The 83,166-nt window shown below is 46.9% G+C and carries 73 protein-coding genes and 3 pseudogenes; 39 read left to right on the forward strand and 37 right to left on the reverse strand.

The window, feature by feature from the left end:
* The 4 genes and pseudogenes from BN1044_RS08330 to arsC all read left to right on the forward strand — a co-directional run.
* Nucleotides 1-341, forward strand: a pseudogene (locus BN1044_RS08330) (hypothetical protein); the annotation flags it as partial.
* Nucleotides 342-545: 204 nt separating this feature from the next.
* The gene (gene arsR, locus BN1044_RS08335; protein ID WP_072308297.1) at nucleotides 546-896 is read left to right on the forward strand and encodes an As(III)-sensing metalloregulatory transcriptional repressor ArsR; all 351 of its coding nucleotides are present in this window, start codon (nucleotides 546-548) and stop codon (nucleotides 894-896) included.
* A gap of 55 nt (nucleotides 897-951) precedes the next feature.
* A complete protein-coding gene (locus BN1044_RS08340) occupies nucleotides 952-2,241 on the forward strand; it encodes an arsenic transporter (RefSeq protein ID WP_072308298.1) in 1,290 nt (429 codons plus the stop codon).
* Between the two features lie 12 nt (nucleotides 2,242-2,253).
* A complete protein-coding gene (arsC, locus tag BN1044_RS08345; protein ID WP_072308299.1) occupies nucleotides 2,254-2,679 on the forward strand; it encodes a glutaredoxin-dependent arsenate reductase in 426 nt (141 codons plus the stop codon).
* A gap of 117 nt (nucleotides 2,680-2,796) precedes the next feature.
* Here arsC and BN1044_RS08350 read toward each other — a convergent pair whose 3' ends face one another.
* Both BN1044_RS08350 and aspT read right to left on the reverse strand, forming a co-directional pair.
* Complete coding sequence (locus BN1044_RS08350; RefSeq protein ID WP_072308300.1) at nucleotides 2,797-4,383, reverse strand: bifunctional aspartate transaminase/aspartate 4-decarboxylase; 1,587 nt, start codon at nucleotides 4,381-4,383, stop codon at nucleotides 2,797-2,799.
* Between the two features lie 18 nt (nucleotides 4,384-4,401).
* Nucleotides 4,402-6,090, reverse strand: coding sequence for an aspartate-alanine antiporter (aspT, locus tag BN1044_RS08355; RefSeq protein ID WP_072308301.1), 1,689 nt, complete (start codon nucleotides 6,088-6,090; stop codon nucleotides 4,402-4,404).
* A 446-nt stretch (nucleotides 6,091-6,536) separates the two neighbouring features.
* Between aspT and BN1044_RS08360 the strand changes: the two genes are divergently transcribed.
* Complete coding sequence (locus tag BN1044_RS08360) at nucleotides 6,537-8,384, forward strand: sensor histidine kinase (RefSeq protein ID WP_072308302.1); 1,848 nt, start codon at nucleotides 6,537-6,539, stop codon at nucleotides 8,382-8,384.
* Entirely contained in the window at nucleotides 8,377-9,693 is a 1,317-nt protein-coding gene (locus BN1044_RS08365; RefSeq protein WP_072308303.1) for a sigma-54-dependent transcriptional regulator, read from the forward strand. The genes BN1044_RS08360 and BN1044_RS08365 overlap by 8 nt, the downstream gene beginning before the upstream one ends.
* Before the next feature lie 154 nt (nucleotides 9,694-9,847).
* On the opposite strand, the gene BN1044_RS08370 is transcribed toward BN1044_RS08365, so the two are convergent.
* Nucleotides 9,848-10,639 (reverse strand): DUF1275 family protein, encoded by a 792-nt coding sequence (locus BN1044_RS08370; RefSeq protein ID WP_254663924.1) that lies wholly within the window; start codon nucleotides 10,637-10,639, stop codon nucleotides 9,848-9,850.
* A 379-nt stretch (nucleotides 10,640-11,018) separates the two neighbouring features.
* On the opposite strand from BN1044_RS08370, the gene BN1044_RS08375 reads away from it, so the two are divergent.
* Both BN1044_RS08375 and ahr read left to right on the forward strand, forming a co-directional pair.
* Nucleotides 11,019-11,360, forward strand: coding sequence for a helix-turn-helix domain-containing protein (locus BN1044_RS08375; protein WP_072308305.1), 342 nt, complete (start codon nucleotides 11,019-11,021; stop codon nucleotides 11,358-11,360).
* Between the two features lie 206 nt (nucleotides 11,361-11,566).
* On the forward strand, nucleotides 11,567-12,586 hold the full coding sequence (ahr, locus tag BN1044_RS08380; protein WP_072308306.1) for an NADPH-dependent aldehyde reductase Ahr: 1,020 nt from the start codon (nucleotides 11,567-11,569) through the stop codon (nucleotides 12,584-12,586).
* Nucleotides 12,587-12,641: 55 nt separating this feature from the next.
* On the opposite strand, the gene BN1044_RS08385 is transcribed toward ahr, so the two are convergent.
* Nucleotides 12,642-13,829 carry an MFS transporter gene (locus tag BN1044_RS08385; protein WP_072308307.1) on the reverse strand — a complete coding sequence of 396 codons (1,188 nt, stop codon included), beginning with the start codon at nucleotides 13,827-13,829 and terminating at the stop codon, nucleotides 12,642-12,644.
* A 99-nt stretch (nucleotides 13,830-13,928) separates the two neighbouring features.
* Between BN1044_RS08385 and BN1044_RS08390 the strand changes: the two genes are divergently transcribed.
* Nucleotides 13,929-14,642 (forward strand): MurR/RpiR family transcriptional regulator, encoded by a 714-nt coding sequence (locus BN1044_RS08390; protein WP_072308308.1) that lies wholly within the window; start codon nucleotides 13,929-13,931, stop codon nucleotides 14,640-14,642.
* A 178-nt stretch (nucleotides 14,643-14,820) separates the two neighbouring features.
* On the opposite strand, the gene BN1044_RS08395 is transcribed toward BN1044_RS08390, so the two are convergent.
* Both BN1044_RS08395 and BN1044_RS08400 read right to left on the reverse strand, forming a co-directional pair.
* Nucleotides 14,821-16,200, reverse strand: coding sequence for a family 4 glycosyl hydrolase (locus BN1044_RS08395; protein ID WP_072308309.1), 1,380 nt, complete (start codon nucleotides 16,198-16,200; stop codon nucleotides 14,821-14,823).
* A 13-nt stretch (nucleotides 16,201-16,213) separates the two neighbouring features.
* Nucleotides 16,214-17,785, reverse strand: coding sequence for a PTS transporter subunit EIIC (locus tag BN1044_RS08400; RefSeq protein ID WP_072308310.1), 1,572 nt, complete (start codon nucleotides 17,783-17,785; stop codon nucleotides 16,214-16,216).
* Between the two features lie 278 nt (nucleotides 17,786-18,063).
* Between BN1044_RS08400 and BN1044_RS08405 the strand changes: the two genes are divergently transcribed.
* A complete protein-coding gene (locus BN1044_RS08405; protein ID WP_072308311.1) occupies nucleotides 18,064-18,390 on the forward strand; it encodes a YnfA family protein in 327 nt (108 codons plus the stop codon).
* A gap of 68 nt (nucleotides 18,391-18,458) precedes the next feature.
* On the opposite strand, the gene BN1044_RS08410 is transcribed toward BN1044_RS08405, so the two are convergent.
* The 6 genes from BN1044_RS08410 to exbB form a co-directional block, all read right to left on the reverse strand.
* The gene (locus BN1044_RS08410) at nucleotides 18,459-20,723 is read right to left on the reverse strand and encodes a TonB-dependent receptor domain-containing protein (RefSeq protein ID WP_072308312.1); all 2,265 of its coding nucleotides are present in this window, start codon (nucleotides 20,721-20,723) and stop codon (nucleotides 18,459-18,461) included.
* Between the two features lie 53 nt (nucleotides 20,724-20,776).
* Nucleotides 20,777-22,870, reverse strand: coding sequence for a S9 family peptidase (locus BN1044_RS08415; RefSeq protein ID WP_072308359.1), 2,094 nt, complete (start codon nucleotides 22,868-22,870; stop codon nucleotides 20,777-20,779).
* Nucleotides 22,871-23,014: 144 nt separating this feature from the next.
* A complete protein-coding gene (locus tag BN1044_RS08420) occupies nucleotides 23,015-23,797 on the reverse strand; it encodes a TonB family protein (RefSeq protein WP_072308313.1) in 783 nt (260 codons plus the stop codon).
* Nucleotides 23,798-23,808: 11 nt separating this feature from the next.
* Nucleotides 23,809-24,690 (reverse strand): ChaN family lipoprotein, encoded by an 882-nt coding sequence (locus tag BN1044_RS08425; RefSeq protein ID WP_072308314.1) that lies wholly within the window; start codon nucleotides 24,688-24,690, stop codon nucleotides 23,809-23,811.
* A gap of 77 nt (nucleotides 24,691-24,767) precedes the next feature.
* Nucleotides 24,768-25,202, reverse strand: a complete 435-nt coding sequence (gene exbD / locus BN1044_RS08430) for a TonB system transport protein ExbD (protein ID WP_072308315.1) — start codon at nucleotides 25,200-25,202, stop codon at nucleotides 24,768-24,770.
* Nucleotides 25,203-25,206: 4 nt separating this feature from the next.
* The gene (gene exbB, locus BN1044_RS08435) at nucleotides 25,207-26,073 is read right to left on the reverse strand and encodes a tonB-system energizer ExbB (RefSeq protein ID WP_072308316.1); all 867 of its coding nucleotides are present in this window, start codon (nucleotides 26,071-26,073) and stop codon (nucleotides 25,207-25,209) included.
* Between the two features lie 474 nt (nucleotides 26,074-26,547).
* Between exbB and yddG the strand changes: the two genes are divergently transcribed.
* The gene (gene yddG, locus BN1044_RS08440) at nucleotides 26,548-27,459 is read left to right on the forward strand and encodes an aromatic amino acid DMT transporter YddG (RefSeq protein WP_072308317.1); all 912 of its coding nucleotides are present in this window, start codon (nucleotides 26,548-26,550) and stop codon (nucleotides 27,457-27,459) included.
* A 66-nt stretch (nucleotides 27,460-27,525) separates the two neighbouring features.
* On the opposite strand, the gene BN1044_RS08445 is transcribed toward yddG, so the two are convergent.
* The 11 genes and pseudogenes from BN1044_RS08445 to BN1044_RS24300 form a co-directional block, all read right to left on the reverse strand.
* On the reverse strand, nucleotides 27,526-28,038 hold the full coding sequence (locus tag BN1044_RS08445) for a 4-hydroxyphenylacetate 3-monooxygenase reductase subunit (protein ID WP_025800105.1): 513 nt from the start codon (nucleotides 28,036-28,038) through the stop codon (nucleotides 27,526-27,528).
* 19 nt (nucleotides 28,039-28,057) lie between these two features.
* Nucleotides 28,058-29,620: a 4-hydroxyphenylacetate 3-monooxygenase, oxygenase component gene (gene hpaB, locus BN1044_RS08450; protein WP_072308318.1), complete on the reverse strand. Its 1,563-nt coding sequence runs from the start codon at nucleotides 29,618-29,620 to the stop codon at nucleotides 28,058-28,060.
* A 209-nt stretch (nucleotides 29,621-29,829) separates the two neighbouring features.
* The gene (gene hpaA, locus BN1044_RS08455) at nucleotides 29,830-30,717 is read right to left on the reverse strand and encodes a 4-hydroxyphenylacetate catabolism regulatory protein HpaA (RefSeq protein WP_046458316.1); all 888 of its coding nucleotides are present in this window, start codon (nucleotides 30,715-30,717) and stop codon (nucleotides 29,830-29,832) included.
* Between the two features lie 162 nt (nucleotides 30,718-30,879).
* Nucleotides 30,880-32,256 carry a 4-hydroxyphenylacetate permease gene (gene hpaX / locus BN1044_RS08460; RefSeq protein WP_072308319.1) on the reverse strand — a complete coding sequence of 459 codons (1,377 nt, stop codon included), beginning with the start codon at nucleotides 32,254-32,256 and terminating at the stop codon, nucleotides 30,880-30,882.
* A gap of 23 nt (nucleotides 32,257-32,279) precedes the next feature.
* Nucleotides 32,280-33,083, reverse strand: a complete 804-nt coding sequence (gene hpaI, locus BN1044_RS08465) for a 4-hydroxy-2-oxoheptanedioate aldolase (RefSeq protein WP_072308320.1) — start codon at nucleotides 33,081-33,083, stop codon at nucleotides 32,280-32,282.
* Between the two features lie 10 nt (nucleotides 33,084-33,093).
* Nucleotides 33,094-33,897: a 2-oxo-hept-4-ene-1,7-dioate hydratase gene (gene hpaH, locus BN1044_RS08470; protein ID WP_072308360.1), complete on the reverse strand. Its 804-nt coding sequence runs from the start codon at nucleotides 33,895-33,897 to the stop codon at nucleotides 33,094-33,096.
* 25 nt (nucleotides 33,898-33,922) lie between these two features.
* Nucleotides 33,923-35,401: an NAD-dependent succinate-semialdehyde dehydrogenase gene (locus BN1044_RS08475; RefSeq protein ID WP_072308321.1), complete on the reverse strand. Its 1,479-nt coding sequence runs from the start codon at nucleotides 35,399-35,401 to the stop codon at nucleotides 33,923-33,925.
* Between the two features lie 77 nt (nucleotides 35,402-35,478).
* The gene (locus BN1044_RS08480) at nucleotides 35,479-35,862 is read right to left on the reverse strand and encodes a 5-carboxymethyl-2-hydroxymuconate Delta-isomerase (protein ID WP_072308322.1); all 384 of its coding nucleotides are present in this window, start codon (nucleotides 35,860-35,862) and stop codon (nucleotides 35,479-35,481) included.
* Between the two features lie 9 nt (nucleotides 35,863-35,871).
* On the reverse strand, nucleotides 35,872-36,729 hold the full coding sequence (gene hpaD, locus BN1044_RS08485) for a 3,4-dihydroxyphenylacetate 2,3-dioxygenase (protein WP_072308323.1): 858 nt from the start codon (nucleotides 36,727-36,729) through the stop codon (nucleotides 35,872-35,874).
* A 63-nt stretch (nucleotides 36,730-36,792) separates the two neighbouring features.
* The gene (gene hpaE, locus BN1044_RS08490; protein WP_072308324.1) at nucleotides 36,793-38,259 is read right to left on the reverse strand and encodes a 5-carboxymethyl-2-hydroxymuconate semialdehyde dehydrogenase; all 1,467 of its coding nucleotides are present in this window, start codon (nucleotides 38,257-38,259) and stop codon (nucleotides 36,793-36,795) included.
* Nucleotides 38,256-39,661: pseudogene (locus tag BN1044_RS24300) on the reverse strand (fumarylacetoacetate hydrolase family protein). Before BN1044_RS24300 ends, hpaE begins: the two are co-directional and overlap by 4 nt.
* A 353-nt stretch (nucleotides 39,662-40,014) precedes the next feature.
* Between BN1044_RS24300 and hpaR the strand changes: the two are divergent.
* The 5 genes from hpaR (at nucleotide 40,015) to yjjG (ending at nucleotide 44,141) form a co-directional block, all read left to right on the forward strand.
* Entirely contained in the window at nucleotides 40,015-40,458 is a 444-nt protein-coding gene (gene hpaR, locus BN1044_RS08505) for a homoprotocatechuate degradation operon regulator HpaR (protein ID WP_072308327.1), read from the forward strand.
* Nucleotides 40,459-40,746: 288 nt separating this feature from the next.
* Nucleotides 40,747-41,385 (forward strand): hypothetical protein, encoded by a 639-nt coding sequence (locus BN1044_RS08510; RefSeq protein ID WP_072308328.1) that lies wholly within the window; start codon nucleotides 40,747-40,749, stop codon nucleotides 41,383-41,385.
* 459 nt (nucleotides 41,386-41,844) lie between these two features.
* The gene (cspE, locus tag BN1044_RS08515; RefSeq protein WP_004095506.1) at nucleotides 41,845-42,057 is read left to right on the forward strand and encodes a transcription antiterminator/RNA stability regulator CspE; all 213 of its coding nucleotides are present in this window, start codon (nucleotides 41,845-41,847) and stop codon (nucleotides 42,055-42,057) included.
* A gap of 311 nt (nucleotides 42,058-42,368) precedes the next feature.
* Nucleotides 42,369-43,313 carry a kdo(2)-lipid IV(A) palmitoleoyltransferase gene (gene lpxP, locus BN1044_RS08520; protein ID WP_072308329.1) on the forward strand — a complete coding sequence of 315 codons (945 nt, stop codon included), beginning with the start codon at nucleotides 42,369-42,371 and terminating at the stop codon, nucleotides 43,311-43,313.
* 153 nt (nucleotides 43,314-43,466) lie between these two features.
* Nucleotides 43,467-44,141, forward strand: coding sequence for a pyrimidine 5'-nucleotidase (yjjG, locus tag BN1044_RS08525; protein WP_072308330.1), 675 nt, complete (start codon nucleotides 43,467-43,469; stop codon nucleotides 44,139-44,141).
* 496 nt (nucleotides 44,142-44,637) lie between these two features.
* Here yjjG and nqrE read toward each other — a convergent pair whose 3' ends face one another.
* The 3 genes from nqrE to BN1044_RS08540 form a co-directional block, all read right to left on the reverse strand.
* Nucleotides 44,638-45,186 (reverse strand): NADH:ubiquinone reductase (Na(+)-transporting) subunit E, encoded by a 549-nt coding sequence (nqrE, locus tag BN1044_RS08530; RefSeq protein ID WP_081329558.1) that lies wholly within the window; start codon nucleotides 45,184-45,186, stop codon nucleotides 44,638-44,640.
* A 208-nt stretch (nucleotides 45,187-45,394) separates the two neighbouring features.
* Complete coding sequence (locus tag BN1044_RS08535; protein WP_072308332.1) at nucleotides 45,395-45,820, reverse strand: GNAT family N-acetyltransferase; 426 nt, start codon at nucleotides 45,818-45,820, stop codon at nucleotides 45,395-45,397.
* Nucleotides 45,821-45,883: 63 nt separating this feature from the next.
* Nucleotides 45,884-46,087 (reverse strand): hypothetical protein, encoded by a 204-nt coding sequence (locus tag BN1044_RS08540; protein ID WP_004095514.1) that lies wholly within the window; start codon nucleotides 46,085-46,087, stop codon nucleotides 45,884-45,886.
* A 298-nt stretch (nucleotides 46,088-46,385) separates the two neighbouring features.
* Here BN1044_RS08540 and BN1044_RS08545 point away from each other — a divergent pair, with 298 nt between their 5' ends.
* The 3 genes from BN1044_RS08545 to BN1044_RS08555 all read left to right on the forward strand — a co-directional run bounded on the left by BN1044_RS08545 (nucleotide 46,386) and on the right by BN1044_RS08555 (nucleotide 47,809).
* Nucleotides 46,386-46,712: a DUF2623 family protein gene (locus BN1044_RS08545; RefSeq protein WP_072308333.1), complete on the forward strand. Its 327-nt coding sequence runs from the start codon at nucleotides 46,386-46,388 to the stop codon at nucleotides 46,710-46,712.
* Nucleotides 46,713-46,905: 193 nt separating this feature from the next.
* Complete coding sequence (locus BN1044_RS08550) at nucleotides 46,906-47,334, forward strand: TOBE domain-containing protein (RefSeq protein WP_072308334.1); 429 nt, start codon at nucleotides 46,906-46,908, stop codon at nucleotides 47,332-47,334.
* A gap of 4 nt (nucleotides 47,335-47,338) precedes the next feature.
* The gene (locus tag BN1044_RS08555; protein ID WP_072308335.1) at nucleotides 47,339-47,809 is read left to right on the forward strand and encodes a GNAT family N-acetyltransferase; all 471 of its coding nucleotides are present in this window, start codon (nucleotides 47,339-47,341) and stop codon (nucleotides 47,807-47,809) included.
* Between the two features lie 77 nt (nucleotides 47,810-47,886).
* On the opposite strand, the gene BN1044_RS08560 is transcribed toward BN1044_RS08555, so the two are convergent.
* Entirely contained in the window at nucleotides 47,887-49,248 is a 1,362-nt protein-coding gene (locus tag BN1044_RS08560; RefSeq protein ID WP_072308336.1) for an APC family permease, read from the reverse strand.
* A 728-nt stretch (nucleotides 49,249-49,976) separates the two neighbouring features.
* On the opposite strand from BN1044_RS08560, the gene BN1044_RS08570 reads away from it, so the two are divergent.
* On the forward strand, nucleotides 49,977-50,519 hold the full coding sequence (locus BN1044_RS08570; RefSeq protein ID WP_072308337.1) for a DUF1003 domain-containing protein: 543 nt from the start codon (nucleotides 49,977-49,979) through the stop codon (nucleotides 50,517-50,519).
* Between the two features lie 38 nt (nucleotides 50,520-50,557).
* Here BN1044_RS08570 and yegD read toward each other — a convergent pair whose 3' ends face one another.
* Entirely contained in the window at nucleotides 50,558-51,910 is a 1,353-nt protein-coding gene (gene yegD, locus BN1044_RS08575) for a molecular chaperone (RefSeq protein WP_072308338.1), read from the reverse strand.
* Between the two features lie 195 nt (nucleotides 51,911-52,105).
* Here yegD and alkA point away from each other — a divergent pair, with 195 nt between their 5' ends.
* Both alkA and BN1044_RS08585 read left to right on the forward strand, forming a co-directional pair.
* Nucleotides 52,106-53,542, forward strand: coding sequence for a DNA-3-methyladenine glycosylase 2 (gene alkA / locus BN1044_RS08580; protein ID WP_072308339.1), 1,437 nt, complete (start codon nucleotides 52,106-52,108; stop codon nucleotides 53,540-53,542).
* Nucleotides 53,539-54,024, forward strand: a complete 486-nt coding sequence (locus BN1044_RS08585; RefSeq protein WP_247650289.1) for a methylated-DNA--[protein]-cysteine S-methyltransferase — start codon at nucleotides 53,539-53,541, stop codon at nucleotides 54,022-54,024. The genes alkA and BN1044_RS08585 overlap by 4 nt, the downstream gene beginning before the upstream one ends.
* Here BN1044_RS08585 and BN1044_RS08590 read toward each other — a convergent pair.
* The 3 genes from BN1044_RS08590 to BN1044_RS08600 all read right to left on the reverse strand — a co-directional run bounded on the left by BN1044_RS08590 (nucleotide 54,021) and on the right by BN1044_RS08600 (nucleotide 58,966).
* Nucleotides 54,021-57,008: a PAS domain S-box protein gene (locus BN1044_RS08590; protein ID WP_072308340.1), complete on the reverse strand. Its 2,988-nt coding sequence runs from the start codon at nucleotides 57,006-57,008 to the stop codon at nucleotides 54,021-54,023. The genes BN1044_RS08585 and BN1044_RS08590 overlap by 4 nt on opposite strands.
* Before the next feature lie 216 nt (nucleotides 57,009-57,224).
* A complete protein-coding gene (mgtE, locus tag BN1044_RS08595; RefSeq protein ID WP_072308341.1) occupies nucleotides 57,225-58,661 on the reverse strand; it encodes a magnesium transporter in 1,437 nt (478 codons plus the stop codon).
* Nucleotides 58,662-58,735: 74 nt separating this feature from the next.
* Entirely contained in the window at nucleotides 58,736-58,966 is a 231-nt protein-coding gene (locus BN1044_RS08600) for a YfgG family protein (protein ID WP_072308342.1), read from the reverse strand.
* A 543-nt stretch (nucleotides 58,967-59,509) separates the two neighbouring features.
* On the opposite strand from BN1044_RS08600, the gene BN1044_RS08605 reads away from it, so the two are divergent.
* The 3 genes from BN1044_RS08605 (at nucleotide 59,510) to proY (ending at nucleotide 65,214) form a co-directional block, all read left to right on the forward strand.
* Nucleotides 59,510-61,714 (forward strand): sensor domain-containing phosphodiesterase, encoded by a 2,205-nt coding sequence (locus tag BN1044_RS08605; RefSeq protein ID WP_072308343.1) that lies wholly within the window; start codon nucleotides 59,510-59,512, stop codon nucleotides 61,712-61,714.
* Between the two features lie 640 nt (nucleotides 61,715-62,354).
* Entirely contained in the window at nucleotides 62,355-63,674 is a 1,320-nt protein-coding gene (brnQ, locus tag BN1044_RS08610) for a branched-chain amino acid transport system II carrier protein (RefSeq protein WP_072308344.1), read from the forward strand.
* Between the two features lie 145 nt (nucleotides 63,675-63,819).
* Nucleotides 63,820-65,214, forward strand: a complete 1,395-nt coding sequence (gene proY, locus BN1044_RS08615; RefSeq protein ID WP_072308345.1) for a proline-specific permease ProY — start codon at nucleotides 63,820-63,822, stop codon at nucleotides 65,212-65,214.
* Nucleotides 65,215-65,290: 76 nt separating this feature from the next.
* Here proY and BN1044_RS08620 read toward each other — a convergent pair whose 3' ends face one another.
* Together BN1044_RS08620 and BN1044_RS08625 are read right to left on the reverse strand one after the other, a co-directional pair.
* Nucleotides 65,291-65,533, reverse strand: coding sequence for a hypothetical protein (locus BN1044_RS08620; RefSeq protein WP_072308346.1), 243 nt, complete (start codon nucleotides 65,531-65,533; stop codon nucleotides 65,291-65,293).
* A 202-nt stretch (nucleotides 65,534-65,735) separates the two neighbouring features.
* Nucleotides 65,736-66,986 (reverse strand): mechanosensitive ion channel family protein, encoded by a 1,251-nt coding sequence (locus tag BN1044_RS08625; RefSeq protein ID WP_072308347.1) that lies wholly within the window; start codon nucleotides 66,984-66,986, stop codon nucleotides 65,736-65,738.
* A 217-nt stretch (nucleotides 66,987-67,203) separates the two neighbouring features.
* On the opposite strand from BN1044_RS08625, the gene malZ reads away from it, so the two are divergent.
* Complete coding sequence (gene malZ, locus BN1044_RS08630; protein WP_072308348.1) at nucleotides 67,204-69,033, forward strand: maltodextrin glucosidase; 1,830 nt, start codon at nucleotides 67,204-67,206, stop codon at nucleotides 69,031-69,033.
* Nucleotides 69,034-69,094: 61 nt separating this feature from the next.
* Here malZ and BN1044_RS08635 read toward each other — a convergent pair whose 3' ends face one another.
* Complete coding sequence (locus BN1044_RS08635; protein WP_004847724.1) at nucleotides 69,095-69,697, reverse strand: peroxiredoxin C; 603 nt, start codon at nucleotides 69,695-69,697, stop codon at nucleotides 69,095-69,097.
* 222 nt (nucleotides 69,698-69,919) lie between these two features.
* Nucleotides 69,920-70,501 (reverse strand): ACP phosphodiesterase, encoded by a 582-nt coding sequence (locus BN1044_RS08640; RefSeq protein WP_072308349.1) that lies wholly within the window; start codon nucleotides 70,499-70,501, stop codon nucleotides 69,920-69,922.
* A gap of 187 nt (nucleotides 70,502-70,688) precedes the next feature.
* Here BN1044_RS08640 and queA point away from each other — a divergent pair, with 187 nt between their 5' ends.
* From queA to secF, 5 genes are all read left to right on the forward strand, one after another.
* Nucleotides 70,689-71,762 (forward strand): tRNA preQ1(34) S-adenosylmethionine ribosyltransferase-isomerase QueA, encoded by a 1,074-nt coding sequence (gene queA, locus BN1044_RS08645; RefSeq protein WP_072308350.1) that lies wholly within the window; start codon nucleotides 70,689-70,691, stop codon nucleotides 71,760-71,762.
* Between the two features lie 155 nt (nucleotides 71,763-71,917).
* On the forward strand, nucleotides 71,918-73,045 hold the full coding sequence (gene tgt, locus BN1044_RS08650) for a tRNA guanosine(34) transglycosylase Tgt (RefSeq protein WP_025800036.1): 1,128 nt from the start codon (nucleotides 71,918-71,920) through the stop codon (nucleotides 73,043-73,045).
* 101 nt (nucleotides 73,046-73,146) lie between these two features.
* Nucleotides 73,147-73,479: a preprotein translocase subunit YajC gene (gene yajC, locus BN1044_RS08655; RefSeq protein ID WP_004096758.1), complete on the forward strand. Its 333-nt coding sequence runs from the start codon at nucleotides 73,147-73,149 to the stop codon at nucleotides 73,477-73,479.
* Nucleotides 73,480-73,507: 28 nt separating this feature from the next.
* On the forward strand, nucleotides 73,508-75,364 hold the full coding sequence (gene secD, locus BN1044_RS08660) for a protein translocase subunit SecD (protein ID WP_072308351.1): 1,857 nt from the start codon (nucleotides 73,508-73,510) through the stop codon (nucleotides 75,362-75,364).
* Nucleotides 75,365-75,374: 10 nt separating this feature from the next.
* Nucleotides 75,375-76,346, forward strand: a complete 972-nt coding sequence (gene secF, locus BN1044_RS08665; RefSeq protein ID WP_072308352.1) for a protein translocase subunit SecF — start codon at nucleotides 75,375-75,377, stop codon at nucleotides 76,344-76,346.
* A gap of 81 nt (nucleotides 76,347-76,427) precedes the next feature.
* On the opposite strand, the gene BN1044_RS08670 is transcribed toward secF, so the two are convergent.
* Nucleotides 76,428-76,961 carry a DUF3251 domain-containing protein gene (locus tag BN1044_RS08670; protein ID WP_072308353.1) on the reverse strand — a complete coding sequence of 178 codons (534 nt, stop codon included), beginning with the start codon at nucleotides 76,959-76,961 and terminating at the stop codon, nucleotides 76,428-76,430.
* A gap of 335 nt (nucleotides 76,962-77,296) precedes the next feature.
* On the opposite strand from BN1044_RS08670, the gene nrdR reads away from it, so the two are divergent.
* The 6 genes from nrdR (at nucleotide 77,297) to pgpA (ending at nucleotide 81,635) form a co-directional block, all read left to right on the forward strand.
* Nucleotides 77,297-77,746 (forward strand): transcriptional regulator NrdR, encoded by a 450-nt coding sequence (gene nrdR, locus BN1044_RS08675; RefSeq protein WP_004096754.1) that lies wholly within the window; start codon nucleotides 77,297-77,299, stop codon nucleotides 77,744-77,746.
* Nucleotides 77,747-77,804: 58 nt separating this feature from the next.
* Nucleotides 77,805-78,929 carry a bifunctional diaminohydroxyphosphoribosylaminopyrimidine deaminase/5-amino-6-(5-phosphoribosylamino)uracil reductase RibD gene (gene ribD / locus BN1044_RS08680; protein ID WP_072308354.1) on the forward strand — a complete coding sequence of 375 codons (1,125 nt, stop codon included), beginning with the start codon at nucleotides 77,805-77,807 and terminating at the stop codon, nucleotides 78,927-78,929.
* 170 nt (nucleotides 78,930-79,099) lie between these two features.
* Nucleotides 79,100-79,570, forward strand: coding sequence for a 6,7-dimethyl-8-ribityllumazine synthase (gene ribH / locus BN1044_RS08685; protein ID WP_025800027.1), 471 nt, complete (start codon nucleotides 79,100-79,102; stop codon nucleotides 79,568-79,570).
* A gap of 20 nt (nucleotides 79,571-79,590) precedes the next feature.
* Nucleotides 79,591-80,010, forward strand: coding sequence for a transcription antitermination factor NusB (gene nusB, locus BN1044_RS08690; protein ID WP_004096748.1), 420 nt, complete (start codon nucleotides 79,591-79,593; stop codon nucleotides 80,008-80,010).
* 139 nt (nucleotides 80,011-80,149) lie between these two features.
* Nucleotides 80,150-81,127: a thiamine-phosphate kinase gene (gene thiL, locus BN1044_RS08695; protein WP_072308355.1), complete on the forward strand. Its 978-nt coding sequence runs from the start codon at nucleotides 80,150-80,152 to the stop codon at nucleotides 81,125-81,127.
* On the forward strand, nucleotides 81,105-81,635 hold the full coding sequence (gene pgpA, locus BN1044_RS08700) for a phosphatidylglycerophosphatase A (protein ID WP_432612983.1): 531 nt from the start codon (nucleotides 81,105-81,107) through the stop codon (nucleotides 81,633-81,635). Before thiL ends, pgpA begins: the two co-directional genes overlap by 23 nt.
* Before the next feature lie 58 nt (nucleotides 81,636-81,693).
* Here the strand turns inward: pgpA and BN1044_RS08705 are convergent, their stop codons facing one another.
* Nucleotides 81,694-81,891 carry a hypothetical protein gene (locus tag BN1044_RS08705; RefSeq protein WP_072308357.1) on the reverse strand — a complete coding sequence of 66 codons (198 nt, stop codon included), beginning with the start codon at nucleotides 81,889-81,891 and terminating at the stop codon, nucleotides 81,694-81,696.
* A gap of 480 nt (nucleotides 81,892-82,371) precedes the next feature.
* Between BN1044_RS08705 and tssB the strand changes: the two genes are divergently transcribed.
* Both tssB and BN1044_RS08715 read left to right on the forward strand, forming a co-directional pair.
* Nucleotides 82,372-82,881 carry a type VI secretion system contractile sheath small subunit gene (gene tssB / locus BN1044_RS08710; protein WP_072308358.1) on the forward strand — a complete coding sequence of 170 codons (510 nt, stop codon included), beginning with the start codon at nucleotides 82,372-82,374 and terminating at the stop codon, nucleotides 82,879-82,881.
* A gap of 56 nt (nucleotides 82,882-82,937) precedes the next feature.
* Nucleotides 82,938-83,166: pseudogene (locus BN1044_RS08715) on the forward strand (hypothetical protein); the annotation flags it as partial.

An 83,166-nucleotide genomic window follows, 5' to 3' on the forward strand; every position in this document is an offset into this window, starting at 1 on the left:
TATCGAGAATTCCTAAAGACGAAAGTCTTAAATATGCTTACGCAACTTATGGCGGTCTTATTATGGAAGTCTACGAAATACAGTGCTGGTTGAAAGCGGGTTCTCTGCAGTATTTTACTCGTGATTTAACTATCAACAGTGATACTAATCGCTCTGAGTTTGTAGGAAGGATCGCAGCTAAAGAAATAAGAGATAAATATGTTGGCAAACTAATCAAAAAGCCTCGTAGCCATGGAAATCCGTTTGTTAAAGTTGGGGGGTGTTTAAAGTTCTTAATAAAGCGAGGAGCTCCACCATTTTGCTACAAGTACAATGTCCGCCATTTGCTTGTAGCTCCGTAAAAAACACTCATCTTCCAAATCTTACTTTTAATCACGGCTCTGCTAGCATATTGGCTCCGGGCCGCAAAAGATCCGGCCGTTAAACCCCACCAAAATAATTTGTCACCCCACCTAATCTCGGCTAACAAACATATGCTTTAACGAATGTATCATTGATTTTATCAACCTGAAGAGTATCCTGCTTTCAAATATTCAGGAGGAACGATGCCGCTAGCTAGCCTACAACTCTTCAAAAATTTATCTGATGAAACTCGTCTGGGTATCGTGCTATTGCTGCGAGAGATGGGAGAACTGTGCGTGTGCGATCTGTGTACCGCGCTAGAACAGTCACAGCCAAAAATCTCTCGTCATCTGGCGATGTTACGAGAAAGTGGGCTGTTACTGGATCGCAAGCAGGGGAAGTGGGTTTACTATCGTCTATCTCCACATATGCCTTCTTGGGCGGCACAGGTTATTGAGCAGGCTTGGCTAAGCCAACAGGACGATATTAAAGCTCTTGCTCGCAAGTTGTCCGAGGCTAACTGTTCAAGCAGCGGCAAAGCTGTCTGTATCTAAAAAATTTATCTAAACATATATGTTTTAATGAATGTGAATTCTGGGGAGATATTTTATGTTACTGGCAGGCGCTATTTTTGTCCTGACCATCGTTTTGGTTATCTGGCAGCCGAAGGGATTAGGGATCGGTTGGAGCGCTACGCTGGGCGCGGTACTGGCATTGATTTCTGGCGTGGTGCATTTAGGTGATATTCCTGTGGTGTGGAATATCGTCTGGAACGCTACGGCAACGTTTATTGCCGTTATCATCATTAGCTTGCTCTTAGATGAATCCGGCTTTTTCGAATGGGCGGCGCTGCACGTTTCTCGCTGGGGCAACGGTCGTGGCCGTTTGCTGTTTACCTATATTGTTTTGCTGGGCGCTGCCGTCGCGGCGCTGTTCGCCAACGATGGCGCAGCGCTTATTTTAACGCCGATTGTGATCGCCATGCTGTTGGCGCTTGGTTTCAGTAAAAGTACCACGCTGGCATTCGTGATGGCCGCGGGGTTTATTGCCGACACCGCCAGCCTGCCGCTTATTGTGTCGAACCTGGTGAATATCGTTTCGGCGGATTTCTTCCATCTGGGATTCACTGAATATGCGTCGGTAATGGTGCCGGTGGATATTGCCGCGATTACGGCCACGCTGGTGATGCTGCATTGGTTCTTCCGCAAAGATATCCCACCAACCTATGATCTAAAGCGCCTCAACGAACCCAACAAAGCAATTAAAGATCCGGCAACGTTTAGGACTGGCTGGGTAGTTTTAATCTTGCTGCTGGTCGGCTTTTTTGTGCTTGAACCGCTCGGGATCCCAGTTAGCGCCATTGCGGCGGTTGGCGCCGTTGTTTTGTTTGTGGTGGCGAAACGAGGCCGAGCCATTAACACGGGCAAAGTTCTGCGCGGTGCGCCTTGGCAGATTGTGATTTTTTCGCTCGGGATGTATCTGGTGGTTTACGGCTTGCGCAACGCTGGATTAACGGAATACCTCTCCGGTGTGTTGAATGTGCTGGCTGATAAAGGCCTTTGGGCCGCGACGTTTGGCACAGGATTCCTGACGGCTTTCCTCTCTTCCATCATGAACAACATGCCGACGGTGCTGGTTGGTGCTCTCTCTATTGATGGCAGCACTGCGTCCGGTGTGATCAAAGAGGCGATGATTTATGCCAACGTGATTGGTTGCGATTTAGGGCCTAAAATCACCCCGATTGGCAGCCTAGCAACGCTGCTGTGGCTACACGTACTTTCACAGAAGAACATGACCATCACATGGGGATACTATTTCCGCACCGGGATTATCATGACTCTACCTGTGTTGTTTGTAACGCTGGCCGCGCTGGCGCTACGCCTCTCTTTGACTTTGTGATGAGATACTGACATGAGCAATATTACGATTTATCACAATCCGGCCTGTGGCACGTCGCGTAACACGCTGGAGATGATCCGTAACAGCGGTGCTGAGCCGACTATTATTCACTATCTTGAGAACCCACCTTCACGCGATGAGCTGGCTAAACTTATTGCAGATATGGGCATTTCAGTGCGAGCTTTGCTACGTAAAAACGTTGAGCCCTATGACACATTAGGTCTTGCCGAAGAGCGTTTTACCGACGATCAGTTATTCGACTTTATGCTGCAGCATCCGATTCTAATTAATCGTCCAATTGTGGTAACGCCGTTGGGTACTCGGCTGTGTCGTCCTTCAGAAGTGGTTCTGGATATTCTTCCTGAGGTACAGAAAGGCACTTTTATCAAAGAGGACGGGGAGAAGGTTGTGGATGACACAGGTAAACGTATCGGATAAACATTAAAGTAAAAAGAATCCATATCACGTGGATTCTTTTTATGGGAATTTAATTTAAGAACAAAAAAAAAGCACCTCCAGTGGAGATGCTTTATTAATTTGAATTTATACAAAGTATCAGCTAATTGCGAGATACTTATTATAATATTCCTTGGCCATTTCACGCAGCATCCGGCCTATCTGAGCATATTGATATTCATTCAGATTCGCCAGAGATGCCCTAGCGGATGGGTGCTGGCTACCAAATCCTTTACCTGGCAGCAAAATGATCCCCGTTTCTGTCGCGATGCGGAAAAGAAGTTCATTATGCGAGAAGTTTTTACGAAGCCACTGGGCAAAATCAGCGTTATAAAGCTGAGTGGCAATCGACTCTAAATCCAGCAGCGTATAATAATCAACAGACTGACCATCCTGAGGAACTTCAACGCCTAGCTCGCGGTAAAGTGCACATTGGCGCTGGCGGATCACTTTCTTGAGGATCTGTTTGTATTGATCGTTCTCATCCATTAGAGCAAATAGGCTAAACATAACCATCTGAATCTGCTGTGGCAACGACAAGCCTGCAGTATGATTTAACGCTACAGCACGACTATCAGCAACAAGGCGATCGATGAAATGCAGATCTTCTACATTGGTAATAATTGATGAGTAACGTTTATGTAGCTCTTCTTTAATGTCTTTAGGCATAGCGGAGAGCTTATCATCAAGGACATTATTTTTATGTGTCGCGATAGCTCCTAAGCGCCATCCTGTTGCACCAAAGTATTTCGAGAATGAGTAAACCAGAATGGTGTTATAAGGGCATACCGCAAATAATGACTTGAAATCATCTGCAAATGTACCGTAAACATCGTCGGTTAAAATAATCAGATCTTTTCGCTCATTGCTGACAATAGAGCTAATTTTCTGTAGGCAACGGTCATCTAATTTAACCGAAGCAGGGTTACTTGGGTTAATACAGAAGAAGATTTTAATATCTGGATCTTTCAGTTTATCAAGTTCTTCATCACTGTACTGCCAGTTGTTTTCTGGCTCAGCATTAATTGGCACGATCTCCAGTCCATACTCTTCTAACTGTGGGATCTCGATGTAAGGTGTAAACACCGGCATGCCGATTGCTACTTTATTACCCTTTGAAAGCAAGTGGTTTTCTTTCAACGTATCAAAGATATATGCCATCGCCGCAGTCCCGCCTTCAACAGCGAAAACTTCAATGTCATCGGTAGATGCATCGCTGCCGGACATTTCGCGCAATAAATAATGGCGAACAATTTGCTCACTGATAGTCAGCATGCGAGAAGGAACCGGATAATTACATCCAAGAATACCTTCAACCATTTCTTGGATGAAATCTTTTCCAGAAAGGCCTAGCTGATCTTTTACATAGCTAAATGAATTGCGCAGGAAGGAAATTTCAGGCAGTTGTGAATTATCACTGATGAAGCGCTCGAAGCGTTCCAGCATACCTTCATTATCTGGAATACCACCGATATCTTGCTTCATATATGAATACGATAATTCAGATTCACTACAAGCAAACAGCCCTAATTGGAAGAACGCGAGGCGTGGTAGTGTAGCCAAAAAGTTTGGATTGCCACGCCCTGCATTCAACATTGTTTTATTTTTATTACCTGAGGCATGTTTAATCAGTTCATCTTTTAATTCAAATGGACTAAGTTGAGCAAGTTCTTTAAAGTCAGTCATAATTATCTCTATTAATGGTTAAACAAAAGCAACAACTAATGGCCCAAGCAATGTAAGGAATACATTTGCAAGCGCGTATGTGATAGCAAAAGAAACGGTTGGTACAGAATTACCTGATTTTTCTAACACCTCGCCAAAAGCAGGATTGGCACTTCTTGTTCCAGATAGAGCTCCTGCAAATATCGCTGTATTGTCATAATGTAAAATATATCGGCCAACAAGCATGGTAATTAATAGTGGGATGATGGTGACTGCGACACCGATCATAAATATGGATATTCCACTTTGGGCAATAGTGCTAATAGCTTGCTGCCCTGACTGAAGCCCTACTACAGCAACAAATCCAGCAAGTCCTAAGTCTTTTAACAACGTTGATGCTGGTGTAGGCATATTTCCCATCACCATATGGCGTGATCGGTACCAACCAAAAATAAGCCCAGAAAATAGTGCGCCACCACCTGCTCCTAATGTGAGAGGGATAGAGCCAATATGAACAACGGCAAGACCAATCAGCAGGCCAGCTGCAATCCCAATTCCATGGAATAGAAGATCTGATTTTTCACTAACGCTGATTACTGGGCCAACTTCTTTTGCAAAGCGCTGGATATCTTCATTAACGCCGTAAACGGTGACAACATCACCAGACTTGATGAGTGTTTCACCAACTAAAGGAAGTGATCCTTCTCCGCGTTTGAGGTGCAAGAAATAAATACCATGGCGCAGCTCCTGAGTGGCTGTGCTGGAAATGTATGCAATCTTTTTGTTCGTATACGCTTTATTGGTAATAATGATGTCTCGGGTGGAAATAACGACTTCCATCCCATCATTATCTTTAGTTTCAGGGCCGACTATTTCATCCAGCTGCACTACGCTACTGCGGCGACCAACAACGAGAATAATATCGCCCTGCTCTAGAATCGTTTCACCGCTTAAGCCAATGATAACGCCTGAGCGCTTAAGTCTTTCAACGGTAATCTTTCCTTCAGTAGCGGATTTCTCTAGTTGAGAAATTGACATCCCTACCGCTGATGTAACTTTGAAGACTCGGCCTACAATATTAGGAAGTGCAGGTGCTTCGCCAAATCCATAATTTCTAGCGCCATTTAATAGCGTTGCCTCTGCCTTAATGGCATCCTCACGTAAACCTCGACGCATAAACCATGGAAGAATGTTTACGCATATAATAATTGCGCCCAACGAGCCAAATATGTAGGTGACAGCATATCCGATAGCAACATTGGCCTGTAAATGCTGGGATAATTCAGGTGAAAGGCCTAGCTTTTCGATGGCCGAGCTAGCCGTCCCGATAATAGCTGATTGAGTCAGCGCCCCGGCTGCAATACCTGCTGCTGTTCCCTTATCCAGATCATACATTCTTGCAAGAATGATAACGGTGAGGAGTCCGCTCACGGCCATGACAATAGCAAGTATGATTTCTCTTATCGACTTCAAACCTAGAGATTTAAAGAACTGAGGCCCACTTTCAAAGCCAACTGCATAAATAAATAGAGCAAAAAGAACAGCTTTAATGCCGTCATCAATGGTTACACCGAATTGACTTAAAGCAACAGAGATAACAAGTGCTCCGGCAACACCACCAAGCTGAAATTTACCGAATTTGAATTTCCCTATCCATGTACCAATAGCTAGAGAAAGAAATAGCGCTATCTCCGGAGACATTTGAAAAATTGAATGAATTAAAGACACACGACAACCCTCTTTAAAAGAGAACGCAGTTATAAATAAAAAATTATCATCTCTACGAATAATTTTTATAAAGACACATTGAAGAATCAGTTCACTACTCTTCAATGGCGCTGAGTATATCTAGTGATATTTGTTTTTTCTTGTGATCTAAATCAATTTTACTTCGGGTTATTTAATATTAGTTGCTATATTAAAATAACTTCTCCGGTAATCCGAAATAATGCTTTTTATTGTTTCCGAATATTCGAATTGTTTGATTATTTATTTTTTTAAATGATATTTGTTTTTTTAACTTATCTACGCTGAAAATGCACATACTTGCTTGAGATGAAATTACCAAAGCTCCGTTAATATTTCGTTTACCCTTTGTGTGGTATTATCGTAAAAGTCGTTTTTTGTTTTAAATTCATGCTATTAAGCATGTATGACCCTATGAGATAAATAAAATGCCACAGCAGCACCGACGGATTTTGCCTGATCCTAAGCGACAGCAATTTATTTTAATAATTATTATATTTTCCGCGGTGTTGATATCTGGCTGCTATATCATAATAAATGAAGTAAAAAACCAGAAAAAGCTTTTGCGACAACAACTTAATGATATGGGGTTGGCGCTAAATCTTAGTATAAAGCGTTACGAATTTATGCCATATTCATTATCTCATGATGACAATATCGTCAGTTTTCTAAGACAAAAAAACGACTGCAAGCAAGCTAAGGAAATGAATCAGTATTTAATGTCTATTCAAGCACGTACAAGTGCTCTCTCGATCTATATTATGGATAATGACGGGGTTATTGTTTCCTCAAGTGATTTTAGTCGATGTGATAGTGCTATTGGCTTTAATGTGTCACATAGACCTTATTTTGTAAATTCTGATTCAAAAAAGACAATTGGGTACTTTGGCGTTGGAGTTTCAAACTCGATCCCTGGCTATTTCTTAGTAAATTCAGTTATTTGGAATGGTGTAAAGATAGGCGCAATTTCGGTTAAGGTAAATCTTGATGCGCTTATCAATGCGAGAAATGGAAGCGGAGAGACAATTCTCTTAGATCAGCATAATGTTATTGCGAGCTCTAGCAATTCGAGCTGGTTTTATCACTCACTAGAACCTTTAAATTATTCACAGCGCCAACAAATATCAGAAGAAAATAAATATCGTGTCGATTTTATTCCAAAGCTCGATTATCGGACAATCATAAAAAATGCGGGTGGCTTAGGCATTGTTAATGTTTCTGGTTCCTATTATATAAAAAGTGAAATTTATATTAAAGGCATTAATATGATACTAGTGCGACTTTTACCAATAGGCACTATTTTTCATACACTGTGGCCTATGATTGGAATGATTATCGCTTTATTTGCCCTTTGCACAATATCCTTGCGGATGATTACTCAACGGAATCAAATTCTTTGGCTTAAACTAGAGAATCAACAAGCTTTACAAAAGGCAAATAGAACGCTTGAGAATCTTGTAATGGTTAGAACCTATGAACTTGACAAAAAAACAAGAAATTTAGAAGTTGAAATAAAAGAAAGAATTAACAGTGAAAATATACTCCGAAGTATGCAAAAAGAGTTGCTTCATAACGAAAAACTTGCGGCTATTGGTCAACTTTCTGCTGGGCTTGCCCATGAAATTAATCAGCCATTAGCGGCAATTAGTATGATATCGGCGAATGCTATGCGTTTTATCGAGGTGGGGGACTGGGATGAGGCGAAAGCGAATTTAGAGCGAATTGGTCGATTAGTTGATTTTATAGGTCAGTTAAGTAACCAGTTGCGCACTTTCTCAAGGGTTGGCGATGACTCTGTAAACTCAGTGTCTTTAAAAATCAGCATAGACAACGCGATGTTATTACTAAGCCACCGATTTAAAACAAACAATTTCACTTTTACTCGCATTCCTCCACCAAGTGAAGTCTATTGCTTATGTAATAATATTAGGCTTGAGCAGGTGCTGGTCAATTTAATCAGTAATGCGCTTGATGTTGTGTCGAACGGAAATGCGTTAGGACGTATAACAGCAAAGTGGTATCAAGATGATGATTTTGCTGTAGTTGAAATAGAGGATAATGGCCCAGGCATCGCACTAGATGTGATCGAACATATATTCGATCCTTTTTTTACAACAAAAACCTCACATGGTTTAGGGCTAGGTCTTGCTATTTCTGCTGATATTATTAAATCATTTAGAGGCTCATTATCAGCAGTTAATGTCGAAAATGGCGCACGTTTTGTGCTTCGCCTACCATTAGATAAAAATTGTAAATTGGAGAACATTGATGACTGATATTGACGTTTTAGTTATTGAGGATGACAAAGATATTCAACTTGCCTGTGTTCAGGCGCTTAAATTAGATAATAAACGGGCAATTGGAGTTGGTTCTGTCGAAGAGGCCCGTTTCTTACTGCCAGCGCTAAAGCAACACGGTATTATTGTAACGGACATGAAACTACCCGGAATGAGTGGTTTTGAATTCCAGAAAGAGTTTAATGCTACAGCTCCAGAGGTTCCTATCATCATTATTACTGGTCATGGTGATGTGGAAACTGCGGTAGAGGCTATGCACAATGGGGCTTATGATTTTTTGCAGAAGCCTTTCAGTCCTCGGCAATTACTCAATATAGTACATCGTGCTCTTGATAAACGTCGTCTTATACATGAAAACTATCAATTGCGCCGAAAGCTTGCTGATGCAAGTGCGCTTGAGACACGTCTTATTGGGAATTCATCGGCTATATCTGAGGTTCGAGAGACGATTAAAGATATTGCCATGACGCCAACAAATATTTTGATTTATGGTGAAACAGGGTCTGGTAAGGAGCTTGCCGCGCGTTGTATCCACGATCTTAGTGGGAGGTCAGGCCCTTTCGTCGCACTTAATTGTGGTGGACTACCTGAATCATTGTTTGATAGTGAGATTTTTGGCCATGAGTCAGGTGCCTTTCTTGGTGCAACGGAGAGGCGGATTGGAAAGCTAGAATACGCAGATCAAGGGACGTTGTTTCTTGATGAAGTGGAGAGCATGCCTTTCAGTATGCAGGTTAAGTTTTTACGAGTTTTACAGGAGCGACGTTTTGAGAGGCTAGGATCAAATAAAACTATCCCCGTCGATATTCGTATTATAAGTGCAAGCAAAACTAACTTAGTCGAACTTAGCAAAAATAACCTTTTTCGCCCCGACCTTCATTTTCGACTCAGCGTTATCAACCTCAATTTACCAGCATTACGAGAGCGTATTGAGGATATCCCACTACTTTTCGATCTTTTTGTTACTCAAGCATCAACATGTTTTGGTCGACCAGCACCTGAAATTAAGGCCGCATTGCTCCATGAGCTAATGGCTGGTCAGTGGCCTGGAAATATTCGTGAGCTGCGAAATTATGCAGAGCGGTTTGTTCTTGGCATCAGGGACGAAAATAGCATGGTGCTGGGCAATAACGCTACATCTCTCATTCATATGGTAGAGCATTTTGAGAGAAGCTTAATTATTCTTGAAATAAGCCGTCAAGGCGGAAGTTTAACTAAAACAGCGGAAGCATTGAAAATACCTAAAAGCACACTTTCTGATAAGATTAAGAAGTATTCTTTAAAATAACGGTGATTATAGCGTTTTTGTTAGGATAGTCCTTGTTAGTTGTATTTGCTTTTTTGTGTAATGTGATTTTTTAGGTAACAAGTATTATGCTAATTTGCTATGTAACAGACTGGTTTGCATAATCAGTCTGTTATGTTTATTTATTATGATGTTTTTATGACGCAACGTTTTTTCCGAATTGATTCTTCAATATAGAATGTTCTCTCCAAACCTTAAACGTTAAAAGTAGCAATACAAAGAAAACAAGATATAAACTGTCGAATTGATAATATTCACTTAATTTTATTGTGATATAGGCCCCTGCAAAAAAATGAATGAGAACCATAACATAGTGAGTACCTTCGCTTAATGAGGCTCGTCGCTCTAGCGCGGTTTTATTGCGATTAAATGAACCGGCAAGGCGCGTTATCATGAGTACATAAACGGTAGTGACAACGGATGTTGTTGTTGGATAAGCCGTTCCACCATTCCTAATGATAAAGTTTTGTATATACATAAAAAGCAATCCAATAGTAACGAGTGGCATCACTGATAGTGTCGGGCTATCAGCAAGAAGGTCATGCCTAAACATGTATTGCCCAATCAATATAAACAAAAGAAGAATGAACGTGCTTGTCGTCATTGCTATCGCATATCCATGCATAGCGCTTTTTGCATGGAAGTTGTATTTGTTAGCGATTATCTGATGGCCTGCGCCGAGCAACATCCATATGACAATAATGAGAATGTGGTAGAAGGAAGAAAAGTTGAAATCGCCTTCAGCCAGCGAGTTAATTCCGAAGATCATATTCGATGTCATATAGCCAATAAGCGCTTTGTACAGATATTTAAAGCTAATTATTTCCATTCCTCCACCAATAAAACTCATTGCATAATGAATCTCATGATTAATAGATTTGTATATGGATGGCTTTAGTGCTGTAAAATTCATGTCTGATGATTTCATGTGCTAGTGTTTTGTGGTCAAGGTATCACTGTGCTTTTTTATGTCAATAATTTATTCGTACGTAACTATAAATTATTGCTCTAATGATATATCTATTATCTTGAGTGATTCGACTTTTCGAAATTTAAGTTAATTAATGTTCGGATAATCGAATTATTATATTTATTTCTGGTTGTTAGATATTATTGATATGGATCAAGTAAATTTGATTGTTTTGATGAGCATAATTTATTACGCAAAATAAATGAATTTTTCTTTATTTTGTTTTTTATTTAAACCAGCGCGAATTTTAAATTCACCTATCCTGCTCCTTGTTGAATGATAGGTTTGCTAGTTTCTTATTTCACAGTTGAATAATTTAATTGTCTTGGGGGAAGCTGTGCACTCTAAAAATGAACTTATAGAAGGCGTACTACGCTGGATTGATGATAATATTGAAAAACGACTTAAAACTAAAGATGTTGCGAAGAAGTCTGGCTACTCTTCACGGTATTTTCAGCGATTATTTCTTGAAAACACAGGTCAAACTATTGCTGTACATGTACGAGAGAAAAAAATTGAATTGGCAGCAATGGAGCTTAAAGATGCCAACAACTCGATATGTGATATCGCGATCAAATATGGCTATGACTCCCAGCAAACATTTAATCGGGCATTTATAAGACGGTTTCATATAACGCCAGGAAAATGGCGTAAAAAAGTTATTAGCAGTAAAAATTAGTCCTTATGAGTAACGTTTTTAAAAACGCTGACAACGGCTTGATGGGATAATCACAAGATTCCTCTTGATATTATTGACTATTTCACTGTTTTAGCCTGTGCCTAACTTCAGTATCTATCATGCCTTGGTCGTATATTGCAGCGCAGCTATCGGTTTTTTACTAGGTGGCGTACTCTGTAGTCGGTACTTTCTCAGAGGTCATCAACATGTCAAAAATCAAAAGCTATGCTGCACTGAAACCTGGGGCAGATCTGGAACTTTATGAGTATGACGCTGGTGCACTACAGCCAGACGACGTTGAGGTTAAAGTCGAATACTGCGGTATCTGTCATTCGGATCTGTCGATGATAGACAACGAGTGGGGATTCTCTGACTATCCTCTGATTGCGGGCCATGAAGTGGTGGGGCATATCCATGCGTTGGGTGATGCCGCAAAAAATAAAGGTCTGAAGATCGGCCAGCGAGTAGGCGTGGGCTGGACGGCAAATAGTTGCCAGCATTGCGATGCGTGTATTAGCGGCAACCAAATTAACTGCCAGAATGGTAGCGTGCCTACTATCATGAACAAAGGTGGTTTTGCCGATAAGCTGCGCTGCAACTGGCAGTGGGCTATTCCGCTGCCGGATGATATCGATATGGCAACGGCTGGGCCGATGCTATGCGGTGGCATTACGGTGTTTAAACCGTTACTGATGCATCATATTACTGCAACCAGTAGGGTTGGTGTAATTGGCATTGGCGGCTTAGGCCATATTGCGATTAAATTGCTCCATGCAATGGGTTGTGAAGTGACCGCATTCAGTTCTAACCCGGCGAAAGAGCAGGAAGTTTTAGCCATGGGGGCCAATCGTGTGGTCAATAGTCGCGATCCTCAGGCGCTAACCGCGTTGGCAAAACAGTTTGATTTGATCATCAATACCGTCAATGTGTCGCTAGACTGGCTGCCGTACTTTGAAGCGTTAACCTATGGTGGACATTTCCATACGGTGGGGGCCGTAATGAAGCCACTAGAAGTGCCTGCGTTCACGCTTATCGGCGGCGATCGGAGCATTTCGGGTTCGGCTACGGGTTCACCAAATGAGCTGCGTAAACTTATGAAGTTTGCTGCGCGAACTAAAGTCGCGCCAACGACCGAGCTATACCCAATGTCGCAAATCAACCAAGCGCTGAAACATGTGCGAGAAGGTAAAGCTCGCTACCGTGTAGTGCTTAAAGCTGATTTCTGATAGCTATTATTTTAGCCACAGGTTTTATCCTGTGGCTAAAATCCATTTCTACTATTTATTCTAAAACAGAAGTAGGCGATGCAACTGGTTTGAGATGCTTGCTTCCCCAGCATGCCAGTAATATATAAAGTGCTAATGGCAGCAAAAAACTGAAACGTAATGTCAGGATATTAATCATCAGCGCTTGAATATAAGGAATAATCGCGCCTCCAATCCCTGCCATAATTAATACGCCGGCCGCCAAATTTGCCATGTGAGGCACCGTTGCCATGCTTTGACTAAAAATAATAGGGTACATAATCGAGTTAGCAAAACCTATCAGCAGCAATAAGTAGCCGCCGACAGCGTTGTTTAACAAAATAGACAACAATATGAGGACCGCAGAAATCAGAGTAACAGACAAAAATGCTATCTTTACGTTAATTCGATGAGCAAATAGTCCGAAGATAAAACGCCCTATTAATGCTCCGCCCCAGTACAGGGAAATTAATGATATCGCGGTTTCTGTGTTCCATTTGCCAATGGTCGATAAGTAATTGATAGTGTTAGTTCCTAATGATACCTCCACGCCAACATAGGTGAATATCGCCGCTACAGAGTAAATAAACTTAGTATTACTCCATAGTGATGATGGGCATTTTGTTGTTTTTTTATGCTGGGTGATTTCAGGCAGTTTGATTAAGATAGTTATTGTAAATAGCCCTGCAGAAAAGAGGGCTAAGACAAGCCAAATCCATTTAATCGGCTCGTTATGATTAACATAATCAATAGGCGATGCTTGTAATGCTAAGGCAATCAGAAGTGGTGCTAGCGTTGTACCTAATGAGTTTACCGCAGAGGCTAAGGTGAGATTACCCACGCGTTTATGTTCCTGACTGAGCAATGTGAGATAAGGATTAGCAACAACCTGCATGGCGGCCACACCCGTTGCAATCACGAATACAGCAAATAGGGCACTGATAATCGAATAATAGCCAAGCGCTAAGCTTAATAGCCCACAGCCGCACATCGTGAGAAGCAAGGCGCTGCGTAAGATCGTGCGGTAACCGAAGAGCGCGATAAGCTTAGAGCAGGGTAGGCAAGTCAAAAATGGAGCAATATAAAATAGAACATTCACCAGCATCGCCTGCGGCCATGAAAGTTGGAAGTAATGATAAAAAAATAAAATTAATGTGCTGTTGAACGCGGTTATTAATCCCCATAAAAAAAACGTTGCTCCTACAGCCGTAAGATGTGTTTTCATATCCCTATTTTCCATTGCTAAGTAAAATAATTTTGACTGATTACTCAGTTATTAATAAATGTCTGTGCTAATCTCAAGTTTGCTTAACAGGGGTTTATCATGGATATTCAAAATCTATTTCGTAATATTAAACTGAATAATACTGAAGTTGGTGTTCTGCAATATATACAGGCCAATCCTGAATTATGTATTCAGCAAGGAATTCGCAGCGTAGCTGAGAAGTGCTGTAGTAATCCTTCATCTTTGGTTCGCTTAGCCAAAAAGCTTGAGTTTAGTGGCTGGCTGGAGATGGTCTACTTTATTAAGTTTAACATTACGCTACCAAAGCTGGATGTTACTAACGATGTTGATTTCATGAATATTCAACCACCAGAAAAAGTGGATGTTCTATTAGAAAGGCTGCAAAACGAGCGGATTCTGATCCACGGCAGCGGTTTTTCGCAGCTTATTGCTCAGTATATTTATAACAAGTTTTTAGTAACCGGTGTCAACGCTAGCTTAGCGCTATGGCCAGACTATGAAATACTGGAACAAAAAAATGCTAATAAGTTTGATTCGATATGGCTGATATCTAAATCGGGCCGGAGTTCATCTGCATTAAGCTGGGTAAAGGCATTAGAGAATAAAAATATCAACCTTGTTTGCTTTACCGGCGATCATCAGAGCCCGTTAGCACAGGCCGCGGACCTGTCATTTATTATTCACGATCCACAAAAATATGATGATGATATTTATTGGTCCAATCCGTTCTTTGGCTACTGCATTCTCGGGTTCGAACATCTTCTGAAACTGTGGTTTATGCAGAAGAAATAATCCAAGGGCGTCCTGCGACGATAATACGGATTACTAAAGCTCGATTTTAGGGAGCACACCGATGGGGTCGTAGCGGCGTAAGCCGCCGGAGTGCCCCGCGGTGTGGTAGACCCGTGTATCTCTATTTTTTAAATAAACAGTATTAGCCTGCGACGCCCCAGAATTTCAATGCTGGGATCTAGTGCCAGTTTCTAAACTGTGAGCCCTGCAAATAAGCAGAAACCAGCTTTTCAGCCAATGACCACGATCCGACTAACGGATGTGCCATCAATGCCTTAACCGCGAGGGTTCTGTCCTGAGCTAAAATCGCCTGCACAGCGAGACGCTCATACTCTTTCACGCAGGAAATCATATTTTTCTGCGCTTCGGGTACATGGATCGGCTTAACCGGTTTTAATCCCTCTTTGCTCAGGTCGCAGCTGATTTCAATGACATCGTCGGGATGCAGAAAATCCAGCGTATCGTTGTTGGAAAGTGATACCACAATACGCTTAGTGGTATTGCTGTTTACGGCTTCTAGAATATCTAAAGCAACGCCCGCGTAGCCGCCGCTGTCGGGCTCTTCGATGAATTGCTGCAGCGTTAAAGGTTCCCTGGTGTGGAATTTTTCCTGCTGAGATTCATTTTGCATGTAGCTATTTTCACGACGCAGATAGTGCTTCATCCAAATATCAAATGCCGTTGCCGGATTTTCTTTAACGTTGATACGGCTAAGCTCCTCACGCATATCATGGTTAATACGGGCGATTTGTTCGCCTCGTGTTTCACCTGAATCTTGAATTGCTTTCAGCGCTTCTTCTTTATAGTAGTAATAATATAAGTATTCATTGAGCAGTTGGTTGTCGCACAGACGGACTAATTCTGGCGAGAAATATTGCATGGCCGTTTTCTTATATAGCTCAGGTGAATTAACTAACTGTTCGGTCACATCCTCTCCGCGCACGGTAAAATGGGTGAACCAAGAGAAGTGATTAAGTCCATAGCACTCAACCTGCAATTCACTTTCATCGCAGTTAAGAATCTCAGGTAGTTCACGAATCAACTCTGAGGGCGCATCGCAGATGCCGTAAACGCGGCGTTTAAAACCAGATTTGATAATCGCTTCGGTGACTAAACCTGATGGATTGGTAAAATTAAATAAGATGGCGTCGGGTGCCGCATGTTCTTCGATTAATTTACAGTAGTCCAAAATGGCTGGAATAGAGCGCATGGCCATGGCAAAACCACCTGCACCGGTGGTTTCTTGCCCCAAGGTATTATGGTCCAGCGCAATACGTTCGTCATGAATGCGGCTTTCATCGCCGCCGACGCGCAGGGTGGTAATCACATAGTTGGCATCTTGTAAGGCCGATACGGGCTCGGTGGTTAAGCTAAATTCAATATCAGGGCGAATCGTGTTAAATATATAACGCGCAATTTCGCCAAAGATGGTCAGGTTCTGAGCGGAGTTATCTAGAAAAACCACCTTCTTTAATCCGATGCGGTGAGCATTGTAAGCCAGAGATTTCGCTAGAAATGCGGAACGTACGCCGCCGCCACCTAATACTGTTAGTTTCATATGTACTCCCAATTTAATTATTAGCCAGCCAGGTATCAACTTTTGAACGTACTTGTCCAACCTTGACACCGTAAATAACTTGCACTTCATTGCTATTACGCACCACGCCGTTAGCACCGGTTGCTTTTAAAGCAGCGTCATCGACGATAGTTAAATCATGAATAGCGACGCGTAAACGGGTAAAGCAATTATCGACAGAAATAATGTTATGTTTTCCACCGAGCCCTTTAATGATTTCATCAACCTGTGAGCCGGTGTTATTCTTTTCTTGCTGCACCTTTTCCTGATAATCTTTTTTGTTATATAGCTTTACTTCATCATCATCTTCGCGGCCTGGTGTTTTAAGCCTTAATTTGACTACCACGGTGCGGAATATTACGTAATAAGCAATAAACTGTCCGATGCCAATCACGATATAAAGTGGCCAGCGTGTCAATGAAACGGGGAGCGGTAGGTTATAGGCTAAAAACTCAATTAAGCCGGATGCTCCCCATGGTCTCACCTGTAGCAGATCGCAAATAGCCTGTGATGCTGCGGTCAATGTGGCGTGAATAACCCACAGAAGCGGTGAGATAAACAGGAATGTAAATTCAATAGGTTCAGTAATTCCGGTCAGAATTGAGGTAATAATGGCCGGTAATAAAACGGCTTTCGCGAGCATTTTCTTTTCTGGCTTGGCGGTGTGATAAAACGCCAGCGCAGCGCCAGACAGGCCGAAAATAGTCGTCATACCTTGCTGAGAGAAACGCAGAGCATCGTTCATCACCGGTGTTAAATCGGGATGGCGCATATAGGCGAGGAAGATAGCCTGAGTGCCTGAAACCGTCTGCCCATCAACCGTCAGTGAACCGCCGATTTGTGTAAGTTGGAATGGCGACCAGACGAAATGGTGTAGGCCGGTAGGAATTAAGAATTTCTCGAAGAAACCATAAACAAATACGCCAGCAACGCCTGCGTTTTTCATAAAGCCAGTTAACGCCGCAATACCGTGGGTCATAAATGGCCAGAACCAGGTGAAAGCTATGGCGTAGACAATAACGACCGGACTCATGGCGATAAGCGTTAGCTTCGCGCCTCCGTACATAGATAGCGCGCCAGGGAGTTCTATTTGTGAGACTTTATTGTGTACCCATGCAATGGTGCAACCGAGAATAATACCGAGGAATATCCCCATATCGACAACCACAAACCCTAATATTTGAGTTTGTCCTGTTCCGTAATATTCACCGTTTATTTTATTGGCAATGCCGTGGGTATATTCCAACCAAGAGTGATTGGCACCTAAAAACATAATGAAGCACATAACGGAAACTAAGGCGACTTCCGTTTTTTTGTCCTTGGCTAACCCATAGCTAATACCGACGCAAAAGAGTAAGCCTAAATTACCAAACAGCGGCCAGAAGGTGTCTCCTAATAGCTGACCAAGTTGATGAAGAAAGCTGGTTTCAGAAATAAGCGTTGGGTTAGTTAAAATTGAACTTAATGCCAGAATTAAACCTATTACTGGCAAAAACAGCACTGCACCGATCATCGCCCTAGAGAATTTTTGCATACTCTCCAGAGTACGTTGCCGTATTCTAGACATAGCTGTTCCTTTATTATTAATAGGGGGTATTTGTTATAATAAATTCACTTCCAGTGATGACGTTATAGCAATGGCCTTGGCGAAAAGAAACACGTTGCGAAAAATAGGTACAAATAGCCACAAAATGCATACCTGTTTCGAATTGACGTTTTAAAGGCCTTTGTAATAGTGAGGCTAATCAGTTGGGATAAATAGATGAGACGTGGATCGAATATATTTTTCAAGGCAAAATGGGTTAATTGCCATGCGTATCATGACTTTTAGGTAAAAAAAACCTGATGTTAATTGTTAAAACATTCTTATTATTTAGCCTGACAGCAATCGCTGAGATCGTTGGGTGTTATCTGCCTTATTTGGTTTTGAAGCAACATAAACCGCTATGGTTCTTGCTGCCGGCTGCGTTGAGTTTGGTTATTTTTGCTTGGTTACTGACATTACATCCCACTGCTGCGGGCCGAACCTATGCGGCCTACGGTGGGGTATACATTGGCGTTGCGTTGCTTTGGCTGCGCTTTGTTGACGGCGTTGAATTAACCCGCTGGGATATGGTTGGTGCCTGCGTTGCGTTGATAGGTATGGCGGTAATTGTGCTGCAGCCTTCGTAATGGCTGAGAGAGTTGTAGGGTGAAATTAATGCCGTCATGCCGAAATATTCAACATGACGGCGTGGTGATCAGAAGCGAATTTCCCCACCAAAAATATAAGTTCTTCCACGTGCCGTATTGGCCGCGGTGCTGTCATCACCCTGCATTGGCATCATATTCAGTTTGTTCAATGCCTCAGAATAGTTTTTATTCATCAGGTTTTGCACGCTGAGTTTGAGCATCACGTTGCGGTTGATCTCATAGGTGCTATAGAGGTCGATGATGGTTGGGATCTGTGGGAGATCTTCCTTCACCACCGCACCGGTTTTCTCGTCAAAATCAAAGTTAGGCGATAGGCGACGTGATTTTCCGGTGTATTTAATAATGCTACCCACGGTTAATGAATTGTCTAGGAACCTGACCCCGGTATCGAGCGTCATATATTTTTTTGGCAGCTCGGTGATATCCCCTGCGCCAAAATAGGTGCTGGCAATTGACGTTGGTTGGTCGGTGTGTTGCTGACTATAAGCCAAACGCGCAAATGCGTAGCCCGCGTCGTAATCCATTTCTAATTCAAAACCGTGAGCACGCACCAATGAGTTGGAGTTCACGTAGATATACATATTGTCGGTGTAGTCGCTAACGTCAGCCCAGTCATTGCCGTTAACTTCGGTCATATTACATTTACGTCCGTTGGTGCAGACCAGATATGACTCACTGAATATGTAGTTTTTAATCTTGCTACGATAGACCAAGGCTTTTAAGCGCAGCAAATCTTCATCAATCAATAGGCTGTGCGCTTTAATATTAAAACCGGCCTGATAGGTTTCGGCACTTTCTGGTTTTAAGAATGGGTTCATTGACGCGCCGCCGGAGTTAGAGAAAAACATCTCCTGAATATTGGGTGCACGCATCGATTTGCTGTAGCTGACGAACGGCTGGAGCCACGGCGTTACCTGCGCAGAGAGCTCTACGGAAGGATTATAACCACTCTCTTTTTGATCAACGTTGTATTCCCCCTGTGGAACGCAGATCACTCGTGGATCGCAGGCGGGTTTAAAACCACTGATCTTATTCTGGGTGTAGTTAAGATTAAAATTAGCCTGATAGATCCCACGTTTTACTTCAAGCCCGGTATACAGCGCTGAAATATCCTGATCGCCCGATGGGGCAAAAGGATTGTTTTCAATTGATTCTTGTGAAGACTGTGGATCGCCCGCGTTGGACTGGATCAGTTTGTCATAGCGGGTACGCATCAGTTTGCTACCGATGGTAAAAGCTAGATCGTTATTACCGAGCGTGAAGCGGCTGGTGTTATTCACATCTAGCGCATTAGAACGGTTACGCGCTGACGTGCTATAAAACGTGTACAACGATCCGTCTTGATATTTTTGGTCGCTGCGGCTGGTACTGGCCGTGATATTGAAATCAATTAACTCAGAGAACGGCGTGTAGTGATATTTGATGTAATAATCGTCGCTGGTGATATCACGGCGTGAAAACTTATTTTGATACGTTCTGGCGGAGAGTTCAAAGCTATTAAATTCATTCGGTTTGATATCCATTTTATACAGCTGTGACTTTGGATTTTGCTTCATAAATTCGTCGTAGCCGAACTCTTCGCTATTAATTCCGTCGCCGTTGTTAAAGTTGGAATAGACCGAGCTGCCGCTGATTGCAACCATGGCACCAAAACTGCCGGTGTCTGTGAATGCATCGGTTTTACCCGCGGCGGCAATCATTCCGCTGCGCCCAATGCCGTTGCTACCGACGGAAAAGCGTGAGCGCACGCCGAAAGGATTTCCAGCAAACACCACGTCATCAACGCCAATCGTGCGCAGATTGGCACTGCCCGCTAGGGCGTTTACCCCTGAGGAACCGCTGCTGTCGCCGCGAGTCACGTCAACGCCAACGAGGAAGTTAGGGTCGATAAGCACGCCAGCCTGACTGTTGGTAGAACCGTGCACGGCGGTGCCGGAGGTCGAGGTGCCGTAAAAGCTTTGCGTAATGCCATCGACCATGGTGTTTACGCGGCCAAAACCACTCATTCCACGGATATTCACGCTAACCGAGCCTTGGCCGGGATCGATTTGGGTATAGGTTCCGGGCATACTGCGTAACGTCGCGTCGAGAGATTCTAAATTTTTATTAGTATCTCGTGAGCTGACGGCACCGGTTTTTTCCAAGGCTTCTTGCTCGCTGGTTATTTTACCGGCCGAGACATGGAGTGGAGAAAATACCGCCGAGCCTTTTTTATCTCCGCTGCTTTCTTCACTGGCTTGTTGTGCATAACTGCCTGCACTGAGCAATAGCATGCCCGAGCCGATCACGCCGGCTATTTTATTGAGTTTCATATGTTCCCTTAAAGGTATTATCAGTCTATTTTTATTTTCTTTACTCGGTTGGTTCAGCGTTGATTATCTACGGCCAGAATAAAGTTATATTCCAGCGCAGTATTTTCTACTCGTTTGAGCCGGCCTGATTTACCGCCGTGTCCGGCCTGCATATCGGTGAGTAATAATAGTTTTCCGGTTCCTAATTGATTTTCTCGCAGTTTGGCTACCCATTTTGCCGGCTCCCAATATTGCACCTGCGAATCGTTTAGGCCGGTGGTCACTAATAAGTTGGGATAGCGCATAGGCTTTATATTGTCGTAGGGGCTGTAGGCCTTCATTTGCTGATAATCTGCCAGCCGATGTGGGTTTCCCCACTCGTCATATTCACCGAGCGTGAGGGGGAGGGTGTCATCGAGCATGGTGGTGACGACGTCGACAAAAGGAACCTGCGCAACAATGGCGTTAAACAGCTCCGGCTGTTGGTTCATGACCGCGCCAACCAATAACCCTCCGGCGCTGCCGCCCATGGCATACATCCGACCGGGCTGACCAAAACCGCGTTCAACCAAACCGCGTGTTGCATCGATAAAGTCATTGAAACTGTTGGGCTTATTCGCCAGTTTTCCCTGTTGATACCATTGCTGACCGAGCTCGCCGCCGCCGCGGACGTGGATCATGGCGAAGACGAAACCGCGATCCAGTAGGCTAAGGCGATTGGCGCTGAAGGCGGGATCCATGCTCATACCGTAGGCGCCGTAGCCATAAACCAGTAACGGGCTTTGCTTGGCCTTGAACATTTTTTTGTTGTAAACCAAGGATACCGGTACTTTCACGCCGTCGCGTGCGGTGATCCAAATTCGTTCGCTGTGATAGTCCTGTGGCTGCGTGTTTTTAACTTCCTGACGCTTAAGCAGCGTGCGTTTGCCGCTGGATAAATCCCATTCGTAGGTGCTGGTTGGCGTCGTCATCGACGAATAACCGTAGCGTAAACGATCGGACTGCGGCTCAGGGTTATAGCCTAACCATGCCATATAGCTGGCATCGTCGAAGGGTAATGTGTCTTCAGCGTGAGATTTCCAGTTGATTTTGCGTATCTGGCTCAGGCCATCACTGCGTTCAGCAACCACCAGCCAGTCTTTGAATAAGGTAAAACCTTCGATCATTTTATTGGGCTGTGGGGCAACTAAAGGCTGCCATGAATGACCAATAGCGTTGGTTTGGTATAAACCAAAATTGGCATTTTCAGGGTTGGAGCGCAGATAAAACGTGCCGTTGAAGTGATCCAGATAATATTCAACGTTTGGCTGGCGTGCGGTAAATAATACGGGCGGCGCATCCGCTTGGTCAGCATCTAATAAACGCACTTCAGACGACGTGTTGGCGCTTAGGGTTATCAGTAAATAGCGGTCAGATGCCGTGCGTGACAGGCTAAGATAAAACGCGCCGTCATTTTCTTGATAAACCAGTTGGTCTTGTACCCGCGGTGTGCCAATGCGGTGGCGATAGACCTGATACGGCACCAGCGTTTGTGGATGATTGCGGACATAAAATAGGGTGCGTCCATCGTTTGACCACAACATATTGCCTGATGTGTTTTCGATAACCTCGGTAAGCCACTGTCCGTTGTTTAAATTCCGTAGAGAAATACGGTATTGGCGTCGGCCTTGGGTGTCTTCGGCAACGGCCATCATCTGGTTATCTTGGCTGATCGCCAGACTGCCTAAGCGATAGTAAGCTTGGCCTGTTGCACGTAGATTTCCATCAATCAGCGTTTGCCACACGGTGCTGCCCGCCAGCGGTTGGCGCTGAGCCACGGCAAAGTTTTTACCGAGCAGATAGACGTCTTGATAGCGGTAGCCGTTACGTTGGTAAGGCACTGAGCGATCTTCAGGGCTCATGCGCTCAACCATCTCGCGATATAAGGCTTGGTACTGCGCGGAATACGGTTTTAATGCCGCGTTGGCGTAGTGGTTTTCATCTTGCAAATAGCGCAAAACTTTCGGATTGGCACGGCTTTCATCACGTAGCCAAAAATAGTTGTCGATACGCCGATCGCCATGTTCGATGAGCGTTTTGGGGATTTTCTGCGCCCGAGGCGGCTGTAGTTTGGCAGCCAATGGCTCAGGAGAAAATAATTCAGCGGCAGATAGGTGCCAAGAGCACATCGCCGTGAGCGTCATTAATAACAAAAATTTTTGCCACAATTCACGCATGGTGCGTCCTTTTGGTTCTTTGGGCGAATAGCTGGCCCTGCCAGAAAATTCCAGCATGAAGATAAGTGAGATTTTTTCAGCACAAGCTGGGTTAACTTACTGCTGTTTTAATTCTGCTAAATCAAAGTTGATCGGCATTTTTACGCTATAAAGCCCGCCGTTTAATATTTCCGTCGGTGGTTTTGGCAGCGGTTGGGCGCGCTCTAAAACCTCCACCGCCTCGCGATCCAACGAAATGGTGCCGGATGAGGTATAAAGCTGATTACCCTGCACGAAACCTGCCGCATTCACGGTGAACGTCACCACGGCGAGGCCCGTACGGGCGCGTCGACGGGCATCAAGGGGATACTTTTTGTATCGGTTTAGATGACCCTTAACCAAGCTTTCCCACGATACTTTCTCGCTATTACGCTTGGTGGCATCGCTGTTGAACGGTGCCGCAATGTTTGCCGATAGCGTATTTGCCTGAGGTGCTGCATTGCTGGCTATGGCGGCATGGCTGGCATCGCTGGTTTGATCTTTAATCTTATTTATCGGGCGAGGTTTTTTCTTCTCTCCGTCAGCCGACTTCTTCTGCTTCGCCACCTCAATGACGGCTTGTTTGGCTACCACCATCTTTGGCTGCGCTTTATCCTTAACCTGTTGTTTTTCCTCTGCCGCCGCTGACTGCTGTTGAGCAATGCCAATCGGCAACGGCGTGGGTGAAGCAGGCGCTTGGATAGTTTCAGCCCATTGCAGCATCACCGCTGGAGGGGGCTCATAGGGCGGTTTAGCGTCAGACGAACGCCAAACCAGTGCCGCTAGACATGTGCCATGAACCGCCAGCGCGAAGATAAACCAGCGGCCCCATTTGGGCTGTGTGTGATAGAGAATATCCATAGTGTTTTGACTTACAGCTCAGGTTTTGGCTGAGGGACGTACCAAACGTAATCGGCCTGCGCCAAGGTAATATTCATACCCGTCTCAGCCAGCATTAAAACGATCGGGCGCGATGAAGGAGCGAGATCTTGCATATGCAGTGGAACGCCCATGGTTTTCGCCGCGTGGTAGCCACCGGCGATCAGCATGGCCGGCGCAGGGGCTGCAAGTAGCTGCTGCGCCATAAATCGATCGCGCTGCTGTTGAATGGCGATCATCGCTTTTAACTGTGCCGGTTCGATTTTCCCATCATGCATCGTGACGATGGTTTCACGAATCGCGTTTTGTACCTGTGGCGCGGTGGAGATTTTTCCAGCGGGAAGCCGTGGGTTTTTGTATAAAGACTGCACCTGTTCGCGGGAGAGATTCGCCACCAGCAGAGGGTAGGGGGCACGCAGGGTTTGCATCACTACGCCGTGATACATCTCCCACGGCCAGCCTTGTTGCCAGTTTAGCAATGTCTGAATACGGCCTTCGCGCACCATCGGATCGTCTTTTAACCATTTTTTGAGCTGATCGACGCGCGGCTGTTGATCGATGGTCAGCATTTCTAGCAGTACGCTGCCCTGTGGGCGCTGCTGCGGGAGATTTTTGATCAACCACATTTCAATCAGGTGATGCTGCGCGTTATCGTGTTTTTCTCCGACGATTAGCCGTGGCTGCGGCGCGATACGCGTGAGTAACTCCTGGCTGGTTAGGGTTTCACCGTTGTGCAAATCGATGATGGTGCCCAAGGTGTTTACATCGTTTAGCGCGGATGCGCGTGATGGTCGAGTCAATGTTGGTTGGCTGCATGCACTGAGTGCTAATGTGGCTAATATAATCAGAGACTTAAGGCTAAATAGTGTGCTCATGTCTTTGGCCTAAAGGCGGCCGTTTGGCCGCTATATCATAAAATGTTTAATAACGAGTAGGGGTAGCTCAACGCAGGTTAAGGCGCGACCGATTCCATACTGACTAATCCCACCTTGAGATAACCCGCCGTGCGCAGCGTATCCATCACCGCCATTAACGTGGCGTAGTCCACCGCTTTGTCTGCTTGCAGAAAAATGGTGGTGTCTTTGTCTGCTTTGGTTTGCTCGCTGAGCTGCTCGCTGAGCCGATCGCGGGTGGTTAGCGCATCACCGAGATAAAGCTGTTTATCTGCTTTAATGGTCAGATAGACCGGCTTATCCGGGCGTGGCTGCGGCTGTGCCGAGGATGCCGGTAAGTTCACGCGAATATCGACGGTAGCCAGTGGGGCTGCGACCATAAAGATAATCAGCAAGACCAGCATAACGTCGATGAAAGGCGTGACGTTGATGTCGTGAAGCTCACGGCTTTCAGCGGATTCGCCAGCGGAATAATCATGAATGTGCAGAGCCATACCGCTATCCCACCTGCTGTTGGGGGGCGTTGAGGTCAAGATCGCGGCTCAGCAGCAACAGAATTTGCGCGGCTGCGTCTCCCACCTGTGCGCGATGTTCGTTAATCATGCGGCTGAACAGGTTGTAAATCACCACGGCGGGGATCGCGGCAATCAGCCCCATGGCGGTAGCCAGTAGCGCTTCGGCGATGCCTGGCGCAACGACGGCCAGATTGGTCGTTTGCGAATGTGCAATGCCAATAAAGCTATTCATGATGCCCCAAACGGTGCCGAATAAGCCGATAAACGGTGCCACTGCACCAATAGTAGCGAGATAGCCGTTGCCTTTGGCAAGCTGGCGACCATAGGCCGCAACGCGCCGATCGAGGCGGAAATTAGTTCGGTCTTTAATACCGTTAAGATCGGCTGCGTGGGTTGAAAGCTGTTTTTCATCTTGAGCATCGCGTAATAGGGCGGCGCTTATGCTGTTCTCGGCGAAGGACTGCGATAATTCACAGGCCGTGGATAAAGAATTAGATGGAAACAGTAAGCGATATTCGCGGCGTAATTGCTGTTTAGCGCGCAGCAGCGCAATGCTTTTGGCAAATAAGATGGTCCATGTGATAACGGATATAACGATTAATCCAATCATCACGCTTTTCACCACAATATCAGCCTGCTGATACATGCCGAAAATAGAAAGATCCAGCGATGAAATTCCACCGGTAGAGACGTTTTGAACCGTATTTCCCTGCTCGTTAATGAGTGGTTCAGCACTTGCGTATTGGGCTATACCGAAACTGAGTAATAGTGCCAGAGATGGTTTTAGCATCCTGTTGAACTTGCCGTTCAAAAGGGTGAACTGTGCCAAAAAGTTTTCCGCTAATGCCATGCGGAGCCTCCATTTTATTTTTTTCGTTGGATTTAACTGCATTTGTTGCGGACAGGATGCTAGCAAAGATTTAGATCAAATGATACTCATTATCATTCTCATTTGATTAGGTGAGTAATTATTTTTAGAATTAAGAATAAATTTAGGTTAATTAATGATTCTGGCTATTTTGCCTGTTGTTTTAAATTTAATTAGCTATGTGGATATTGTTTTTCGGTGGTTCGTGGTTAGGTCTAACGCAAATTATTGTATTTAACATATTGTGCTAAATACTTTTTTAGAATGAAGTTAGATGATAAATCATCTGATTTTATGTTTGCCAGCGCAGCGCTGTTTATGGCTATCTGGATAATATCCATGATGATGTTGTTGGATTTATCTATCTGAATACGTGAGAATGCTTAACTTGAGCCGCCCAATCAGCGCTATCTTTTTGGGCCAAATTTTTTTCTCTTTTATTCACTGCGAGGCAGCATGGATAGCAGTAGCAGAACAAAAGCAAATGCCTGTGGCATCTTGGCCATCTTGCTTTGGAGCACCATCGTTGGCCTGATTCGTAACGTTAGCGAAGGTGTTGGGCCAGTGGCAGGTGCCGCGTTAATTTATACTGCGGGTTCTGTATTTCTCTTTATTCTGCTGGGTTCTCCCAAGCTGCGGGCTTTTAAGCCGGTTTATTTGTTGGCCGGTGGGGCTTTGTTTGCTAGCTATGAAGTTTGCCTCTCTTTGGCGTTGGGTTATGCCACCACGCGAGCCCAGTCGATTGAAGTTTCAGTCATTAACTATTTATGGCCGAGTTTTACCGTGTTGCTCTCTTTTTTGTGTAGCGGTGGTCGGTTAAAAATCAGTTTATTGTTGGGCGTGTTTCTGTCGTTATTAGGCGTCACGGTGGTAATAAGCGGCGGTTCATTAGCCTCACTTTCTGGCATGGCGGAGAATATCGTTGCTCATCCGGTTAGCTATGTCTTGGCGTTTGTTGGCGCTATCCTGTGGGCGGTGTATTGCGTTGTGACCAACAAATACGCCAACGGACAAAATGCAGCGGCGCTGTTCTTCGCACTTACCGCCGTCTGTTTGTGGATTAAATGGTTATTAGGCGGGGCTGAGAGTTTTACTATTTCTTTGCATAGCGCATTTTATATTGCCATGGCCGGTGCTGCGATGGGCTTTGGCTATGCGGCGTGGAATATCGGTATGATTCGAGGGGATATTAATCTGTTGGCCACGCTTTCCTATTTTACGCCTATCCTTTCGGCGTTATTTGCGTCGCTGATTTTATCTTCTTTGCTGCCGCCCACTTTCTGGTTAGGTGTTTGCGCAGTCACCGCCGGAGCGATTATTTGTTGGCTGTCGACCAAGCCGAAGCGGGTAAATAAAGCGCTTAAGTAACTGGATAAAAATGGCCAAGCAAACGCGATGTTGCTTGGCCTGATATACAGCGAGCCTATGGCAATTTTATACTGCGACGGCCTCGAGCATCACCGGATGAAAATGGCGCTTGAAGTAAATCAGCCCATGACCCGCTTCACTCAGCGTGATCTGTTTGATCTGCACCAAATACACCAGATGTGTACCGATAGTTTGTACCTGCTCAATTTCGCCTTCGAGACTGGCTAGGGTTCCGCGCAGCATCGGTTGGCCGAGAATGCCTTTGGTCCAGATATCCCAGCTAAAGCGTTCTTCCATGCTGGTGCCCGTCATCCCCGCAAAATGTCGCGCCATCAGTTCTTGCTCATGGCTAAGCACGTTGACGCAGAGTTTTCCGTTCTCCTGAAACACAGGGTTCATCGCGCTGTTACTGTTGATGCATACCATCAGCGATGGTGGTGTATCTGTTACTGAGCAGACGGCGGTGGCGGTGATCCCACAGCGACCCGCAGGGCCATCGGTGGTTACGATGTTGACCGCGGCCGACAGACTGGACATGGCATCGCGAAAACGTAGACGGTGTTCATTTTCTAAAGACATACTGGCCTCCCGCTACTGATTATTTCAGCAGCTTGTCTAACATATTAATATCGTTGTTATTGTGCAGGTGTGGAACGGTCCAACCGTGCTGGTCATATTCCGACAGACAGCGATCAACCATGGCCATCATGCGATCCATATTGCCGGAGCTTTGTGCCTGACGCAGACATTGCAGACGGATTTCATCTTGGCTGCCTGAGTAGTTGATTTCATAAAGCTCATGACGACCGCCGAACTCACTGCCGATGGCGTCCCACATCAGTTTTAAAATCTTGATGCGCTCAACGTGATCCATACCGTTTGAGCCGCGTACATAGCGGGCGAGGTATTTATCTATCTCTGGATTGTTGAGATCGCGCGCGCTGGACGGCAGATAAATCAGGCCGCTGGTGACGTTGCGCTCGATAATGTTTTTGATTTTGGCATAGGCCATTGGAGCCATGACGCGGTAGGTTTGTAGCGCGGCGTGATCGGGTAAATAAGCGCCGTTCACCCACGGAGTGGCTTCTGAACACATCGAATCGCTCAGCGCCCAAAACATATTGCGCCACGCGACAACTTCACCGAGATCGGCCTGTACGCCACGGAACTCAGAGGTTCCGGTACATTCCAGACTTTTTTTCAACAATGCGGTGATGAAATCGAGTTTAACCGCCAAACGCACACAGGCTTGAAGGGGATACATGCGGGCAAATCCCCCCTCCATTGTCCAGCGGCGACAGCGGTCGAAATCACGATAGATAAGCACGTTTTCCCATGGGATCAGGACCTTATCCATCACCAGAATCGCGTCATTTTCATCGAAGCGGCTGGAGAGCGGATAGTCGTAAGGGGAGCCGGTGGCACCTGCCACCATTTCGTAAGAGGCGCGTGAAATGAGTTTGACGCCGTCGGCGTCCATAGGTGCGACAAACATCAGCGCGAAATCTGGGTTTTCGCCCATGACCTGAGCAGAACCAAAACCGATCATGTTGTAGTGAGTGAGCGCCGAGTTGGTCGCTACCACTTTGGCACCGCTAACGATAATGCCAGCATCAGTTTCTTTTTCGAGTTTGATGTAAACGTCTTTCACTTCGTCAGCGGGTTTGTGGCGATCGATAGGCGGGTTGACGATGGCATGGTTGAAATAGAGCCCCGTTTCCTGAATGCGTTTGTACCAATGGCGGGCGTTGTCTTCGAACTGTCCATAAAATGCAGGATTTGCGCCTAATGCGCTGCCGAATGCGGCTTTGTAATCGGGTGTCCGTCCCATCCAGCCATAGCTCAAGCGTGACCATTCGGCGATAGCATCGCGCTGCTGGCGTAGATCGTCGCTGCTTTTCGCGAAGCGGAAGAATTTGTGGGTATAGCCGCCGCTGCCGGTATCGGTTCCCCAGCACAGTTTGTCCTGCATCTCGGGCTTGTGTAGGGCGTCATACAGTTGACCTACCGATGCCGCGGCGTTGCGAAATGCCGGATGAGTGGTGACATCTTTGACTCGCTCGCCGTAGATGTAGATCTCACGGCCATCTTGCAGGCTTTTTAGGTACTCTTCACCGGTTAACGGGCGTTTGGCGTCGGCACGGAAATCTTCAGGTTTCATGTTTACCTCACAGTAGGGTCAGAATCCAAGAACGACCTTCTGAAAGGCGTTCACTGGCTGTTTGTTAATTTATTGTTTTGTTTTTGTTTCTTAATTGAAGCGTTTAAACAGGGTTTCAGGAAGATACTTTTGAGGTAATCACTGGTACTTTTCAGGCGAGAGTGGCGGTTTGTTGGAAGAATGTGATCCAGCACGAATTTTGTACTGGATCAGTGTGAAACGGCGATCTGTTCGGCACGGTAGGCGCTGGGTGAACAGCCCACTAACCGATTAAAAAAACGGGCAAAATAGGCGGGATCTTTGAATCCAAGCTGATAAGCAATTTCACTTACGGCGCTGTCGCTAAACAGCAGCAGGCGCTTGGCCTCACGTAGCTGGCGGTCGAAAATTAAGCGTTTAGGGGGGCGGTTGGCGAAACGTCGGCAGATGTCTGTCAGCCTCGACTCCGTAATCCCGAGCTTATTGGCATATTCCGGCACTGACCAATGTAGACGGAAATTCTCGTCGATAAGCTGATTAAGACGCTGGAAAACACGCATTTCTCCGCGCATTCCGCTGGAGGATTGTTCGTCGAGCGGAACATTGCGTAACAGTAGGGTGAACACCGCCTGTGCCAAAAGTACTAGCGTATGCTCGCGTCCTCCCAGCTCGCTGGTGGACTCGCGGGCAATCAGTGCCCAGTAGTGGTCTAACGCCGCTAATTCCTGAGGTTTATCAGCCAGTGATAGGCAAATACCTGGCAGATCGAAAGCATCGCGTTTGCCGGGATAGAGCACCTCCAGCAGCGGCCAAATCAGTTCTTGGCGAACGGTTAGCACATGACCGTCGCTGTCTGGCTCGGTGAAAAATGCGTGTGGCACCGAGGGCGGCGTGAGAACAAACAGCGGTGCCTGCACCGAATAGCGGTGGTCGTCGAGCTGTAGCTCAATTTGGCCAGTATTCAGAAAGTGCATTTGGAAAAAACTGTCATGGCGGTGTGGCTTCATATCCCGCCCAAAGAAGGCTGCCATGCGGGCGAATGATTGGTAATGCACATCATCAGATCCCTGCGTTTCGTCGTAGTCTTTGCTGATGTCGATGTTGGTTATTTGGCTCATGGCTATTCCTTAATGGCGGTGATGCTGACCTATAGAACCCCACCCCGACCCTCCCCTTCGCAGGGGAGGGAGTATTACGGAGACTTATTTTAATCACGTGTCTCGGTCAGCCCCTCTCCCCTTATTCAGAACGGAAAAGGGGAGGTTAGAAGGGGGGATATCTTATGGCGTTGCCCGTGGTCGCGAGCCTTTCATCGGGATCAGCCAGATAATGATCGCGCCCACAATCAGCAGCCCTGCGACAAAGTAGAGTCCCGAGTTGAAGTTTCCGGTTTGATCTTTAAGCCAGCCAATCAGCAGCGGGCTCACCGCTGAGCCAATGTTGCCAGTGGCATTGATCACCGCGATCCCAACGGCTCTGGCTCGCAGGCTGATCGACTGGTCAGGCGTTGTCCAAAAAATCGCCATCGCACTAAATGAGCCCGTGGAGGCCATGATGATCCCCAATAGCTGGATCATGTTGTGATCGGTGGCTGAAGCCAGTAGCCAACCGACGGCGGCGAACAAAAACGGCAGCGCGGTATGGTGTTTTCGTTCCTGCATGCGGTCGGAGTGTTTGCTCCACCAAATCATTCCCGCGATGGTGCAAAACTGCGGAATAGCGGCGAGTAAACCAATCGTGATATTGCTGCTCGATTGGTTAAAACTCTGCATGATCTGGGGAGTCCAGATGCTAATGGCACTCAGCGTATTGGTGAGACAGAAGTAGGCCAGCGTGTACATCAGCACGATCGGGGTGAAAATTTCACGCCACATGCTTGGCCGCTGTAGGGCATTGTGGCTAAGCGCTCCTTCAGGCTGAACCAGCTGCAAATTATCACTGTCCATCATCTCTTGCAGGCAGTCTTTATCTTCCTGAGTTAACCATTTGGCTTTCGACGGCTTATCGTCAAGGTAGTACCAAACGATGATGCCTAATAGCACCGAGGGGAAACCCTCCAGCAGGAATAGCCATTGCCAGCCTTTGAGGCTCAGAATGCCGTCGAGTGACAAAATATAGCCGGAAACCAGCGAGCCGAGCGCGGTGGTCACAGGCATAGCTATCATAAACAGCGCATTGGCTCTGGCGCGGAAATAGGCGGGGAACCAGTAGGTGAGGTAAACCAAGATGCCAGGCAGGAAGCCCGCTTCGGTAATGCCGACGATCATACGCAGCACATATAAACTGTGCGGCCCGGTGGCGAACATGGTTGCCGTTGACGCCAGCCCCCACAGCACCATGATCGTCGCGATCCAACGACGTGCGCCGACGATGCCCAGCATAATGTTGCTGGGGATGCCGAAAATCACATAGGTGGCATAGAACAGCGTGGTCGCTAGCCCAAACATGGTGGCGCTAAGGCCGAGATCTTTTCCCATCGTTAAACCGGCAAAACCGATATTGATACGATCGAGAAATGAAAATACAAACAGTACGAATAAAAATACGATCAGACGGCGGAAGAGTTTGTTGATAACCCGCTGCTGCGGTTCTGTAAGGTTTTTATGCCGATGGGCTGGCTCGGCCTCGTTAGATACCGCTGATGTTGAATCGCTCATTTGCCTTTCCCCTCAGAATGAACTCAGTAAACGCCAGCGGAGGTCGGTGGCTCGTTGCTCTTGCCAAAACGTGCCGCCAGATTTTCAGCCGCGCGGGCTAGCAGGGTGGTATCAACGCCAACGGCAACAAACAACGCGCCGAGCTGGAGATAGCGATCGGCAACCTCTGGCGACGCCATCAAGATCCCCGGCGCTTTGCCTGCGGCTTTAATCTGCAAAATCGCGTTTTCAATCGCGCTTTTGACCTCTGGGTGTTGAGGATTGCCCGCATATCCCATATCGGCGCTTAGATCGGCAGGGCCGATGAATACGCCGTCGATGCCTTCAATATCCAGAATATGTGGCAGGTTGCGTAGGGCTTCACGGGTTTCGATTTGCACCAAAACGCACATCTGTTCATTCGCCTGCTGTAGGTAGTCAGGAATACGATTCCAACGTGATGCGCGCGCTAGCGCGCTGCCAACGCCGCGGATCCCCTGCGGCGGATAGCGGGTGGCGCGTACCGCAGCCAGCGCTTCGTCGGCATTTTGTATCATCGGGATCAGCAAGGTTTGTGCGCCAATGTCGAGCAGCTGTTTAATTTGTACCGCGTCATTCCATGAAGGGCGTACCACAGGTTGGCTAGGATAAGGTGCAATAGCCTGTAGCTGGGTAAGCACGGTTTGTATGTTATTAGGCGCGTGCTCTCCGTCGATCAGTAGCCAGTCAAAACCGGCACCGGCTAAAAGTTCTGCGCTGTAGCTGCTGCACAGACCAAGCCATAAGCCAATCTGTGGGCGCCCTTCTTTGAGGGCCTGCTTAAAGCTGTTATGTAGGGTCGAGGACATGAGGTTTTCCTTATACAAAGCGGCAGCTAATGCAGCCCATGTTGCCGTAATCCACGTGGAAGGTGTCGCCGCGTCGGGCAGGCACAGGGCGGGTAAATGAGCCACCGAGAATGATTTGCCCGGCTTCTAGCTGCACATCGTGAGCGGCAAGCTTATTGGCTAACCATGCGACGCCGTTGGCCGGATGATTGAGCACGGCGGCAGCAACGCCCGATTCTTCAATCACGCCGTTGCGATACATCAGCGCGCTGATCCAGCGCAGATCTAATGCATCGGGTTTGATGGGACGACCACCTAAAATCACGCCCGCGTTGGCGGCGTTATCCGAAATGGTGTCGAACACTTTGCGTGGGCGTTGGCTATCTGGGTCGATGTTGTGGCAGCGGGCGTCAATGAGCTCAAGCGCGGGGATCACGTAATCCGTTGCGTTATACACATCAAACAGCGTGCAGTTTGGCCCACGTAAAGGCTTCGCCAGAACGAAGGCCAGCTCGACCTCAATGCGCGGCACGATAAATTTATCGATGGGAATGTCGCTTCCGTCTTGAAAAAACATGTCATCAAGCAGTGCGCCGTAATCGGGTTCGCTGATCTGCGAGCTGGCCTGCATGGCTTTTGACGTTAAACCTATCTTGTGGCCTTTGAGTACGCGGCCTGCGTTGATTTTGAGATCGACCCACTGACGCTGGATCGCGTAGGCGTCATCAATGGTGATCTGCGGGTGATCGAGTGATATCTGGCGGATCTGCTCACGGCTTTGCTCAGCCTGATGCAAGCGGTGGGCGATCTGGCTTATTGTTTCTTTCGTTAACATTGCGTTATTTGCCGTCATAGGCACCTCAGTTGTTCTCAATTCCGCCAAAGCAGAGATATTTCACTTCCAGATAATCTTCGATTCCGTAGCGCGAACCTTCACGCCCCAAACCCGATTGCTTAATCCCGCCAAACGGCGCGACTTCGTTTGAAATCAGCCCTTCATTGATGCCAACCATTCCGCTTTCTAGCGCTTCGGCCACGCGATAAATACGGCCAATATCGCGTGAGTAGAAGTAGGCGGTGAGGCCTGATTCAGTTTGATTCGCCAAGCGAATGGCTTCGGCTTCGTCACGAAAACGAAAGAGGGGAGCCACCGGACCGAAGGTTTCTTCATGCGCAATGCGCATGGATTCAGTGACATGGCTCATGACGGTGGGCTGGAAAAAGAGCCCACCCAGCGCGTGTTTTTCTCCGCCGGTAAGAATGTGTGCACCGAGTGAAACCGCGTCGCTGATGTGTGCCTGTACCTTTTCAATCGCCGCTTGATTAATTAAAGGGCCTTGTTGGGAAGCGGGTTCAATCGCAGGGCCAACGCGCAGTTCGCTAACGGCGCGGGTTAAACGCTGGGCAAATTCATCGTAGATGCCGTCTTGCACTAGAATGCGGTTGGCGCACACGCAGGTTTGCCCGCTGTTGCGAAATTTAGCAGCCAATGCGCCTTGGACAGCCGCATCAAGATCTGCGTCGTCAAAAACGATGAACGGCGCGTTGCCTCCGAGCTCTAGCGAGAGCTTTTTCACCGTGGCGGCGCTTTGCTGCATCAGCAGCTTTCCAATGCGCGTGGAGCCGGTAAATGAGAGCTTCCGTACGATTGAGCTTTGCGTTAATACGTTGCCAATCGCCGCCGCATCGGTGCCGGTGACGATGTTAAACACACCGGCAGGGATCCCTGCTTCGTGTGCCAGAGCGGCAAGGGCCAGCGCCGAGAGCGGCGTTTCCGGCGCGGGTTTTAATACCACGGTGCAACCAGCGGCCAGCGCTGGCGCAACTTTGCGGGTAATCATGGCGTTGGGGAAATTCCACGGCGTAATAGCGGCAACGACGCCGACGGGCTGCTTGATGGTGCTGATGCGCCGACCGGGTAAGGGGGAAGGAATGGTTTCGCCATAAACGCGTTTCCCCTCTTCGGCAAACCATTCGATAAAGCTAGCACCGTAGGCAATTTCGCCCATCGCCTCGGACTGTGGCTTACCCTGCTCTAAGCTGAGTAATTCGGCCAGTTCGGCCTGATTTTGCATAATCAACTGAAACCAGCGTTGCAGCGTTTGGCTGCGTTGTTTTGCCGTTTGCTTGCGCCATGCTGGCAGTGCGTCGGCGGCTGCACGAATGGCGGCTTCAGTTTCATGCGCGGATAGATCGCTGACTTCGGCAATGGTCTCGCCGTTTGCCGGATTGGTGACCGCAAAAGTGCGGCCATCGGTGGCGCTTTGCCAGTGGCCATTAATGTAAGCCTGATGGCGAAGTAGCCCACGCGATGCGTGGGTGGTGAAAGGCGATGTCATGATGGATCCTTGTTATTTTTATGATGTTGGCCGCTGACGCTTTCCCTCTCGTTGCATGCGAGAGGGCGATTTTTTCGCTAAGACTTGAACAGGGCATGCACGTTGTTTTGTTTGTAATTAAGCTGCGGGTGGAGCTCTTCAATTTCGAAAGAGAGCGCCAGATAGCGGCTTGCCATCAGCGTGGCGAAGTGCGTTTTGATCAGTTCAAACAGCATTTCACCGACCTGCTGGCGGCTTTCTAAACTGCGTCCTGAGCCAATCTTTAGCGTCATGTGCACGAAGGCATAGTCGTGCTTTCCGTCTGCCATTTGCCATGTGTCTAGCCAGATGGCGCGGCTGCGGATCCCGCCGATAGGGAAAATACCGGTGGCGGCAAGCGCGGCGTTAACCTTGGCAAATAACGCGGGGAGGTCAGCCTGTTCACGGATGTTGTCGGTGCATTCAGCGTAGAAATGTGGCATGGCGTGGCCTCAAGCGTGTTCTGGCAGGGGGAAAACGGCGTTGACCTGCCCGGTTCCCGAACTGGCAAAGAGATCGGTAATAAACTCCACTTTGCCGTCGTATTTGTCCCAACCGAGCATGCCGAGCAGCATAACGGTGTCGTGCATGTTGCCTTCGCCGTAGCAGTAGTCGGCATATTCCGGCAGCATGTCGCAGAACTCTTTGAATTTTCCTTCACGCCATAACTTGACCACGCGTTCATCCATTTGGTGATCGAATTCACGGGTGTAGCTGTTCATGCCTTGTTCGGCGCGCTGATCGTCAATGAAACGATGGGAAAGTGAGCCGCTGGCGAGAACCGCTACGGTGCCATCGTATTGTTCGATCGCTTTCAGAATGGCCTCACCTAGCTTGCGGCTGTCTTCAAAGGCGTGAACGGTACAAAACGCTGAGATGGAGATCACTTTGAAGTGTTGGTCGCTGTTCATATAACGCATTGGAACCAGCGTGCCGTATTCGAGCGATAGGCTAGGGATATTGTGAGCCTGAGCGCGAACGCCCAGCGCGCAGGCTTCTTTGGCGATAAGCTGCCCGAGTTCGGGATTACCGTTGTATTCATAGGCCATATCACGAATGAAATGCGGCAGTTCATGGCTGGTATAAGTGCCGGCAAAATGATCTGCGCAGTTAATGTGATAGGCGCTGTTCACGAGCCAGTGGGTGTCGAACACGATAATGGTGTCTACGCCCATTTCACGACAGCGCTTGCCAATCTCTTTATGTCCATCAATGGCGGCTTGACGACAACCGTGATTTTTACCCGGTAACTCAGACAGATACATGGATGGAACATGCGTGATTTTGGCCGCTAAGGCTAACTTTCCCATATTTCCTCGCTTCTCGTTTTAATACATTGCGGAGGCCCCAGCGTGAGCGCTGGGGAATTGGTGCTAGACGCCCCATTTAGGGATGGGGTGATCGCCCATCGAGATACAGACGTTCTTCATTTCAGCAAAGACTTCAAAGCTGTATTCCCCGCCTTCGCGTCCGGTACCCGAGGCTTTGACGCCGCCAAACGGTTGGCGCAGATCGCGTACGTTCTGCGTGTTAACAAACACCATGCCGGCTTCGATGCTGCGCGCCAGTCGCAGCACTTTGCTGACGTCCTGTGTCCAGATGTAGGAGGCCAATCCGTATTCCACGTCGTTGGCCAAACGCAGGCCTTCGGCTTCATCTTTGAAGGGCATCAGGCAGGCCACGGGGCCAAATATTTCTTCCTGTGCCACGCGCATACGGTTATCGACATCAGCCAGTACGGTTGGGCGTAAGAAATTGCCATTTTTAAGCGAGGCGGGTAGATCGCTCGGCTTATCTGGGCCGCCGGCAAGCAGCGTGGCGCCTTCTTCAATGCCTAAGCGGATATAGCCGGAGACTTTTTCCCAATGCTGGCGGCTGATGAGCGCGCCAACCTGAGTATTGGGATCTTGTGGATCGCCAACGCGTAGGCGGTTAGCGCGTTCGGCAAAACGTTTAATAAATTCGGGATAGATGCTTTGCTGAATGAAAATGCGTGAGCCCGCGGTGCAGCGTTCGCCGTTAATGGAGAAGATGGTGAATAAAGCCGCATCCAAGGCGCGTTCGATATCGGCATCTTCAAAAATCAGCACCGGTGATTTGCCGCCGAGCTCCATAGAGTATTTCTTCAAGCCCGCATTTTTCATGATGTTGCGACCGGTCGCGGTACCGCCGGTGAAAGAGATTGCGCGTACGTCGTGATGGCGAACCAACGCATCGCCCGCCGTAGCGCCATACCCTTGAACCACGTTTAGCACGCCCGCAGGAATTCCAGCCTCAAGCGCTAATTCGCCTAGGCGATCGGCGGTCAGGGGGGAAAGCTCGGACATTTTCAACACCGCAGTATTGCCAAGTGCTAAGCAGGGCGCGACTTTCCATGTTGCGGTCATAAACGGGACGTTCCACGGCGAAACGAGCGCGCAAACACCGACGGGTTGTACGAGGGTGTAATTGAGCATTTTGTCGTCGACGGGATAGGTTTTGCCGTTCATCTGCTGACAAATTTCAGAGAAAAACTCAAAGTTATGCGAAGCACGCGGGATCAGCACATTTTTCGTTTGATGAATTGGCAGACCGGTATCCGCTGTTTCCATTGCCGCAATTTCTGGGACATTTTCGTCAATCAACTCACCTAAACGACGCATTAAACGCGCACGTTCTTTCATCGGCAGATTGGCCCATTTAGGGAATGCCTCTTTCGCGGCAGCCACGGCAAGATTGATTTCGTCTTCGCTGCCAGAGGCGACTTCCGCTAATACTTCGCCATTAGCCGGATTAGTGGTTTCAAAATACTGTTTGCTGGCAACGTTTTTACCGTTGATCCAATGATTTATTTTTTTCATCGCAGGCTTTCCTCATATTCGGCTTGGCTAATAATGCGGTTCATCAGGCGTCCAACGCCTTCAACCTCAACGATAACTTCATCGCCCGGCACCACATCTGACAGACCTTTTGGCGTGCCGGTAGCGATCATGTCGCCCGGTTGTAACGTCATAAATTCACTTAAATAAGCGATTAGGAATGGGATATCGAAAACAAGGTCAGCGGTGGTACCGCGCTGGCGTAGCTCACCGTTTACATAGGTGCTGAGCGTTAAATTATGTGGGTCGGGAATGTCTGTTTTATCAACGATCCAAGGGCCGATCGGCGTTAGCGTGTCGCGGCTTTTTACGCGCAGGTTAGGGCGGTAGTAATTTTCTAAATAATCACGAATAGCGTAATCGTTACACACGGTATAACCGCCAACGTAGTCCATGGCTTCATCCGGCGTGACCTGAAATGTAGGCTTGCCAATGACTACCACAAGTTCGGCTTCGTAGTGCATGTACTCAATGTTATCGGGGCGAACCGATATTTGCTGGTGGCCGGTTAAAGAGTTCGGTGCCTTGATAAAAATAAGGGGCTCTTCTGGGGCTTTAAAGGCCAGCTCGGCGGCGTGATCGGCATAGTTCAGGCCTAACGCGAATAGCGTGCCTTCAACGGGGGGCAACCATTGCACGTCATCAGTCAAAATTTTGCTGCCGTTAGGCAAACAGGCACGGTGCTGCTCGTCGATAGTGACGTTAAAATCTTGCCCTTGATGGCGAATGCGAGCGTGTTTCATACGGTTTCTCCCGTCCTTTTGAGCTGTAGGCGTACGCTGTTTTCAAGTGTTGGCAGGCCTGCCGCTTTAATGGTGATGCTGTCGCCAGGCTGGATATCAACGCGTTGCTGGGGAGTTCCTAATAAAATGACATCCCCCGGTTGTAGAGTGGCGAAGTCGCTCAGGGCACTGAGGAGCTCTGCGGCACTGCGGTTCAGGTCTTTGGTTGTCCAGCGGTTGGCTTCTTTCCCATTGATTTCGGTGATGATATCTACAGCATCGACATGGGCTAGCGGGGCTAATTCGCCTAACGGGCAGAAGCCGTCGCGGCATTTGGCTTTGATGGCTGGGCGATAAAAGGACTCTTCCGGCAAACTCACATCGTTAGCCAGCGCATAGCCCGCAATGTAATCTGCGGCATCGGTGGTGGAGACTTTTCGGGCGGTTTTTCCAACGATCAGCGCAATAGTGGCTCCGCTTTGTACCCTTTCACCCTGAGGAACAGGAATTGTATCGCCGCCGTGGATAACGGTATTGCGAGGTTTGATAAACCAAACTGGGGTTTTGGGCGGTGTTTGATAAGGCGGTTGCTGAAATGCATCAAGCCAAGCTTCTGTCTGGCTACGGTGATTGAGCGCAACGGCAAAGATGGTGCCTTTCATGAACGACTCCTTTGAAAATGGTCGTATCGGTACGAGAAATGGTTTTTATTAATATGTTAATGATCATGTTTTAATCCTTGTTTAACATTTAGGCAATAAAATCAGCCTGAAGTGTGATCTTAGTAACAATGTTTTTACATTTAAATAAATTATTTTCTTTTAAATCATTTTGTTATGTTTCATATGTGTTTTTAAGCTTGTTTATTTGAAACTTAACTGAAACAAATATTTTCTGAATAAATAATTATTTAGTTATTAATGAGTTTCAATTTGATCTCATGATAAGTCCATGTAGAATGCCTAAAATGTACCAAGCTTTATTCTTGGTTGGCTTTTCTTAAGAGTGTGAATCTATGCATGAATCTTTGACTATTGCCCTTCTACAGGCGCGGGAAACCGCGATGGGTTTTTTCCGCCCCATTTTGAAAAGCCATAACCTCACGGAGCAGCAATGGCGCATTATTCGAGTATTAGCCGTTGATAATTCCATTGATTTTCATGAGCTTTCTTGCAAAACCTGCATTGTGCGTCCGAGCTTGACCGGTATTTTGACGCGCATGGAAAGAGATGGTCTTATCCTGCGTTTAAAGCCGATAAGCGATCAGCGTAAGCTGTATGTTTCACTCACTCCTGAAGGTAAAAACCTTTATGAGAAAGCACGCTCGCAGGTTGAAGAGGGATATCAGGCGATTGAACGGGCTTTTTCAACGGAAAAGATGGTTCAGCTAACCAGCTTACTGGATGAATTAATTGCATTAGGTGATGCGGCCTTGTGCCAAGGCGAGAGTGAAAAATAGGCTGACATGCCTATATTTTTTTGCGTTTAAAAACTTATTATATTCTATACATAAAGTGCGTATTTTTATTCCCATGTCTAAAATACCATCTGTATTGGCACAGCTAATTGTTTATTCGATGTATTTTAGATGAGCAATTTGTGCTGAATTTATATTGCGATAAATAATGGTAATGTTTATAGGTTAATATTTACACCTAAGCACAAATTGAAAAATGTCACTGACAAAGCATTGTTAAATTGATAGGACTGCAGAATAAATAGATCTTAAAATGCTATGAATATTCCTATGAATATAAATAAAACACTTTCACCTGCTACGGCAGTTCTCGCTATCATTGCTGTTACATTTCCTTTCCTTGCTGTGTTTAAACTTCCCCTAGCTCATGGTGTGGTGGTGCAGGTTATTGAAGATGTGCAATCAGCGTGGTTACTTTTTGGAGCGTTCTTTACATGGTTTTATATGAAACCTTTAACGCTTGCTCCACGGCAAAAAGCCTTCTGGTGCTGGGCTACGGTGTGGTGGGTAGTGCTGTTTGGCCGAGGCATTAGCTGGGGTAGGGATTTTTTCCCAGAGACACCTAAAATTTATTTTAGAATAATTTCCGTCATTTTAATTGGCACTTTATTGCTGATGCTATTATTACCTGCATTACGAAAAGAAATTGCCGAAAGAATAAAACATCAAAGTATTCCATTATGGACTGTATTGTTGATGGTAGTGTGTTTTCTTATTTCAGATACGATTGAGCATCATAGATTATTAGCACCTCTATTTATTAGAGATAGCCATTACCAGGATTTACTTGAGGAACTTTACGAACTTCCATTTATGCTGTGTTTGTTTGATATATCTCTGGGCATAATGCGTTCGGATAAGAAAATGCTTAACCAAGAAAATATAGCGATGATTGAATCGTATTATTAAAGTCATTTTTGCTCTTAAAATAAGTTCTCCATGAATGCACGTTGAAGATCCCCGCGTGCATATTTGCTTATCATAAACCGCTAATTGTGATTGTTAACGATCTTGCGTACAGGTCGAATTATTTTTTCGATACATACTCACGCCAGAAATTATTTCTATGGGTATGATTATTTTTCAAGGAAAAATGTGGTTTTGTTTCGTTGATTTTATTGTCTTTTTTTTCTTTTGAGAAAATTCTTGTGATAGTGCTTGCGTAAAACTACCAAACATGCGTTAATGCTCTCGGTTTGTAATGCAGAACCAGTATGAAAGACATTTTAGTAAAGCAGTTCTTTGTTTAGCGATGTGTATCACTTCGCTCATGAATTTCCTTCTTTAGTGCTCCCGTACGTCCTCTGATAGAACAGACCTTTTTCGCCCGAGAGCGGCGACTCTACTTTAAATATATTAGGAAATATCATGTCTGATAAAATGACTGGCTTAGTAAAATGGTTTGACGCTGGTAAAGGTTTCGGCTTCATCACTCCAGACAACGGCAGCAAAGACATCTTCGTTCACTTCTCTGCAATCCAGAGCACCGCATTCAAAACTCTGGACGAAGGCCAGCGTGTTGAGTTCACTGTTGAAAATGGCCAGAAAGGTCCTTCAGCAGCTAACGTTGTAGCTCTGTAATATTGCTTTTAAGTGACCACCAGAGTTTGCAAATTTGGGTAATCCTAAGTTGCTAAACCGGTAATCATTTAATTAAAACGGGTCCTGTTTATTCAGGACCCGTTTTATTTTGTCTGGTTGTGTATTCTCAACGTTAATATTTGTAAATCTAGTATCATTCTGAAAATTAAGACAGATAAGATAAATCTGCTGTGCGAATAAAATAAAATTTATTAAGTTTTATTTTTGCTGCAACTTAATCAAATGCAGTGAGTCAAACACTATATGTACCGCTATAGATAAATTCTTCTTTATGCGATACGCAAACTGCTATGTATAAAGAAAGAAGGTCTATTGTGAAACACTCTGGTTTTTCAACAAGCTTGCTGCACCCGCGCCATTGGCCGCTGTGGTTTGGGCTAGGTTTGTTATATTTATTAGTTCAACTACCTTACCCTATCATTCGCCGTCTTGGCGGAGCGATGGGGCGTATCTCCAAACGTTTCCTAAAACGCCGTGTTACGATTGCACGACGTAATCTCGAACTGTGCTTCCCTGAACTGTTACCTGAAGAGCTAGACGCTCGCGTGACGGATAATTTTACGTCTTTAGGCATCGGGCTGCTAGAAACCGGAATGGCGTGGTTTTGGTCTGATGCGCGCATCAAGAAGTGGTTTGATGTGAGCGGAATTGAGAACCTTAATGCAGCCTTAGCGGAAAACCGTGGCGTGATGGTGATTGGCGTACACTTTATGTCGCTTGAGTTGGGCGGACGCGTAATGGGGCTTTGTCGCCCTATGATGGCAATGTATCGCAAACACAACAATAAAGTGATGGAGTATGTTCAAACCCGTGGACGTTCTCGTTCGAATAAAGCGATGATTGATCGTCGTAATCTGCGTGGTATGGTGCATGCGCTTAAAGCCGGTGAGGCTGTGTGGTTTGCCCCAGACCAAGATTTTGGGCCGAAGGGAAGTTCGTTTGCTCCATTCTTTGCAGTTAAAAAAGCGGCTACCACAAACGGCACCTTTACTATCGCTAAACTGGCTAAGCCTGTTCTACTGACAACGGTGTTGATCCGTAAGCCAGACGGCAGCGGCTATCACCTTATTATTCAGCCCGGCCTGAAAGATTATCCTTACGATAATGAACAGGCAGCCGCTGAATTTATTAATAGCGTGATTGAGAAAGAAATTTTGCGCGCGCCAGAACAATATTTATGGCTGCATCGCCGATTTAAAACACGGCCTGTTGGAGACACTTCTCTCTACGCCTAATTAGCTCATAAATTATTTTAATTAAATACTAAACCCCGAACCATTTCTTAAGCGAATGTTCGGGGTTTGCGCTATTCTAAGCCCCGAATTTTTAAGTCTGATAATTTCAGTGCTTAGTGAGCGAAAAGAAAAATGACGAGAGAGGCGAGTACCATGAAGTACAGTTGGGTTCTTTTTGATGCTGATGAGACGTTATTCCGTTTTGATGCTTTTCAAGGTTTAAAGCTGATGTTCTCTCGTTTTAACGTTGATTTTACCGATCAGGATTACGCAGAGTATCAGGCGGTTAACCAGCCACTGTGGGTGGATTATCAAGATGGCCGAATCAACGCACAACAGCTACAGATCACGCGTTTCGAGCTTTGGGCTCAACGCTTAGGAGTGACCGCTTGCCAAATCAATAACGCCTTTCTGCAGGCGATGGCTGATATATGCGATGTGCTACCTGGAGCCAGAGAGTTAGTGAATGCGCTGAGCGGTAAGGCCAATATGGGTATTATTACCAATGGTTTTACTCAGCTGCAAACGGTGCGTTTGGAACGAACAGGGATGAAGGATGCATTTTCTACGTTGGTGATTTCTGAGCAAGTTGGGATTGCTAAACCAGACGTTGGGATCTTTGAATATGCGTTCTCACAGATGAATCATCCGCCCAAAGAGCGCATTTTAATGGTGGGTGATAACCCTCACTCAGATATCTTGGGCGGTATCAATGCAGGCATCGATACCTGCTGGCTAAATACGACCGGTGCGGCTTTGCCAGACGGTATTTCGCCAAGCTATCAAGTGAGCTCGTTAAACGAGTTACAGAAAATATTGTTAGCTTAACGCAGCTAAAAAAATCCCCTCAGTTGGTAACACCATTCACTTAAGCGTGATTTTAGGGGAAGTACACCGATGGGGTCGTAGCAGCTTTAGCTGCCGGAGCGCCCCGCGGTGTGCTAGCCCCGTGTATCTCGATCTCTTAAACGAACGGCGTTATCTCAGTTGGGGATTTTTTTGGCTAAGAGTAAATCTAGGAATTCATTTACCAATACATTTTAGTTAGCAAAACGCAGGCGATAACACCGAGCGCGGCTACGCCCCAGCAAAAGCGTAAAACAAGCGTATCGATAGTTGATTTATTGTCTGAGATATAATTTTTTACAGTCGTAGTCATGAGATTTGCCTTGAAATATGAATCGGTATGGATCCTTTTTATACTTCAAAACGGTGTTTCATTGTGACGCTGTTCACGTTACGTTGGATAAATCATACAAATGATGCATTTATAGACAATGGATGCATCATTTCGCACTTATGGCTAATTGAGTTTCTAGGCTGTTTAAAGATTGATGCCGGCAAATGACATAAACCCAAGTGACATTAAACCTGCCGTGCAAAATACTGCACCTAATCCACGCATTCCTTCGGGTATATTTGAGTACTTCATTTTTTCCCGCAGACCCGCCATCGCGACAATCGCAAGTAGCCAGCCAAGCCCACATCCCGTGCCATATACAAATGACTCGGTGAAGTTATATTCGCGCTGAACCATAAATATGGTTGCACCAAATATTGCGCAGTGAATGGTTAAAAGCGGTAGAAACACACCCAGCGAATGGTGTAGTGCAGGTAAGAAGCGATCCAATATCATTTCTAATATTTGCACCAGTGCGGCAAGAACGCCGATAAAGGTAATAAAGTCGAGGAAGCTTAAATCAAGGCCTTCAATTAAAGCGCCGTCTTTGAGTAGATAGTTATAGATGAGATTATTTAACGGTGTAGCAACGGCTAATAATACGGTAACGGTGAGCCCAAGCCCAAATGCCGTTTCGATTTTTTTTGAGACAGCCAAAAACGTACACATGCCTAAGAAGAAATTTAGGGCCATGTTTTCGACAAAGACAGCGCGAAAAAAATATTTAGGTATTGCTCAAGCATCATGCTTTTCCATAAGCGTCAATCAATTTAATATCCGAAATAATAGATTAACAATCAGGAAAAACCGAGTATTGAGCACGATCAGTTTTCAATCACAAACCATTCATAGAACAGATGTTTATGATGAATTTGTGATTGAAATAGGGTTTAGTGGGAAATTAGATAAGACTCTCGGCGGTGCAGGTCCACGCGCTTGGGTGTTGATCAAAGCCCAAACGTGGGTAATATTCCTGTGCGAGCGGTGCTGCCAGCAGAATAACTTTGCAGTTGGGTTTCAGCTGGCGACACGTCATCTGTATTAATGCCTTACCTACACCGCTTTTTTGCACCGACTCTGATACCGCCAGATCGGATAAATAGCAGCAGTAGTTGAAATCTGTCACCGAACGAGCGATGCCAATCAGGCGCTCACCAGCCCATGCAGTGACTAAGATATCTGCATGTTCTAACATTCCAGCCAAACATTCAGGGTTATCTAGCGGGCGTCGAGGGCCTAGCGTTGTTTCAGACAACAATTGTGAAAACTGTGCCACAGTGATCGGTTTATTGACGTGATAACACACTTCGGCTGGCGTTGATGACATCTCTGACCTTCCCGTTAGTTTACTAAAACTGTGACGTTATATTATTGATATTAAAATCAAAAATTAACGTTGGCGCTGTGATTTAGCCCATTGCGCTTTCTGCCAATCTTCACAGCAGTCTTTGTCGCAAAAGTTGCCACTTTCAATTTTTTCGTGGCAGTTATAACACATACCGGTAAATGGCATCTGCGTCTTTTGGCGGTTAGCAAGAGCGAGGTCACGCTCTAATTCTTCCAGTGCACTGGCGTTGTCAAACTCATCAGCCATTTTCTTCCCCTATGTAGTCGTGACAAAATTGAGTAATAACAGAATTTCGTGATTACAGAATAGCGTTATGATGCGGTTCTCGAATCAAGCACGTGATTATACTCGGTTGAACGATGATCGTCATACACTTGAATTGACCCTCATTCGATTCTCAGACTTGTCTTTAGCCTACCTCGCGAAGGGTATACCTTTCATTGATATAATCGTTATATAATAATTTATATAACGATTGCTATTTGCTCAACGATAGCAATTTATTGAGGTTATCTCTCATGGTGAATGAGTCGTGGAGGATGATGTGAAAAATCATTTTGGCGAAGGTGTGATGGACGGCGTAAGGGCTTATGAACCTAAATCGGCCAATGAGATGAGCCAGCACTGCTTCGACTATCGGCGTGGTTTCGTTTGTGGATTTGCACACAGCTTTGGCAAACGGGTTGAAAATCGTTATATGGCTGCCTGCCGAGCGGGGGAGTTGGCGCGCGATTACGGACTAGAACGTGATGCCATTGCTGATTTTTTCCACGGCAGCGAAGATCGTGGTTTGCAGGAATATTATTACTCTGGTTATGAACGTTCACGTCGCGCAGACGAAGTCTTCTTTGGTGCTGAAGTGGCTGGCTGAATAGATCGGGTTGGTCTCTGTTGCTGCGATTAACTTCTGTTAGTATTAAGGGTCGGTCTAGATTCGTGAATTTCAAGCAACATCAATGTGAGTTCGTCTTACTAACCTGAATTATCTCCTTGATGTTACGTGAGTTGTTTAGAGTCTGCATCATTGTGTCCTCAATACAGTTTGTTTAATCAAGGAGAGCAAAATGTCTGTTTCAGCACGTAACCAATTTAGTGGCGTCATTTCAGCTGTCGCGGATGGAGCCGTCAATGACGAGGTTGAATTGACCTTAAACGGCGGCTCGAAAATTGTGGCGGTCGTCACTCACGCGAGCAAACAAGCCATGGGGTTAAGCAAAGGCAAAGACGCTGTCGCGTTAATCAAGGCGCCTTGGGTTATTTTGGCTTCAGAGGATTGTGGTTTAGTATTTTCTGCCCGTAATCAATTCGCCGGTGAAGTGAGTGCCTTTCTTAAGGGGGCTGTGAACTCAACGGTGCATGTGAAAACCGATCAGGGGATTGAACTCACTTCCGTTGTTACCAATGAAAGCGCAGAGGAAATGGCGCTAAGCGCCGGCAGTCGCGTAATTGCATTGATTAAAGCCTCCAGCGTTATGCTGGCTACCAAGGCCTAGTCTTATGCCGCAGATTCAATTTCGCCTGTTTGATCATTCTGATGCGCTTGCTTTGCGGCTAGTGTATGAGTCTGCGGTTTCTCAACTCACCGTGGGTGAATATAATCTCGCTCAGCGAACGGCATGGATTGAGGCTAGTGCGGATCCTAATTATTGGCTGGACGTACTTGAGCGTATTCAACCGACCGTAGCCTTAGTTGACGGAGAGATCGCCGGCTATTTCGATTTGCAGCCTGATGGATTAATCGATCATTTCTATGTATCAGCTTCATTTGCGCATCAGGGCATCGCTCGAGCGATGATGGATGAAATACTGCAACGAGCGCAGCTGCGTAGCCTTCCTGAAATTTATGCTTATGTAAGCCTTACTGCCCAGCCTTTCTTCACGCGTTATGGTTTTGAGATTGTTTATTGCCAAAACGTTGAGGTCGGCGGACAGCAGCTTGAGAATGCGCGCATGTGCAGACGGCTTTAGGCGCGTTTGTCGATTGGCTAATAAATATAAAAAAGCCCGTTCAGTGAACGGGCTTTTTAGTTTATCAGGTTGAGTTTTTACTGAGCGATTTCAGCGTCATACTGCGGAGGCGGTTGACGGAAGCGGCGAGTCAGGAAGGTTAAGTAACCCAGACCGATAGCGCCCCAAATCAGACCTAACGTCATAGAGCTCTCTTCCAAGTTTACCCACAGCACACCAACGGTTGCAGCGCCTAATACCGGCAGCAGCAGATAGTTGATGTTGTCTTTCAGCGTACGATTACGTTTTTCACGAATGTAGAACTGAGAGATAACTGACAGGTTCACGAAAGTAAACGCCACCAGAGCACCAAAGTTAATTAGCGCTGTGGCTGTCACCAGATCAAATGATACCGCTGACAAGGCAATGCAACCGACCAACAGCACGTTGAACGCAGGAGTACGCCATTTCGGGTGGATGTATCCGAACAGGCGCTCAGGGAACACGCCATCACGGCCCATAACGTACATCAGGCGAGAAACACCGGCGTGTGCGGCCATACCTGAAGCCAGTACCGTGACGCAGGAGAACACCAGAATGATGGACTGGAAGAACTTGCCTGCTACAAACAGCATGATTTCTGGCTGTGATGCATCTGGGTTCGCGAAGCGTGAGATATCTGGGAAGTACAACTGTAAGAAGTACGACACCACGATAAAGATCACACCGCCAATCAGCGCTGTCAGGAAAATTGCTTTCGGGATAACGCGCCCTGCATCTGGCGTTTCTTCAGACAATGAACTGATACCATCAAAGCCTAAGAACGAGAAGCAGAGTATCGTCGCCCCGGTTATCATTGGCACCACATGCGCATTTTCAGAGATAAATGGACGGCTGCTGATCAGCGTACCGGCACCTTCACCACCGTAAATACCGTGGATAACCAGACCCAAGAAGATAATCATGATAGCAACCTGAATCACCACAATGATGGAGTTCAAGTTTGCAACGAGGTTAATGCCTCGTAGGTTAAATAGGGTCATCAGCGTGACTAAACCACCCACAAAAATCCAAGACGGTACGCCTGGGAAAATTGCTTCAAGGTAAATTTTAGCCAGCAAAATGTTGATCATCGGCATAAACAGATAATCAAGTAGAGAAGACCAACCCACCATAAAACCAACGTGCGGGCTAATCGCCTTCTGCGCGTAGGTATAGGCTGAGCCAGCTGACGGGAAGCGTTTAACCAGCTTTCCGTAACTAACCGCAGTGAACAACACTGCAATCAGTGCAATAGCATAAGATGTGGCAACGTGGCCATCAGTGAGACCGCTAACGATACCAAAGGTATCAAAAATGGTCATCGGCTGCAGATAGGCCAACCCCATCATGACGACTTGTACAAGCGTCAATGTTTTACGGAGTTCGACACGTTTTTGAGGTGAGGTATTAATCGCCATGACGCAGTCCTCCCATGCTCTCGACTTTTTGGTTCGATGTTGCGCAAAGCGGAGAGATCACAGGAAAACTTCGTGTGAAGAGACTACTAATAATTGAATAATATTCGGACAGGGGAGATGTAAAAGAAGCGCGAGCGGAGAAAGAAGCTCCAGCCCCGTAGTCGCTGCTGCTGCAGCGCATGCCAGTGAATCCCGGCGCGAAAGCGAATGATTGCCCCATCTAAGTTTCCTCAGTAGTAGCGCGGCTAAATGTGCCGCTAAATAGCGATTATCATGTCCGGTTTTAAGCCGGCCTCAGTTATAAAACTCATTACCTGATGCAAAAAAATAACCGATGTCATTTTATACATCGGCCATTTGCAGGGCGCGTATTTTGCCCCAAGGGGGACAATCTGACAAGATGTGTAAGCGTACTTGAGGCCTTTCTTTTTTGCTTTTCGTGCTATTTTTTCGTTTTATTTAGCTCCGGCAAAAAACATGCCCAAAAAGCTAACAAATTCACAACCGATTTTGGCCTTAATCGTTCACTGAAGTACTAAATTTCAATCTTAATTCGTGAGTTGAATCATGTATCGCAAATGAGAATAGATATCTGATTTGCTTTTTTTTATCGACTTTGCCGGGGCATGTTTGACGAATTCGAATGTCGTTGCCAAAGTGGGAGTATCCTGTCATCGGTTTAATTGCCCCACGATGAAAGCTACTGATGTTTGTTGCAGAGAAACTCCATGAATATTAACGATAACTCATTACTACAAAAGCTGCGTGAATCGCGTCGTTTACGTCGAGAAAAGTTCCTGAATCAGAAAAAGGCCACGAATGTTACCGGCACTTCGGTACCGGCTTTAACGCTAGGTCAGCGGATGGCGGATGGCGTTACCAGCGTGATTGGTTCGTGGCGGTTTATCATCATCCAAAGCATTTTGCTAGCATGCTGGATGGTTGGTAATGCATGGTTTGGCCATAATGCGTGGGATCCCTATCCATTTATCCTGTTGAATTTGCTGCTTTCATTTCAGGCGGCCTATACGGCACCAGCCATTATGATGAGCCAAACGCGGCAAAGTGATATGGATAGAAAAAGGGCGGAAAATGATTTTGAGATTAACGTGAAAGCGGAGCTGGAAATTGAGTTGTTGCACGAAAAAATCGATCTGCTGAAAGAAAAAGAGATTCAGGCACTCACAGAAGCAATTCGCAGGCTGACGGAACGTCTTGATGCCGCCGCACAGCAGACAAAAAACGTGGCACCTACAGATGATGTTCAATAGGTGCCACACTTCATTGGTAAGTTGGCATTTACTTACATTTAGCGATAAATACGCTGCGCCCAGCGTGCCAAACCGGCGGTTACCGAACCAAAGTCGTTGCCACCGACGATTGGGATCCCCGGCAGCTGTCGCGCCAGCGCATCACGAATCAGAGGTGAGCGAGCACTTCCTCCGGTCAGATAGATGACCTCAGGCGTGATGTTGCTGACGGTTAAGGCACTGCTGACCTGCTCTTGAATGCGCTCTAGAGGCTGAGTGATGGCTTCGGCTAATTCATGAACGTTGAGGTGCTGAACTAGGCCATTGGCAATGAAATCCAGCGTTGTGCTGATGCTATCTTGCTGAGAAAGCGCAATTTTGCTCTCTTCTGCGCTACGCACTAAGCGATAGCTTAGGCGCTGCTGATAAACTTTCAGCAGAAGTTCAACCTTGCTAGGTTCAGCGGCATCACGGATTAAATCACGTAACATGCGGCCATTCGCCGTGCTGTAAAAGTCGCTTTGTGCGGGAACGTCGTTGGTGGCGACCGCATTCCAATAAGGTAAGGCAGGTAGCGCGGTGCCTTTTTCGGTGACGCCACCCGCGCCCAACAGCGGCATGAGCTGTTTAAAGGCCAGCATGATATCCAAGTCGTTACCGCCCACGCGGCAGCCGCTGTGGCCCAGCAGGCTTTCATGACGATCGGTGCGATCGCGCCACTGCGGGCCCATCAGCAGGACGGAGCAGTCGGTTGTACCCCCTCCGATATCAACGACCAGCACTTTTTTCTCTTCGTTCAGCGTTGCTTCAAAATCAAGCCCAGCAGCAACGGGCTCAAATTGGAAAGTCACATCCTGAAAACCTGCGCGATGGGCAGCACGGTCAAGAATACCTTGTGCCTGTGCGTTGGCCTCTTCGCCGCCGGTGCCTTGAAAGTTCACCGGACGCCCAATAACCGCTTGGGTAATTGATTGATTCAGCGTGCTCTCCGCCTGACGTTTGATGTGGAACATCATGGCGCACACCAAATCCTCAAACATTGCGATTTGCTGAGGTTTCAAGCCGTTGGCACCCAAGAATGACTTCGGTGATTTGACGAAGTAAACCTCTTCTGGGTCTTCTACATACAGGCTGAGCGCCTTTAGGCCAAACTGTAGGCTATCTGCGGTGACGGGAATATCTTCTTCCCGATTAAAATTTATCGCACGGCGCAATAATTGTTGGTTTTCATCGCTGCCGGTTGGCACTTGCCAATGGCGATGTAAGCATTCGCTTACGGCTTCACGCGTAGGCGCACACAACATTGAGGGCAGATACGGAGAGTCCTGCTCAAGCGGTAGTAATTCAGGTTGGTCACCTTGCATGACTGCGACGGAGCAGTTTGCGGTACCGTAATCAAATCCAATAAACATATGTTCTCCTGCGTTCCCCATGCCATGAAGGGCGGCGACTTTACTCTATTGTGCCGTTTTCATCAATGAACTCCTCCCGTCATTCCTGTTTAGGCATGCGGTGGTGGCGATCTTATGGTGATATCAATGTCCGATTTCCGCGAGTCAGAACGGATAATTAAGGATAAGCTGTGTACAGAATAAGCGGGGGGTAATATGAACGGTAATCATGAAATCTGGTATGCCGCATTAAAAGCACGCGATCCCAAATTTGATGGGCGTATTTTTGTCGGAGTGTCATCAACAAAAATATATTGTCGTACGGTTTGCGGAGCGCGCACGCCAAAAGCAGAGAACTGTCATTTTTATCCTAGCGCAGCGGCGGCTGAGCGCGATGGTTATCGCCCATGCTTAAAGTGCCGCCCAGAGCTCGCTCCCGGCTTATCCATTGTCGATCTCTCTAATCGTTATATACAGGTTGCGGTTCAGCTAATCGAGCAGGGCTATTTAACGCAGAATAGCTGTGAGGCACTGGCGACGCGTTTAGGTATTTCGGATCGCCAGCTACGACGGGTTTTCGCCGAGCATTTTGGTGCTTCACCGATTGAGTATGCGCAATCTTATCGCTTACTGCAGGCCAAACGGCTTTTGATGGATAGCCATCTGCCGTTAGAGGAAGTGGCGTTCAGCGCGGGCTTTGGTAGTTTGCGACGCTTTAATGAGTTATTCAGTGCGAGGTATCGAATGACGCCCAGTTCTTTGCGTGCCAATAAGACGAAGCAAGAAGAAGGACTCATGCTTTCGGTTAGCTATCGTCCTCCCTATGATTGGGGCTGGATGCTAGGGTTCCTGCAGGCGCGCTGCGTGGCCGGTGTGGATAACGTGACGGACGAGGGTGAATATCAGCGCACGTTACGCGTGGGGCAGGATTCGGGATGGATTGCTTTGCGCCCCGATGCTCAGCGATGCCGAGTCAAGGTGCAGATTTCGAGCTCTTTAACGGCGCATGCGCCAGAAGTGCTGCGCCGAGTTCGCCAATTGTTAGATTTAGATGCTGATCCGCAGGCCATCGCTGAAGGCTTAGGTGAGCTCGCCTTGCACAATCCAGGATTACGTTTGCCGGGATGCATGAATGCGTTTGAACAGTCGGTACGGGCTATTTTAGGGCAGGTGGTTAGCGTAAAAATGGCGGCGAAATTTGCCTCGGCGATTGCTGAGCGTTGGGGGGAGTTTGTAGATACGCCGTTAGAGGGTTTGAATGCCATATTCCCCGATGCTAATCGGTTGGCTGTGCTGTCAGCGGAAGAGCTCAAAATTATCGGAATACCACTTAAACGCGCCGCCAGCATTGTGCGTTTGGCGCAGGAGGTGAGTGAAGGGCGTCTTATCCTAGAAGATGTTCTGGATATTGAAGGGAGTATTGCGGCTATCACCGCTATTCAAGGGATCGGCAGTTGGACCGCTACCTATATTGCGATGCGCGCGTGGAGTTGGCCAGATGCATTCTTACAGGGCGATTATCTGATTAAACAGCGTTTCCCGCAGATGACGCCGAGTAAAATTGTGAAATATGCCGAACGATGGCGGCCATGGCGTGCCTATGCCAATTTGCATCTTTGGCATAACGACGCTTGGACAATGGAGACATTATGATGAATTACAGTCAGTTTAAAACGCCTCAGGGCCAGATGTTTATTTTGTTTGATGATAACAGTGTGCACGGCGTCTATTTTGATGGGCAAAAATATCTGCCTGATTTTAGTCAGCATCGGGAGCTCAATCATCACCCTGTACTTGAGCGTGCACGTCAGCAGCTACAGCCTTATTTCTCCGGCGACAGCGATGGCTTTGACTTCCCGTTGGCGGCGCGTGGCACGCCATTCCAGCAGGCTGTATGGCAAGCATTAAGCGAAATTCCCTGCGGTGAAACCTGTACCTACATGGCCGTGGCGTTGAAAGTCGGTAATCCTAAAGGCGTGCGGGCCGTTGCTCAAGCAATCGGACATAACCCGTGGTCGGTCGTGATCCCGTGTCATCGAGTCATTGGCTCCTCAGGGAAATTAACCGGCTACGCGGGCGGCATCGATAGGAAAGCCTGGCTTTTGAAGCGAGAGGGTGCCGATATTCCGCTCTAGTTAATGCCGAAATATCCGTCCTGTAGAACGGATGAAAGCGGTTTAACTTCTTGAATCATATTGCCAAAGGCTAAATCGATTTTGATGCTGTCGAGAGTCAGCAGGGAAGCCTGTATGTCGGCGGGTCCTGCGATAGTCTGCGCGCCGTGACGCCATGCATTTCCATGGATGATCGAAACCAGCACTTCGTCCATTTGATTGCAATGTACGTTGGTGATAAGCGTTGGCGTGATCATGACATATTCGATTTTGACTGACTGCAAACGTTCAATCACGCTGAGGTTGCGGCCAAAGTCTTCAAAGATCAAACGACAGCCTAGATCTGTGAGTTTATTAAGCACAGGCTGCGCTTGTGCGTAATCTTCGTTAAGAGCGCTTTCAGGCACTCGAAGCATTAATCGTGAAGGCGGAAGCGGCGAGGCTTGAATCATCTCAAACATGCGATCGATAAATGCTGAGTTGCATAGACTACCGGTGGCAATAGGAATAGCGATGCTAATACCTTTGTCTTTCAAAGCATGCGCTTGGTTTTCTAGCACTTCACGTAGCAACCAACGGTCGACCTCTTCACGGCGATGATTTTGGAAGCAAGATTCCTGAAATAGCTCAGGTAAAATATTTACCCCTACGGCGTTATGAGGGATGAGATCGAGGTTATAAAACGCGATAGACTGAGGTGTTTTGGGCGGCGCAATGCCCTGAGCCTGAATGTTGATGCGGTTTTCTGTCAAAATATCATCAATATCTTCAGCGCTAAGTAACCCTTTACCATAGTTTAAGTGCTGCTTGTGTTTGGGCTCATAGCTCATTAATTTGCCACGTCCGCTGTGCTTCGCTGTGTAACACGCTATGTCGGCCTGATTCATCAGATCAACGGCCAGGGCGTTGCCTACGTTGATAAGCGTCATGCCTGCACTGGCGCCAACGCGATGAAGTTTTCCTTCCCATACAAAGAGGTAGTCATTTATCTGATGAATGATATGTGCAATGATTTCTTTAGCTTTGCTTGCTTCGCAATCGATAAGAATGAAAGCAAATTCATCGCCGCCTAGGCGGGCTAACATATCCTGAGTGCGGATATTTGAATGCATAAGTTGGCTGATTTTTTGCAATAGGGCATCGCCAGCGGCATGGCCGGCGCTGTCGTTAACGGCCTTAAATCGGTCTAGATCGAGGAATATCAGCGCGTGGGAGCGTTCTTCCTCCACGGCCTGACGGAGGGCTCGTTTCAGAGCCTGTTCAAAGCTAACTCGGTTCGGTAGCCCGGTCAGTGGATCATGCAATGCGCTATAAGAGAGCTTGCGTAGCAATTCTCGAGATTCGCTGACATCTTGGAATACCAGCACATAGCCCATTACGTTCCCGTTGATCGTGGTGAGCTCGGAAACTCTGCTTTGTACATCGAAATGCGTGCCTTGTAAGTTTTTTAGGATCAAGCGATCTTCGGCTCGTCTGGCATGACTGCTTTCATCAGTACGCAGCGGGTAAACGCTGTCACCATCAATACCGTCATACAAATGCACGATATTGTCGATGGGTAAACCGAGCGCTTCCTGTTGTGTCCAACCGGTCATCTTTTCTGCAACGGGGTTCATGAACGTCACCCGCATCAGGCTATTGGTACTGATCACCGCGTCGCCGATCGACGTCAGCGTGATATGCAGACGCTCTTTTTCTTCATGCAGTTTGTCTAAAAGCTGTTGTTTGTATCTTTCGTTATTCTTTATTTCGCTGATGTCTTTTATTTGCGATACGAAATACAGCGGTTCACCTTGAGGATCGCGAATTAAGGAAACGCTGAGCAGGGTCCAAATACTGGTACCCGAACTGTGTAAGTAGCGTTTTTCCATGCTGTAGCTGCTAATCTTTCCTTCCACTAACGCATTTAGTTGATGGAGGTCGGACTCTAAATCGTCGCGGTGCGTGATGTCTTGAAATGTCATGTCGGTTAGCGTGCGCGCAGGATAGCCCAGCATCTGGCAAAGCGCAGGGTTTACCTGAATCCAGCGGCCATCAAGGCCAACCAATGCGGTACCGATAGCTGAAAATTCGATCACGTTGCGAAAACGGGTTTCGCTTTCTTCGATGTGGTCGCGCTCTAGGCGGAATGCGTGCATCAGTACCGCAACCGAGTTAACGGGCAACAGCACCAGCAGAAGCGGGGTATAAACCAGCACATCATTCACGGAAGGGTAGGCTGAACGTATATCTACCACGTGATAGGCCATCATGATCGCCAGCAGGACTATGACACATAAAAAACTGGTAAACGCCTGTAGCAGCGGCAGGCGAATGGCGGCCCAAAGCATAGGAATGATGGCGAAAGTGAAGGGGAAGGGCAGATACTGCATGGCGTAAAAACAAGAAACCATCGCAATCGCAATGATCATGATGCTTTCTGTCAGCGTTCGCTCATTAAGACTCTTACGCCAAAAGCCGCGATAATAGAGAAGTCCAACCGGTGTTAGCGCCATCACACTGATCGATTCTGACATAAACCAGACACCAAAAATTTGGTTGAATGGCGCAAGTCCATGCAGTGAAACAATGGTTGCGGCTAACGTTGCACTAAATAACGGTGCGAGTATAACGCTGCAAATAACAAATCTGAGCCAAGTATAGAGCCCGTTAATTGGCGATTTATGATTTAGGAATCGGCTCAACAGCAAGGTGCATACCACCGCCTGAACTTGATTGATCAAAGCGAGTTGAACCGAGAAGAGGCTGATAGGGAAAAATGTCCAATTAGCTGCCATGGTGGCTAACTGAGCGGCGAGCAATATAAAAGGCCATTGATGCTTTTTATGATGGAATAAAAAGGCAATAGTTGCCGCCGTAGGGAACCACAAAGAGGCTAGGTTGGTGTCGTGCTGAGTGAGTGTGATGCAGAAGCAGGCAAGCAGATAAATCAGACCGGCGAAAACGGTAAGCGTCACAATAAAATAGGGCTTTTTTTCATCGCCAACATCTAAACTAACATCCATACCCCTGCCTTAATGACGTGTACGTGACACGTTCAATACGTTAATTTATCTGATATTTATTGCGTTAGCATTTTCACGAATATTAGTCTAAATGTCATCATGTGCAACATTAATTAGCATAGCAAATGAATTCTGGTTTATCTCTTGTGAGGTGTTTAGCTGTAGCGCACAAGACAACGAAAGAATCTGTGCGCTAGCTTGAAAGTTAGCGAGGTGTTAAAGCAGAAATAGCGTTGCCAAACCGAGGAAAATAAAAAAACCGCCGGTATCTGTGATCGCGGTGATAAGTACGCTGGAACCCACGGCAGGATCACGGCCAAAACGCATCATAGTCATCGGGATAATGACGCCCATTAACGCGGCCATCAGCAAATTTAGCACCATTGCCAACGTCATGACGCCACCCATAGCTGCATTGTGGTAAAGCAAAAAAGTGACGACGCCCATAATGCCGCCCCAGACCACGCCGTTAATCAGCGCCACGCCCAGTTCGCGTAATAATAAGAATGAGACATTCCCGGCCTGGATGTGCTGCAAGGCCAAGGCCCGAACTATCATGGTGATAGTTTGGTTTCCTGTGTTACCGCCGATTCCTGCCACAATAGGCATCAACGCCGCAAGCGCCACCAACTGCGAAATAGTGTGCTCAAATAAGCCGATAACGCGTGAAGCCACGAACGCCGTGCACAGGTTAATGGCCAACCATGCCCAACGGGTTTTGACCGCCTTTGTTACGGGAGCGAAAACATCTTCTTCGGCGCTTAAACCGCCCATACGACGTAAATCGGTATCACTCTCTTCATAAACGACGTCGACGATGTCTTCGATGGTTAGGCGTCCCATTAGCTTGCCTTTGCCATCAATCACGGCAGCGCTGAGTAGGTCATCTCGTTCAAAGGTACGCGCTGCATCTTCGTCATTATCTTCGGGATCAAAAGTTGCAGGGTCTTTGTCCATGACATCACCAACCAGCGCCTCTGGTTTATTCAGCAAGACCGTGGTTAGAGAGAGCTCGCCAAGCAGACGGTTAGTGCGGTCAGTGACAAACAGTTTGTCAGTATTGAGCGGAATGGTTCCGCGCATGCGTAAAAAACGCTGCACGGTAGCGAGAGAAATATCAGGGCGCACGGCAATGATTTCGAAGTCCATAATCGCGCCAACGGTATGCTTACCATAGCGGATGACCTCTCGAACCTGTGCGCGTTGCTCTGGTTCCATGGACGTAAGTAGGCGTCCCATCAAATTGCGTGGGAGGTATTGTCCGAGATAAACCTGTTCATCAATATCTAGTGATTGCAGGGCTTTGAGTAACTCTTTGTCACTCATCTCGTCGATCAGGCTGTCCCAGACGCTTTCAGAGGCTTCAACCAGCGTTTTACCGCGTTTTTCTTTTCCAACCAAACGCCATAATGCGTGTCTTTCTTCTGCAGGAAGTGCTTCTAGTGTATCCGCCAAGTCTGGCGCAGGGAGTTTATTTACTAGCGATTTTATTTCTGCGGTCTGGTCGAGAAGTTCGGGATTGTTGAGCTGCGAGGGGTCTTCAAGCTTACCGAGTATCCCTTCAGATAACGATTTATTATTGAGTAGTAACTGGAGGATACGGAAGCGATCTTCTGCGCGTTGTTTGACGCTATTTTTTGCAATGACGGGCATTGGAAAAATCATTCCTTTTTTATTAATTATTAAGCAGCAGGCGGGAATTGAGCTCTTAGATAGTAGTCGTCAGACTAGGGTTGTGCCCCTTTTTTATCCACTGACGACGTTTCTGGGGTATTCATCTGTAAAGGCTGAGATTTTTCAGTAGGCGCAGGCGTTGTATTTTCTTTTTTTTCCTGATGATGGGATATCGCACCAAAGGAGGCATAAACTAAGCGGCCAATCAAAATAAAGAAGCTGATTAGCAATACAATTTTGGTCATGTGGACGTTAGTACGTCGTTTTAATTTATGAATATTCATCACTATCTAATCATCTCGTTTTAGAGATATCAGTCTCTGATTTAGGCATAGTCGGGCTCGGGCGTCAATCATAGGATACCGTGTGATAAAAATATTTCATACTATGAATGAGTTACCTCATCACACTGCTTAACGTTTAATAGGGTAATTTTCGACGCTGACAACGTCTAGCATTTTAGTTGCTTTTTAAATGATGGTTTAACATTGGTTCATTATTTAATCTTTTTGTGTCATGTATGCTGAGAGTGACTTACAGGATAAATCTGGATTAAGCATAATTTATGATTGAATTTAGTGTTTTTTGATCATTATCAAAAGGTAGAATGCGCCGTTACATAATATTTCAGGCCGCTCTCAGATGTATTTCATTACAATGGGCTTGGGTTGACGTTCTGAACTCCAAAGGTTGAGTTCAAAAGAGTGATTAGGAAGCCACTTTTAATTATCATTGTTTTTTCAACGGTTTCTATTTTATAAGTTGCTTTATGACCGTGTTAGAACATGTAGCAAGGAGTGACCTCGGGACCTGTTGAAGTCTAATCCATGAGCCAATTACAATATTTACTGCATCGTTTGAATTATTGGTGGGGGACTCCCCTGCTTTTTGCTCTCGTATTATTACCTTTCAGCCTTTTTGTATCTCCTCATCTCGTCACGAGTGATGGTGTCGTTTATCTTTTATTCTTACCAATGGCGGTTTCACTTTCGCTATTAATGATTTTTAGCTGGCGCGTGATGCCAGCGCTAGCCGTTGTCTCCTTTGGTCTTTATATCTATAAGATAGGTTATTTACCGGGGGCACTTGTTGCCACTGCGCTAGTGCTTTCGCTTGGTATTAGCTGGTATGGCTTTCTGAAGCATGTAGGGCGGCGTTGGTCATGTGGCTTTGGCCGAATGCAAACCATGTTGCCGCGGCTGTTTTGGATGGTTGTCGTATTGCCGCTCGTCTTCCTGATGTTGATTCAGATAATTGTTGCTCTGGGCATTTTCGAACCCGTTGAAAAAATGGCCGCATCGGCACCTTTTTCTATTAGAACACTGATTGGCTACCAAGCATTGGTACTCGCCTGTCTCGCGGGTGTACCTGCGTGTTATTACCTGCTGCGTGTTGTTCTTAAGCCGCGTTTTCTTAGCGTCATTGTAAATCGTTGCCGTAAGGAAATCGCGCAAGGTGTCACGGCATGGGAAATTCAGATCTGGCTGTTGCTGCTCGTAGCGATGATAACCGTGTTGGTTATTCCTGCCACTGACGATAGCAGTATTTTTTATACTGACTACACGTTAACGCTGTTGCTGCCATTAATGCTTTTTGGTGCGATGCGCTATGGATATCAGCTCACCAGCTTGGTGTGGTCAGCATCGGTGATCACGTTACTCCTAAACTATGACGGTTTTGTACAATGGGATAATTTGGTTCATAGCCTTGCGTTGATTATGTCGATGATGGTGATGTTTACGCTGACGATTATTCTGATGGCGGCAGTGAATACACGCCAACGTCGTCTTTATGAAAAGACCCAGCGGGCATCAATGATCGATCCCGTCATTCAACTGCCGAACCTTCGTTGCCTACAATATGACTTGCAGCAGCATGAGCGTTCGGTTGTTTGTTTCCTACGTATTGCGAATCTCGATACGCTTTGCCGCACGTATGGCATGCAGCTTAAGCTTGAATATAAGCAACGGTTAGCCTGCATGATCAAAAAAGTGTTGGCGGCTGACGAAGATGTGTATCAGTTACCGAGTTACGATCTTGTCTTGCGCCTTAATAATCGAAATGCGCCCGAAACGATTAAACGCCTTAATGATGCGATGAAGCTATTCCGCTTACTGTGGAACGGCTTACCACTACGTTTGCACTATGGAATCGGCTATTGCACGGTTCGCCAGCCGCTGGTTCATATTTATAGCGTTATTGGCGAGTTGAGCTCTATGGCAGAGCGTTCGCTACTTACAGGGAATGCGGAATCCACCCACCTCAATGCTCAGAGCTTGCAGCAGGGTATTCATAGCAAAGTGGCGATGCTGCATCATATCCAGCAAGGATTGGATAAAGATCGGTTTATGCTGATGGCTCAGCCTATTGAAGGGTTTCGAGGCGATCGTTATCACGAAATTTTGCTTCGCCTGCATGATGAAGATGGCAATATCATCATGCCTAACGACTTCTTCCCTGTTGTCGCTGAATTTGGTCTGAATTACGATGTCGACTTATGGGTACTTGTTCATGTACTGGAGTTTATTAATTTAAACCGTGAGCGCTTTCCTGCTGCATGTTTCTCGATCAATCTGACTCCGTCAACGCTGGCTAGACCTACGCTGGTACAGGATATCTCCCGCTTGTTGGCCAAGTATCAGGTTGAGGCCTACCAGATCATTCTCGAAATAACAGAAAGTAATATTACGCAGTCTAAAGAGCTCACGGCAAAAACACTGTCACAGCTCCGACAGATGGGATGCCGAATTGCTATCGATGATTTTGGCACTGGTTTTGCCAGTTACGATCGCCTGAAGAATATTGAAGCTGATATCTTAAAAATTGATGGCAGCTTTGTTCGTGAATTGATCGATAGCCCGATCGATCAGCAGATTGTCTCTGCGATGTGTCAGATTGCGCGCTTGAAAAAGCTTTTAGTGGTTGCTGAGTACGTCGAAGATGAAGCACAGAAGTTTCAGTTAAAAGCACTGGGTGTTGATTATATTCAGGGTTATCTGCTAGGAAAGCCGCAATCTCTCGCTTCTCTCTAAGTTAAACCAGAAGTTAACGAAATCTGCGTTTTATGGCCGCCAGTGTTTTCTGGCGGCTATTTCTTTTTCATTGTTAATTAACAAATTGATTTTTATATATTTTATTTGTTCATTTTTACCATTTGATAGCGATATACATTATTTTTTTGCCATGGTCTCTCGCAGTGTAAAATTCTATGCGTGGGTTATTTATTGAACAATCATCCGCAGAGAATACCACCCTAAGGGGCAATTTATGTATGGTGATACTCTTAAAATGCCAAATCATTAACTGGTCTGCCAACTTTCTCTGGATGATGATTCCGCAAGTGAATTTAGCTCTTGTCTTTTACCTGCCAGAACGTGTTTACTTGTCGGTGTAGTCGCCATATAACGCCAGCTAATAACTTATACAGTAATCATCTGTCGGGTGGTGTAACCCACACCAATGGCTTCTCTCAGGGGAAGTCAGGGTTATGAAATCAAGACAGAGCGGCGTTTATGTGTTGGTGTGAATTATGAAGTTATGAAGAAAAAGGCGATCGTCCTATAACGCTATTTTCTTCTGTCGGCATATCTCTCATCTGTAAGGATATTTCTCCGCGGCTCATTATTCGATTGAAACTCTTTAAACTGTTATAAGGCAGCACGACATCTCATTATGACTCATCGTTTAACTTCTAAAGATATCCTGGCATTAGGATTCATGACCTTCGCGCTGTTTGTCGGTGCAGGCAATATCATATTCCCTCCGATGGTAGGGTTGCAGTCTGGCGAGCATGTCTGGATTGCGGCTATCGGTTTTCTTATCACCGCAGTAGGTTTGCCTGTTATCACCGTCGTCGCTTTGGCGAAAGTCGGTGGCGGTATCGATGCGCTGAGCACGCCAATTGGCCGTAAGGCGGGTTTGCTGCTGGCAACCGTCTGCTACCTAGCCGTAGGGCCATTGTTTGCGACTCCGCGTACGGCAACCGTTTCTTTTGAACTCGGTATCGCGCCTCTAACCGGCGACGGCGCAGCCCCATTGCTGATTTATAGCGTAGTTTACTTTGCCTTGGTCGTTGCTATTTCTCTGTATCCGGGCAAATTGCTGGATACCGTTGGTCATATTTTAGCGCCGTTGAAAATCGTTGCGCTGGCCGTTCTGGGGATCGCCGCTGTTCTGTGGCCAGCAGGTTCTCATGTTCCCGCGATTGAAATTTATCAACAGGTACCGTTCTCCAGCGGGTTCGTTAATGGCTATCTGACAATGGATACGCTTGGTGCGATGGTGTTTGGTATTGTTATCGTTAACGCGGCTCGTTCCCGCGGTGTAAGCGATACCCGTTTGCTGACGCGTTACACTATTTGGGCAGGGTTAATCGCAGGTATTGGCTTAACGCTGGTTTATCTGAGCCTGTTCAAACTGGGTTCGAGCAGCGGTGAGTTGGTGCCAGATGCTCAAAATGGGGCGGTTATTTTACACGCTTATGTTCAGCATACCTTTGGTGGTGTCGGTAGCTTGTTCTTAGCCGCGCTGATCTTTATTGCCTGTATGGTAACGGCCGTAGGCCTGACCTGTGCGTGTGCCGAATTCTTCGCTCAGTACTTGCCATTCAGCTACCGTACGCTGGTATTTATTCTGGGTCTGTTCTCTATGGTGGTATCGAATCTGGGCCTGAGCCATTTGATTCAAATCTCCATTCCAGTTCTGACCGCGATTTATCCGCCGTGCATTGTGCTGGTGGTGTTGAGCTTCACTCTGCGCTGGTGGAATTCCGCTCCGCGCGTATTTTCGCCGGTAATGGTTATTAGCTTGGTATTTGGCATCTTGGATGCGCTGAAAAGCTCTGCGTTGTCATCCCATATGCCAGCATGGACGGAGCATTTGCCGCTGGCAGGTCAAGGGTTAGCATGGTTACCACCGTCATTAGCGGTTCTGGTTGTGATGGGCATTTATGACCGCACCATGGGCGCGCGTAACGTTGCGGTGCATAACTAAAGATTACTCCAGACGGAACTCATTACATATTTAGATAGTGTATTCAGAACTCTGTGCATTTATAATCAAAAAATATGAGTTAATTTGCAGCACGGGCGTATAGCGCCCGTGTTTTTTTTGACAGGTACTAACGGGTAATTTTTGTATGCAACAACAACCCAACCAGCTGAAACGTGGGCTTAATACGCGTCACATTCGCTTTATGGCGTTAGGCTCGGCCATTGGTACTGGACTGTTTTATGGCTCTGCTGATGCCATAAAAATGGCGGGTCCGAGTGTTTTACTGGCTTATTTGATAGGCGGCGTTGTCGCTTTTATTATCATGCGTGCGCTCGGTGAGATGTCGGTCAATAATCCTCAGGCCAGCTCTTTTTCTCGCTATGCGCAGGATTATCTAGGGCCAATGGCGGGTTATATCACTGGATGGACATATTGCTTTGAAATCCTGATTGTCGCGATTGCAGATGTTACCGCGTTTGGCATCTATATGAGTGTCTGGTTTCCCGCGGTTCCGCATTGGATCTGGGTACTCAGCGTCGTACTGATCATCGGTGCGGTTAATTTGATGAGCGTGAAGGTGTTTGGCGAGCTTGAGTTTTGGTTCTCCTTCTTCAAAGTTGCCACTATCATCATCATGATTGTCGCGGGCATTGGTATCATCTTCTGGGGCATTGGAAACGGCGGCCAGCCGACGGGGATCCACAATTTGTGGAGCAACGGCGGGTTCTTCAGTAACGGCTTCGTTGGCATGATTTTCTCGCTGCAGTTGGTGATGTTTGCCTACGGTGGGATCGAAATTATCGGCATCACGGCGGGTGAAGCTGAAAATCCAAAAGTGTCGATTCCTAAAGCTATCAACTCGGTACCGCTGCGAATTCTCGTGTTTTATGTTGGTACGTTGTTCGTAATTATGTCGATCTATCCATGGAATCAGGTCGGCACGCAGGGGAGTCCGTTTGTGCTGACGTTCCAGCATTTAGGGATTACCGTAGCTGCTGGGATTTTGAACTTCGTGGTGATTACGGCATCGTTGTCCGCGATTAACAGCGATGTGTTTGGTGTGGGCCGAATGCTGCATGGTATGGCTCAGCAGGGGCATGCGCCGAAGATTTTCTCTAAGGTTTCTCGCCGTGGCATCCCGTGGGTAACGGTATTGGTGATGGTTTTAGCCTTGCTGATCGCGGTGTATCTAAACTACATCATGCCTGAAAATGTTTTCTTGGTGATTGCTTCGCTGGCAACGTTTGCTACTGTTTGGGTGTGGATCATGATCCTTTTCTCTCAGATTGCATTCCGCCGCAGCTTAAGCGCTGAACAAGTTAAAGCACTGGAATTCCCATTACGTGGGGGAATATTTACCTCGGTCATCGGTATTATTTTCCTGGTGTTTATTATTGGCCTGATTGGCTATTTCCCAGATACCCGAGTGTCGCTTTATGCTGGATTGGTTTGGGTTGTGGTGTTGCTGGCAGGCTATTGCCTAGTGAAGAAGTCAGCCAAAGTTGCATCGCAGGACAAAAAGAAACAGATCTCAGATTAAGCCAGAACCTTGATGAAATGAGAACGGAGCCAAATGGCTCCGTTTTTTTATGGGGGTTAGACGTGTAGAGGCCTTATCAACCTAATCGTAGATTTCTACCTGATTGGGCGTTTGCAGTTGGTGCAGTGACCTCATGGTGCTCTTCATCTTGCTCTTCTCGCCGAGACTCACGTACGCTGAGAATTAGCGCTTCACGAACGTCATGTAAATCGCTAGTGAGTTGAGAATAGCTTTGGTTATTTTGACTGGCAAGTTTACTGATATCGACATCGGCAGAGTGCAGACTGGTCATCAGGATCAGCGCAGACAAAAATGGCATCAGGTGTGCCCTTAGTTTACTAAGGCAAAGTGTACTGAACAATTTCCCCTCCGTTGATGTGAATAAAAGGAGTGCTATTGATAACAGGTTTTGATTATAAGGGAAGGGGGTGGACATTTTTGGCCATGTTTGACATCGCTTCCTTACCTTCAGAAACAATTATGTGAGGAAATGTCAGCTGAAGGTAAGGGATGTGTGGGCCTTAGTTTAGCTGTGTGTGGCCTATTGCCCGCATATCGTTACCTGTTGGGGTTTGATGCACACGCAGTCCGAACTCGGAAATAATCGCGAAAGTGTGATCAAAAATATCGGCCTGAATGCTTTCATACTGAGCCCACACCGTTGTATTGGTGAAAGCATAGATTTCCAGAGGCAAACCGTCAGACGTTGGCGCAAGCTGCCGAACCATGAGAGTCATGTCTTTACGGATCTGCGGATGCGCATTGAGATAGGCAATTAGATAGGCGCGAAAGGTACCCAAATTTGTCATCCGCCGACCATTTAGCGGTGAGCTGAGATCGGCATGCAACCCATTGTTATAGGTCTTGATCTCTTGGGTTTTGGCATCGATATAAGGTGCCAACAACGCGCTTTTCATCAGCCGTTGATGCTCTTCATCTGACATAAAGTGAACGCTGGTGGTATCAATATTCAAACTGCGTTTGATTCGACGCCCACCGGATTCTGACATAGCACGCCAGTTGATAAAAGAATCAGACACCAGCGCATAGGTTGGGATCATGGTGATGGTGTTATCAAAGTTGCGTACTTTGACCGTCGTCAGACCAACATCAACAACGGTACCGTTCGCACCATATTTAGCCATTTCCAGCCAGTCACCCAGCTTAAGCATGTTGTTTGCAGAGAGCTGAATACCGGCAACCAAACCTAAGATTGGGTCTTTAAACACTAACATTAGCACCGCAGCCATGGCCCCCAAACCGCTAATTAATAGCAGCGGCGACTGGCCTATCAGAAGCGAAATCATCAAAATGCCGATGATGATTGCCGCAACCAATTTTAGGCTTTGGAATATACCTCGCAAAGGCAGTTGCTCTGCGATAGACATACTGCGCGTGAGATCGAGTAGCGTATCCAACAGCGAAAAGAATGAAAGTAGCGCGTACAGCATTACCCACATTTGTGCGCAGATAATCAGGGCATCGCCCGCGTCAGTGCCGGGATGTAGCCAGAATACCGCTTGGATATTGACGATAACGCCTTGTAACGTAAAGGCTACGCGATGAAAAAGCTTATGCTGGGTAATCACTTTCAGCCATAGCATTTTGCTGTGCTGACCGCGCTTTTCTAAGCGAGAAAGTAGCACCCGATGCAAAAGCAGATGAATGATGACCGCAGTCACCATAATGAGGCCAATAACAAGAATGAGCGAAGTCACATGTGTGAACTCGATTCCATACTGTTCTAGCCATCGTTTCAGTGTGTTGTGCATTGAGCTTCCCTTTTCTTTCAAATATTTTGACGCAATAACCTGACATAGGCTAACGACTTGGCGTTTTCAGTCAACCAGAAGCGAAGCAAAGCACCAATATAAACATAATCATCGCTATCCTCCCCCTCGCTCATCCCTATAAAAAGTGGTTATAGAGGAGTGCGGCCTAATCGCAACGTGGCATGCTCTGCGTTAATCATTCGTGGGGGATAATCTTATGTTGTTTGCCTGGCATTTACCGGTACCACCGTATGTACGTTATCACGCGGAGCATCTTGAGATCCGTCTTTGGGTGCAGGGAGACGATGAACTGCCGCAGCGGGTTATGTTGAGATGCGAGCCCGATAATGAAGAGTGGCTGCTGACGATGCAGCCAGAAAAACAGGGGCATTTTATCTGTTATCAGGCCGATCTCACGCTGCTGGCCGGTGAAGCCGTACGCCGCTACTGCTTTAAATTTTTGTGGGACGATCGGCAGCAGTGGTTTGGGCCGCAGGGCTTCAGTGTCGTTCCTCCAGCGCAGATGGAGCAATTTGCGGTAGAGATCCCTACGCAGTCGCCGGAGTGGGTTGCCGATCAAGTTTTTTATCAGATCTTCCCCGATCGTTTCGCCGCGAGCGGACAGGATCATTCGGTGGAAAATGACAGTTATTATCACCATGCTGTGCAGCGCAAGGTAATTCGCAAAGACTGGGACGATCCTTTGACGGAGGAAAATGCCTCTTCCACTTTTTACGGCGGTGATTTAGACGGAATTGTCGAACGTTTACCTTATCTGCAGGAGATTGGTGTTACAGCTCTGTATCTCAATCCGATCTTTACCGCTCCTAGCAACCACAAATATGACACTGAAGATTATTATCAGGTCGATCCCTATCTTGGCGGTAATGACGCGTTGGTACGCCTGCGTGAGGCAACGCAAAAGTTGGGTATGCGTCTGATCCTTGACGGCGTCTTTAACCACACGGGAGATACCCATCCGTGGTTTGATCGTTATCAGCAACGTACGGGTGGGGCATTTTACGATCTTGCCTCTCCTCATCGTACACGTTTCACTTTTACCGCTGACGGACGAGTGCTTGATTGGAAAGGAAACTCAACGTTACCCAAGCTTGACTTCTCGAGTCAGGCCGTGGTGGACAGCGTTTATCAGGCGGACGATAGCGTACTGCGGCACTGGTTGAGAGAGCCTTACCACATTGATGGCTGGAGGCTTGATGTGGTGCATATGCTGGGGGAAGGAGGGACTGCACGGGGTAACTTGCATCACCTTGCGGGGATGTATCGTGCGGTAAAAAATGAAAATCCTCACGCTTATGTATTTGGTGAGCACTTTGGTGATGCGCGGCGTTGGCTGCAGGCTGGTGTGGAAGATGGCGCGATGAACTATATGGGTTTTGCGCTGCCAGTGCGTTCGTTTTTAGCCGGGGTTGATGTGGCTTATCAGCCGATCCAGCTTGATGCTCAGCAGTGTGCCGAGTGGATGGAAGGCTACCGGGCAGGCTTATCGCATACTCAGCAGTTGGCTATGTTCAATCAACTGGATAGTCATGACACCGCGCGCTTTTTAACTTTATTGGCCGATAAACCACAGCGTATGCGCATGGCGCTAGTTTGGCTCTTCACCTGGATTGGCGTGCCATGTTTATATTACGGTGATGAAATTGGTCTTGATGGGGGCAACGATCCGTTTTGCCGTAAAACATTCCCTTGGGATGAGTCACGCTGGGACGGTGATTTATTGGCGTTAACTAAACAGATCACGACCTTAAGACACCACAGTAACGCATTACGGCGAGGCGGATGCATGGTGGTACATGCTCGCGCCAATACGCTGGTATTTGTTCGTCAGTATGAAGATGAAACGCTGCTCATTGCGCTGCAACGAGATGGCGAAGGACACTGTGTTTTGTCTAATTCGCCAATAATTCCGACGGGCAGTTGGGAAAAATTCGACGGCGAGGGGAAATTGGCTCAAGAGGCTGACTATATCGAACTGACTTTACCTACCGAAAGTGCAACTGTCTGGCAGTGGTCTGCTGCCTAATACATCCTTTAGCTAATAAAAAAGCGGCCAATTGGCCGCTTTTCTCACATTGCTAACTGAATTACAGTTTAGCAGCGTTTTCAGACAGGTATTTAGCGACGCCGTCTGGAGACGCGCCCATACCTTCTTGGCCTTTTTCCCACTGAGCTGGGCAAACATCACCGTGCTCTTCGTGGAACTGCAGCGCATCAACCATACGCAGCATTTCATCGATGTTACGGCCCAGAGGCAGGTCGTTAACAACCTGGTGGCGAACCACACCTTCTTTGTCGATCAGGAATGAACCGCGCAGCGCAACGCCAGCTTCTGGGTGTTCGATGCCGTATGCCTGCATGATTTCGTGTTTGATGTCAGCAACCAGTGGATACTGAACTTCACCGATGCCGCCATTGTCGACAGGGGTTTTACGCCATGCGTTATGAACGAATTCAGAGTCCATTGAAACGCCAACAACTTCAACGCCACGGGATTTGAATTCTTTGTAACGATGATCAAAAGCAATCAGCTCAGAAGGACATACGAAAGTGAAGTCCATTGGCCAGAAGAAGACAACCGCTGGCTTGCCTTTAGTAAATTCTTTGAAGTTGAAGTTTTCAACGATTTCACCGTTGCCCAGTACGGCAGCGGCAGTAAAGTCAGGGGCTTGACGAGTAACCAGGACCATATTAACTCCTGTTAATTGTATGTTGGATGGATGATTAAATTCTTAGGTCGGGAGTCACTATACGTATTAAACGTTGGTGAATAAAGCGTAAAGCGCCGATTGATAAGATAGCTTTTACCTATCAATAATGCAAAAGGGTAAAAGTAAAGATTGGTATATAACATAGCGCTTTTGTAAAAAAGGGCAATAGGGAAACGCACTAACTGTTAACAGCGTCAGTGTTTATAGGGTCTTTGCCTTTGCTCGGGCGATCATTTGTGGATAAAACTGCCAAAATGTTTGCTCAAGAAGGGTGTAGTTATTTTCGATATCGTTAAAAGATCCCGCCAGCGCACCGAGTTTCGGCCTGCGATTTGCCATACCTTGTAACACTTTGGCAATAAATGGCAGTTCAGCGTAGCGTTCTAGCCAGCGCTCTTGCCACATATAGGCATTGAGGTTCTGAAAGCGCTCTGGAGAATTTGGCAGCATCGGCACAATTTCAATTTGAGCACGGTTAACGAAAGAATGGAGAGAGATGTCTGGCTCCAATTCTTGCCAGTGCAGGGCGAGAAAATGATCCCATACGACATCAAGCGTGATGGGCGCAACGCGGCGAAATTCTTCGCGGAAAAAGCGTTTCGCCTCTAAAACTTGCGGGAGGCGGTCGATCATCACATCAACTCTGCGATGCATGAATATGCCGTCGATAACCTTTTCTGAGTAATTTCCCTGTGGGTTACCGCGGACAAAATCGGCCAAAATATTGCCATACAGCGAGCTGTTGGCCAGTGAGGCAAGATGAAGGTGTGCGAGAAAATTCATCTAACCATTATAAATGAGAATGAAGATGTTTAATCCATGTTTTTTATGTGGGTAAGGATTCCTATTAATAAAGACTAATAACATCCTTAACCGCTTAACAGTTGCAGCCGAACGCTTGCGGCTCTAGACTAAGCGGCCTGTTTTTTGCGTGCTCCTACGTCTGCTATATATAGAGTGAATACTAACCATGCGTGTTTCTGATTTTTCGTTTGAACTTCCCGATAACCTTATTGCTCGCTATCCACAAGCAGAGCGTAGCGCGTGCCGTTTGTTATCGCTAGACGGGCCAACGGGAAAATTAGAGCACGGCGTTTTCACTGATGTTCTGGATAAAATTGAAGCAGGCGACCTGCTGATTTTCAATAATACCCGCGTTATTCCTGCTCGTCTGTTTGGCCGCAAAGCCAGTGGCGGTAAACTAGAAGTGTTGGTTGAGCGTGTGCTGGACGATACCCGAGTATTGGCACATGTGCGCGCTTCGAAGTCGCCTAAACCTGGGGCTGAGCTGCTGCTGGGGGATAACGAAGATATTCGTGCCACCATGGTTGCACGTCATGACACGTTATTTGAACTGCGCTTTGACGACGGTCGTGATGTGCTGACGATCCTAAATGCAGCGGGTCATATGCCATTACCACCTTATATCGACCGTCCTGACGAAGATGCCGACCGTGAACTGTATCAAACTGTCTATAGTTCCCGTCCTGGTGCCGTAGCTGCACCGACTGCGGGTCTGCACTTTGATGAGCCGTTGCTAGAAAAACTACGCGCCAAAGGCGTTGAGATGGCCTTTGTGACACTGCATGTTGGCGCGGGGACGTTCCAGCCAGTGCGTGTTGATACCATCGAAAATCACACCATGCATTCCGAATATGCCGAAGTGCCACAGGATGTGGTTGATGCTGTGCTGGCATGTAAGGCGCGTGGCAATCGCGTTATTGCGGTAGGAACAACGTCCGTTCGATCGATCGAAAGCGCGGCAGCGGCGGCAAAAGATGCACTCATCACGCCATTTTTTGATGACACGCAAATCTTTATCTATCCGGGCTATCACTATCAGGTGATTGATGCTCTGATAACCAACTTCCATTTGCCTGAATCCACGCTGATCATGTTGGTGTCTGCTTTTGCGGGTTATCAAAATACTATGCATGCGTACCACGAAGCGGTGGCGAAGGAATATCGTTTCTTTAGCTATGGGGATGCCATGTTTATTACCCGTAGCGAGCTAGCAGAGCAAGAAAAAATCTCTGCTGAGTGATTTCGTGGCCCGTAGAGCTGTTGATAAGACGCAGCATACGGGCCAATTTTTGCCCATAAAATGTTTAGCTTCCCGCTCTGACGGGTATGTTGAATAGGGCTTCTTTCCATTAGGAATGCAACATCAGACTGTTTTTCTGATGCTGGAGGTTTTGAGTGAAGTACGAATTAGATACTACAGATGGCCGTGCTCGTCGCGGTCGTTTGATTTTCGATCGTGGCGTGGTTGAAACACCTGCGTTTATGCCTGTTGGGACCTACGGTACCGTTAAAGGAATGACGCCAGAAGAGGTGAAAGAAACCGGCGCACAAATCTTGCTGGGTAATACTTTCCACCTTTGGCTACGTCCAGGACAGGAAATTATGAAACTACACGGCGATTTGCATGACTTCATGCAGTGGAAAGGTCCTATTCTGACCGATTCCGGTGGTTTTCAGGTCTTTAGCCTAGGCAAAATGCGTAAGATCAAAGAGGAAGGTGTCCATTTCCGCCACCCGATCAACGGCTCACCGATTTTCTTAAGTCCTGAAAAATCGATGGAAATTCAGTACGATCTGGGTTCTGATATCGTCATGATCTTTGATGAGTGTACGCCGTACCCTGCTGATTGGGATTACGCCAAGAGCTCTATGGAGATGTCTCTGCGCTGGGCAAAACGCAGCCGTCAGCGCTTTGATGAACTGGGCAATAAAAACTCTCTGTTCGGGATTATTCAGGGCGGTGTTTACGAAGATTTACGAGATGTATCACTAAAAGGGCTGGTAGATATCGGCTTTGATGGTTACGCTGTGGGCGGCTTGGCCGTGGGCGAGCCAAAGGAAGACATGCACCGTATTCTGGAACATGTTTGTCCGCAAATTCCTGAGGATAAGCCTCGCTACCTGATGGGCGTAGGTAAACCGGAAGATTTGGTGGAAGGTGTACGCCGTGGAATCGACATGTTCGATTGCGTGATGCCAACTCGAAATGCGCGTAATGGTCATTTGTTTGTGACCAACGGTATTGTAAAAATCCGTAACGCCCAATATAAAGATGACGTCACAACGCTGGATGCAGAGTGTGATTGCTATACCTGCCGCAACTATAGCCGTGCTTATTTGCATCACCTTGACCGTTGTAATGAAATTCTTGGTGCTCGCTTAAACACGATCCACAACTTGCGCTATTATCAGCGTTTGATGGCTGGTTTACGTCAGGCCATTGAAGACGGTAAATTAGACGAGTTCGTGGCCGATTTTTATGGTCGACAGGGTAAACCTGTTCCGCCAGTGGGCGCCAAATAAATTTAGGCCGGCAGGAGCGATACCTGCCGGCTTTTAGAATGGCTTGTTTCTGGCTGTTTGTAGTTGCATTCAATCTGTAGTTAATAATGAGGGATATTTAGATGAGTTTATTCATTTCCGACGCTGTGGCATCTGCTGGGGCACCGGCTCAGGGCAGCCCGTACTCTTTGGTTATCATGCTGGTAGTGTTCGGCCTGATTTTCTATTTCATGATCCTGCGTCCACAGCAGAAACGTGCGAAAGAACATAAAAAACTGATGGATGCCATCAGCAAGGGTGATGAAGTTCTGACCAACGGCGGTTTGATCGGTCGCGTAACGAAAGTTGCTGAGACGGGTTACATTGCCATTGCTCTGAACGATACCACCGAAGTTATCATCAAACGTGATTTCGTGACCGCTGTTCTGCCGAAAGGTACGATGAAAGCGCTGTAATTTTTTGATTTTCCCTAAGGGAACTGCCGTGTTAAACCGTTATCCTTTGTGGAAGTACATCATGCTGATCGTGGCGCTTGCCGTTGGTCTGCTTTACGCACTTCCTAACCTTTATGGCGAGGATCCGGCTGTTCAGATCACTGGCGCGCGCGGTGTCGCCGCCAGTGAAACAACACTGGTCCAAGTCCGTGATGAGCTTGAAAAACAGCACATCGCCAGCAAGTCTATTGCGCTGGAAAATGGTGCCATTTTGGCACGCTTCAAAGATACTGACGTTCAGCTCCGTGCACGTGAAGTGCTGATGGATATGCTGGGCGACAAATACGTTATTGCATTGAACCTTGCTCCGGCAACGCCGATGTGGCTTGAAGCCATTGGCGCGGAACCGATGAAGTTAGGTCTGGATCTGCGCGGTGGTGTGCACTTCCTGATGCAGGTTGATATGGAAACGGCTCTGAGCAAACTGCAAGAGCAAAGTATGGATATGCTGCGCAGTGATTTGCGTGAAAAGGGCATTCCATATTCAACAATCCGTAAAACTGACGGTTCCTCCAATGGCGTCCTGATTACATTCCGTGATGCAGCGACTCGTGATAAAGCGAGCAGCTATCTTTCGCCTCGTTACCTTAATAATCTAGTCTTTAGCAAGGTTGGCGATAATGGTCTGAAAGCAGTAATGACCGATCAGCGTCTGCAAGAAGCTCGCGAATATGCTGTTCAGCAGAACATCAATATCTTGCGTAACCGCGTCAACCAGTTGGGTGTTGCCGAACCGCTCGTTCAGCGTCAAGGTGCAGATCGCATCGTGGTTGAGCTGCCGGGTATTCAAGATACTGCACGTGCAAAAGAGATTCTGGGTGCAACCGCGACCTTGGAATTCCGTTTGGTAAACTCGAATGCTGACAGCACTGCTGCTGCTAGTGGGCGTGTGCCGGGTGATTCCGAAGTGAAGTACACACGTGATGGGCGTCCGATCGTGATGTATAAGCGCGTTATCCTGACCGGCGATCATATTACCGATTCTACCTCGAGCCAAGACGAGTTTAACCGCCCTCAGGTTAATATCTCGCTCGACAGCGCCGGTGGTAGCGCGATGTCTAACTTTACGAAGGATAACATCGGTAAACCGATGGCAACTCTGTTCGTTGAGTATAAAGACAGCGGTAAGAAAGATGCGGGCGGCAAATCAATTCTGGCTAAGCAAGAAGAAGTGATTAACGTTGCGACTATTCAGTCTCGTTTGGGGAATAGCTTCCGTATCACCGGTATCGATAACCCGAATGAAGCACGTCAGCTTTCGTTGCTGCTGCGCGCGGGTGCGTTGATTGCGCCAATTCAGATCGTTGAAGAACGCACTATCGGCCCGACTCTAGGCGCTGAGAATATTACCCAAGGTCTGGAAGCGTGCTTGGCTGGTTTGGTTATCTCGATCCTGTTCATGCTGTTCTTCTATAAGAAATTTGGTCTGATAGCGACCTCTGCGTTGCTGGCTAACCTCGTGCTAATCGTTGGGATTATGTCTCTGCTGCCGGGGGCGACTCTGACCATGCCGGGTATTGCGGGGATTGTGTTAACCCTTGCAGTAGCAGTAGATGCTAACGTACTGATAAACGAACGTATTAAGGAAGAACTTAGTAACGGGCGTTCAGTACAGCAGGCGATCAACGAAGGTTATCAAGGCGCATTCAGCTCCATTTTTGATGCTAACGTTACGACGCTTATCAAGGTCATCATCCTGTATGCCGTTGGCACCGGGGCAATTAAAGGCTTTGCGATCACGACCGGTATTGGTGTGGCGACGTCAATGTTTACCGCCATCATCGGTACTCGTGCCATCGTAAACCTATTGTACGGCGGCAAGCGCATCAACAAGCTGTCTATCTGAGGAGTGCGTTGTGGCACAGGAATATAGTGTTGAGCAATTAAACTACGGCCGTAGAGTCTATGACTTTATGCGCTGGGACTACTGGGCTTTCGGTATTTCTGGTTTTCTGTTGATACTTTCTATCGCAATTATTGGCGTGAATAAGTTCAACTTAGGACTCGATTTTACCGGTGGTACCGTCATCGAAGTTTCGCTGGAAAAACCAGCGGATATGGACATGATGCGTGATGCTTTGCAGAAAGCCGGCTTCGTTGATCCGCTGTTGCAGAATTTTGGTAGCAGCCGTGACATTGTTGTGCGTATGCCTCCGACTACCAGCGAAGCGAGTGGTGAAGCGTTAGGCAGCAAAGTCCTTGGCGTGATTAACGAGGCCACCAACCAGAATGCAACGGTAAAGCGTATTGAGTTTGTCGGGCCGAGCGTTGGTGAAGATCTGGCACAGCACGGTGCGATGGCGCTGTTGGTAGCGCTGCTTGCCATTTTGATCTACGTTGGTGTTCGGTTCGAATGGCGTTTAGCTGCTGGGGTGGTTATTGCATTGCTGCATGACGTGATCATCACCTTGGGCGTATTGTCGTTGTTCCATATTGAGATCGATTTAACCATCGTCGCATCGCTGATGTCGGTTATCGGCTACTCACTTAACGATAGTATCGTGGTTTCCGACCGTATTCGTGAGAATTTCCGCAAGATCCGCCGCGGAACACCTTACGAAATCTTCAACGTGTCGTTGACACAAACGTTACATCGAACATTGATCACTTCAGGCACCACGTTGATGGTTATCCTGATGCTGTATTTATTCGGTGGGCCGATGCTGAAGGGCTTCTCGCTGACCATGCTGATCGGTGTTTCTATCGGTACGGCCTCTTCCATCTATGTCGCATCCGCGCTGGCGTTGAAACTTGGTATGAAGCGTGAACACATGTTGCAGCAGAAGGTAGAAAAAGAAGGGGCGGATCAGCCGTCAATTCTGCCGTAATAACCGTGAAATACTGTTGGTTAGAGTGACAAAAAACCCCGCCTCGGCGGGGTTTTTTTATGCTTGCATGTCAGCGTAAAACTACTGACGTTCTAAGCCACTGAGGCGGATGAAACCAAGGTACTCCGGCGAGATATCGCTAAAGCGGACTTCCATGCTGGTGACATTGGTTGGTGCAGCAGGGCTCGTGAAGCTGATATTTTGCGACAGGATACTGCTTTGGTCAGGTTCCAGCGTTGCCTGATTTAACGTACCCCATTCCAGAGAGCCGGTGAAGCTAGGCAAAATCGAACCATTGGCCGTTTTGATCTGCAATACGGCTTTGCTGCCGTCTGCTTCAGGCTCAAGATGGCTGATTAAGATGCGTAGTTGACCAAGACTTGTGATCCCTAATGCGTCACTATTAGCCGCAGGGATCAGGTAAATACGCTGTTCATTATTTTCGTTCATCGCTTTCTGACGCTCCAGATACTCAGCTTCAGTGCTTAGTTTCTGGACTTTTTGTGTCAGCTCCTGAACTTCAGACTGAAGAGCTTCAGTTTTAGGATCAGAAGCGCATGCCGTTAGCATCAATGCCAAAGGGGCAAGCACGAATAAAGGGCGGAATATAGACATAGATCGCTCGATTTATTATGGACATAGATAAAAGATTAATCGCCTTTGCTCTGAATGTCACATGCTAATTGCTTTGTTTCCGATATCAATAAGTATAGTTTGCTGGAAATAATGCGTAATAAGTTTGTCTATTCAGGTTTCTTGAAACTTGAGAACGATTAGCGCTGAGACAACAATGAGACAACAAATAGTGCAGAAAAGGCATTAAATAGCACTCATTGGTCAATGTTCGATGGAAATGTGTTATTTACCGCATAATTGGTAAACTGACTTCCTTTTGTTGTTATGTCACTTCGGGGTACACTAGCGTTATCTCAGGCCTTTCAGGAAGAGCTATGCATTGCCCATTTTGTTCCGCCGTTGATACCAAAGTTATTGATTCCCGTTTGGTTGGTGATGGTACTCAAGTGCGCCGCCGCCGCCAGTGTCTGGTTTGTAACGAACGTTTCACCACCTTTGAGGTTGCTGAACTGGTGATGCCTCGCGTCATCAAAAGTAATGACGTTCGAGAACCGTTTAACGAAGATAAGTTACGCAGTGGCATCTTAAAAGCATTAGAAAAACGCCCTGTAAACTCAGATGACGTTGAAATGGCGATCAGCCATATTAAATCTCAGTTACGTGCCACCGGCGAGCGCGAAGTTCCTACTAAAATGGTAGGCAACCTCGTCATGGATGCGCTGAAAAAACTCGATAAAGTTGCCTATATCCGCTTTGCTTCCGTATATCGTAGCTTTGAAGACATCCGCGAGTTTGGCGAAGAAATCGCGAAACTACAAGACTAGGCTATTTCAGTATTTGAGAGTACCAGCTTAGCGTTTATTTCATTTTTGGACGATATTTATGCAGCAAGATCAGCAGCGTGGCGACGAATTTTATATGGCGAGAGCCTTTGAGCTAGCACGCCGTGGGCGTTTCACCACCACGCCGAATCCCAATGTTGGCTGCGTTGTCGTTCTTAACAATGAGATTGTAGGGGAAGGTTATCACCTACGCGCCGGTGAGCCTCACGCAGAGGTTCATGCGTTACGTATGGCAGGGGAGAAAGCCCGCGGCGCAACGGCCTATGTCACCCTTGAACCATGCAGCCATCACGGACGCACACCACCTTGTGCCGATGCGTTAATCGCTGCTGGCGTCAGCCGAGTGGTTGCGGCAATGCAGGATCCGAACCCCAACGTCGCAGGACGCGGTCTATTCAAGCTGCAACAAGCAGGTATCGATGTTAGTCATGGTCTGATGATGAATGAAGCCGAAGCCGTCAACCGTGGCTTTCTCAAACGCATGCGGACTGGTTTCCCTTTTGTGCAACTGAAGATGGCGGCATCTTTAGATGGCAAAACGGCGATGGCATCTGGCGAAAGTCAGTGGATCACGTCGGCTGCGGCACGGCAGGACGTGCAGCGATACCGTGCCCAGAGCTCAGCAATATTGAGCTCCAGCGCCACGGTGCTGGCTGATGATCCCTCACTTACCGTGCGCTGGGATGAATTAGATGTAACGACTCAGCAGGCCTACCCGAAAGAGCATCTTCGCCAACCGCTACGCGTTATTGTTGATAGCCAAAACCGCGTCACACCAGCGCATAAAATTGTCTCACAGCTGGGCGAGACGCTGTTGGCAAGAATTCATCCTGATGAACAAGTGTGGCCAGAAGGTGTCAAGCAACTCTCTATTCCACAGTACGGCCAAGGGCTGGATCTGGTTGTGTTAATGATGCAACTGGGCAAGCAGCAGATCAATTCGGTTTGGGTGGAAGCTGGTGCATCCTTGGCCGGAGCTTTGCTACAGGCTGGCTTAGTCGATGAGCTGATTGTTTATATTGCGCCAAAACTGCTGGGCGATAGCGCGCGCGGTTTGTGCGTATTACCTGGTTTGACTGAACTGGCGGATGCACCTCAGTTTGTATTTAGCGAAGTGATGCCTGTGGGCTCAGATTTACGTGTTGTACTACGTAACGCGTACTAATCATGCTCTGAACGTTGTTTTTACTGCTTTATTTTTGTTTCATCTCATCGCCTGCCCCAAGTTAGCGAAATGCACCTGAGCAGGGGACGAAAGAATGTGGTAGAATCCGCCCCCCTATTCGCTCTGAAGAGAGATAGGGGTATTGAACATAAAGATTTTAAGGAAACTGTATGAAAACGATTGAAGGCGTTGTTGCTGCTCCACAGGCTCGTGTTGCTATCGCTATTGCGCGTTTTAACAATTTCATTAACGACAGCTTGCTGGAAGGTGCGATTGACGCCCTGAAACGTATTGGCCAGGTTTCTGATGACAATATCACTGTAGTTTGGGTTCCGGGCGCCTACGAACTGCCATTAGCCGTTCGCGCGCTGACCGACACTAACCGCTATGATGCGGTTGTCGCTTTGGGAACCGTAATCCGTGGCGGTACTGCCCACTTTGAATTTGTTGCAGGAGAATGCAGCTCTGGTCTGGCAAGTGTAGCCATGAACAGCGTTGTACCTGTCGCATTTGGCGTACTGACTACCGAAAGTATCGAACAAGCCATTGAACGTGCTGGGACTAAAGCGGGCAATAAAGGTGCAGAAGCTGCCCTGACCGCTCTCGAAATGATCAATGTTCTTAAAGCAATTAAAGCCTGATTTTTAGTAAGGGGAATTCCGTGAAACCTGCTGCTCGCCGCCGCGCCCGTGAATGTGCTGTTCAAGCACTTTATTCTTGGCAGATATCCAAAAACGACATTGCTGATGTTGAGTATCAGTTCTTGTCAGAGCAGGACGTCAAAGATGTCGATATTAGCTACTTCCGTGAGCTATTGTCTGGTGTCGCTACTAACGCAGAATATTTGGATGGCCTGATGGCGCCAGTATTATCGCGTCAGTTGGAAGAATTGGGTCAGGTTGAGAGAGCGGTTCTGCGTATTTCTCTGTTTGAACTGAGCAAGCGCGAAGACGTCCCTTACAAAGTTGCAATTAATGAAGGTATTGAGCTCGCAAAAACTTTTGGCGCTGAAGATAGCCACAAGTTTGTTAACGGCGTACTAGATAAAGTTGCTCCAACAATTCGTAAATCTAAAAGATAAGATTGCTGTTCAGGTTTACCTGACGGAAGCCCTCGGGCCATTTCGTACACCCAAAAAGGCCGGTTCTCCGGCCTTTTTGTTGGGCAAAATTAGGTAAACATAGAAGAGTAGTATCATTAAACCACTCAGGAAATGTGTTATGGCATGCGGCGAATTTGATGTTATTGCCCGCTACTTTAACCGTCATCGGACGGCTCGTCGGGATGTGCAGCAGGGAATTGGTGATGATTGTGCTCTGCTTTCCGTTTCTGAAAAACAGCTGATTGCAATCAGCACCGATACCCTAGTATCTGGCATTCATTTCTTACCTGATATCGATCCTGCCGATTTAGGCTATAAATCTTTAGCTGTAAACCTGAGCGATTTGGCGGCTATGGGGGCAGATCCTGCATGGGTTTCTTTGGCACTGACGCTCCCTGAAATCAATGAGCCGTGGCTTGCACGTTTTAGCGATAGTTTATTCGAGCAGCTTGATTATTACGGTATGCAGCTAATTGGCGGTGACACCACCCGCGGCCCGTTAAGCATCACCTACACCATCAATGGCCTAGTGCCTGCTGGACGCGCATTACTGCGCAGCGGCGCCCGTATCGGTGATTGGATTTATGTTACCGGTACGTTAGGAGATAGCGCCGCTGGATTAGCTATTTTACAGAATCGACTTTCGGTAGAAGATGATGAGGAGCGTAATGCGCTAATTCATCGCCATCTGCGACCCCATCCGCGCGTGTTACAAGGACAAGCATTGAGAGATCTTGCCAGCTCGGCGATTGATATTTCTGATGGTGTTGTCTCAGACTTGGGGCATATTCTGAAAGCTAGCGATTGTGGTGCTAATCTCTACCTAGACGATTTACCGATGTCAGCAAGCTTAACGAATAATACAACACCGGAACAGGCACTACGGTGGGCGTTGTCCGGCGGCGAAGATTACGAGCTATGTTTTACCGTTCCTGAGCTGCATCGTGGTGCGTTAGATGTTGCACTAGGCTTGTTGGGCGCTGATTTTACCTGCATTGGACAAATTGCCCCAGCGGCTGATGGTATGCGGTTCTGGCGTGGTAACGCTCAGGTGGAATTAGATCTTCAAGGATTTGACCATTTTGGCAAAGATTAGCAAGTACGACAGCCAGGCTGCGAAAGCGCGCCTGCGCATGAGCAACCCGTGGCATTTACTAGCAACAGGATTCGGCAGCGGTTTGAGCCCGATTATGCCCGGGACTATGGGGTCTATAGCCTCAATCCCGTTTTGGCTATTGTTGATCCAGCTACCGTGGCAGCTTTACTCGCTGGTCGTGATGTTTAGTATTTGCATCGGGGTTTATATCTGTCATCGCACGGCGAAGGATATGAAAACACACGACCACGGCAGCATTGTGTGGGACGAGTTTGTTGGCATGTGGATAACGCTGATGGCCCTACCCGTCAATAGTTGGCAATGGGTGCTAGGCGGTTTTCTAGTCTTTCGTGTGCTGGATATCTGGAAGCCGTGGCCAATTCGCTGGTTCGATCGTAATGTTCACGGCGGCATGGGTATCATGGTGGATGATATCGTGGCGGGTGTCCTCTCCGCGGTGATTATCTATGTGATTGGTCATCATTGGCCGATAGCGTTATTTGGTTAATGTATCCTCAGAGGTTATTGCAGGGCGTAGAAGCTGTGCGATAACCTACTTAGACATTTTATAATAATTGGTTTATTTCTCTCCAAGAATCACTCAAAGCTGCCTGCCTGCCTGCCTGCCTGCCCTGATATGTCATTTCTAACTCTGTAATTTCTTCATATTTTATCTGAATATCTAATGTGGTAATGGTGTTTTTGCCGCAGTATTGCAACCCGAACCGATATTTGCCTTGTCGAAAAATAATTACCTGATTCATAGGGTTACTGTTGTAGGAACAAGGGGCTCTCTTTGTTTGAGGTCCAAGCATGGTTATCACGGCTAGGCTCACCATATGTCATACGGCCTAAACATAAGCACTGGTGCTGCCAAATTAGGTGTAGTGGATTGCGGCTCCTAATGTCTCACTACAATATTTTAGTATGAGTAAATTGTATTTATAGTCATGTGTTTAATTGATTATGGATGTATACCGTCAGAATATCAAAGATGATTGATTTCATATTATTTGTGGTGGCGTGAATTTATATTTTTTGGATTTATTTGTATTTTGAATATTAATTCATTTTTCATTTGATGAAATTATTTATGTAACTTAGTTTAATTGTATTGAATGAATAAATAAATTTTTAGAAATTATAATAGATAATAAAAAATGTTATAAAACTTATTGCATAGATTGCTAGCGAAGCAATCCGTTTTTAGTTTTATTTTTCTCATTGACTAATCGGATTATTATATGAATAAGAAATCAGAAGGTAGTGTCGCTCCCAAGGAACGAATTAATATAAAGTATGTTCCATCTACGGGGGAGCAGCATGATGAAGTTGAATTACCTTTAAATCTGCTTGTTATTGGCGATTTAAAAGGGACAACAGAAGATGCTTTAATTGAGGAGAGGCCTGCGGTCTCTATCGATAAGTATAACTTCTCATCGGTAATGAAGGAAGCTGATATACAGCTAGATATGGATGTACCAAATCGCCTAGAAGACAATGCTAAAGACGACCTACGCGTACGGCTTAACTTTGAATCAATGATTGATTTTACCCCCGACCGTGTCGCCCGTCAGGTTCCAGAGCTAAATAAACTTTTAGAGCTTAGAGAAGCACTGGTGGCATTAAAGGGGCCATTAGGGAATATTCCAGCCTTTCGTTCTCGCTTACAATCGTTATTGTCTGATGAATCGTTAAGAGACCAGCTATTAAGCGAGCTAAATATGTCTATTGCTGCTGGTGAATCTAAATAACATTATTATGTTATTTGTTCTGAGAATGTTTTGAGTGTAAAAAAGGAATTAACCCAATGTCATCAGAAACAGAATTAGAAGGATACAACGTTGAAGAGCGTGAGTATTCACCTTCATTACTAAATGAAATAATGGCTCAGACACGACTGACCCCTGGCGACGATGCCTATGATATTGCCAAGCAAGGAGTTTCAGCATTTATTAGCAATATCCTAGAAAATGGAAGCAATAACGAGCCTATCAATAAATTATTAGTTGACCGTATGATTGCCGAGCTAGACAGTG

The sequence above is a fragment of the Hafnia alvei genome (genome assembly GCF_900095695.1).
Classification (GTDB): Bacteria; Pseudomonadota; Gammaproteobacteria; order Enterobacterales; family Enterobacteriaceae; genus Hafnia; species Hafnia alvei_B.

What these genes read in the sequence shown, in the direction of transcription:
- malZ (WP_072308348.1), top strand. Translation starts at nt 67,204, where the DNA reads ATGTTGTTTGCCTGGCATTTACCGGTACCACCGTATGTACGTTATCAC.
- yjjG (WP_072308330.1), top strand. Translation starts at nt 43,467, where the DNA reads ATGAAGTACAGTTGGGTTCTTTTTGATGCTGATGAGACGTTATTCCGT.
- exbD (WP_072308315.1), bottom strand. Translation starts at nt 25,202, where the DNA reads ATGGCTCTGCACATTCATGATTATTCCGCTGGCGAATCCGCTGAAAGC.
- BN1044_RS08670 (WP_072308353.1), bottom strand. Translation starts at nt 76,961, where the DNA reads ATGTCTATATTCCGCCCTTTATTCGTGCTTGCCCCTTTGGCATTGATG.
- BN1044_RS08425 (WP_072308314.1), bottom strand. Translation starts at nt 24,690, where the DNA reads ATGAGCACACTATTTAGCCTTAAGTCTCTGATTATATTAGCCACATTA.
- BN1044_RS08600 (WP_072308342.1), bottom strand. Translation starts at nt 58,966, where the DNA reads ATGAATATTCATAAATTAAAACGACGTACTAACGTCCACATGACCAAA.
- hpaR (WP_072308327.1), top strand. Translation starts at nt 40,015, where the DNA reads ATGCATGAATCTTTGACTATTGCCCTTCTACAGGCGCGGGAAACCGCG.
- arsC (WP_072308299.1), top strand. Translation starts at nt 2,254, where the DNA reads ATGAGCAATATTACGATTTATCACAATCCGGCCTGTGGCACGTCGCGT.
- queA (WP_072308350.1), top strand. Translation starts at nt 70,689, where the DNA reads ATGCGTGTTTCTGATTTTTCGTTTGAACTTCCCGATAACCTTATTGCT.
- hpaD (WP_072308323.1), bottom strand. Translation starts at nt 36,729, where the DNA reads ATGGGAAAGTTAGCCTTAGCGGCCAAAATCACGCATGTTCCATCCATG.
- BN1044_RS08420 (WP_072308313.1), bottom strand. Translation starts at nt 23,797, where the DNA reads ATGGATATTCTCTATCACACACAGCCCAAATGGGGCCGCTGGTTTATC.
- BN1044_RS08350 (WP_072308300.1), bottom strand. Translation starts at nt 4,383, where the DNA reads ATGACTGACTTTAAAGAACTTGCTCAACTTAGTCCATTTGAATTAAAA.
- ribH (WP_025800027.1), top strand. Translation starts at nt 79,100, where the DNA reads ATGAAAACGATTGAAGGCGTTGTTGCTGCTCCACAGGCTCGTGTTGCT.
- tssB (WP_072308358.1), top strand. Translation starts at nt 82,372, where the DNA reads ATGAATAAGAAATCAGAAGGTAGTGTCGCTCCCAAGGAACGAATTAAT.
- BN1044_RS08620 (WP_072308346.1), bottom strand. Translation starts at nt 65,533, where the DNA reads ATGCCATTTTTGTCTGCGCTGATCCTGATGACCAGTCTGCACTCTGCC.
- BN1044_RS08365 (WP_072308303.1), top strand. Translation starts at nt 8,377, where the DNA reads ATGACTGATATTGACGTTTTAGTTATTGAGGATGACAAAGATATTCAA.
- proY (WP_072308345.1), top strand. Translation starts at nt 63,820, where the DNA reads ATGCAACAACAACCCAACCAGCTGAAACGTGGGCTTAATACGCGTCAC.
- nqrE (WP_081329558.1), bottom strand. Translation starts at nt 45,186, where the DNA reads ATGGCCCTAAATTTCTTCTTAGGCATGTGTACGTTTTTGGCTGTCTCA.
- BN1044_RS08510 (WP_072308328.1), top strand. Translation starts at nt 40,747, where the DNA reads ATGAATATAAATAAAACACTTTCACCTGCTACGGCAGTTCTCGCTATC.
- hpaB (WP_072308318.1), bottom strand. Translation starts at nt 29,620, where the DNA reads ATGAAACCTGAAGATTTCCGTGCCGACGCCAAACGCCCGTTAACCGGT.
- nrdR (WP_004096754.1), top strand. Translation starts at nt 77,297, where the DNA reads ATGCATTGCCCATTTTGTTCCGCCGTTGATACCAAAGTTATTGATTCC.
- BN1044_RS08410 (WP_072308312.1), bottom strand. Translation starts at nt 20,723, where the DNA reads ATGAAACTCAATAAAATAGCCGGCGTGATCGGCTCGGGCATGCTATTG.
- BN1044_RS08360 (WP_072308302.1), top strand. Translation starts at nt 6,537, where the DNA reads ATGCCACAGCAGCACCGACGGATTTTGCCTGATCCTAAGCGACAGCAA.
- BN1044_RS08590 (WP_072308340.1), bottom strand. Translation starts at nt 57,008, where the DNA reads ATGGATGTTAGTTTAGATGTTGGCGATGAAAAAAAGCCCTATTTTATT.
- lpxP (WP_072308329.1), top strand. Translation starts at nt 42,369, where the DNA reads ATGTATAAAGAAAGAAGGTCTATTGTGAAACACTCTGGTTTTTCAACA.
- BN1044_RS08395 (WP_072308309.1), bottom strand. Translation starts at nt 16,200, where the DNA reads ATGAAACTAACAGTATTAGGTGGCGGCGGCGTACGTTCCGCATTTCTA.
- yegD (WP_072308338.1), bottom strand. Translation starts at nt 51,910, where the DNA reads ATGTTTATTGGATTTGATTACGGTACCGCAAACTGCTCCGTCGCAGTC.
- BN1044_RS08705 (WP_072308357.1), bottom strand. Translation starts at nt 81,891, where the DNA reads ATGAATCAGGTAATTATTTTTCGACAAGGCAAATATCGGTTCGGGTTG.
- BN1044_RS08405 (WP_072308311.1), top strand. Translation starts at nt 18,064, where the DNA reads ATGTTAATTGTTAAAACATTCTTATTATTTAGCCTGACAGCAATCGCT.
- BN1044_RS08445 (WP_025800105.1), bottom strand. Translation starts at nt 28,038, where the DNA reads ATGTCTTTAGAAAATGAACACCGTCTACGTTTTCGCGATGCCATGTCC.
- BN1044_RS08340 (WP_072308298.1), top strand. Translation starts at nt 952, where the DNA reads ATGTTACTGGCAGGCGCTATTTTTGTCCTGACCATCGTTTTGGTTATC.
- BN1044_RS08640 (WP_072308349.1), bottom strand. Translation starts at nt 70,501, where the DNA reads ATGAATTTTCTCGCACACCTTCATCTTGCCTCACTGGCCAACAGCTCG.
- BN1044_RS08550 (WP_072308334.1), top strand. Translation starts at nt 46,906, where the DNA reads ATGTCTGTTTCAGCACGTAACCAATTTAGTGGCGTCATTTCAGCTGTC.
- ribD (WP_072308354.1), top strand. Translation starts at nt 77,805, where the DNA reads ATGCAGCAAGATCAGCAGCGTGGCGACGAATTTTATATGGCGAGAGCC.
- yddG (WP_072308317.1), top strand. Translation starts at nt 26,548, where the DNA reads ATGGATAGCAGTAGCAGAACAAAAGCAAATGCCTGTGGCATCTTGGCC.
- thiL (WP_072308355.1), top strand. Translation starts at nt 80,150, where the DNA reads ATGGCATGCGGCGAATTTGATGTTATTGCCCGCTACTTTAACCGTCAT.
- BN1044_RS08635 (WP_004847724.1), bottom strand. Translation starts at nt 69,697, where the DNA reads ATGGTCCTGGTTACTCGTCAAGCCCCTGACTTTACTGCCGCTGCCGTA.
- yajC (WP_004096758.1), top strand. Translation starts at nt 73,147, where the DNA reads ATGAGTTTATTCATTTCCGACGCTGTGGCATCTGCTGGGGCACCGGCT.
- BN1044_RS08560 (WP_072308336.1), bottom strand. Translation starts at nt 49,248, where the DNA reads ATGGCGATTAATACCTCACCTCAAAAACGTGTCGAACTCCGTAAAACA.
- BN1044_RS08370 (WP_254663924.1), bottom strand. Translation starts at nt 10,639, where the DNA reads ATGAAATCATCAGACATGAATTTTACAGCACTAAAGCCATCCATATAC.
- BN1044_RS08415 (WP_072308359.1), bottom strand. Translation starts at nt 22,870, where the DNA reads ATGTGCTCTTGGCACCTATCTGCCGCTGAATTATTTTCTCCTGAGCCA.
- BN1044_RS08555 (WP_072308335.1), top strand. Translation starts at nt 47,339, where the DNA reads ATGCCGCAGATTCAATTTCGCCTGTTTGATCATTCTGATGCGCTTGCT.
- BN1044_RS08535 (WP_072308332.1), bottom strand. Translation starts at nt 45,820, where the DNA reads ATGTCATCAACGCCAGCCGAAGTGTGTTATCACGTCAATAAACCGATC.
- BN1044_RS08605 (WP_072308343.1), top strand. Translation starts at nt 59,510, where the DNA reads ATGAGCCAATTACAATATTTACTGCATCGTTTGAATTATTGGTGGGGG.
- BN1044_RS08625 (WP_072308347.1), bottom strand. Translation starts at nt 66,986, where the DNA reads ATGCACAACACACTGAAACGATGGCTAGAACAGTATGGAATCGAGTTC.
- BN1044_RS08385 (WP_072308307.1), bottom strand. Translation starts at nt 13,829, where the DNA reads ATGAAAACACATCTTACGGCTGTAGGAGCAACGTTTTTTTTATGGGGA.
- arsR (WP_072308297.1), top strand. Translation starts at nt 546, where the DNA reads ATGCCGCTAGCTAGCCTACAACTCTTCAAAAATTTATCTGATGAAACT.
- BN1044_RS08540 (WP_004095514.1), bottom strand. Translation starts at nt 46,087, where the DNA reads ATGGCTGATGAGTTTGACAACGCCAGTGCACTGGAAGAATTAGAGCGT.
- BN1044_RS08585 (WP_247650289.1), top strand. Translation starts at nt 53,539, where the DNA reads ATGATGAATTACAGTCAGTTTAAAACGCCTCAGGGCCAGATGTTTATT.
- BN1044_RS08400 (WP_072308310.1), bottom strand. Translation starts at nt 17,785, where the DNA reads ATGTCTAGAATACGGCAACGTACTCTGGAGAGTATGCAAAAATTCTCT.
- hpaA (WP_046458316.1), bottom strand. Translation starts at nt 30,717, where the DNA reads ATGAGCCAAATAACCAACATCGACATCAGCAAAGACTACGACGAAACG.
- hpaI (WP_072308320.1), bottom strand. Translation starts at nt 33,083, where the DNA reads ATGTCCTCGACCCTACATAACAGCTTTAAGCAGGCCCTCAAAGAAGGG.
- mgtE (WP_072308341.1), bottom strand. Translation starts at nt 58,661, where the DNA reads ATGCCCGTCATTGCAAAAAATAGCGTCAAACAACGCGCAGAAGATCGC.
- hpaH (WP_072308360.1), bottom strand. Translation starts at nt 33,897, where the DNA reads ATGTTAACGAAAGAAACAATAAGCCAGATCGCCCACCGCTTGCATCAG.
- hpaX (WP_072308319.1), bottom strand. Translation starts at nt 32,256, where the DNA reads ATGAGCGATTCAACATCAGCGGTATCTAACGAGGCCGAGCCAGCCCAT.
- BN1044_RS08475 (WP_072308321.1), bottom strand. Translation starts at nt 35,401, where the DNA reads ATGACATCGCCTTTCACCACCCACGCATCGCGTGGGCTACTTCGCCAT.
- exbB (WP_072308316.1), bottom strand. Translation starts at nt 26,073, where the DNA reads ATGGCATTAGCGGAAAACTTTTTGGCACAGTTCACCCTTTTGAACGGC.
- BN1044_RS08480 (WP_072308322.1), bottom strand. Translation starts at nt 35,862, where the DNA reads ATGCCACATTTCTACGCTGAATGCACCGACAACATCCGTGAACAGGCT.
- cspE (WP_004095506.1), top strand. Translation starts at nt 41,845, where the DNA reads ATGTCTGATAAAATGACTGGCTTAGTAAAATGGTTTGACGCTGGTAAA.
- hpaE (WP_072308324.1), bottom strand. Translation starts at nt 38,259, where the DNA reads ATGAAAAAAATAAATCATTGGATCAACGGTAAAAACGTTGCCAGCAAA.
- BN1044_RS08570 (WP_072308337.1), top strand. Translation starts at nt 49,977, where the DNA reads ATGAATATTAACGATAACTCATTACTACAAAAGCTGCGTGAATCGCGT.
- ahr (WP_072308306.1), top strand. Translation starts at nt 11,567, where the DNA reads ATGTCAAAAATCAAAAGCTATGCTGCACTGAAACCTGGGGCAGATCTG.
- brnQ (WP_072308344.1), top strand. Translation starts at nt 62,355, where the DNA reads ATGACTCATCGTTTAACTTCTAAAGATATCCTGGCATTAGGATTCATG.
- alkA (WP_072308339.1), top strand. Translation starts at nt 52,106, where the DNA reads ATGAACGGTAATCATGAAATCTGGTATGCCGCATTAAAAGCACGCGAT.
- BN1044_RS08390 (WP_072308308.1), top strand. Translation starts at nt 13,929, where the DNA reads ATGGATATTCAAAATCTATTTCGTAATATTAAACTGAATAATACTGAA.